The 111,425-nt window shown below is 63.8% G+C and carries 105 protein-coding genes, 1 pseudogene and 1 riboswitch (1 of these 107 running past the window's edge); of the genes and pseudogenes, 61 read left to right on the top strand and 45 right to left on the bottom strand.

Features of this window, described 5'->3' with window-relative positions; genetic code table 11:
* The 5 genes from AC1DUR_RS04845 to AC1DUR_RS04825 all read left to right on the top strand — a co-directional run.
* Positions 1-116 carry the 3' end of a YbaK/EbsC family protein gene (locus AC1DUR_RS04845; RefSeq protein WP_477720152.1) on the top strand. The gene continues 640 nt to the left of window position 1, outside the view, so the window shows 116 of its 756 coding nt (coding positions 641-756); its start codon lies beyond the left edge, outside the window; its stop codon occupies positions 114-116.
* A gap of 112 nt (positions 117-228) precedes the next feature.
* Positions 229-879 (top strand): 2-hydroxychromene-2-carboxylate isomerase, encoded by a 651-nt coding sequence (locus tag AC1DUR_RS04840; protein WP_477720151.1) that lies wholly within the window; start codon positions 229-231, stop codon positions 877-879.
* 182 nt (positions 880-1,061) lie between these two features.
* Positions 1,062-2,720 (top strand): MFS transporter, encoded by a 1,659-nt coding sequence (locus AC1DUR_RS04835; protein ID WP_477720150.1) that lies wholly within the window; start codon positions 1,062-1,064, stop codon positions 2,718-2,720.
* A gap of 114 nt (positions 2,721-2,834) precedes the next feature.
* The gene (locus tag AC1DUR_RS04830) at positions 2,835-2,996 is read left to right on the top strand and encodes a hypothetical protein (RefSeq protein ID WP_477720149.1); all 162 of its coding nucleotides are present in this window, start codon (positions 2,835-2,837) and stop codon (positions 2,994-2,996) included.
* 235 nt (positions 2,997-3,231) lie between these two features.
* Complete coding sequence (locus AC1DUR_RS04825; protein ID WP_477720148.1) at positions 3,232-3,711, top strand: hypothetical protein; 480 nt, start codon at positions 3,232-3,234, stop codon at positions 3,709-3,711.
* 134 nt (positions 3,712-3,845) lie between these two features.
* On the opposite strand, the gene AC1DUR_RS04820 is transcribed toward AC1DUR_RS04825, so the two are convergent.
* The gene (locus tag AC1DUR_RS04820; protein ID WP_477720147.1) at positions 3,846-4,958 is read right to left on the bottom strand and encodes an ABC transporter substrate-binding protein; all 1,113 of its coding nucleotides are present in this window, start codon (positions 4,956-4,958) and stop codon (positions 3,846-3,848) included.
* Between the two features lie 207 nt (positions 4,959-5,165).
* Here AC1DUR_RS04820 and AC1DUR_RS04815 point away from each other — a divergent pair, with 207 nt between their 5' ends.
* Positions 5,166-11,324: an excinuclease ABC subunit UvrA gene (locus AC1DUR_RS04815; protein WP_477721369.1), complete on the top strand. Its 6,159-nt coding sequence runs from the start codon at positions 5,166-5,168 to the stop codon at positions 11,322-11,324.
* Between the two features lie 325 nt (positions 11,325-11,649).
* The gene (locus tag AC1DUR_RS04810; RefSeq protein WP_477721368.1) at positions 11,650-12,627 is read left to right on the top strand and encodes a tripartite tricarboxylate transporter substrate binding protein; all 978 of its coding nucleotides are present in this window, start codon (positions 11,650-11,652) and stop codon (positions 12,625-12,627) included.
* 165 nt (positions 12,628-12,792) lie between these two features.
* Here AC1DUR_RS04810 and AC1DUR_RS04805 read toward each other — a convergent pair whose 3' ends face one another.
* Positions 12,793-13,356, bottom strand: a complete 564-nt coding sequence (locus AC1DUR_RS04805) for a TetR/AcrR family transcriptional regulator (protein ID WP_477721367.1) — start codon at positions 13,354-13,356, stop codon at positions 12,793-12,795.
* Between the two features lie 103 nt (positions 13,357-13,459).
* Here AC1DUR_RS04805 and AC1DUR_RS04800 point away from each other — a divergent pair, with 103 nt between their 5' ends.
* On the top strand, positions 13,460-14,704 hold the full coding sequence (locus AC1DUR_RS04800; protein WP_477721366.1) for an MFS transporter: 1,245 nt from the start codon (positions 13,460-13,462) through the stop codon (positions 14,702-14,704).
* Between the two features lie 67 nt (positions 14,705-14,771).
* Here the strand turns inward: AC1DUR_RS04800 and AC1DUR_RS04795 are convergent, their stop codons facing one another.
* Positions 14,772-15,587 carry an HAD-IIB family hydrolase gene (locus AC1DUR_RS04795; protein WP_477721365.1) on the bottom strand — a complete coding sequence of 272 codons (816 nt, stop codon included), beginning with the start codon at positions 15,585-15,587 and terminating at the stop codon, positions 14,772-14,774.
* 65 nt (positions 15,588-15,652) lie between these two features.
* Positions 15,653-15,725, top strand: a riboswitch (S-adenosyl-L-homocysteine riboswitch).
* Positions 15,726-15,828: 103 nt separating this feature from the next.
* Here AC1DUR_RS04795 and ahcY point away from each other — a divergent pair.
* The 14 genes from ahcY (at position 15,829) to AC1DUR_RS04725 (ending at position 29,451) form a co-directional block, all read left to right on the top strand.
* Complete coding sequence (gene ahcY / locus AC1DUR_RS04790) at positions 15,829-17,259, top strand: adenosylhomocysteinase (RefSeq protein WP_477720141.1); 1,431 nt, start codon at positions 15,829-15,831, stop codon at positions 17,257-17,259.
* 201 nt (positions 17,260-17,460) lie between these two features.
* A complete protein-coding gene (locus tag AC1DUR_RS04785) occupies positions 17,461-18,474 on the top strand; it encodes a TlyA family RNA methyltransferase (RefSeq protein WP_477721364.1) in 1,014 nt (337 codons plus the stop codon).
* Positions 18,475-18,483: 9 nt separating this feature from the next.
* A complete protein-coding gene (gene metF, locus AC1DUR_RS04780) occupies positions 18,484-19,317 on the top strand; it encodes a methylenetetrahydrofolate reductase [NAD(P)H] (RefSeq protein ID WP_477721363.1) in 834 nt (277 codons plus the stop codon).
* Between the two features lie 177 nt (positions 19,318-19,494).
* A complete protein-coding gene (locus AC1DUR_RS04775; RefSeq protein WP_477721362.1) occupies positions 19,495-20,106 on the top strand; it encodes a septal ring lytic transglycosylase RlpA family protein in 612 nt (203 codons plus the stop codon).
* Between the two features lie 61 nt (positions 20,107-20,167).
* Positions 20,168-20,893, top strand: a complete 726-nt coding sequence (locus tag AC1DUR_RS04770) for a TetR/AcrR family transcriptional regulator (protein ID WP_477720137.1) — start codon at positions 20,168-20,170, stop codon at positions 20,891-20,893.
* A gap of 86 nt (positions 20,894-20,979) precedes the next feature.
* Complete coding sequence (locus AC1DUR_RS04765; protein ID WP_477721361.1) at positions 20,980-22,305, top strand: alpha/beta fold hydrolase; 1,326 nt, start codon at positions 20,980-20,982, stop codon at positions 22,303-22,305.
* A 53-nt stretch (positions 22,306-22,358) separates the two neighbouring features.
* Positions 22,359-23,252 (top strand): VOC family protein, encoded by an 894-nt coding sequence (locus AC1DUR_RS04760; RefSeq protein ID WP_477721360.1) that lies wholly within the window; start codon positions 22,359-22,361, stop codon positions 23,250-23,252.
* Positions 23,253-23,318: 66 nt separating this feature from the next.
* Positions 23,319-24,989: an AMP-binding protein gene (locus AC1DUR_RS04755; RefSeq protein ID WP_477721359.1), complete on the top strand. Its 1,671-nt coding sequence runs from the start codon at positions 23,319-23,321 to the stop codon at positions 24,987-24,989.
* Positions 24,986-25,471 (top strand): acyl-CoA thioesterase, encoded by a 486-nt coding sequence (locus AC1DUR_RS04750; RefSeq protein WP_477720133.1) that lies wholly within the window; start codon positions 24,986-24,988, stop codon positions 25,469-25,471. The genes AC1DUR_RS04755 and AC1DUR_RS04750 overlap by 4 nt, the downstream gene beginning before the upstream one ends.
* Positions 25,468-26,592, top strand: a complete 1,125-nt coding sequence (locus AC1DUR_RS04745) for an FAD-dependent monooxygenase (protein WP_477720132.1) — start codon at positions 25,468-25,470, stop codon at positions 26,590-26,592. The genes AC1DUR_RS04750 and AC1DUR_RS04745 overlap by 4 nt, the downstream gene beginning before the upstream one ends.
* 68 nt (positions 26,593-26,660) lie before the next feature.
* On the top strand, positions 26,661-27,644 hold the full coding sequence (locus tag AC1DUR_RS04740; RefSeq protein WP_477720131.1) for a Bug family tripartite tricarboxylate transporter substrate binding protein: 984 nt from the start codon (positions 26,661-26,663) through the stop codon (positions 27,642-27,644).
* Positions 27,645-27,681: 37 nt separating this feature from the next.
* Entirely contained in the window at positions 27,682-28,071 is a 390-nt protein-coding gene (locus AC1DUR_RS04735) for a DoxX family protein (RefSeq protein WP_477720130.1), read from the top strand.
* A 215-nt stretch (positions 28,072-28,286) separates the two neighbouring features.
* A complete protein-coding gene (locus tag AC1DUR_RS04730; RefSeq protein WP_477720129.1) occupies positions 28,287-28,796 on the top strand; it encodes an SRPBCC family protein in 510 nt (169 codons plus the stop codon).
* 196 nt (positions 28,797-28,992) lie between these two features.
* Positions 28,993-29,451, top strand: a complete 459-nt coding sequence (locus AC1DUR_RS04725; RefSeq protein WP_477720128.1) for a BON domain-containing protein — start codon at positions 28,993-28,995, stop codon at positions 29,449-29,451.
* 115 nt (positions 29,452-29,566) lie between these two features.
* Here the strand turns inward: AC1DUR_RS04725 and AC1DUR_RS04720 are convergent, their stop codons facing one another.
* On the bottom strand, positions 29,567-30,046 hold the full coding sequence (locus AC1DUR_RS04720) for a hypothetical protein (RefSeq protein WP_477720127.1): 480 nt from the start codon (positions 30,044-30,046) through the stop codon (positions 29,567-29,569).
* Between the two features lie 227 nt (positions 30,047-30,273).
* Between AC1DUR_RS04720 and AC1DUR_RS04715 the strand changes: the two genes are divergently transcribed.
* From AC1DUR_RS04715 to AC1DUR_RS04700, 4 genes are read left to right on the top strand one after another with little or no spacing between them, the layout of a single operon-like run.
* The gene (locus tag AC1DUR_RS04715; RefSeq protein WP_477720126.1) at positions 30,274-30,927 is read left to right on the top strand and encodes a GbsR/MarR family transcriptional regulator; all 654 of its coding nucleotides are present in this window, start codon (positions 30,274-30,276) and stop codon (positions 30,925-30,927) included.
* A gap of 2 nt (positions 30,928-30,929) precedes the next feature.
* Positions 30,930-32,330, top strand: coding sequence for a cytochrome ubiquinol oxidase subunit I (locus AC1DUR_RS04710; RefSeq protein WP_477720125.1), 1,401 nt, complete (start codon positions 30,930-30,932; stop codon positions 32,328-32,330).
* Positions 32,323-33,354, top strand: coding sequence for a cytochrome d ubiquinol oxidase subunit II (locus AC1DUR_RS04705; RefSeq protein WP_477720124.1), 1,032 nt, complete (start codon positions 32,323-32,325; stop codon positions 33,352-33,354). Before AC1DUR_RS04710 ends, AC1DUR_RS04705 begins: the two co-directional genes overlap by 8 nt.
* An 18-nt stretch (positions 33,355-33,372) precedes the next feature.
* The gene (locus tag AC1DUR_RS04700; RefSeq protein WP_477720123.1) at positions 33,373-34,191 is read left to right on the top strand and encodes a class I SAM-dependent methyltransferase; all 819 of its coding nucleotides are present in this window, start codon (positions 33,373-33,375) and stop codon (positions 34,189-34,191) included.
* A gap of 43 nt (positions 34,192-34,234) precedes the next feature.
* On the opposite strand, the gene AC1DUR_RS04695 is transcribed toward AC1DUR_RS04700, so the two are convergent.
* A complete protein-coding gene (locus AC1DUR_RS04695; RefSeq protein ID WP_477720122.1) occupies positions 34,235-35,254 on the bottom strand; it encodes a 23S rRNA (adenine(2030)-N(6))-methyltransferase RlmJ in 1,020 nt (339 codons plus the stop codon).
* A gap of 238 nt (positions 35,255-35,492) precedes the next feature.
* Here AC1DUR_RS04695 and rplM point away from each other — a divergent pair, with 238 nt between their 5' ends.
* From rplM to erpA, 5 genes are all read left to right on the top strand, one after another.
* A complete protein-coding gene (gene rplM, locus AC1DUR_RS04690) occupies positions 35,493-35,921 on the top strand; it encodes a 50S ribosomal protein L13 (RefSeq protein ID WP_007867557.1) in 429 nt (142 codons plus the stop codon).
* Positions 35,922-35,931: 10 nt separating this feature from the next.
* On the top strand, positions 35,932-36,324 hold the full coding sequence (gene rpsI / locus AC1DUR_RS04685; protein ID WP_007867568.1) for a 30S ribosomal protein S9: 393 nt from the start codon (positions 35,932-35,934) through the stop codon (positions 36,322-36,324).
* Positions 36,325-36,560: 236 nt separating this feature from the next.
* Positions 36,561-37,268, top strand: coding sequence for a DUF6776 family protein (locus AC1DUR_RS04680; RefSeq protein ID WP_477720121.1), 708 nt, complete (start codon positions 36,561-36,563; stop codon positions 37,266-37,268).
* A gap of 56 nt (positions 37,269-37,324) precedes the next feature.
* Positions 37,325-37,753, top strand: coding sequence for a bactofilin family protein (locus AC1DUR_RS04675; protein ID WP_477720120.1), 429 nt, complete (start codon positions 37,325-37,327; stop codon positions 37,751-37,753).
* 111 nt (positions 37,754-37,864) lie between these two features.
* Entirely contained in the window at positions 37,865-38,230 is a 366-nt protein-coding gene (gene erpA, locus AC1DUR_RS04670) for an iron-sulfur cluster insertion protein ErpA (protein ID WP_068836098.1), read from the top strand.
* A 117-nt stretch (positions 38,231-38,347) separates the two neighbouring features.
* On the opposite strand, the gene AC1DUR_RS04665 is transcribed toward erpA, so the two are convergent.
* Both AC1DUR_RS04665 and AC1DUR_RS04660 read right to left on the bottom strand, forming a co-directional pair.
* The gene (locus AC1DUR_RS04665) at positions 38,348-39,484 is read right to left on the bottom strand and encodes an anhydro-N-acetylmuramic acid kinase (RefSeq protein WP_477720119.1); all 1,137 of its coding nucleotides are present in this window, start codon (positions 39,482-39,484) and stop codon (positions 38,348-38,350) included.
* A 512-nt stretch (positions 39,485-39,996) separates the two neighbouring features.
* Positions 39,997-41,376 carry a peptidoglycan DD-metalloendopeptidase family protein gene (locus AC1DUR_RS04660; protein ID WP_477721358.1) on the bottom strand — a complete coding sequence of 460 codons (1,380 nt, stop codon included), beginning with the start codon at positions 41,374-41,376 and terminating at the stop codon, positions 39,997-39,999.
* A gap of 223 nt (positions 41,377-41,599) precedes the next feature.
* Here AC1DUR_RS04660 and tyrS point away from each other — a divergent pair, with 223 nt between their 5' ends.
* The 3 genes from tyrS (at position 41,600) to vapC (ending at position 43,704) form a co-directional block, all read left to right on the top strand.
* Entirely contained in the window at positions 41,600-42,832 is a 1,233-nt protein-coding gene (gene tyrS / locus AC1DUR_RS04655; RefSeq protein WP_477720117.1) for a tyrosine--tRNA ligase, read from the top strand.
* A 78-nt stretch (positions 42,833-42,910) separates the two neighbouring features.
* Complete coding sequence (locus AC1DUR_RS04650; protein ID WP_477720116.1) at positions 42,911-43,282, top strand: type II toxin-antitoxin system VapB family antitoxin; 372 nt, start codon at positions 42,911-42,913, stop codon at positions 43,280-43,282.
* Entirely contained in the window at positions 43,282-43,704 is a 423-nt protein-coding gene (vapC, locus tag AC1DUR_RS04645) for a type II toxin-antitoxin system VapC family toxin (protein WP_477720115.1), read from the top strand. Before AC1DUR_RS04650 ends, vapC begins: the two co-directional genes overlap by 1 nt.
* Before the next feature lie 27 nt (positions 43,705-43,731).
* Here vapC and AC1DUR_RS04640 read toward each other — a convergent pair whose 3' ends face one another.
* The 4 genes from AC1DUR_RS04640 to AC1DUR_RS04625 form a co-directional block, all read right to left on the bottom strand.
* Complete coding sequence (locus AC1DUR_RS04640; RefSeq protein WP_477720114.1) at positions 43,732-44,448, bottom strand: ankyrin repeat domain-containing protein; 717 nt, start codon at positions 44,446-44,448, stop codon at positions 43,732-43,734.
* Positions 44,449-44,464: 16 nt separating this feature from the next.
* Entirely contained in the window at positions 44,465-44,956 is a 492-nt protein-coding gene (locus AC1DUR_RS04635; RefSeq protein ID WP_477720113.1) for a GlcG/HbpS family heme-binding protein, read from the bottom strand.
* A gap of 337 nt (positions 44,957-45,293) precedes the next feature.
* Positions 45,294-46,031, bottom strand: coding sequence for a response regulator transcription factor (locus AC1DUR_RS04630; RefSeq protein ID WP_477721357.1), 738 nt, complete (start codon positions 46,029-46,031; stop codon positions 45,294-45,296).
* Positions 46,028-47,488, bottom strand: coding sequence for a sensor histidine kinase (locus AC1DUR_RS04625; protein WP_477720111.1), 1,461 nt, complete (start codon positions 47,486-47,488; stop codon positions 46,028-46,030). Before AC1DUR_RS04625 ends, AC1DUR_RS04630 begins: the two co-directional genes overlap by 4 nt.
* Positions 47,489-47,543: 55 nt before the next feature.
* Here AC1DUR_RS04625 and AC1DUR_RS04620 point away from each other — a divergent pair, with 55 nt between their 5' ends.
* The 3 genes from AC1DUR_RS04620 (at position 47,544) to dtd (ending at position 49,831) form a co-directional block, all read left to right on the top strand.
* Positions 47,544-48,458 carry a cation diffusion facilitator family transporter gene (locus tag AC1DUR_RS04620; RefSeq protein ID WP_477720110.1) on the top strand — a complete coding sequence of 305 codons (915 nt, stop codon included), beginning with the start codon at positions 47,544-47,546 and terminating at the stop codon, positions 48,456-48,458.
* Between the two features lie 72 nt (positions 48,459-48,530).
* On the top strand, positions 48,531-49,298 hold the full coding sequence (locus AC1DUR_RS04615) for a substrate-binding domain-containing protein (RefSeq protein ID WP_477720109.1): 768 nt from the start codon (positions 48,531-48,533) through the stop codon (positions 49,296-49,298).
* A gap of 68 nt (positions 49,299-49,366) precedes the next feature.
* Entirely contained in the window at positions 49,367-49,831 is a 465-nt protein-coding gene (gene dtd, locus AC1DUR_RS04610) for a D-aminoacyl-tRNA deacylase (RefSeq protein ID WP_477721356.1), read from the top strand.
* A 136-nt stretch (positions 49,832-49,967) separates the two neighbouring features.
* Here dtd and ybeY read toward each other — a convergent pair whose 3' ends face one another.
* Positions 49,968-50,432, bottom strand: coding sequence for an rRNA maturation RNase YbeY (ybeY, locus tag AC1DUR_RS04605; RefSeq protein ID WP_477720107.1), 465 nt, complete (start codon positions 50,430-50,432; stop codon positions 49,968-49,970).
* On the bottom strand, positions 50,422-51,435 hold the full coding sequence (locus AC1DUR_RS04600; RefSeq protein WP_477721355.1) for a PhoH family protein: 1,014 nt from the start codon (positions 51,433-51,435) through the stop codon (positions 50,422-50,424). Before AC1DUR_RS04600 ends, ybeY begins: the two co-directional genes overlap by 11 nt.
* Before the next feature lie 84 nt (positions 51,436-51,519).
* Here AC1DUR_RS04600 and ruvA point away from each other — a divergent pair, with 84 nt between their 5' ends.
* Together ruvA and ruvB are read left to right on the top strand one after the other, a co-directional pair.
* Positions 51,520-52,092 (top strand): Holliday junction branch migration protein RuvA, encoded by a 573-nt coding sequence (gene ruvA / locus AC1DUR_RS04595; protein ID WP_011484977.1) that lies wholly within the window; start codon positions 51,520-51,522, stop codon positions 52,090-52,092.
* 127 nt (positions 52,093-52,219) lie between these two features.
* The gene (gene ruvB, locus AC1DUR_RS04590; RefSeq protein WP_477720105.1) at positions 52,220-53,284 is read left to right on the top strand and encodes a Holliday junction branch migration DNA helicase RuvB; all 1,065 of its coding nucleotides are present in this window, start codon (positions 52,220-52,222) and stop codon (positions 53,282-53,284) included.
* Positions 53,285-53,402: 118 nt separating this feature from the next.
* Here ruvB and AC1DUR_RS04585 read toward each other — a convergent pair whose 3' ends face one another.
* The 6 genes from AC1DUR_RS04585 to AC1DUR_RS04560 all read right to left on the bottom strand — a co-directional run bounded on the left by AC1DUR_RS04585 (position 53,403) and on the right by AC1DUR_RS04560 (position 58,412).
* Entirely contained in the window at positions 53,403-54,584 is a 1,182-nt protein-coding gene (locus tag AC1DUR_RS04585; RefSeq protein ID WP_477720104.1) for a DSD1 family PLP-dependent enzyme, read from the bottom strand.
* Between the two features lie 17 nt (positions 54,585-54,601).
* A complete protein-coding gene (locus tag AC1DUR_RS04580) occupies positions 54,602-55,285 on the bottom strand; it encodes a histidine phosphatase family protein (RefSeq protein WP_477720103.1) in 684 nt (227 codons plus the stop codon).
* 276 nt (positions 55,286-55,561) lie between these two features.
* On the bottom strand, positions 55,562-56,182 hold the full coding sequence (locus tag AC1DUR_RS04575) for a DUF4136 domain-containing protein (RefSeq protein WP_477721354.1): 621 nt from the start codon (positions 56,180-56,182) through the stop codon (positions 55,562-55,564).
* Between the two features lie 59 nt (positions 56,183-56,241).
* Entirely contained in the window at positions 56,242-57,192 is a 951-nt protein-coding gene (gene ttcA, locus AC1DUR_RS04570) for a tRNA 2-thiocytidine(32) synthetase TtcA (RefSeq protein ID WP_477720164.1), read from the bottom strand.
* A 20-nt stretch (positions 57,193-57,212) separates the two neighbouring features.
* Positions 57,213-57,584, bottom strand: coding sequence for a dihydroneopterin aldolase (locus AC1DUR_RS04565; protein ID WP_477720101.1), 372 nt, complete (start codon positions 57,582-57,584; stop codon positions 57,213-57,215).
* A gap of 60 nt (positions 57,585-57,644) precedes the next feature.
* Positions 57,645-58,412 carry an SDR family oxidoreductase gene (locus AC1DUR_RS04560; RefSeq protein ID WP_477720100.1) on the bottom strand — a complete coding sequence of 256 codons (768 nt, stop codon included), beginning with the start codon at positions 58,410-58,412 and terminating at the stop codon, positions 57,645-57,647.
* Positions 58,413-58,477: 65 nt separating this feature from the next.
* Here AC1DUR_RS04560 and AC1DUR_RS04555 point away from each other — a divergent pair, with 65 nt between their 5' ends.
* From AC1DUR_RS04555 to AC1DUR_RS04545, 3 genes are all read left to right on the top strand, one after another.
* A complete protein-coding gene (locus tag AC1DUR_RS04555) occupies positions 58,478-59,689 on the top strand; it encodes a class I SAM-dependent methyltransferase (RefSeq protein WP_477720099.1) in 1,212 nt (403 codons plus the stop codon).
* 227 nt (positions 59,690-59,916) lie between these two features.
* Complete coding sequence (locus AC1DUR_RS04550) at positions 59,917-60,111, top strand: DUF2905 domain-containing protein (RefSeq protein WP_011484968.1); 195 nt, start codon at positions 59,917-59,919, stop codon at positions 60,109-60,111.
* A 19-nt stretch (positions 60,112-60,130) separates the two neighbouring features.
* Positions 60,131-61,102 (top strand): ROK family protein, encoded by a 972-nt coding sequence (locus AC1DUR_RS04545; RefSeq protein WP_477721353.1) that lies wholly within the window; start codon positions 60,131-60,133, stop codon positions 61,100-61,102.
* A gap of 71 nt (positions 61,103-61,173) precedes the next feature.
* Here AC1DUR_RS04545 and AC1DUR_RS04540 read toward each other — a convergent pair whose 3' ends face one another.
* Positions 61,174-62,091 carry a LysR substrate-binding domain-containing protein gene (locus AC1DUR_RS04540; protein ID WP_477720097.1) on the bottom strand — a complete coding sequence of 306 codons (918 nt, stop codon included), beginning with the start codon at positions 62,089-62,091 and terminating at the stop codon, positions 61,174-61,176.
* 225 nt (positions 62,092-62,316) lie between these two features.
* Here AC1DUR_RS04540 and AC1DUR_RS04535 point away from each other — a divergent pair, with 225 nt between their 5' ends.
* On the top strand, positions 62,317-63,132 hold the full coding sequence (locus AC1DUR_RS04535) for a class II aldolase/adducin family protein (protein ID WP_477721352.1): 816 nt from the start codon (positions 62,317-62,319) through the stop codon (positions 63,130-63,132).
* A gap of 135 nt (positions 63,133-63,267) precedes the next feature.
* Here AC1DUR_RS04535 and AC1DUR_RS04530 read toward each other — a convergent pair whose 3' ends face one another.
* A complete protein-coding gene (locus AC1DUR_RS04530; protein ID WP_477721351.1) occupies positions 63,268-63,906 on the bottom strand; it encodes a cysteine hydrolase family protein in 639 nt (212 codons plus the stop codon).
* A gap of 109 nt (positions 63,907-64,015) precedes the next feature.
* On the opposite strand from AC1DUR_RS04530, the gene AC1DUR_RS04525 reads away from it, so the two are divergent.
* On the top strand, positions 64,016-65,062 hold the full coding sequence (locus AC1DUR_RS04525) for a GlxA family transcriptional regulator (RefSeq protein WP_477720094.1): 1,047 nt from the start codon (positions 64,016-64,018) through the stop codon (positions 65,060-65,062).
* Positions 65,063-65,151: 89 nt separating this feature from the next.
* On the opposite strand, the gene AC1DUR_RS04520 is transcribed toward AC1DUR_RS04525, so the two are convergent.
* The 6 genes from AC1DUR_RS04520 to AC1DUR_RS04495 form a co-directional block, all read right to left on the bottom strand.
* Positions 65,152-66,123, bottom strand: coding sequence for a branched-chain amino acid ABC transporter permease (locus AC1DUR_RS04520; protein WP_477720093.1), 972 nt, complete (start codon positions 66,121-66,123; stop codon positions 65,152-65,154).
* A 60-nt stretch (positions 66,124-66,183) separates the two neighbouring features.
* The gene (locus AC1DUR_RS04515) at positions 66,184-67,068 is read right to left on the bottom strand and encodes a branched-chain amino acid ABC transporter permease (protein ID WP_477720092.1); all 885 of its coding nucleotides are present in this window, start codon (positions 67,066-67,068) and stop codon (positions 66,184-66,186) included.
* Positions 67,069-67,148: 80 nt separating this feature from the next.
* Positions 67,149-68,342 carry an ABC transporter substrate-binding protein gene (locus AC1DUR_RS04510; RefSeq protein ID WP_477721350.1) on the bottom strand — a complete coding sequence of 398 codons (1,194 nt, stop codon included), beginning with the start codon at positions 68,340-68,342 and terminating at the stop codon, positions 67,149-67,151.
* 79 nt (positions 68,343-68,421) lie between these two features.
* The gene (locus tag AC1DUR_RS04505) at positions 68,422-69,126 is read right to left on the bottom strand and encodes an ABC transporter ATP-binding protein (protein ID WP_477721349.1); all 705 of its coding nucleotides are present in this window, start codon (positions 69,124-69,126) and stop codon (positions 68,422-68,424) included.
* Positions 69,126-69,932 carry an ABC transporter ATP-binding protein gene (locus AC1DUR_RS04500; protein ID WP_477720089.1) on the bottom strand — a complete coding sequence of 269 codons (807 nt, stop codon included), beginning with the start codon at positions 69,930-69,932 and terminating at the stop codon, positions 69,126-69,128. Before AC1DUR_RS04500 ends, AC1DUR_RS04505 begins: the two co-directional genes overlap by 1 nt.
* A 408-nt stretch (positions 69,933-70,340) precedes the next feature.
* Positions 70,341-72,722, bottom strand: a complete 2,382-nt coding sequence (locus AC1DUR_RS04495) for a DUF6600 domain-containing protein (protein WP_477721348.1) — start codon at positions 72,720-72,722, stop codon at positions 70,341-70,343.
* Between the two features lie 425 nt (positions 72,723-73,147).
* On the opposite strand from AC1DUR_RS04495, the gene AC1DUR_RS04490 reads away from it, so the two are divergent.
* Entirely contained in the window at positions 73,148-74,218 is a 1,071-nt protein-coding gene (locus tag AC1DUR_RS04490) for a DUF6352 family protein (protein WP_477720087.1), read from the top strand.
* A gap of 24 nt (positions 74,219-74,242) precedes the next feature.
* Here the strand turns inward: AC1DUR_RS04490 and AC1DUR_RS04485 are convergent, their stop codons facing one another.
* Entirely contained in the window at positions 74,243-74,554 is a 312-nt protein-coding gene (locus AC1DUR_RS04485; protein WP_477720086.1) for a cupin domain-containing protein, read from the bottom strand.
* A 211-nt stretch (positions 74,555-74,765) separates the two neighbouring features.
* Here AC1DUR_RS04485 and AC1DUR_RS04480 point away from each other — a divergent pair, with 211 nt between their 5' ends.
* From AC1DUR_RS04480 to AC1DUR_RS04455, 6 genes are all read left to right on the top strand, one after another.
* A complete protein-coding gene (locus AC1DUR_RS04480; protein WP_477721347.1) occupies positions 74,766-75,599 on the top strand; it encodes an aldo/keto reductase in 834 nt (277 codons plus the stop codon).
* A gap of 244 nt (positions 75,600-75,843) precedes the next feature.
* A complete protein-coding gene (locus tag AC1DUR_RS04475; protein ID WP_477720163.1) occupies positions 75,844-76,782 on the top strand; it encodes a Bug family tripartite tricarboxylate transporter substrate binding protein in 939 nt (312 codons plus the stop codon).
* A gap of 193 nt (positions 76,783-76,975) precedes the next feature.
* Positions 76,976-77,716 carry a GntR family transcriptional regulator gene (locus tag AC1DUR_RS04470; protein WP_477720084.1) on the top strand — a complete coding sequence of 247 codons (741 nt, stop codon included), beginning with the start codon at positions 76,976-76,978 and terminating at the stop codon, positions 77,714-77,716.
* Between the two features lie 47 nt (positions 77,717-77,763).
* Complete coding sequence (locus tag AC1DUR_RS04465; protein WP_477720083.1) at positions 77,764-78,783, top strand: tripartite tricarboxylate transporter substrate binding protein; 1,020 nt, start codon at positions 77,764-77,766, stop codon at positions 78,781-78,783.
* A 5-nt stretch (positions 78,784-78,788) separates the two neighbouring features.
* Positions 78,789-79,625 (top strand): amidohydrolase family protein, encoded by an 837-nt coding sequence (locus AC1DUR_RS04460; RefSeq protein WP_477720082.1) that lies wholly within the window; start codon positions 78,789-78,791, stop codon positions 79,623-79,625.
* Between the two features lie 74 nt (positions 79,626-79,699).
* On the top strand, positions 79,700-79,864 hold the full coding sequence (locus AC1DUR_RS04455) for a hypothetical protein (protein ID WP_477720081.1): 165 nt from the start codon (positions 79,700-79,702) through the stop codon (positions 79,862-79,864).
* 294 nt (positions 79,865-80,158) lie between these two features.
* Here the strand turns inward: AC1DUR_RS04455 and icmF are convergent, their stop codons facing one another.
* From icmF to AC1DUR_RS04430, 5 genes are all read right to left on the bottom strand, one after another.
* Positions 80,159-83,452 carry a fused isobutyryl-CoA mutase/GTPase IcmF gene (gene icmF / locus AC1DUR_RS04450; protein WP_477721346.1) on the bottom strand — a complete coding sequence of 1,098 codons (3,294 nt, stop codon included), beginning with the start codon at positions 83,450-83,452 and terminating at the stop codon, positions 80,159-80,161.
* Between the two features lie 202 nt (positions 83,453-83,654).
* The gene (locus tag AC1DUR_RS04445; protein WP_477720162.1) at positions 83,655-85,613 is read right to left on the bottom strand and encodes a TRAP transporter large permease; all 1,959 of its coding nucleotides are present in this window, start codon (positions 85,611-85,613) and stop codon (positions 83,655-83,657) included.
* 2 nt (positions 85,614-85,615) lie between these two features.
* Positions 85,616-86,242: a TRAP transporter small permease subunit gene (locus AC1DUR_RS04440; protein WP_477720161.1), complete on the bottom strand. Its 627-nt coding sequence runs from the start codon at positions 86,240-86,242 to the stop codon at positions 85,616-85,618.
* 76 nt (positions 86,243-86,318) lie between these two features.
* Positions 86,319-87,443 carry a TRAP transporter substrate-binding protein gene (locus AC1DUR_RS04435; RefSeq protein ID WP_477720079.1) on the bottom strand — a complete coding sequence of 375 codons (1,125 nt, stop codon included), beginning with the start codon at positions 87,441-87,443 and terminating at the stop codon, positions 86,319-86,321.
* A gap of 132 nt (positions 87,444-87,575) precedes the next feature.
* Positions 87,576-88,505 carry a PPK2 family polyphosphate kinase gene (locus AC1DUR_RS04430; RefSeq protein WP_477721345.1) on the bottom strand — a complete coding sequence of 310 codons (930 nt, stop codon included), beginning with the start codon at positions 88,503-88,505 and terminating at the stop codon, positions 87,576-87,578.
* Between the two features lie 214 nt (positions 88,506-88,719).
* On the opposite strand from AC1DUR_RS04430, the gene AC1DUR_RS04425 reads away from it, so the two are divergent.
* The gene (locus AC1DUR_RS04425; RefSeq protein ID WP_477720077.1) at positions 88,720-89,163 is read left to right on the top strand and encodes a rhodanese-like domain-containing protein; all 444 of its coding nucleotides are present in this window, start codon (positions 88,720-88,722) and stop codon (positions 89,161-89,163) included.
* A 268-nt stretch (positions 89,164-89,431) separates the two neighbouring features.
* Positions 89,432-90,685 (top strand): alpha-hydroxyketone-type quorum-sensing autoinducer synthase, encoded by a 1,254-nt coding sequence (cqsA, locus tag AC1DUR_RS04420; RefSeq protein WP_477721344.1) that lies wholly within the window; start codon positions 89,432-89,434, stop codon positions 90,683-90,685.
* Positions 90,686-90,844: 159 nt separating this feature from the next.
* Here cqsA and AC1DUR_RS04415 read toward each other — a convergent pair whose 3' ends face one another.
* Positions 90,845-91,831, bottom strand: a complete 987-nt coding sequence (locus tag AC1DUR_RS04415) for a response regulator (RefSeq protein WP_477721343.1) — start codon at positions 91,829-91,831, stop codon at positions 90,845-90,847.
* Between the two features lie 39 nt (positions 91,832-91,870).
* The gene (locus AC1DUR_RS04410) at positions 91,871-93,166 is read right to left on the bottom strand and encodes a sensor histidine kinase (RefSeq protein WP_477721342.1); all 1,296 of its coding nucleotides are present in this window, start codon (positions 93,164-93,166) and stop codon (positions 91,871-91,873) included.
* A gap of 90 nt (positions 93,167-93,256) precedes the next feature.
* On the opposite strand from AC1DUR_RS04410, the gene AC1DUR_RS04405 reads away from it, so the two are divergent.
* A complete protein-coding gene (locus AC1DUR_RS04405) occupies positions 93,257-93,925 on the top strand; it encodes a helix-turn-helix transcriptional regulator (protein ID WP_477720073.1) in 669 nt (222 codons plus the stop codon).
* A 93-nt stretch (positions 93,926-94,018) separates the two neighbouring features.
* Positions 94,019-94,786, top strand: coding sequence for a type III pantothenate kinase (locus AC1DUR_RS04400; protein WP_477720072.1), 768 nt, complete (start codon positions 94,019-94,021; stop codon positions 94,784-94,786).
* 140 nt (positions 94,787-94,926) lie between these two features.
* On the opposite strand, the gene AC1DUR_RS04395 is transcribed toward AC1DUR_RS04400, so the two are convergent.
* The gene (locus AC1DUR_RS04395; protein WP_477721341.1) at positions 94,927-96,567 is read right to left on the bottom strand and encodes a wax ester/triacylglycerol synthase family O-acyltransferase; all 1,641 of its coding nucleotides are present in this window, start codon (positions 96,565-96,567) and stop codon (positions 94,927-94,929) included.
* A gap of 213 nt (positions 96,568-96,780) precedes the next feature.
* On the opposite strand from AC1DUR_RS04395, the gene AC1DUR_RS04390 reads away from it, so the two are divergent.
* On the top strand, positions 96,781-97,035 hold the full coding sequence (locus AC1DUR_RS04390) for an acyl-CoA-binding protein (RefSeq protein WP_477720070.1): 255 nt from the start codon (positions 96,781-96,783) through the stop codon (positions 97,033-97,035).
* Between the two features lie 322 nt (positions 97,036-97,357).
* Here AC1DUR_RS04390 and AC1DUR_RS04385 read toward each other — a convergent pair whose 3' ends face one another.
* The 8 genes from AC1DUR_RS04385 to AC1DUR_RS04350 are packed head-to-tail and all read right to left on the bottom strand — an operon-like array spanning position 97,358 to position 105,583.
* Complete coding sequence (locus AC1DUR_RS04385) at positions 97,358-98,332, bottom strand: Bug family tripartite tricarboxylate transporter substrate binding protein (protein ID WP_477720069.1); 975 nt, start codon at positions 98,330-98,332, stop codon at positions 97,358-97,360.
* 33 nt (positions 98,333-98,365) lie between these two features.
* Positions 98,366-98,758: a VOC family protein gene (locus tag AC1DUR_RS04380; RefSeq protein ID WP_477720068.1), complete on the bottom strand. Its 393-nt coding sequence runs from the start codon at positions 98,756-98,758 to the stop codon at positions 98,366-98,368.
* Positions 98,755-99,705: a hydroxymethylglutaryl-CoA lyase gene (locus AC1DUR_RS04375; RefSeq protein WP_477720067.1), complete on the bottom strand. Its 951-nt coding sequence runs from the start codon at positions 99,703-99,705 to the stop codon at positions 98,755-98,757. The genes AC1DUR_RS04380 and AC1DUR_RS04375 overlap by 4 nt, the downstream gene beginning before the upstream one ends.
* A complete protein-coding gene (locus AC1DUR_RS04370; protein WP_477721340.1) occupies positions 99,702-100,937 on the bottom strand; it encodes a CaiB/BaiF CoA transferase family protein in 1,236 nt (411 codons plus the stop codon). The genes AC1DUR_RS04375 and AC1DUR_RS04370 overlap by 4 nt, the downstream gene beginning before the upstream one ends.
* Positions 100,938-100,974: 37 nt before the next feature.
* Positions 100,975-101,916, bottom strand: a complete 942-nt coding sequence (locus AC1DUR_RS04365; RefSeq protein ID WP_477721339.1) for a LysR family transcriptional regulator — start codon at positions 101,914-101,916, stop codon at positions 100,975-100,977.
* A 12-nt stretch (positions 101,917-101,928) separates the two neighbouring features.
* A complete protein-coding gene (locus AC1DUR_RS04360) occupies positions 101,929-102,333 on the bottom strand; it encodes a polyhydroxyalkanoic acid system family protein (protein WP_477721338.1) in 405 nt (134 codons plus the stop codon).
* Positions 102,334-102,359: 26 nt separating this feature from the next.
* A complete protein-coding gene (locus AC1DUR_RS04355; RefSeq protein WP_477721473.1) occupies positions 102,360-103,412 on the bottom strand; it encodes an aminopeptidase in 1,053 nt (350 codons plus the stop codon).
* Between the two features lie 53 nt (positions 103,413-103,465).
* A complete protein-coding gene (locus AC1DUR_RS04350; protein WP_477721337.1) occupies positions 103,466-105,583 on the bottom strand; it encodes a molybdopterin-containing oxidoreductase family protein in 2,118 nt (705 codons plus the stop codon).
* A 51-nt stretch (positions 105,584-105,634) separates the two neighbouring features.
* On the opposite strand from AC1DUR_RS04350, the gene AC1DUR_RS04345 reads away from it, so the two are divergent.
* The 5 genes from AC1DUR_RS04345 to AC1DUR_RS04325 all read left to right on the top strand — a co-directional run bounded on the left by AC1DUR_RS04345 (position 105,635) and on the right by AC1DUR_RS04325 (position 111,092).
* Positions 105,635-106,780, top strand: a complete 1,146-nt coding sequence (locus AC1DUR_RS04345) for an ABC transporter substrate-binding protein (protein WP_477721336.1) — start codon at positions 105,635-105,637, stop codon at positions 106,778-106,780.
* Positions 106,781-106,962: 182 nt separating this feature from the next.
* Positions 106,963-107,829 carry a decaprenyl-phosphate phosphoribosyltransferase gene (locus AC1DUR_RS04340; RefSeq protein WP_477721335.1) on the top strand — a complete coding sequence of 289 codons (867 nt, stop codon included), beginning with the start codon at positions 106,963-106,965 and terminating at the stop codon, positions 107,827-107,829.
* Positions 107,772-108,809, top strand: coding sequence for a lysylphosphatidylglycerol synthase transmembrane domain-containing protein (locus AC1DUR_RS04335; protein ID WP_477721334.1), 1,038 nt, complete (start codon positions 107,772-107,774; stop codon positions 108,807-108,809). The genes AC1DUR_RS04340 and AC1DUR_RS04335 overlap by 58 nt, the downstream gene beginning before the upstream one ends.
* 79 nt (positions 108,810-108,888) lie before the next feature.
* The gene (locus AC1DUR_RS04330; RefSeq protein WP_477721333.1) at positions 108,889-110,451 is read left to right on the top strand and encodes an ArnT family glycosyltransferase; all 1,563 of its coding nucleotides are present in this window, start codon (positions 108,889-108,891) and stop codon (positions 110,449-110,451) included.
* Complete coding sequence (locus tag AC1DUR_RS04325; protein WP_477721332.1) at positions 110,439-111,092, top strand: HAD family hydrolase; 654 nt, start codon at positions 110,439-110,441, stop codon at positions 111,090-111,092. Before AC1DUR_RS04330 ends, AC1DUR_RS04325 begins: the two co-directional genes overlap by 13 nt.
* A gap of 142 nt (positions 111,093-111,234) precedes the next feature.
* On the opposite strand, the pseudogene AC1DUR_RS04320 reads toward AC1DUR_RS04325, so the two are convergent.
* Positions 111,235-111,425 (bottom strand): annotated as a pseudogene (locus tag AC1DUR_RS04320) (IS481 family transposase); the annotation flags it as partial.

Below are 111,425 nucleotides of genomic sequence, written 5' to 3'. Positions count from 1 at the left end.
GCGAAGGCTGTTTTCGCACGCTCGGCGAGATTTCGGCCTGGGGCCGCTCCGGCCCCGAGGCCCAGCGCGCCCTCTGGCAGACCATAGGGCAGCGCATCACGGGGCTGCAGCGCTGAACGAAGAACGCTTGTCGCCGTCATTTCACCGCAGCAACCGAAGCGCAGCATTGCCCGGCGCAACGCAAACGCAAACGCAAACGCAAACGCAAGAGACACAAGAGGGACGACCATGAAGCACATCACGTTTTATCTGGACTTTCTCTCGCCCTATGCATACCTGGCGTTTGAACACCTGCCCGAAGCCTTGAAGGGCGTGAGCTACAGCGTCAGCTACACACCCGTGCTTTTTGCCGGCATGCTCAAGCAGCATGGCCAACTGGGCCCGGCGGAGATCGCCCCGAAGCGCGAGTGGACGTACCGGCATGTGCTGTGGATGGCCCACAACCGGGGCATTCCCATGCAGATGCCGGCCAACCATCCGTTCAACCCCTTGCCCCTGTTGCGGCTCGCCCTGGCCTGCGCGCCCGAAGCAGAGCCGGGCGCGCCCAATCGCTATGTGTGTGAAACCGTTTTTCGCCACATCTGGCGTGGTGGCGCTGACGCCGCTGATGCGCAGCGCCTTGCATCCCTCGTGCAGCAACTGGCCCCGCGGCGCGACATGCAGGGCGAAGAGGTCAAGGCGCAACTGAAAACCAATACCGACGACGCGATTGCGCAAGGCGTTTTCGGCGTGCCTGCTTTCAGGGTCGATGACAAACTGTTCTGGGGCCTGGACTCGCTGCCGATGCTGCGGGACTGCCTGCTGGATGAGCCGTGGTTTGCCGGGCCCGACTGGACCGCCGTCAGCCAGCTGCCTTCAGGGGTGACGCGCCGCCGCTAAGCGTTTTCCCTAGGGCTATTCGCATGCTGAAAATTCCTTCAAGGGTTTCCCCTTGACTTGTCAGCCCCGTATAAGTTTGGTGCAAGCTCCTGTTAGTTTCACGTCAGAGCTAGGTCAGGGACACCCAAAATAATGAGCACAGCTTCCACTTCGGAAGCACTACTATTTTGGAGACAACCATCATGTCAACAGCAGTCGACAACCGACCCATGACAGCTGAGCAGAAGAAAGTGATCTTCGCCTCATCGCTGGGCACCGTATTCGAGTGGTATGACTTTTACCTCTACGGTTCACTCGCAGCCATTATTGCCAAGCAGTTCTTCAGCGGACTGGACGCCGGTTCGGCGTTTATTTTCGCACTGCTGGCTTTTGCCGCCGGTTTCATCGTGCGTCCTTTCGGCGCGCTGGTGTTCGGACGCCTGGGTGACATGATTGGCCGCAAGTACACCTTCCTGATCACCATCGTGATCATGGGCTTGTCGACCTTCATCGTGGGCTTGCTGCCCAGCTATGCCTCCATCGGCGTTGCCGCTCCGGTGATCCTGATCGCACTGCGCATGTTGCAGGGCCTGGCACTCGGTGGCGAGTACGGTGGCGCAGCGGTGTATGTGGCCGAGCATGCGCCGGCACACAAGCGCGGTGCTTACACCTCGTGGATTCAGACCACGGCAACGCTGGGTCTCTTCCTGTCGCTGATGGTGATCCTGGGCACGCGCACCGCCATTGGCGAGGCTGCCTTTGCCGACTGGGGCTGGCGTGTTCCCTTCATCGTCTCGATCCTGTTGCTGGCCGTGTCTGTGTACATCCGCCTGTCCATGAACGAGTCGCCTGCTTTCCAGAAAATGAAGGCAGAGGGCAAGACCTCCAAGGCGCCGCTGTCCGAATCTTTCGGCCAGTGGAAAAACCTGAAGATCGTGATCCTGGCGCTGATCGGTCTGACCGCCGGCCAGGCTGTGGTGTGGTATTCCGGCCAGTTCTACGCGCTGTTCTTCCTGACCCAGGCGCTCAAGGTTGACGGTCCTACCGCCAACATTCTGGTGGCTTATTCGCTGATCCTGGGCACGCCATTTTTCGTCGTGTTCGGCGCCCTGTCCGACAAGATTGGCCGCAAGCCCATCATCATGGCAGGCTGCCTGCTCGCCGTGGTGACCTACTTCCCGGTGTTCGGTGCGCTGACGAAAGCCGCCAACCCCGACCTGGCTGCAGCGCAAGCCAAGAACAAGGTGGTGGTGACGGCTGATCCAAAAGAGTGCTCATTCCAGTTCAACCCGACCGGCACGGCCAAGTTCACCAGCTCCTGCGACATTGCCAAGCAGGTGCTGGCCGGTGCATCGGTGAGCTACGACAACGTTGAAGCGCCTGCAGGTACGGTGGCCACCATCAAGATTGGCGAGACCGCCATTTCCAGCTACGCCGCCAAGGGCCTGAGCGCTGACGATGCCAAGAAGAAGGATGCTGAATTCAAGAAGGCGGTTGCGGATGACCTGAAGGCTGCCGGCTACCCCAGCAAGGCAGACCCCGCCAAGGTGGACAAGGTCATGGTCACGGCCATCCTGTTCTATCTGGTGGTGCTGGTGACCATGGTGTACGGACCGATTGCCGCCATGCTGGTGGAGCTGTTCCCCACCCGTATTCGCTACACGTCCATGAGCCTGCCTTATCACATCGGCAATGGCTGGTTTGGCGGCTTGCTGCCGACCACCGCCTTCGCCATCGTGGCCCAGACCGGCAACATGTACAACGGCCTGTGGTACCCGATCATCATTGCCGGCGCTACCTTTGTGATTGGCACCCTGTTCATCAGGGAAACCAAGAACGTTGACATCTACGCCAACGACTGACCGGTCTCGAGGCAGCGCGAGGGCCCCTGGCCGCCCGTGCTGACCGAAACGATCCCTTGAAACTCAAGGGCCCTCGTCATCATCTGCCGAGGGCTTTTTTTTTGGAGAAAGAAGATGTGGAAAATTGTGGTCGGATTTATCGTGTTTGCATTGCTCGCCCTGTTCCTGCTGAACAAGGGCGGCGATATAGACATCAGTGGTGAAAAGCATGGCGCTGCGCCAGCTTTCGCGCCGGTCTTCATGGCGGCTGGCGAAGGCGCCCGGTTTGCCGCCTGAAGCCCGGTGCGCACTCGCGGGCAGGGTGCCAGGAGCGACGGGCATGTGGAGGGGCATGTGGAATATGGTTGGGATGCCTGCATGATGATTTGACCTGCTCATTTGAACTGCTCAATGGCCCGCAAATCGGTTAAATTCCACTCACGAATGGCGAAACAGCCAGGCACAACCAGCGCTTCCAGCAACCGGCACCGCGCGGTGTCGGGCAGGGAGCGCATCCAGTGGAGACAAGCTGATGATTTACACAAAGACCGAGTTGGGTCAGTCTGCCCTGCAGAACCGTTCGCTTACGCTCCTCCCCCGGCAGCGCTCGGCATTCATCATGTTCGATGGCAAGCGCAGTACCGAAGAGGTTCTCAAGGCAACGGCCGGTCTGGGTGTGACGCTCGAGGATGTCAATCAGCTGGTGGCACTGGGGCTGCTGGCGGCCACTGCGGCCGCACCGTCTGCCGTGGTGGAACCACAGGGCGCGGTGTCTCCCGCCGCCTCGCAAAATCCGGACGGAACACCGACGCAGAGCGCGCAGGAGCACTATTCAAGGGCCTATCCGGTGGCCACGCGGCTCACTGCAGGCCTGGGCTTGCGGGGCTTCCGGCTCAACCTGGCAGTAGAGGCTGCCGGCGACCTGGAGAAGCTGAAGGAACTGGCACCCAGGATCCAGGAAGCCGTGGGCGCCGAGAAATTCAGAGAGCTCGAGCGTGCCCTGTATGGCTGAGGCTGTGAGGGCGGGGTGCACGGCCGGCGTTGGCGCGTGATACGGCGCCGTCTCGGCCGCAAATAAAGAGAAAAAAAGAGAGAAAGAAAAGAGAAGAAAAAGAGAAGAAAAAGAGAAAGAGGGAGGTCTTCCCTTCAGCGCTTGAATTTCCCGTCGGTCCCGATGATGGACAGGTCGGCGAAATCAAGCCCGGTGTGGTCTTCCGTGCTGTAGTTCACTTCCAGCCCGCCAATGTCCAGTTTGCGAAGACCTTCCAGGGCCGCCTGGATTTTTTCGCGGGTGGGTTTGGCACCGGCCCGGCGCAGGCCTTCCACCAGCACCTTGGCCGCGGCAAAGCCCTCCAGCATGGCGGGCGTGACTTCGCTCTGCCCCTTGGCCTTGGCCATCTCCTGGGCTTCCCTGACCATGGGGTAGGCAATGGAGCGCTCGTAGGGAAAGACCTGCGTGACGATCACGCCCCGCGCGTTCTCGCCCAGGCTCTTCACAAAACCGCTGGAGGCATTGTTGGACAGCGTCACAATCTGTGCCGCAGAGCCCGCCGCGCGGAAGGCCTTGACGCCATCAACCACCGCCTGGCCGGAGGCCACCATCATGACGGCCTGCGCATTGGACTGAAAAACCTTGGGAGCAATCGGTGCGAAGTCGGGCTTGGCGCGGTTGAATTTTTCCAGCACGACGGGCTGCAGCTTGGCCGTCGTCAGGCCTTTTTGCGCGCCGGCCACGCCGTCGGCGCCGAAGCTGTCGTCCGCGTACACAATGCCGATCCGCGTGATGCCCATGGAATGCAGGTGGGTGATGGCCTTTTCAGCTTCGCGCTGGTAGGTGGCGCGCACATTGAAGACGTGCTTTTTGACGGGCTGGTGCAGCACCATGGCGCCGGTGGACGGGCCGATCAGCGGCACGCCATTTTTTTCAAGGATGGGAATGATGCCTTCCGTGTGGGGTGTACCGCGCGTCAGGAACATCGCCACCACGTTCTGCTCTTCAATCAGCTGGCGTGCATTCTCGGCCGCCAGCTTGGGGTCGAACTTGTCGTCGAGCGAGACCAGCTCAATCTTCTGGCCGTTGACGCCGCCCTTGGCGTTGATGGCGTCAATGTAAAGCTTGGCGCCTTCTGTGGTTTCCTTGACACCCGCGCCCACCGCGCCGGTAAATCCGGCGGTCTGTCCGATCAGGATTTGCGCCTGGCTGGCGTGGCTCAAGGCCATCAGCACAATGGCGCCGCACCACAAATTCAGTTTTTTCATGTTTTGCTCCTGGTGGCGTTCAGTTTACGCATCCCCGCTGAATAAGGAAGTGGGGAAATCACGAACAGGAACCACGAGCAGGAAATCATGGGCAGGCGCACCAGCGCGGCGAGGCCGAAGCGGGGCAGGCGTAATGCTTTAACCCTACGCGCCGCACCCGCGGAAGCTCTGTCTAGAATGTTTGACCTCTTCAGGAAAGACCCAGCAATGTCTCAGGGAACCATCCGCATTCGCGGCGCGCGCCAGCACAACCTCAAAAACCTCGATCTGGATATCCGTACCGGGGAGTTGACGGTGGTCACCGGCCCCAGCGGCTCGGGAAAGTCCTCGCTGGTGTTTGACACCCTGTTCGCCGAAGGCCAGCGCCGCTATGTCGAGACGTTCTCGGCCTACGCCCGGCAGTTTCTGGACCGCATGGACAAGCCCGCCGTCGACAAGGTGGAGGGCRTGCCGCCGGCCATTGCAATCGACCAGAGCAACCCGGTGCGCAGTTCACGCTCCACCGTGGGCACCATGACCGAGCTCAATGACCACCTTAAGCTGTTGTACGCCCGCTCCGCCCAATTGTTTGACAAACAGACGGCGCAGCTGGTGCGCCATGATTCGCCGGAATCGATTTACGCGGAGCTGATGGCGCGCACGGCAGTTCTGGAGCAAGCCCAACTTTCGGCAGCGCCACCCCAACGAGAATTAGCCTCTCTTCATGATGAAAGGGGCAGCGCTGCACCGGCGGTGCGCGAAGCGGCAAGCGTGGGGGTCCAATTCTCCGCAGGGCCGCCCCAAGGAGAATTAGCCCCTCTTCATGATGAAAGGGGCAGCGCAACGCCGGAGGCACGCGAAGCGACAAGCGTGGGGGTCCGTCTCGTGATGACCTTCCCGGTCGAATTGCCCGGCAACACCAGCGCGGAAGAGGTGACGCAATGGCTGTCCGCCAGCGGCTTCACGCGGGTGCATGCCGAGCGGCAGATCAGCACGCCGGCGGGCCCGCACAAGCTGCTCGACGTGGTGGCTGACCGTTTTCGCATCCAGACCACCGAAAAAGTCCGGGCGATTGAAGCCATCGAGATGGCGCTGAAGCGCGGCGGCGGCCGGCTCAATGTGTATGTGATGGGCTCGGGCCCCGCATCGTCCTCTTCCGCCACGCCCGAAGAGATGTGGCGCTTTTCCACGGGCCTGCACTGCCCCGACAGCGACACGCGCTACACCGACCCGACACCGTCGCTGTTTTCCTTCAATTCGGCCATGGGCGCCTGCGAGACCTGCCGCGGCTTTGGCCGGGTCATCGGCGTCGACTACGGGCTGGTGATACCCAACGACAAACTCACGCTGCGCGCCGGCGCCATCAAGGTCATGCAGACGCCGGCGTGGCAGGAAGCGCAGGACGATTTGATGCGCCACGCCGAAACGGCCGGCATTCCGCGTGACACGCCCTGGTACAAGCTCACACCCGAGCAACAGGCCTGGGTGATCAACGGCTCGCCGAGCTGGAACGGCAAATGGAACCAGCACTGGTTCGGCATCAAGCGTTTCTTTGCCTACCTGGAAAGCAAGGCCTACAAAATGCACATCCGTGTGCTGCTGTCCAAGTACCGCAGCTACACCCAGTGCGACACCTGCGGCGGCGCGCGCCTCAAGCTGGAATCCCTGCTCTGGCGGCTTGGCTCCAAAGAGGCTGCCGATGCGGTGCTGCCGCCTGGCCAGCGCTTCATGCCGGTGGGCGTGCAGTGGAGCCGCCAGCAGCTCGAAGCCTTGCCGGGCCTGTGCCTGCATGATTTGATGCGCCTGCCGATTGACAGGTTAAAAACCTTTTTTGAGGGCATCGGACTGACTCCCTCCCCTGCAGGGGAAGGCGCCGGGCACGGCGAAGCTCAAGCGCTCAAACTGCTGTTCGAGGAAATCCAGACCCGCGTGAAATACCTGTGCGATGTTGGCATTGGCTACCTCACGCTGGACCGGCAAAGCCGCACGCTGTCGGGTGGCGAGGTGCAGCGCATCAACCTCACCACCGCGCTGGGCACCTCGCTGGTCAACACGCTCTTTGTGCTCGATGAGCCGTCCATCGGCCTGCATCCGCGCGACATGAACCGCATCACCCAGGCCATGCACCGGCTGCGCGATGCCGGCAACACGCTGGTGGTGGTGGAGCATGATCCCGCCGTGATGCTGGCGGCCGACCGCATGATCGACATGGGACCCGGTCCGGGCGAGAAGGGCGGGCAGATCGTGTTTGACGGCACGCCGGAGGACCTCCGGCACGCGGACACGCTGACCGGCGCCTACCTGGGCTCGCGCAAGCGGGTGGGCCTGGGGCTCAAGCGCGCGGTGAGCGACAACACGCCGCGCCTTATCCTCGAAGGCGCCCGCGACCACAACCTGAAAAACCTGACGGTGGAGTTTCCGCTGCAGCGCCTGGTGTGCGTCACCGGTGTCAGCGGCTCCGGCAAGTCCACGCTGATGCAGGACATCCTCGCGCCCGCCTTGCTGCGCCAGTTCGGCAAGGCCACGGAAACACCGGGCCTGCATGACCGGCTCATGGGTGCCGACCACCTGACCGACGTGGTGTTTGTCGACCAGTCGCCCATCGGCAAGACGGCGCGCTCCAACCCCGCGAGCTATGTGGGCGCGTGGGATGCCGTGCGCGAACTGTTCGCCCAGTCGCCGCTGGCCAGGCAGCGCAGCTACACCGCCACCAAATTCAGCTTCAACAACGGCGACGGGCGCTGCCCGACCTGCGGCGGCTCGGGCTTCGAGCATGTGGAGATGCAGTTTTTAAGTGACGTGTACCTGCGCTGCCCCGACTGCGACGGCAAGCGCTACCGGCCGGAAATCCTGGAGGTGACGATTGAGCGCAAGGCCGTCGGCCACCTCAAGCCGGTGCTGATGAATGTGTCCGATGTACTGGAGCTGACGGTCAGCGAGGCCGTGCAGCTGTTCGCGCAGGACCGCGAAGTGCTGCGCGCGCTGCAGCCCATCGTGGATGTGGGCCTGGAGTACGTGAAGCTGGGCCAGCCCGTGCCCACGCTGTCGGGCGGCGAGGCGCAGCGCCTCAAGCTGGCCGGCTTTCTGGCCGAAGCCTCGAGGACGGCCAGCAAGAGCAGCGCGAGCAAGCAGGCGCTGGCGCTCAAGCACCCGGGCCGCGGCACGCTGTTTCTGTTTGACGAGCCGACCACCGGCCTGCACTTTGACGACATCGCCAAACTCATGCGTGCGCTGCGCAAGCTGATGGATGCGGGCCATTCGCTGATCGTCATTGAACACAACCTGGATGTGATCCGCTCGGCCGACTGGCTGATCGACCTTGGACCGGAGGGCGGCGAGGGCGGCGGCCTGCTGGTGGCCCAGGGTACGCCCGAAGAGGTGCGCCAGCACCCGACCTCGCATACCGCCAAGGCGCTGCGCGAGTACGAGCTGGCCATGGGCCAGGTGCATGGCGTGGAAGAGGCCCGGCCCAAGGCCTGGACCACGCGGCCGGCCTTCTCCAACCTGATCCAGATCGTCAACGCCAAGGAAAACAACCTCAAGAGCCTGTCGGTCGATATTCCGCGCGGCAAGTTCAATGTGGTCACCGGCGTGTCCGGCTCGGGCAAGTCCACGCTGGCCTTTGACATCCTGTTCAACGAAGGACAGCGGCGCTATCTCGAGTCGCTCAATGCCTATGCGCGCAGCATCGTGCAGCCGGCCGGGCGTCCTGAAGTCGATGCGGTGTACGGCATTCCGCCCACCGTGGCCATCGAGCAGCGCCTGTCGCGCGGCGGGCGCAAGTCCACCGTGGGCACCACCACCGAGGTCTGGCATTTCCTGCGCCTCTTGTATGTGAAGCTGGGGGTGCAGCACTGCACCAAGGACGGTGCGGCGGTGATGCCGCAGAGCCCGGAGAGCATCGCCGCCCAGCTGCTCAAGACCTACCGCGGCCAGCACATCGGCCTGCTGGCGCCGCTGGTGATCGCGCGCAAGGGCGTCTACACCGAGCTGGCCGACTGGGCCCGTCCGCGCGGCTATACGCATTTGCGCATCGACGGTGAGTTTTTGCCGACCACCGGCTTTCCGCGCATTGACCGCTTCAAGGAGCACACGGTCGAGCTGCCGGTGGCGGACATCCACGTCACGCCCGAGAACGAAGCCGCGCTGCGGGCCGCGCTGGCGACTGCGCTGGAGCATGGCAAGGGCGTGGTGCATGTGCTGGCTCCGCTGGACGGCCTGCGCGGCGCGATGATGGCGGGCGCCTCCACCAAGGGCCTGGGCCGGCTGGAGGCCTTCTCCACCAAGCGCGCCTGTCCGGTCTGCTCGACGTCTTACCCCGAACTCGATCCGCGCCTCTTCAGCTACAACAGCAAGCACGGCTGGTGCCCCGATTGCGTGGGGACGGGCGTCAAGCTCAGCAAGGAGCAGCGCAAGGTGTTTGACGACTCGGTGCGCGACGACGACAACAAAGGCCGCGAGCAGACTTTTGGCGAGCCGGAGGTGGACGACGTGGTCGATGCCGCTTGCCCCACCTGCGAAGGCACGCGCCTGAACAAACAGGCGCGCGCGGTGAAGTTTGCCGGTGTGGGCATTGCCGACATCGCCGGCCTGTCGGTGACGGATGTTCGCCGCTGGGTTGAAAAACTGGCGCTGGCAGGCCGCGAGGCCGGCATTGCCCGCGACCTGGTGCCCGAAATCAGGAGCCGGCTGGAGTTTCTCGAAGACGTGGGCCTGGGCTACCTCACGCTGGACCGCGGCGCGCCCACGTTGTCGGGTGGCGAAGCCCAGCGCATCCGGCTGGCGGCGCAGCTCGGGTCCAATCTGCAGGGCGTCTGCTACGTGCTCGACGAACCCACCATCGGCCTGCATCCGCGCGACAACCAGATTCTGCTGAGCGCGCTGGGCAAGCTCAGCGACCGCGGCAACACGCTGGTGGTGGTGGAGCACGACGAAGACACAATACGCCGCGCCGACAACATCATCGACATCGGCCCCGGCGCGGGCAAGCGCGGCGGCACGCTGGTCGCGCAGGGCACGGCGGCGCAGCTGTCGGCCGTGCCGGAGTCGCTGACCGGCCGCTACCTCGCACACCCGCTGATCCATCCGCTGCATGCGCGCCGCGAAACGGAGAAGCCCCTCACCCCAGCCCTCTCCCCAGAGGGGCGAGGGAGCGAAACGGGCTTACTCCCTCTCCCTCTGGGAGAGGGCGGGGGTGAGGGCTCCCCTGCCAAGCCCCTGAGCAAACAAAAGCAGGCCGCGCTGAAAGCCGCAGCGTTGAAAGCGGCCGCAGCCAGCGCCAGTGCGCTGCACAACGCCGCACCCGCCGCGGCCAGCAAATTTACCTCCTGGCTCACCGTGGTCAATGCCGACCTGCACAATCTCAAGAACGTGTCGGTCACCGTGCCGCTGTACCGGCTGGTGGCGGTCACCGGCGTCTCGGGCTCCGGCAAGTCCACGCTGGCGCGTGATGTGCTGCTGACCAACGTCCATGCGGGCGTGATGCTGCGCTCCACCAAGGCCGGGCGCGATGCCGACGACAAGGGCAAGACGCCTGACTGGGCGGGCTGCGAGCGCATTGAAGGCTATGCGGCGGTGGACCGCGTGCTCGAGGTCGACCAGACGCCGATTGGCAAGACGCCGCGCTCCTGCCCAGCCACCTACATCGGTTTCTGGGACACGGTTCGCAAGCTGTTTGCCGACACGCTGGAAGCGCGGGCGCGCGGCTACGGCGCCGGGCGCTTCAGCTTCAATACCGGCGAGGGGCGCTGCCCGACCTGCGAGGGCGCGGGCGTGCGCACCATCGGCATGAGCTTTCTGCCCGACGTGAAGGTGCTCTGCGAAACCTGCCACGGCGCGCGCTTCAACCCAGAAACGCAGGCTGTGACCTGGCGCGGCAAGAACATCGGTGACGTGCTCAAGATGGAAGTGGACGAGGCGGTGGACTTCTTCGCCTCCATGCCCAACATCAGCCACCCGCTGCAGCTGCTGAAAGACGTGGGCCTGGGCTACCTCACGCTGGGCCAGCCTTCGCCGACGCTGTCGGGCGGCGAAGCCCAGCGCATCAAGCTGGTGACGGAGTTGAGCAAAGTGCGCGACGACATCACGCGGCGCGGCCAGAAGGCGCCGCACACGCTTTACGTGCTGGACGAGCCCACGGTGGGCCTGCACATGGCCGACGTCGAAAAGCTGATCCACGTGCTGCATCGGCTGGTGAACGGCGGCCACAGCGTGGTGGTCATCGAGCACGACCTGGACGTGGTGGCCGAAGCCGACTGGGTGATTGACCTGGGTCCCGACGGCGGTGACGCGGGCGGGCAGGTCGTCGCATCGGCGCCGCCGGAAGCCGTCGTGAAGCTGGGCACGCACACCGGGAAAGCCTTGCAAAGTGTGTTGGAAAGGGGTTGAACACCCCCGTCCAGGCTCACTGCGTGTAGCCTGTTCCCCCCTCAAGGGGGCGGCGCCTGCGGTCTGGCTAAGCCAGTCCCGCGGCCCCTGCTGGTGGAAGGCGGACGTGCGATGTTGCGTGTATGATTGCTATTAAATTTGTAGCTGCTTACGCTCGTTGGCATTGGTGTGTAGCCCTGTTTGATGCCTGAAAAGTGCCTTTTTCAGGCGCTTTCGGGCCCTGCAACGCAGGTGACAGTCCTTCAGGTGTTGCCCTGATGCGCCGGGGGCCTGGCGCACGCATGATGGCGGCAGATAAACCATGCCATCACTTCGGGAGCCCCTTATGCAACGCCGCCAATTACTGCAAACCGCCGCCGCGCTGGCCACGCCCACCCTGGCCGCGCTGGGTGCTGCGCAGGCCCAGGTCTCCAGCTTTCCGGTCCGGCCCATCAAGCTGATCGTCGCCTTCCCGGCGGGCGGGCCGACCGACATCACCATGCGCTCGCTGGCCGACAATGCCTCGAAAATCCTCGGGCAGCCGGTGATCGTGGAAAACAAACCCGGCGCCGGCGGAACCCTGCCGGCCCAGCAGTTGCAAACCTCGGCGCCCGACGGCTACACGCTGGCGCAGATTCCGCTGGGCGTGTTCCGCCTCGGCTACACCACCAAGATCAACTGGGACCCGGTCAAGGACCTCAGCTACGTTATCAATGTGACCGGCTACGCCTTCGGCATCGTGGTGCCGGCAGACAGCCCCTTCAAGACCTGGGCAGACTTTGTCGCTTACGCCAAGGCCAACCCCGGCAAGCTGACCTACGGCTCCACCGGCACGCTGACCAGCCCGCACCTGACGACCGAGCTGATAGCGCAAAAGGCCGGCATCGAACTGCAGCACGTGCCCTACAAAGGCAGCGCCGACCTGATGCTGGCCCTGGTGAGTGGTCAATTGATGGCAGGTGCCGACAGCACCGGTTTTGCGCCGCAGGTCGAGGCCGGCAAGCTGCGCGTGCTCAACACCTGGGGAGAGAAGCGCCTCGACAAATTCCCCAATGCGCCCACGCTGAAGGAGCTGGGCTACGACATCGTGCAGAACTCGCCCTTCGGCATAGGCGCGCCCAAGGGCACGCCGCCCGAGGTGGTCAAGCGCCTGCACGACGCGTTCAAGAAGGCGATGGAGGAACCCAGCTACGTCGCCGCCCTGGGCCGCTACGACATGCTGCCCAACTACATGAGCTCGGCCGAATACACGAAGTTCGCGCAGGACACGGTCGGCCGGGAGAAGGTCTTGATCGACAAGCTCGGGTTGGCCAAGCCCAACTGAACTGGCGCACCTCCTATCGGGACTCACTGCGTGTCGTCCCTGGGACGGTGCCAGTGGCCCGGTCTGATCCAGTGGAGGCCGCGGAACCGGCTTTGCCGGGCCGCAAGCCTCGTCCCCTGCAAGGGGAAAAGAGGCTACACGAAGTGAGCCTCGATAGGGGTGTGTCTAATCCACAAGCGCAAACAGCTCGTCGGCCAGTTGGTCGGCCAACGCCGGCTCGACGCCGGAGCCAAAGATCAGCCGGTAAATGATGGGGGCCATCATGTGGTCCAGCACCTGCTGCACGCTGGGTGTGGCGTCGCCGCGCGCCTGGGCCCGGTTCACCAGCACGGTGGCTTCGGCGCGGCGGTTTTTCAGGCAGTTGGTCTCTTCCGATCCGGCCAGCGCGGCCGCCGCCTTCAGCATCGAGGTGTTGCCGGGCTTGTTGAGGTGGGTGATCAGCCCCCGGGCCCAGGCCGCGAGTTCGGCTTTCAGGTTGCCCGTCTCGGGCAGCGGGCGGTTCGGGTCCAGCCGCTCGGTCGCGGTTTCGCCCAGCAGGCCGTTCACGTCGCCCCAGCGCCTGTAAATGCTGGAGGCGCTGACGCCGGCGCGCTCGGCCACGGCCGGCACGGTGACCTTGTCGCGGCCTTCCTGGGCAATCAGTTCTTCCAGCGCCTTGCGCACCACGGACTGCACCTGCGCGCTGCGGCCGCCGGGGCGTTTGGTCTGGGGCGTCGTGGGGGTATTCATGCGGTGATTCTAGCTTAAAGCAACGATGTTTGCGTTAATTTTAAACTCGGCGTAGAATTCACAAACGCAAATAAATTTGCTTTAAGAAAGTTGAGCGTTTCCCATGACCGCACCCGCCGCCCCCTCTTTGCAACCCTCTTCATCCTCCGCCGCTCGCTGGCAACTGCCGCCGGCAGCCGCCTTCCCGCTGCTGGCGATCCTCCTGTTCGCGTTTTTTGTGGCGGGTAGCGCGCCGTCGCCGCTGTTTGTCGTGTTCCAGCAGCAGTGGGGCTTTTCGCCGGCGCTGCTGACGGTGGCGTTCGCGATTTATGCGATTGCGCTGCTGGCCTCGCTGCTGGTGGCCGGCTCGCTGTCCGACCACATCGGCCGGCGCCCCGTGGTGTTTGTCGCCCTGCTGCTGCAGGCCGGCGCGATGCTGACCTTTTTGCTGGCCGAGGGCATAGGCGGCATCATCGCGGCGCGCGTCGTCCAGGGCATTGCGACCGGCATGGTCAGCGGCGCACTGACGGCGGCGGTGGTGGAAGCGGCCCCGGCGTCGCAAAAACGGCTGGGCGCGATGATAGGCAGCGTCTCGCCGCTGGCGGGGCTGGCCGTGGGCGCCTTGCTGACAGGCATCGCCGTCAAGCTCGCGCTGCATCCGGTGCCGCTGGTGTTCGGCGTGCTGGCCGCCATCTGCGTGACGGGTGCGGTGGCCACGCTGTTCCTCCCTGAAAGCGTCACGCCGCGCCCCGGCGCGCTGGCCTCGCTGGTGCCGCGCATTTCGGTGCCGGTGCAGGCGCGTGCCGAGTTTGTGCGCGGGGTGCCGACCATGCTGGCGGTATGGTCGCTCGCGGGCCTGTACCTGTCGCTGGTGCCTTCGGTGCTGCAGCAAATCTTCGGCATCCACAACGGCATCGTCAACGGCTTGGCCATTGCCACATTCTTCGGCCTGGGCGCCGTTTCACCCACGCTGTTGAGGCGCCTGGCTCCCGCGCGCATGAGCGCCGTCGGTATGAGCTGGCTCGCCCTGGGCGCCGGCCTGGTGGCCGTGTCGCTGGCCGTCCATTCGGTGGGCCTGTTTTTTGCGGGAACGGCGCTGGCCGGTTTCGGCGGCGGCTCGGCTTTCTCCGCGCAGGTGCAGACGCTGGCGCCGCTGGCGCAGCCGCAGCAGCGGGCGGAGTTGTTTGCCGCGCTCTATGCCACCAGCTATCTCGCCTTCAGCGTGCCCGCCATGCTGGCCGGCCGGCTGATCGCGCCGCTGGGCCTGCCGGCCACGGTCGAGGGTTACGCCGCGCTGGTGTTGGCGGTGGCCGGCCTGGGCGCGTGGCTGCGCTGGGCGTCGCTGCGCCGCGCGGCCGCCCTCCGCTAATCCGGCAGGGGCCGCGGATCGGGCTTTGCCCGGCCGCAGGCGCCGTCCCCTGCAAGGGGAGGGGACGCTACACGAAGTGAGCGTCAGCAGGGGTGAGCAAAATCTTTACCACTTCGGCAAAGCCCGCGCCACGCTCGCCGCGCGTCACATAGCGCGGCAGGTGCGTCAACTGCGGCACAAAGCGCGCGATGTTGGCCACGCCCACGCTGTTGGCGAACGTCTTGAACATCAGCTGGTCGTTGGTCGAATCGCCCACATAGACCCATTGACCCATCTCGGCGTCCAGGTCGCGCTGCCAGAGTTCACGAACAATCCAGCGCGCGCCTTCAAGCTTGTTGTGGCCGCCATACCAGCCGTTGATGTGGATGCTGCTCACGGTGGCGTGCATGCCTTCGCTCTTCATCAGCGCCACGACGGTGGCGATCTGCGCGTCGCTGAGCTGCGTGAACTCGCTGTGGTCGATGGCGATGTCGGTTTCCCGGCCTGGCGAGTCGGTGGCGCGGTGGATGCCGGGCAGCTCCCGCTCAATGCGCGCCAGCACGGCCTGCATGCGGGTGAAGTTGGCTGCACGCGTGGCCGCATTCTGCTGGTAGATTTTTGAGAGCGGCCGCGGCGCGGCGCTTTGGGCATCCGGCAGCAGCGCCACTGCCCCGTTTTCCGCCACGATGGCATCGACCGGCCAGCTTGCCGCGAAAGGCTCGCTCCAGCCCACTGGCCGTCCGGTGATCGCCACCACCTTGAGCCCGGCGGCTTTCAATTGAGCCAAGCCCTCCAGCGCATCAAGGGTAATCGCCCCTTCGGTGGTCAGGGTGTCATCGATGTCGGTGAAAACGCCGGAGATCAGGCGGCGCTCGTCTGCGGGCCAGTTGTCGAGTTCTTGCATCGTGAAATTTTCGCATGCCGATTCCAGGCGCTGGTGCGGTGCGGCCGGCTTCGGTACAATGGCGGATTCCTGAGGAGCGTTGCAACCCACACCACGTGGACCAGGCTCAGGACTTCATTGCAACCACGCTCACCCGCAAGTGCTCTCTCAAGCCGGGTGAATGACTGAATTCCCCCACTGCTTCGAAAGCGCCTTGCCCGTGGCGATTTTGCCCAGTTGACGTTTGAATTTGGAGAACCGTATGAGCGCTGTCCTGAAACCTTCCACCGACTACACCATTGCCGATATCTCGCTTGCCGCCTGGGGCCGCAAGGAACTGAACATCGCGCAGACCGAAATGCCCGGCCTGATGGCCATCCGCGAAGAATTCGCCAAAGCCCAGCCTTTGAAGGGCGCGCGCATCACCGGTTCACTGCACATGACCATCCAGACCGGCGTGCTGATCGAAACGCTGCAGGCTCTGGGCGCCGAAGTGCGCTGGGCTTCGTGCAACATCTTCTCGACGCAAGACCACGCCGCCGCCGCGATTGCCGCCGCCGGCACGCCGGTGTTCGCCATCAAGGGCGAAACCCTGGCCGACTACTGGGACTACACCCACAAGATCTTCGAATTCAACGGCGCCAAGGGCACGCCTGAAGAAGGCCCGAACATGATCCTGGACGACGGCGGCGACGCCACGCTCCTGATGCACCTGGGCACCAAGGCCGAAAAAGACGCCAGCTTGATTTCCAAGCCTACGAGCGAAGAAGAAATCTGCCTGTTCAACTCGATCAAGGCCAAGCTCGCGCAAGACCCGACCTGGTACAGCCGCCGCCTGAAAAACATCATCGGCGTGACCGAAGAAACCACCACCGGCGTGCTGCGCCTCAATGAAATGTCTGCCAAGGGCACGCTGGCCCTGCGCGCCATCAATGTCAACGACTCGGTCACCAAGTCCAAGTTCGACAACCTCTACGGTTGCCGCGAGTCCTTGGTCGACGCCATCAAGCGCGCCACCGACGTGATGGTGGCCGGCAAGGTGGCTTGCGTGGCCGGTTACGGCGACGTGGGCAAGGGCTCGGCCCAGGCCCTGCGTGCCCTGAGCGCCCAGGTCTGGGTGACCGAGATCGATCCCATCAACGCCCTGCAGGCCGCGATGGAAGGCTACAAGGTCGTGACCATGGAATACGCCGCCGACAAGGCCGACATTTTTGTGTCGGCCACCGGCAACAAGAACGTCATCACCTACGACCACATGGCGAAGATGAAAGACCAGGCCATCGTCTGCAACATCGGCCACTTCGACAACGAAATCGACGTCGCCTCGCTGGAAAAATGCACCTGGGAAGAGATCAAGCCGCAAGTCGACCACGTGATCTTCCCCGACGGCAAGCGCATCATCCTGCTGGCCAAGGGCCGCCTGGTGAACCTGGGCTGCGGCACCGGCCACCCCAGCTTCGTGATGTCGTCCAGCTTCGCCAACCAAACCATTGCGCAGATCGAGCTGTTCACCAAGCAGGCCGACTACGAAGTGGGCAAGGTCTATGTGCTGCCCAAGCACCTCGATGAAAAAGTGGCGCGCCTGCACCTGAAGAAAGTCGGCGCGATGCTGACCGAGTTGAGCGACGAGCAGGCGGCTTACATCGGCGTGTCGAAGGCCGGCCCGTACAAGGCCAACACCTACCGTTATTAAGCGACAGCATTACTCCCTCTCCCCCTGGGAGAGGGCAGGGGTGAGGGCTGGCGGCGCCAGTCGTCAAGCGAGTCTTTTTAAGGCCGCCGGCCCTCACCCCAACCCTCTCCCAAAGGGAGAGGGGGCAAGACAGGGCCCTCTGGGCAAGACAAGGCCTCCGCCTGAATGTTTTCGGGCGTGGGGTTCACTCCATGGAGCTACATGCGCGCTGACTTATTTCTCGTCGAACACGGCTTTGCCACCACCCGCTCTCAGGCCCAGCGCCTGATTGCTTCGGGCGTGCAGTGGCGCGCAGAAGAAGACGGCGCGTGGAAAAAGGTTGCCAAAAACGGCGATGAAGTGCCGGACGGCGCCGAGCTGCAGGTGCTCGACAACACCGAGGCCAAATACATCTCGCGCGGCGGCCTGAAGCTTGAAGGGGCGCTGAAAAGCACCGGTGTTGATGTCGCCGGTCTGCGCTGCCTGGACATCGGCCAGTCGACCGGCGGCTTTACCGACTGCCTGCTGCAGCACGGTGCGGCGCAGGTGGTGGGCGTGGACGTGGGCCATGGCCAGCTGCACGCCAGCATGCGCGCTGACCCGCGGGTCGTCTGCATCGAAGGCGTCAATGCCCGCTCCATGACGGTGATGGACCTGATCGCTGGTCCTGCCCATGAAGCGGGGGCTGATGAGGGCGAATTTGATGATGATGATGATGATGATGATGAAGCCGGGCTGGAGGCGGAGACCCCCGTCGAGGCGGACTTTGACTTCCTGACGGGTGACTTGTCCTTCATTTCGCTCACGCTGGTGCTGCCCGCCGTGGTGCGCCTGCTCAAGCCCGGCGGCGATGTGCTGATGCTGGTCAAGCCGCAGTTTGAGTTGCAGCCCGGCCAGATTGGCAAGGGTGGCATTGTGCGCGAAGCGGCGCTGTTCGAGTTTGTGGAAAAGCGCCTGCGCGATGCTTGCGTTGCGCTGGGGCTGGACGTCAAGGCCTGGCTGGCATCGCCGATTGACGGCGGTGACGGCAACCGCGAGTTTTTCATCCATGCGGTCAAAGGCCACGACAACGCCGGCGAGAGCCAGCCGCTGCCCGCTGCCCCGCAACGCAAGGCGCCCAAGCGCCTTCCGCGCGCTGCCTCGCGCGAACCGCATGAAGACCCGGAAGCCGCCCATGCGGGCCAGCCGGGACCGGCGCGCGGCAAGCGGCGCGACAAGAAAACCGACAACGATTGAGATCTTGCGATGAACCTTCCCATCAGTTTTGAATTCTTTCCTCCCAAGACGCCTGAGGGCGCAGACAAGCTGCGCGTGACCCGCCAGGCCCTGTACGCGCACAAGCCGGAGTTCTGCTCCGTGACCTTTGGCGCCGGCGGCTCCACGCAAGACGGCACCTTTGGCACCGTCAAGGAAATCCTGGACGAAGGCGTGATCGCAGCCTGTCATTTCTCGTGCATTGGCGCGACCAAGGGCACGGTGCGCCAGCAACTGGCGACCCTGCGGGCCATGGGCGTGAAGCACCTGGTCGCCCTGCGCGGTGACATGCCCAGCGGCTACGGCATCGGCGGCGAGTTTCATTACGCCAGCGACCTGGTGACTTTCATCCGTGAAGAAACCGGAGACGCTTTTCACATTGAAGTGGCGGCTTACCCCGAGGTCCACCCGCAGGCCAAGTCGGCCGATGCCGACCTGCAGGCTTTTGGCACCAAAGTCAGGGCCGGCGCCAATTCGTCCATCACCCAGTACTTTTTCAACGCGGACGCCTACTTTCGGTTTGTGGACGATGTGCGCAAACTTGGCCTTGATGTGCCGGTGGTGCCCGGCATCATGCCCATCACCAGCTCCACGCAGCTCATGCGCTTTTCCGATGCCTGCGGCGCGGAAATCCCCCGCTGGATCCGCCTGCGGCTGCAGGGCTTCGGCGACGACACGGCGTCCATCAAGAGCTTTGGCCTCGACGTGGTCACCGAACTGTGCGACCAGCTCTGCACGGCTGGCGTGCCCGGCATTCATTTTTATACGATGAACCAGGCCGCTGCGACGACGGAGATCCTTCGGCGTTTGCAGTACAAGGCCTGATGGCTAGTGCAGTGTTGCATGCTTGATGGGACCAATAAAAGCGATGGATTTTGGGTCAGGGCAAGGCGCAAACCACAGCGATACCCGCAGGTATCGCGCGGATTTGTAACGCTGCCATGGCGCAAAAGACGCGGTTTTATGTTCCAGATAGCGTGCAACACTGCACTAGGTAAGCCTGTGCACCAGAGCGCTATCAGGGTCTGGATTGTTGCAAGCCTGCTGGCCGTGCTGGCGGGCTGTGCGACAGCCCCGCCGGCACAGCCGCCTGCGAGCGTTCCACCCGGCCCGGCCGCCAGGCCTGCCGTCACTGCTCCGACGGCACCGGCAGACCCGATGGGGGGGCCTGGGCCGGTCAACATGTCCGTGGCACCCGAGCCGGAGTTGCTGGGCGGCGAGGTGCCCCGCGAACTCGAGCGCGGCCAGGCATCGTGGTACGGGCCGCGCTTTCATGGCCGCCGCACGGCCAGCGGCGAACGCTACGACATGCATGCGCTGACGGCAGCCCACAAGACCTTGCCCTTCGGCACGCTGGTGCGTGTGCGCAGCCTGGTGACCGGGCGCGAGGTCGAGGTGCGCATCAACGACCGCGGCCCCTTCGGCGCGGGCCGGGTCATCGATGTGAGCCGCGCCGCGGCCGAGGCCCTGGGCATGATGGGGCTGGGCGTGAAAGACGTGCTGCTGCTGGTGCCGGAATCCACGCCGATGGCCGAGGCGCCAGTGCCACCGGTGGCCAAAAAGCGCCGCGCGCGCAAGATGCGCCAGGGCCGGTCAGCGGGCAACGCCCTGTAGCGGGGCTTTTGGGCTCCTGGCTGCCGCGTCCCGCAGCGCGCGAGTGCGCTACATTTTGAACATGACGAGCAAAGCAAAAGAAGCCAGACCCCGGCCCACGCGCAACGACGCGCAGCGCCAGTCCATCCTGGACGCGGCGTCCCTGCTGTTTATCGAAAAAGGTTTCGGCGGGACCAACATCAATGACATCGCGGACGCGGTCGGTGTCAGCCGAACGGCGCTTTATTACTACTTCCCCAGCAAGGAGTCGATGCTGGAAGCGCTGACCGAAGAAGTCACCGAAAAAGCCAGCCTGCTCGCCGCCAGTGTTTCGGAGCGCGATCTCCTGCCGCCGCGGGATGCGCTGCGGCAGCTGATCCTGCAGCATGCGGGCCTCATTCTTTCGCATCCGCTGCAGTTCCGGGTGGTGGAGCGCAGCGAGAGCAACCTGCCCGAGCCGCACCGGGCGGCGGCCGAGGCGGCCCGCCGCGCGGTGCTGGAGCACTTTGTGCGCGTGATCCAGCGCGGGATCGACGAAGGCCAGTTTCGCGACACCAACGCCCACATCGCCGCGTTTTCGATCATCGGCATGTGCAACTGGTGCGCCTGGTGGTTCGACGCCAAAGGCAATGTGCCGGCCAGCGGCGTGGCCGAGTCCATCGCCGACTTCAGCCTGCGTGCGCTGTTGCCCGACCACGCGCAACGCGCACGTGCAGGGTCGGTGGAAGAGGCGGTCAGCCAGATGCGCGATGCGCTGACCGCTTTCGACAACCACCTGAAAAAGAAGCCGTTCCGGCATTCGGGTTAACACTAACGTCAAATAATTGACACTACTGTCAAATATCCCTATCATTGGTTCAAATCAATGACGGGGGCCGCGCTGCGGCTTGACAGATGACAGCAACCGATCCAGGCAAAACCGCGAGCACCGCGAACACCGCGTCACTGCCCGCCTCACAGGCGACCGCGGGATTTCTGAATACCGACTGGAACCCGCGCGATGTGCCGCAAGGCACGCGCACGACCAATGTGGTGTTGCGCACCGCCGATGGCGCCGCCACCAGCGGCTCGCTGTACCAGCCCGCCACGCCGAGCGACACCGTCGTGTGCGTCATGCACCCGCGGGAATTCATGGCCTGCCATTACCTCATCCCGGACATCGTCGGGGCGGGTTACGCCGCCTGGTCGCAGGCGCCGCGCTCGGTCGGTAACGACCTGCGGCTTGAGCACGAATTTGCATTGCACGACGTGGCCACCGGCCTGGCCTATCTCCGGTCGCGCGGCTTCAGGCGCATCGTGCTGCTGGGCAATTCAGGCGGCGCCGGCCTGTATGCCTTCTATGCGCAGCAGGCCGCATTGCCGCGCGAGTCGCGCATTGCCAAAACCCCCGGCGGCAAGCCCACCCAGCTGGCAGAGCTCAACATGCCCGTGCCCGATGGCATGGTGTTCATCGGTCCGCACCCGGGGCAGGGCGCGCTGCTGATGAACTGCATCGACCCTTCGGTGGCCGACGAAAATGATGCGCTGTCGGTTGACGCCTCGCTCGACCCGCTCAACCCGGCGAACGGCTATGCCGGCCCGAAAGCCACGCGCTATGCACCGGAGTTTGTGGCGCGCTACCGGGCGGCCCAGCGTGAGCGTGTCGCCCGGCTGGACGCGACGGCCCGCGCACTGATCGAGCGACGCCTGGCGGCGCGCCGGCGCGTCAAGGCCGCGGTTGATAGCGCGGGTAAGGGCGCGGATAACGGCGCCAGCGCGGAAGACCGGCGGCTGGCAGGCCACACGCCCATCATCAACGTCTGGCGCACCGATGGCGATTTGCGCTGCCTTGATTTGTCGCTGGACCCGTCGGACCGCAAGTTTGGATCGTTGTGGGGCGCCGAGCCCTTTGCCTCCAACTATGGCGCGGTCGGCTTTGCGCGGCAGTGCACGCCGGAGAGCTGGCTTTCCACCTGGTCGGGTATCTCGTCCAACGCCACGCTGGCCAAGACCGCCGCGGCCATCACGCAGCCGGTGCTGGTGGTCGAGTACACCGGCGATCAGGCCTGCTTTCCGGGCGACGTACGGCAGATTTTCGAATCGCTCGCGAGCGCCGACAAGCGCCATCTGCGCGTGCGCGGCGACCACCACGGCCGTGCGCTGTCGCCCGGTGAAGAGCCCGGGCGGCTGGAGGCCGGCCGGCTGCTCGGCGCCTGGCTCCAGGAGCACTTCCCGCAGTGATGGCCCCGCGCCCTTTCGCACAACCTTTTCACCCTCATGACAGAAAGACCACCATGTCAGCCCGTGACCTGCTTCCCCAACCCGCATTGCGCGGCGTTGACCACACCGCCCGGCCCACCTGGAAGCTGCGCGAAACCATCGAGTTCTACCGCGACAAGCTGGGGCTGCCGCTGGTGCATGTCATCTCGGCCCGCGGCTGGGGCCCGGCCACGCACCCGGACTTTCTGCATTTTTTCTTCGACAGCGGCAACGGCAGCACGATTGCCTTCTTCTATTACCTGGGCTCCGACCTGCCGGCCGCGATGGAAGACCGGGCATCGAAGCCGCCGCTGCCCGACGACCACGTGTTCGACGCAACCCACACCGCATGGATCGTCGAGAGCGCCGAAGAACTCCAGGCCTGGAAGCAGCGCCTTGAATCGCAGGGGCTCAACGTCTCGGTGGAAACCGCCCATGAAGTCATCGAGTCCATCTATGTGCGCGATCCCAACGGCTACTTTGTCGAGTTCACGCGCAAGCTGCGCCCGCTGGACCGGCTCGATGCCGATGACGGTGCGCTGACTCTGCAGGCCGCGCTGGAGGCTGAAGATGCCGCCGTGCAGCGCGGCAGCCGTCTGGCCCGTATTGACGACATCTGGTCCGCCAAGGCCAGACTGCTGGATGAACGCGGCGGCGCTGGCGACCGCGCGGGCCCGGGTGTGGGTATTTACGTGCCCCGGCTGGCGGAGTTTTCGGCACTGGTCCAAGACGCCGCGGCGCGGCCCGAATGCCGCGTGACGGCGGCCGGCGACTACGACCTGATCGAGGCGGGCCAGCCGATGGAATTCCGCCGCAAGGCGCTGGGCCTCAAACCCGCCGTCTGGTATGGGCTTTTCACCGGCGGCGTTCGCGGGCACATTGAAGTGTTTGAGCGGGACCGTGTGGTTATTGCACCGGCCCGGCCCTGAGCACGCGCTGAAGCCCAAGAGACCCCAAGAAAACCGAAGCGAACGAAAGAGACCCCGGAGACAAGCATGCGAGACATTCAAAGCCCTATCGAGGGCGTGACCTACCCTTCCGACCAACGCGCCACTGCCTCGCTGGCGAATGGTTCCTGGGTGGCCTCCACCGTGGGCGACTGCCTGCGCGCCACGGCGGCGCGCTACCCCGACAGGCTGGCCTTTATCAGCGATGAGCGAAGCCTGACGTTTCGCGCGCTGGACGAAACAACGGATCGCCTGGCCGCAGCGCTGCAGGCCATGGGGCTGGCGACGGGCGACCGCGCCATCTTCCAGCTCGGCACGACGGTGGACACCGCCATCGTGCTGCTCGCCTGCTACAAGGCCGGCATTGTGCCGGTGTGCTCGCTGCCGCAGCACCGCGAGGTCGAAATCGGCCAGCTCGCCGCCCAGTCGGGCGCCCGCGGCTATTTTGTGCAGGCCGATTTCGGCAGTTTCGACCTGGTCGGTTTTGCCCGGACCATGGCGGCCCGACACCCGTCACTGGAACACCTTGTCGTGGTGCGCGGCACGGTGGCCGGCCTGCCCGGCATCGACGCATTGATCGCCGACATGCCCCTTGAGCAGGCGCGGCAGCAGTTGGGCAATATTGCGCTCGGCATGGAAGACGTGCTGAGCTTCCAGCTCTCCGGCGGTACCACCGGTGTGCCCAAAATCATTCCGCGCTTTCATGCCGAATACCTCGGGCATTCCGCCGCATGGATGCGGCGCTACCGCATCGACGCCGGCAGCCGCGTGATCTGGTCCTTGCCGTTGCTGCACAACGCCGGCCAGCTGTACACACTGATGCCTGCGGCCCTGATGGGTGTGACCGTGGTGCTGATGCCCAGGGTCGACATCGCCCGCATGCTGGCGCTGATTGAAGAACACCGCATTACGCATGCCCTGTCGATCGGCCCGATTGCGCCGCAGCTGCTGGCGTATACCGACATCGCCAGGCACGACCTGTCGTCGCTGCAGCTCTTTGCCACCATGAGCCGCTCCGACAACCTGGAAAAGCACATTGGCGTGCCTTGCTCCAACCTGTACGGCATCACCGAAGGGCTGCTGCTCGGTTCGCCCGCCGATGCGCCGGCCTTTGCGCGGCACCACACGCAGGGCACTTCGGGCTGCGCGCACGACGAGATCCGTCTGCTGGTGCCCGAAACCGAAGAACCGAGCCCACCCGGGGAGATGGGCGAGATGTGCTTTCGCGGCCCGTCCAGCCTGACCGGCTTCTTCGGCAATCCCGAGGCGAACGCCAAAGCCTTCACCTCCGACGGCTTCTACCGCACCGGCGACATGATGACCGCCTATGTGGTGGACGGCGTCACCTGCTATGCCTTTGAAGGCCGGCTGCGCGACAACGTCAACCGCGGCGGCGAAAAAATCGGCTGCGAAGAGGTCGAAGGCTTCGTCAGCCAGCACCCGGCCGTGGCCGACGCCAAGCTGGTTGCGATGCCCGACCCGTTCTACGGCGAGAAGGCCTGCGTCTTTATTGTTCCGCGCCCCGGCATGATTGCACCCGAGGTGAAGGCGCTCGGCGCCTTCCTCGTCGGCCTGGGCCTGGCCAAATACAAGTGCCCGGAACGAGTCGAGATCGTTGACAGCTACCCGTTGACGCGCGTGGGCAAGGTCGACAAGCCCGCATTGAAGCAGCGCATCGCCGACCAGCTGGCCGCCGAAGCGGCAGGGAGCCCGTCATGATCGCCACCGAGCAAGTGTTGAGCGAGCGGCCGCTGATGATTCGCCGCCGCGTCAAGTGGGGCGATTGCGACCCGGCGGGCGTGGTCTACACGCCGACGTTTTCCGAATACGTGATCTCGGCGGCCGAGCTTTTTTACGGCTCGCTGTTCGGCACCACGCCGCAGCGCGCCAAACACGAGCAGGGTTTTGGCACGCCCAGCCGCGCGCTGGCGTTTGATTTCCGGCGTTCACTGCGGCCCGACGACGAATTCGACATGACGGTCACCGTGGCTGGCATCCACAGCCGCACCTATGTGCTCGACGTGACCGGCCGCACGCTCGCAGGGGAGGTGATTTTTGTCGCCACGCTGACGCCGGTGTGCGTGGCGCGCGACGAGCGCCGTTCGATTGAGATCCCGCCGGCGTTCCGCGCCGCGCTGGAGCGCTACCAGGCGGCCTGCGCAACAGCGCCATCCACCATGCCAGAGAGGATCACACCATGAAGATCGCCGTCATCGGCGCCGGGCCGGCCGGGCTGTATTTCTCGCTGCTCGCCAAAAAGCACAACCCGGCGCATGAGATCAATGTGTATGAGCAAAACCCCGAAGGCGCCACCTACGGCTGGGGCGTGGTGTTTTCCGATGTGGGCCTGGCCTTCCTGAAGGAGGCTGACGCGGAATTTTTTGCCGAGTTCACGGCCCACCATGAAAAGTGCGACTACATGGAGGTGGTGCACCGCGGATGCCATGTGCAGATCCACGGCAACCACTTTTCGCGCACCGCCCGCATCGACATGCTGCAGACGCTGCAGCGGGCCTGCGAGCGCGTGGGTGTGCGCATTCACTACGGGCAGCGCATCGGCGACGTGAGCGCGCTGGCTTCGGAGGTGGATTTGCTGATTGCGGCTGACGGCGGCAACAGCGCCGTGCGCACCCAGTTTGCCGGGCACTTTCGGCCCAGCTTTGAAAAACGCCGCAACAAGTTTGCCTGGTACGGCACGCGCCAGCGCTTTCATCCGGTGTCGCTGATCTTCAAGGAAACCGTGCACGGCGTTTTCATTGCCCACAGTTACCAGTACAGCGCCGAGCTCAGCACCTTCCTCGTGGAGGTTGACCCCGACACCTGGAAGCGCGCCGGGCTGGACACGGCCGGCGAAGACGAGAGCCGCCGCTACTGCACGCAGGTGTTTGGCGCCGAGCTGGGCGCCAACGCGCTGCTGACCAACCGCTCGCTCTGGTTTGAAGCCAACATCGTTAAAAACGAGCAGTGGACGCATCGCAACATCGTGCTGCTGGGCGATGCCTTGCGCACGGTTCACTTCTCGCTCGGCTCCGGCACGCGCATGGCCATGCAGGACGCAATTGCGCTGCACAAGGGGCTGGTGGCGCATCCTGGTGACTTGCATGCTGCTTTTGCCGCGTTTGAGGCGACACGCCGCCCGGCCTCGTCGAGCTTTCAGAACGCCGCCGCCAAAAGCCTGGACTGGTATGAAAACGTGGCCGGCAAACTGCATCTGGACCCGGTCAGTTTTGCCTACGACTACATGCGGCGCACCGGCCAGGTGAGCCATGACGACCTGAAGCAGCGCGACCCGCACTTCACCGCGGCCTTTGAAGCCCTCTGAACTCATTTGAAGTTCATTTCCCCGCCACCCGATTACGCCCCCACCACAAGACCCACGGAGACAACACCATGAAATTTCTGCAGATCAAAACATTGACAGGCGCGGCCGCCGTGCTGCTGGCTTGCGCCTTGCTGCCCGCGGCGGCACAGACCTTTCCGGTCAAGCCGGTACGCGCCGTGCTGCCGTATTCGGCCGGCAGCGGCCCGGACTCGGTGATGCGCAGCGTCGGTGAAAAGCTCGCGCGCGACTGGGGCCAGCAGCTGGTGGTCGACAACAAGCCCGGCGCCAACGGCTGGCTGGCGATCGGCGAGACCAAGCGTGCGCAGCCGGACGGCTACACGCTGATGACCGTGGATTCCACGCACATGACGCTGCAGCCGCACCTCTACAAGCAGCTGCCGTTTGACCCGGCCAAGGATTTTGAACCGGTGGCGCCGCTGTACAAGACAAACTTCTTCATCGTCGTCGGCGCCAACGCCCCGTGGAAAAACGTGACGGAACTGATCGCCGCAGCGAAAGCCAAAGACGGGCACCTGACCTACGGAAGCTGGGGCATAGGCAGCGTGGCCCATGTCGGCACCGCCATGTTTGAGCATTCCACCGGCGCGAAGATGACGCACGTGCCCTTCAAGGAACTCCCCCAGCTTTACACCGCCGTGGCGACTGGCGAGGTGGACTGGGCCTTTGGTACCGCCGCGACCGTCGGCCCCCTGTACAAGGCCAGGAAGGTCAGGCTGCTGGCTTATGCGGGGCACAACCGCATGGCGGGTTATACCGATGTGCCGACGGTGGCTGAGTCCGGTGGCCCGGCCGGTTTCGAGCTGCCGACCTGGGTGGCGATGTATGCCCCGAAAGGAACGCCCAAGCCGGTGGTTGACCGGATCCAGTCCGGCGTGGCCAAGGCGCTGGCGGATGCCGACATCAAGGACAGGCTGGCGAATTTCGGTTTTGAACCCTGGATTGCCCCACCTTCGGACGTGACGAAGGCCGCTGAAGCCGACAAGCTCCGCTTCGCTGAAATCGTCAAGCGCGCCAGAATCTCTCTCGACTGAGCCGAGGCCAGGTCCTTCCTTTCATCCGGAGACAAAAATGACCCCCCAAAATCGCAACATCTTGTTTGCAGCGCGCGCATTGATGGCCCTCATCTTCCTGGTGGCCGGCATGAGAAAGCTGCTGGCCTGGGGCGCCACCGTGGGCTACTTCAACAAGCTCGGCATTCCGCTGCCCGAAATCGCGCTGGCATTGACGGTAGCGCTTGAGATCGGTGGCGGTATCGCGCTTGTGCTGGGTTGGCGGCTGCGGCTTGCAGCTGGTGTCATGGGCGCATTCACCCTGGCGTCGGCATTGATAGCGCACGCCTTTTGGGCCGCTGAACCGCCGCAGTTCAACGCGCAGCTTTTGAGCTTCCTCAAGAACACCGCGATGGCGGGCGGCTTTCTATTGCTGGCGTATGTTGCAGGAAATCAAAAAGAAGCCTGACTTGTGAAAGGTGTTCGGAGCTGGTTCGGGTTGATGCCTTGTGCGGTGGCTATCCCGGGCAGAAAATGCAAATTTTTATCGTTGGTTGTATTTCTGAGTGTCGAGAAAGCCGTGCCTGCTTCGTCGTACAGGTAGGCGGCCTGCAAGGGGCCTGCAAAAAAAGTATTGTCGGCCTGTTTGGCCGTGGTAAATGCCAACCAGCCCAGGAGAATCGCATGACCACCACTTCACACAGCACCGCCACAACTTCCGACCGCGAACTGGTACTGACCCGCCATATCGAGGCTCCGCGTGAAAAGCTCTTCAAGGCCTGGACCACGCCCGAACTCCTGACGCAATGGTTTGCGCCAAAACCCTGGAGCACGCCGCGCGCAGAGCTCGACGTGCGTCCCGGCGGCGCCAACCTGGTGGTCATGCGCGGCCCCGACGGCACGGACTTTCCCAATCGCGGCGTCTACCTTGAAGTGGTCCCCAACGAGCGGCTGGTTTTCACCGATGCCTACACCGAGGCCTGGACGCCGTCCGACAAGCCATTCATGACAGTAGTGCTGACCTTTGAAGAGGTGGCCGGTCTCAACGGTCCTGCCACCCGATACACCGCCCGGGTCATGCACTGGACCGTCGCCGACCGCGAGGCACACGAGAAAATGGGTTTTCACAAAGGCTGGGGCCAATGCACGGACCAGCTGGCTGAATTGGTCGGTGCGCCCAAGCCCACCGCCTGAGCGTTCCCGCGCCCGGGCACCGGCGTTCGTGCGGCTGCGACTGGCTCCTGCAGGATTTTGTCGCCGCCCGATTTCATCTGAAAATAACACGGGAGGCTGCGTCGCCGGCCCTGGGGAGATCAGGATGAGGCTGAAGTTAAGGCTGAAGTTAGGGCTGAGAGAATGGCTGGTCATGGGCGGGTTGGCATTATTTTTGATGCCTGCCGTCGCGCAAGACCGGCAAAACTACTTTGATGACCCTTTCCTGCGGGTGAGCTCCGCCATGGCGGCTTGCCCCGTGCCTGAAGGGCCGTCCTTCACGCAAGAGCAACTCCGCGCGGAGGCGCACGTGCGTGCCCAGCATGGCGGCAGCTGCTTTCGATCCGGGCGCTGCCGTTTGCCCAACTCCTATCTTTACGACAAGGAGATCATTCCAAGGGTGGCGGTCTATCTCCAGCAGGACGGCCGTTTTGGCGACACCAGTGTCTGGGTGCTGGGCGAACGGCGGCTGGTGACATTGATGGGGTGCGTGCAGTCACAAGAGCAGGCCCTGGCGATGGAGCGCGCCGTGATGCTGGTGGACGATGTCATGGGCGTGGTCAACCACTTGATGGTCGGCACCACCGGCACCCCGAAGTACGGAACGGCGCCGGCGGGTGCTGCTGCGGCCAACTAGCCCCTGTACAGGCAAAAAATGGCAGGCTGCTGACCCTTGCCGGGCTCAGGTGCATGGCCGGCGGTCCCGGTCGCCCGTTGAGGGGGCGTCCATATACGTGGTGTTAGGCGGGCGCTCATTGCAACGAATAGACCTCGAGGAGATACGGTTCGGCAATTAACAAGTACTTTTGGCACGGCGAAAATGTTGCGATGAACCAGTCGCCAGACAACGTTCTGAACTGAATGGACTCAGCCTTTTCGGGTGATTCGACAGTGATGTTCTGAAAATTGGAGCGCGAATCAAACTGATAAGACAGCTTGAAAGAACCTGATTCGAGAATTGGTTCTTTGTCCGAGACGCCAAAGTGCTCGGGGTGATTGCTCTCGAATTCATAGGGGTTGTCGCGAAGCGTCTCAACGGAAGGTGGGTCTCCGAGGGTGATACGGAAAACTTCGTCGTAATCGAAAACGAACATGACGCCGTCTTCGGGAGGCGTAAAGCCCCTGATGCGTTCAGAAATACGTGGGAGATTGAGCTTATACATGGGGGAAGCCCTTGTAATGGCACCACACAAAGTTAAGTCATTGTTTTCAAATGTGTTTTCTGCCTTCAAGGCCGATCCCCATCTAGATAAATTGACTGAGAAGCATCGGCAGATGCCCGAGTGTAGATGGGCATCAGCCCACGGCACATCCTCCATTTGGATGACAAATGACGCCAGCGCCGTAGCTGGCAAAGCCTTCGAAGAACAATAAATCGGGCCATAAAGACGCCCCAGAGCAGAAAAATCCCGGACTTACTATAATTTCAGTAATTCCTGAAAATTCAACAAGTCCGCGCATGAACCTTGCCCCCCTGACCCAGCGTTTTGTCCTGCATTTCGGTGAAATGGGCAGCCGCTGGGGCATCAACCGCACCGTGGGGCAGATATATGCGCTCCTTTATGTTTCACCACGAGCCCTGAATGCCGATGAAATTGGCGAGGCGCTGGCGTTTTCGCGCTCCAACGTGAGCATGGGGCTGAAGGAGCTGCAGTCGTGGAACCTGGTGCGGTTGCAGCACTTGCCCAACGACAGGCGCGAGTATTTCAGCGCGCCGGAAGACGTCTGGGCGATCTTCCGCACGCTGGCTGAAGAGCGGCGCAAGCGCGAGATTGACCCGACGCTGTCGATGCTGCGCGATGCGCTGATGGAGCAGCCGGCGAACCAGGACGACATCCATGCCCAGGCGCGCATGAAGCAGATGCACGACCTGATCGAGCTCATGACGGGCTGGCTGGCCGACGTGCAGAAGATGGATTCGGCCACGCTGATAAGCCTGATGAAGATGGGCGCCAAGGTGCAAAAGCTGCTGCAGGTGAAGGACAAGGTGGCCAGCACCGTCAAGGCCGGTTTGACAGGCCGTGCGGCATCAAGCACAGTGGCGGCGAAGTCTGACGGCCCGCCGGGCCCCGCGGTGCAGCCAGCCAACCTTGCCGATAAAAACAGGAGTTGACGATGGATGGACTTGACGCATTTCTTTTGGCCCGGATCCAGTTTGCGGCCAACATCACCTTCCACATCCTGTTCCCTACCATCAGCATTTCGCTGGGCTGGGTGTTGCTGTACTTCAAGCTGCGCTTCGTCAGGACGCAGGACCAGTACTGGATGGATGCCTACCAGTTCTGGGTGAAGATTTTTGCGCTGACGTTTGCGCTGGGCGTGGTGAGCGGCATCACCATGAGCTTCCAGTTCGGCACGAACTGGCCCGGCTACATGCAAAAGGTCGGCAACATCGCCGGGCCGCTGCTGGCCTATGAAGTGCTCACGGCTTTCTTCCTGGAGGCCACCATGCTGGGGGTGATGCTGTTTGCGCGTGAGCGCGTCAGCGAAACCATGCACACCATCGCCACGCTGCTGGTGGCCGGCGGCACCACGCTGTCGGCGTTCTGGATCCTGGCGCTCAACTCGTGGATGCAGACGCCGGCCGGTTTTGAAATGATCAACGGGCAGGCGCATGTGACAAGCTGGCTGCAGGTGATCTTCAACCCGTCTTTTCCGTACCGCCTCACGCACATGCTGCTGGCCTCCGGGCTCACCGTGTCGTTTCTGGTGGCGGGTATTTCTGCCTACCGCTGGCTGTGCAACGAGCGCGGCGCCGAGGTCATGGCCAGCCTGAAGACCGGCGTGTACCTCGCAGCCATCCTGATTCCGCTGCAGATTGTGGCGGGCGACTTCCACGGCCTGAACACGCTGGAACACCAGCCCGCCAAACTCGCCGCGATGGAAGGCATCTGGAAGACGGAGCGGGGCGTGGCCGCGGTGCTGTTTGCCCTGCCTGATGCCCAAGCCCGGGAAAACCGTTATGAAATTGCAATTCCCAAGCTGGCCTCGCTGTACCTGACCCACTCGCTGGACGGCGAAGTCAAGGGGCTCGACCAGTTCGAGGGCAAGCATCCGCCGGTGGCGCCGGTGTTCTGGGCGTTCCGCATCATGGTGTGTGTGGGCATGCTGATGCTGGCCGTGAGCTGGGCGACGGTCTACCAGCTTGCGCCGTGGAAGAAAGACCCGGCGCGCACCCTGACCCCCTGGCATGCACGGGTGCTGGTCGCCATGACCTTCGCCGGCTGGGTGGCGTTGGTGGCCGGCTGGTATGTCACCGAGATCGGCCGGCAGCCCTGGCTGGTCACGGGTGTGCTGACGGCGGCCGATGCCGCGTCCAAGGTGCCGGCGCCCCGGATCGCATTCACCCTGTCGCTTTACCTCGCGCTCTATGCCGCGCTGATCGCGGCCTATATCTCGGTGCTGTTTTACCTGGCGCGCCACAAGACCCACGCCGACCGACCGTCTGGCGCCGGCATGGAAGACACCCTCAATCCCGTGAGCTACCCGCAAAAAGAAGGAGCCGCAAATGCTTGATCTTGCCCCTGACCTGACGCAGGCCGCCGGCTGGATGCCGATTGTTTTTCTGGTGGTGATGGGCCTGGCCATGCTGGCCTATGTGGTCCTGGACGGCTACGACCTGGGCGTGGGCGTGCTGATGCACCGCGCCAGCGACGACGACAAGGACACCATGATCGCCAGCATCGGCCCCTTCTGGGATGCCAATGAAACCTGGCTGGTGCTGGGCGTGGGCATTTTGCTCACGGTGTTCCCGGTGGCGCACGGCGTGATTCTGGGCGCCCTGTATCTGCCGGTGGCGATGATGCTGATCGGCCTGACGCTGCGGGGCGTGGCCTTTGACTTTCGCGTGAAGGCGCACGCGTCCCACAAGCCGCTGTGGAACCGCATGTTTTATACCGGCTCGCTGCTGGCCAGCTGGTCGCAGGGCTACATGCTGGGCTCGCTGATCACCGGCTTTGCCGCCACCGGCTGGGCCATCGCCTTCAATGCGGTGATCGGACTGGCCCTTGTGGCAGCCTATTGCCTGCTGGGCGCGGGCTGGCTCATCATCAAGTCAGAGGGTGACCTGCAGCTGCAGGCGGTGCGCTGGGCGCGCCGCAGCCTGCTGTTCACCGTGGCCGGCATTGCCGCCATCTCGATTGCAACACCGCTGGTCAGCCCGAGCATTTTTGCCAAGTGGTTTTCCTTTCCGAACATCGTGCTGCTGTTGCCCATTCCTGCCGCAACCGCCGTGCTGTTTGGGGTGATTTTTCGCAGCCTGCAGCGGCTGCCGGTGCGGCTCGCCCAGCGCAACGAATACGGCGCCTGGGTGCCGTTTGGCGCGACGGTGGGTGTGTTTCTGCTGGCGTTTTACGGGCTGGCCTACAGCCTGTTTCCGTGGCTGGTGATTGACCAGCTGCATATCTGGCAGGCGGCTGCGGCGCCAGAGGCCATGGGCGTGATCCTGCTGGGCGCCGGCGTGGTGTTGCCGCTGATCATCGGCTACACGGTGTTTGCCTACCGTGTGTTCTGGGGCAAGAGCACCGCGCTGAAGTATTGAGCGCAGGAGGGAGCCGACATGGCTGAGAACGCGAAGGAAACATGGGGTGCCGGCAATGCCTATGAGCAATGGGTCGGACGCTGGAGCCGCCCGGTGGCGAGGGAGTTTCTCGGATGGCTGAATGTTGAACCCGGCCTGACGTGGGGCGACGTGGGCTGTGGGACGGGCGCTCTTTCGGAATGCATCCTCGAAGGTCATGACCCGGCCGCGGTCCTGGCCGTGGACCGCGCCGAGGGCTTTATTCGCGCCGCACGCGAGCGGGTCAAAGACCCGAGGGTGCAGTTTGACCTTGGCGATGCCCTGGCGCTCGCCTGGCCGGCCCAGTCGTGCGACGCCACTGTTTCGGGCCTCGTGCTGAACTTCGTGGCAGACCCCCAAGCCATGGCAGCCGAGATGGTGCGGGTGACGCGCCCTGGAGGCACGGTAGCTGCCTATGTCTGGGACTATCGCGGTGGCATGCAGATGATGCGGCACTTTTGGGATGTGGCGGTGCAGATCAATCCGCAGGACTCCGGCGTTGATCAGGGTCAGCGCTTTCCACTCTGCCAGCCTGAACCCCTGGAGATGCTGTTTCGCGAGGTCGGCCTGAATTCGGTATCAGTGCGCGCCATTGATGTCGCCACAGTTTTTCGGGACTTCGATGACTACTGGACCCCGTTTTTGGGGAAGCAGGGCGCAGCGCCCACCTACCTTGCAGGCCTGGACGCAGGCACCCGTGATCGCATACGCGACACATTAAAGGCGCGGCTTGTTGCGGCCGCCGATGGTTCAATCACTCTGACTGCGCGGGCTTGGGCCGTGAAGGGAACAGTTCCGCCCAACACGCTGTCGCAATAGTCGGCGCTGCGCTGCCTCTGCTCAATTGCGTATTGCGGTCAGCTCAGCCGCCGTGGTCCAGCGTGAAGCCGGCGTTGCGGTCCTGCCCGAGCAGCGCCACCATCTGGGGCAGGGCGGCTTGCAGTTCCGCCTTGAGCGTATGCGGCGGGTTGATCACAAACATGCCGCTGGCGGGCAAGCCCGGTCGTATGACTTCTCCCTCGGTACCGGTGGTTAATTTGCTCGATTTCACCGTCAACGTGGCGTTCAGCCAGCTTCGCCCGGCCTTGACTGCCAGCGTCTTGAGCTTTCGCGGCAAGTCGTGCGCTTCGGGGCGCGGGATGATGGGGTACCAGACCACATAGGTACCCGTGGCGAAGCGCTTGACCGCATCGGCCATGCAGGCGCTCACGCGCGCGTAATCGCTTTTCATCTCATAGCTGGGGTCGCACAGCACCATGGCGCGCCGGGCCGGCGGCGGCAAAAAGGTCTTCAGGGCTTCGAAACCGTCTTCGCGGGCCACGGCCACCTGGCGGCCGACGCCCAGCTGCTCGATGTTGCCTGCCAGCGACTTGTAATCGGTGGGATGCAGCTCAAACAGCTTGAGCTTGTCGCGCCCGCTCAGGAATTGCTGTTCGATAAACGGGGAGCCGGGGTAAATTTTCAGGTGGGCCGGATCGCCGGTCTGGGCAAACTGGGGATTCAGGCCGCGCAGCAGCTCCAGGTAGTCGTGCAGGGCGGGCGCCCAGGCGCCCGTGGCGGTGGTTTTGGCTGCAGCGGCGGGTTGCGGGTGTTCGGCCGACGGCTTGGCTGGTGCTGCTTTTTTTGTGGCTGGCGAGCCAGGTTGCGCTTTGGTGGAAGGCGGGTTTTCACCCGAAAGAAGCTTGAAAATGCCTTCCTGGGCCTCCCCGCTGGTCTCGGTGTAGTCGCCGTCGAGCCGGTACAGACCGGCGCCGGCATGGGTGTCAATCACGGTCAGCGCCGTGTCTTTCTGGGTCAAGTACTTCATCAACGCGATCAGCGTGGTGTGCTTGAGCACGTCGGCGTGGTTGCCTGCGTGAAAGGCGTGGCGATAGGAAAACATGGGTCTATCCTACCTTCTCGCGGGCCAAATGCGAGGGTGGATTGACGTAAGCCCTTGATTTTTCATATAATCCAAGGCTCTGCAGCGCACACGTGGTTCCGCGGCAGAGTTGCGTGATGCTTCATGGGAGGCCTGCCTCCTTCAGAATTTCGCGCAAATGACCACCTAAGAGGTTCTCATCAGAAGAACACCGACCGTGGAAAAGAACCCGCCAAACCAACTCGAAAAGAGAAAACTCATGAAAACGTTCAGCGCCAAACCCGCTGACGTGACGCACGAGTGGTTTGTGATTGACGCGACCGACAAGGTCCTCGGACGAGTAGCCAGCGAAGTTGCTCTCCGTTTGCGCGGCAAACACAAGGCCATTTATACGCCTCACGTCGATACCGGTGACTTCATCGTCATCATCAACGCAGCCCAGCTGCGCGTCACCGGCGCCAAGTCGACTGACAAGATTTACTATCGCCATTCCGGTTATCCAGGCGGCATCACTGCCACCAATTTCCGCGACATGCAAGCCAAGCACCCCGGCCGCGCTTTGGAAAAAGCCGTCAAGGGCATGCTGCCCAAGGGCCCGCTCGGCTACGCCATGATCAAGAAACTCAAGGTGTACGGTGGTGCAGAGCACCCGCATACCGCCCAACAGCCTAAAGTGCTGGACATCTAAGGAGCCATTGATGATTGGTGAATGGAACAATGGCACCGGCCGTCGCAAATCCAGCGTCGCCCGCGTGTTTATCAAAAAAGGCACCGGCAAGATCACGATCAATGACCGTGACATCCAGGTGTTCTTCGGTCGTGAAACCTCGATCATGATCTGCCGCCAGCCCCTGTTTCTGACGAACCACGTCGAGACGTTTGACATCATGGTCAACGTCCACGGCGGTGGTGAGTCCGGCCAGGCCGGCGCAGTCCGCCACGGCATTACCCGTGCGCTGATTGACTATGACGCAACACTCAAGCCGGCCCTGAGCCAGGCTGGGTTTGTCACGCGTGATGCACGTGAAGTCGAGCGTAAAAAGGTCGGTTTCCGTTCGGCTCGCCGCCGCAAGCAGTTCAGCAAGCGTTAATCCGCTTTCCCTGCCCGAAAAAAGCCGCCATGGTTCGCCTGGCGGCTTTTTTCATGGGCTTTTTCATGGGTCTTCTCATGGGTTTCCGGGGCTGTGGGGCCCCTTTGGCAAACCCCTTGCAACTCCTTGCAACCCTTTGATGCAATCCCTTACGTTGCCTTCCGCACAGAGGCCGGACCGGGCCCTGTCTGCGTGCACAATGCAGCCTCCCGAACCCAAAACGCTGGACCTGCCCTTTGAAATTCCGCCTGTTTCGCCGTCGCCTGACCATCAGTTCGCCGCGCATGGCCATCCGCAGCTCGCTTCCATGGCCCCTGCGCTGGATCGCCGGCGCCCTGATGCTGGGATTTTCCGCCGCCATCGCCTTGTGGGCCTTTGAGTTTGGCAAGAGTATTGCGGGGCTGGACACCAACGCCAAGCAGGAGCTGAGCCTGCTGCGGCAGGAAGTCGCCAGCCTGCGCTCGGACCGCGACAAGGCGCAGTCGGTTGCCAACACTTCCGGCAGCCTGTTGACGGCCGAGAAGGCGCTGCAGGAGAAAATGATGAGCCAGATCCGCCAGCTGGAATCGGACAACCGGGCGCTGCGCGATGACCTCGGGTTTTTCGAGAAGCTGTTGCCTTCGGGCGGCGCCGAAGTGGCCTCGCTGCGCAGCCTGCAGGCCGAGGTGTTGTCGGAGACCCAGCTCAAATGGCAGGTGCTGGTCATTCAGCCGATCAAGAATGCCCCGGTTTTCAATGGCAGGCTCGACCTGACAGTGAACGGCACACAGGCCGGAAAGCCCTGGGCCATGGCCTTGCCTGGTGGCCCGCAGGCTTTACAGTTCAAACAGTACCGCCGCGTGGAGGGCGTCCTCGACTTGCCCCCCCAGGCCGTGGTAAAAACAGTGACCGCCAAAGTGCTTGAAGGCACGACAGTCCGCTCGGTTCAGACCTTCAAGCTCTAACCTCCCGCTCTGTCCACACCCCGCCCACCATCCCGCCCCCGCCTCCAGGAAGCTATATGTTCGGTAAAAAGAAACAGCCCCCCATCAGAAGCCTGATTGCCCAGGGCAGCTGCATTGAAGGCAGCCTCAAGTTCACCGACGGCCTGCGGATCGATGGCGAAGTGATTGGCGACATTCGTGCCAATGAAGGCAGCCCCAGTATTCTGGTGATCAGCGAGTCGGCCGTGGTGACCGGGCTGGTCCAGGCCGACCACGTGATCATCAATGGCCGCGTGGTGGGGCCCGTTCATGCCTGCGAATTGCTGGAACTCCAGCCCAAGGCCAAAATTGAAGGAAGTGTGTCCTACAAGGCACTTGAAATGCACCAGGGCGCCGTCATTTTTGGACAATTGCGGCCCACAACGCTCCAGCAGCTGGAAGAAAAATCACCCTTGAAGCTGGCCGCCAGTAACTCCCCCTCAATCCCGGCGGTGAGCGCTAACTAATTGATGCCTGGGTGGTGCGCTGTCCCGAGGCTCCTGCTTAGACGTATGAGTCCTATGGTTGATCGATTTGCTGTACTATTTGTTTGTTGAGACCAGAATTACGGAGTTTCCATGAGCGCAGTTGCTGAAAATATCCAGACCGAGATGCCCGCCCCCTTTGTCTTTACCGACAGCGCGGCCGCCAAGGTCGCCGAGCTGATCGCCGAAGAGGGCAATCCAGACCTGAAATTGCGCGTATTTGTGCAGGGTGGGGGCTGTTCCGGTTTTCAGTACGGTTTCACCTTTGATGAGATCACCAACGAAGACGACACCACCATGACCAAAAATGGCGTGTCACTGCTGATCGACGCCATGAGCTACCAGTACCTGGTCGGCGCCGAAATCGACTACAAGGACGACCTTGAAGGCGCGCAGTTCGTGATCAAGAACCCGAACGCGACCAGCACCTGTGGTTGCGGTTCCAGTTTTTCCGCCTGAGCCGTCCGCTCTCCTCAAATATTGAGATTAAAAAAAGCCGCCTTCGGGCGGCTTTTTGCTTTTGTGCAATCTTCGGCGATGGCCTCGCCCTGACCCATTGCGTGTGCCGTGTGGAGTTCAGGCCGGGTAGACGGCGCCCAGCACCCGCGGGCCTGCGGCGCCTGTCGCGCTGGCGAGGTTGCCGGGCTGCCTTTCGACGGCCTGGCGGGCCAGCCAGGCAAAAGCGGCTGCCTCAACCTGCAGGGGCGGCAGGCCATGGGCCGCCGAGGAGCTCACGTTCAGGGACGGCAAGCCGGCCTGCAGGCGCTGCATGAGGTGACGGTTGAAAGCGCCGCCGCCGCACACAATCAGCTCCTTGCTGTCTTTTCCGTAGTGGGTCACACCGGCGATACAGGCGCTGGCAGTGAATTCGGTCAAGGTGTTCTGGATGTCTTCGGGGCGTTCTGCGGCGAATGGCCGCAGTTTTTCCGCCAGCCACGCCAGGCTGAAAAGGTCTCTGCCCGTGCTTTTGGGAGGAGCCTGCCCAAAATAGGGTTCGTCCAGCAGGCTGGCCAGCAGCCCGAAGAGCAGTTTGCCGCTGGCAGCCCAGGCGCCACCGTCGTCAAACGGCTGACCGGTGTGCTGCAGGCACCACGCATCGATCAGCGCATTGCCCGGCCCGCAGTCAAAGCCCAACACGGGCGCCTCGCAGTCGCGGGGCAGCACGCTGAGGTTGGAGATACCGCCGATGTTCAGCACGGTAACGGTGCTGTCCACCCTGCCAAAAATCCGCTGGTGAAAGGCGGGAACCAGCGGCGCTCCCTGGCCACCGGCGGCCACGTCGCGGCTGCGAAAGTCCGCCACCACGTCCAGCCCGGTGAGTTCGGCCAGCAGGGCCGGGTTGTTGAGCTGGAGCGTGTAGCCCGCCCCCTCGGCATCCAGCGACGTTCTCTGCGGCTGGTGCCTGACGGTCTGTCCATGCGCACCAATGGCGCCAATGTGCACGGGCGCGATGCCTTGTGCGCGAGCCTCGATCAACAGGGTCTTGACCACCCTGGCGTAGACCGCGGCCAGCTGGTTTGCCGCGAGCGCAGCACGGTGCAGTTCATTGTGGGTGGGCGTGTTCAGCGCCAGCAATTCCGCCCGGAAGCTGTCGGCAAAGGGCTCGGTGACCGCCGCCACGACGCGAGGTTTGTCGCCGGAGAAGTCCACCAGCACCCCGTCCGCGCCGTCGAGTGAGGTGCCCGACATCAGGCCAATGTAGTAATCCAGCATGCGGCTATTTTGCCGCAGGGAGTGGGCTGGGTAGCGATACTTGCAGGTCATTTGAGCCCCGGCCCCAAATTTTCGCAAACCGGCCCGAGAAAAATTAGCCACTTCGGGGATGGAGAGCTACACGAAGTGAGCAAGCGTGGGGGTCTTAGAAGTGGTAGCTTTCCAGCCCAGCAGGGGCCGCGGAACCGACTTAGCCGGGCCGCAGGCGCAGCGGCCCCCTCGGGGGGGCAGCGCAGTACACGCAGTGACAAGCGTGGGGCCCTAGTAGCCCAGAAGTGGTAGCCCTCCAGCCCAGCAGGGGCCGCGGAACCGGCTTAGCCGGGCCGCAGGCGCAGCGGCCTCCTCGGGGGGCAGCGCATTACACGCAGTGACAAGCGTGGGGCCCTAGTAGCCCAGAAGTGGTAGCCCTCCAGCCCAGCAGGGGCCGCGGAACCGGCTCAGCCGGGCCGCAGGCGCAGCGGCCCCCTCGGGGGGCAGCGCATTACACGCAGTGAAAAGCGTGGGGGCCCTATTTATTCCGCGCGAGTCTGCGAAATGGTGGCAGCAGCAAGAAGCTGGTTTCTGACGCCGTCTGCCAGCTGCCTGAACGCCGGCAGGGCCGCTGCGGAGACGGGAATGGTTTCGCTCTGCTTGGCAATCGTCATCGGGTCCTGCTGGGCGCCATTGACACGGAACTCGAAGTGCAGGTGCGGGCCGGTGGCCCAGCCGGTTGAGCCGACCAGGCCAATGGTCTGGCCCTGGCTGACGCTCTGGCCGCGCTGTACCGAGATCTTGCTCAGGTGCGCGTACACGGTTTCGTGGTTGTTGCGGTGCCGGATGAAAACCACGTTGCCGTAGCCGTTCTGTACGCCGGCAAACTCCACCACCCCGTCGCCCACGGTGCGTGCGGGCGTGCCCGTGGTGGCGGCAAAGTCGGTTCCCAGGTGCGCGCGCCATTTCTGCAGGATGGGGTGAAAGCGCATGGAAAAACCACTGCTGATGCGGGAAAATTCCACCGGGGAGCTCAGGTAGGCGCGGCGCAGGCTCTGGCCGTCCAGCGTGTAATAGCCGCCCTTGTTTGGTGCGCCCGCGGCATTTTGACCCGGGGGCTGGAACCACATGGCCTGGTAGGCCTTGCCGGCGTTGACAAACTCGGCCGATAGCACACGACCGGTGCGAAGCGCCTCGCCGTCGGCTTCCAGGGTTTCGTAGACCACGTTGAAGCGGTCGCCCTTGCGCAGCGCGCGGCGGAAATCGATGTCGCCCGAGAAAATCTCGGCCATCTGCACGGCCACGCCGTCGGGAATGTGGGCTTCGTCGGTGGCGGCAAACAGCGAGGTGTGGATGCTGCCGCTGGCCAGCCGTGCCGAGCTGGTGTAGGGCGCGGTTTCTATGCGGGAGCTGAAGCCGGTGGGGGTGCGTTCGATCACGATCCGCTTGAACATCGTCTCGTCGTCGGTGGGCCAGCGCATGCTGAGCTTCTGCAGTTGCTGGCTGTCGCTGGCTTCGGCCGTTACATTTTTGCCGGTGCGGCCTGCCAGGATCACCTGGGCGTTGGCGTCGCTGCGCAAAAAGGCTGCCGCGGCTGGGTCATTGATGCCCAGGCGCTTGAGCAGGGTGTCGGCGGTGTCGCTGCTGCGCGTGCCTTCGGTGCGAAAAAGGTTGAAGCGGAAGTCGCCTAGTGCGTCGGTCTGGGCTTGCGTAGGCAGGGGTTGCACCGCCTCCAGCACCTGGTAAACCGGCAAATCGGCGGCATCGGGTGCCAGTGGCGCTACACCGAACGCGGTCACCCCGGTGCCGAGCAGCAAGGCGGCAAGGCTGCCGGTGACTCGTTTGGGGTGGCGGCGAAGGCTGTTCGCGAGGGATGTCAGGATGTGGGAGGGGGCGGGCAGGCGCAAAACGAAAATTCCCAACTAAAGTGCACCCAAGGCGCCATAACCCGAGGTTGGTGCGCCTGACTGCGATATAAGGTGATCGGTGACTGGCCCGCACTGCTGATGTGAGGGTCCGGCGTCACCGGACTTAAAACGTTTCTGATCCTGATCAGCAAATTGCGGGCCAACTAAAATGGCGGCCTGATGCAGGAGAGCACGAATTATATCTGTCGGATAAAGCCCCCGCATGTGAAAACCCCTTATGAATCAAGAACTTGTTACAAATCTCCCCCTGTCTGACGGTGTCAGGACGGCGCTGGCCGTTTCCCTGCGCGGATGCGAAGAACTGATTCCACAGGACGAATGGGTCAAAAAACTGGTCCGCAGCGAGGCTACCGGCGTGCCGCTGCGCATCAAACTGGGGCTGGACCCGACCGCACCTGACATTCATGTCGGACATACGGTGGTTTTGAACAAAATGCGGCAGCTCCAGGATTTGGGCCACTCGGTGATTTTCCTGATTGGCGACTTCACCACCATGATTGGCGACCCCTCAGGCCGCAACAGCACCCGGCCGCCGCTGACCCGCGAGCAGATCGAGGTCAACGCCCAGACTTACTACCGGCAGGCCAGCCTGGTGCTGGACCCGGCCAGGACCGAAATTCGCTACAACAGCGAATGGAGCGACCCACTGGGTGCCCGCGGCATGATCCAGCTGGCCTCGCGCTACACCGTGGCCCGCATGATGGAGCGCAACGATTTCCACGACCGCTTCAAGGGCGGCCAGTCGATCAGCGTTCACGAGTTTTTATACCCGCTGATGCAGGGCTATGACTCGGTGGCGCTCAAGTCCGACCTGGAGCTCGGCGGCACCGACCAGAAGTTCAACCTGCTGATGGGCCGACACCTGCAGGTCGAGTATGGCCAGGAGCCCCAGTGCGTTCTGACCATGCCGCTGCTCGAGGGGCTCGATGGCATCGAGAAGATGTCCAAGAGCAAGAACAACTACATCGGTATTTCTGAAGATCCCAACACCATGTTTGCCAAGGTGTTGAGCATTTCGGATGTGCTGATGTGGCGCTGGTACACCCTGCTGTCGTTCAGGAGCGAAGCCGAAATTGCCGCGCTCAGGGCCGAGGTCGAAGCCGGCCGCAACCCCAAGGACGCCAAGGTGGCGCTGGCCAAGGAAATCACCGCCCGCTTCCACAACGCGGCGGCTGCCGATGCGGCCGAGCAGGACTTCATCAACCGCAGCAAGGGCGGCATCCCCGACGAGATCCCCGAGGTGTCGCTGTCAGGTGCGCCCCTGGGCATTGGCGCCCTGCTCAAGGCCGCCGGCCTGGCGCCTTCCGGCAGCGAGGCCAACCGCCTGATTGACGGCGGCGGCGTGCGTGTGGACTCCAGCGTGGTCAGTGACAAGGCCCTGAAGCTGGGCGCCGGCACCTATGTGCTGCAAGTGGGCAAGCGCAAATTTGCGCGGGTGACGCTGGCCTGAATAACCAGGGTATAGATTGCGATTGCGGGATTGCTGCGAAGGGGTATAAATTGTACAAAGACTGTACAATTTATACCCATGATCACCAACATCGACATTGATGAAGTCGTCGTGGCCGAGGCCATGCGCTTGTCCGGCGCGCGTACCAAGCGCGAGGTGGTTGACCGAGCCCTGCGCGAGATGGTGGCGCGGGCCCGTCGGCCCTCGATTCGTGAGTTGTTCGGCATCGGAGGGGTTGACCCCGACTACGATCCCAAGGCGCCTTGGGCACGAGGTCATGAAGTGGGGCAATTTCGGGTAGAGCAGCCCCGGGCGATCTACACTGCGGCCGCGGCGCCCTCGGAGGCCATCCAGGCCGCGGCGCAAGCGCCCCTGTCCGAACCTGTTGGAAGACCACTCAAAAAGTCCGTCAAGAAAACTGTCAGGCCAGCGGGGCAAAAGAAAGCCTGATGCTGCTGATCGATTCCTCCGTCTGGATCGACTGGTTGCGCGGTTCGGACACCGATGCGGTGCGTTTCGTGCAGGCCAGAGAGGGGCAGGAAGAACTGGCCTTGACCCAGATGATTTACCTCGAAGTGCTGCAGGGCGTCTCGTCAGAGCGGCAGTTTGCGGTCACGCAAAAGATATTGGGCGCTCAGACCATGTTGTTGCCGCTGGACGAGCTGGAAACTTTCGCGGCCGCCGCGCAGCTGTACCGGCAAGCCCGCCAGCAGGGTTTGACGATTCGCAAATCGACCGACTGTCTGATTGCCGCGATTGCGCTCGAACAGGGGGCCTTGCTGGTGCATAACGACCGTGATTTTTTGGCCCTGGCGCAGTCAACGCCGCACCTGCATGTATACCCGAACCGGCCTGTAGCGCCCGCGCAGTAAGCCTGCGCATTCCGGCCCGTCTCTCGACTACTTCGCGCCAGCCTTTTCCAGCATCTTCACCATCTCGCCGTAGTCGCGTGACCGGGCCAGCTGCAAGGGTGTGTTGCCCTGCCGGTCGGTCAGCTGCAGGTTGGCCCCGGCGTCTATCAAGGCCTTTAGCGTGGCCTGGTGGCGGGCGCCGCCATTGCCCAGCACGATGGATTCGATCACGGCCGTCCAGTGCAGGTTGTTCACATGGTCCAGCGGCGCGCCGGCGGCAATCAGCTGCCGGACCACCCCGTCATGCCCCAGATGGGCGGCGGCGATCAGTGCGGTGCCGTCATAACGGCTGGTCACCTGCTTCGCGCTGGCGCCCAGGGCCAGCAGCACGCGCAGCGTTTCCTCGTCATCGGCGACCGAGGCAATCGTCACGCCATCGTAGACGTCGTGGTCCAGCAGGTTAATGTGGGCGCCTGCCTTGACGAGCGCGCGAATCGCGCCCTGCTGCCTCGCAAAGGTGGCGACGTGCAGCGGTGTGCGGCCATTGCCATCCCGGGCATCGAGATCGGCTTTGGCCGAGGCAAGCTTGTCAATGCGGGCCACATCGCCCTGGTGGGCGGCGGCGTGCAGGCCCCTGTAGTGCGCGACTTCGGTGGCGCTCGGGGCCACCTGAGCCGCCGCAGGCGCGCTCGCCAGGGCGCCGAGCCCGCAGGCAGCGGCCAGCGCCAGGGCGTTCAGGAGCAGTCCGGCAGGGCGTCGGTTCATGCTGGCGCTCCGGTGCTTATTTCAGCAGGTCCTTGACCTTGTCCAGCGCGGCCACGGCGCACTGTTCGTCGAGGTTGCCGGCGGGCGCACCACCGATGCCGACGGCGCCTATGACTTCATTGCCGACCTTGACCGGCACGCCGCCGCCCAGCATCAGGAAGCCGGGGATGTCACCGAGATTGGCCGCGCCGGGGTTCTTTTGCGAAACCTCCATCATGGCCTGGGTGTTGTTTTTGGCCGAGGCCGAGGTGAACGCCTTTTGCAGGCTGGCGCCCAGCGTGTGCGGGCCGGCATTGTCGGCACGCTGGACGGCGCGCACGGTGCCCGCGCGATCCACCACCGTGGCGGCAACCGCGTAACCGTTGGCAGCGCAGGCGGCCACGCTGGCGGCGGCAATCTGGTTGGCCAGCTCTAGGGACATGTTTTTTTCGGTCCGTACGGCCTGGGCGCTGGCCGCGGTGGCTGCGAGGGACAGGGCCAGAGCGGAAGCTTTGATGATGTTGCGCATGGTGTTCTCCGGAAAGTAGTTGTTGGAAACGGTTCAAAAACCGTTCAAGGCGGTTCGATCAACCGTGGGAGAACTTTAAGAAATGGCCGCTGTTTTGCCCATTCGTAGGGTTACGCGCGGGACTCCGTAGAAATACTGGCCCCCACGGTCGTTCGCTTCGCGTAACTCCCTGCCCCCGGAGGGGGCCGCTGCGCCTGCGGTCTGGCAAAGCCAGTCCCGCGGCCCCTGCTGGTATGGAAACGGCACCATGGTCGCTCACTTCGTTTGCTCCCTGCCTCTTCGGGGGCCGCCCCGCCTGCTGCTCGGCAAAGCCCGGTTCCGTGGCCAGAGCTTGGCTTCAGTCAGGCTGGTGCTTGTCCGCCTCATCCACCAATGCGGCGTACTGGCGGATCAGCTGGGCCAGCGACTCGGCCTCGAGCTTGGCAAACAGGTTGGCGCGGTGGGTTTCCACGGTGCGCGGCGACACATCCAGCGCCCGGCCGATTTCCTTGTTGGTCAGGCCGGCGACGATCAGGCCTAGCACCTCGCGTTCGCGCTCCGATAACTGCGCAAAGCGTTCCTGCGCCTGCCGGTCGGTCTGGCGCCGCTCACGCGACTTCACATGCTGGCGTACCGCGTTTTGCAGCGCTTCCAGCAGTTGCTCGTCATTGACCGGTTTTTCCAGGAATTCAGCCGCGCCGGACTTGAAGGCGCGGCGGCACATGTCCACCGTGCCGTGCCCGGTCAGCATGATCACTGGTTGGTCCACGCCCTGTGCCATGAGCGTGTCCAGCACGGCCAGGCCGCTGATGCCGGGCATGCGCACGTCGAGCACGATGGCGCCAATGCCCTGGCGGTCAAAGCCGCTGATGAAGGCCTGCGGGTCGCTCCAGCTTTGCACCCGCAGGCCGACCGTGCTGATCAGCAGCGCGAGGCTGCTGCGTACCGCCTCGTCGTCATCGATCAGGTGAATCAGGGGCGACAGCAGGGCCCCCACCGTTTTCCCGTCGTGCGGTCCGTTGCTTCTTTCCCTTTCCCGGGGAAGGGCCGGCTTCCCGCCGGGCGGCGTTCCGGGAGGGGCTGAACGTTCTTTCATGGTGTGACCGCCAGGGGCAAAGACAGACTGAACACGGCCCCGCGCGGTGCGTTGTGCGCCGCCGCCAGGCTGCCGCCCATGCTGGTAGCCAGCGTTTCGCACAGGCTCAGCCCCAGCCCGAGGCCGGTGTCGCGTGTGGTGAAGAAGGGCTCGAAAATGCGCGGCAGCACGTCGCCTGCCATTCCCGGTCCGCAGTCGGTGATGGTCACCACCCCTTGCCTGTCGGCCGAGCGCAGCGTCACATTGAGCTGGCGTTCACCGGCAGGCACCTGCTCCAGCGCCTGCAGGGCATTCATCAGCAGGTTGTGGATGATCTGTTCCAGCGCCACCGGCTCGGCCAGTACCGTGACGGGGGCGGACGGCATCTCCAGTTGTGGCGTCACCTCGCGGCGCTTGAATTCGGGCTCCAGCAGGTACAGCGCATTGCGCACCGCGCCCTGCAGCACCACCCGCTGCGCCGGCGCAGCCAGACCGGGGCGTTCTACCGCGCGCCGCAGCCGGCCCACCACGTCCGCCGCACGGCGGGCCTGCTCCACGGCCTGGGCCATGGCGGCGCGGGCGCTGTCCAGCTCGGGCGGGTTGTCGTTGAGCAGCCGGCCGGCGGCCTGGGTGTTGGCGAGCAGGGCGGTCAGCGGCTGGTTCAGCTCGTGGGCCATGCCGGCTGCGAGTTCTCCCAGCGTGTTCAGCCGCCCCACCTGGCCCAGCCGCAGCAGCTCCTCGGCGCGCCGGCGTGCGGTTCGCTGGCGCAGCAGGGCAAGCCAGGCCACCAGCACGGCGGCCACCAGCAGGGCCCAGGCCAGCATCCAGCCCCACGGCAGCTCGCCCCAGCCGACCTGGCGCAGGGCCACCACATCAAATGGCTGGCTCTCGGCGGCCAGGTGTTTGTGAAATTCAAAGCGCCAGCCGCCCGCCTGGTCATGGCCCGGCTGCAGCACAAAAATCTGCCCCTGATGCTCCAGCGTGACGCGCACCGGGCTGGTGTCGGGAGCCATGGGCCATTCGCTCCAGGGCACCACGGCACGCAAGTCCAGTTGCAATGCGTAGCTTGTGGGCTCGGCCGCCAGCACCAGCTGGTAGCGGCCGCGGGCAAGGTCCGCCTCCGCCAGCACCGGCCTGCGCAGGGCCCGCGACAGGGTCGCCGCATTGCGCAGGCGTTCATCCGGCCAGATGGCCTCGCGGTCCTGACGATGCACGCCGATGATCTGCGGGTAGACCGAAGGCAGGCGCTGCTCGGGCCGGGATGCGTCGGCCGCGGGCTGCAGCAGCGCCAGCGTGGCCATGACGGCGTCGTGCTGCACCACGCGCTGGCTCAGCAGGCGGTGCGCGATGCGTGCGTCGGTTTCAAAGTTGTCGCGCAGCTGGGCCAGCTCCAGGCGCGCCAGCGCCACGCAGCCCAGCGCCGTGATGGCGCACCAGAGCAGGGCCCAGACCAGCCAACGTTGTCGCACTTGGAGCATCGCCGCATTCTTGCATAGCTTGTTGGCGGGGTCCGGCATCGTTGACAATGAACGCATGAGCCGACTGGACCTGAAATTTCTGACGCCGCAACGCCTGCTCAGGGCCTCCGTGGCGGTGGCGGCGATCACCATCGTGCTGAAAACCGGCGCCTGGTACATCACCGACTCGGTGGGCCTGCTGTCGGATGCGCTGGAATCCTTTGTCAATCTGGCCAGTGCCCTGTTTGGCCTGGCCATGGTCACCATCGCGCAGCGGCCGGCCGACGAGGACCATCCCTACGGCCACCACAAGGCCGAATATTTCTCGTCCGGCTTTGAAGGCGCGCTGATCATTGGCGCTGCCGTGGCCATCATCTGGGCTGCGGGGCACCGCATTTTTGACCCGCAGCCCCTGCAGCAGCTCGGCTGGGGCCTGGCGCTGTCGGTTGTCAGCTCCGGCCTCAACGGCCTGCTGGCATGGGTGATGTTTCGCTCGGCCCGGGCCCATCGCTCAATAGCCCTGGAAGCCGATGCCCGGCACCTGGTGACGGATGTCTGGACCTCCGTCGGCGTCGTGGTTGGTATCGGCGCCGTGCTGGTCACCGGCTGGCTGTGGCTCGATGCGGTGGTGGCCTTCGGCGTGGCCCTGAACATTCTGTGGGAAGGCGCCCGGCTGATGTGGCGTTCGTCCCAGGGGTTGATGGATGAGGCGGTCGAACCCGAGGTGCTGGCCGACATCCACAAGACACTGGAAGAGTTCAAGCACCACACCATCCGCTTTGACCACCTGACTACGCGCCGCTCCGGCCAGCGCCGTTTTGTGGACCTGCACATGCACATGCCGGCCAGCTGGTCGCTGGGCCGCGCGGCCGCCGTGCGCACCAGCGTCGAGCAGGCGCTGATGAGCGCCGTGCCCGGGCTGCGCGCGACCATCCAGCTGCTGCCCAGCGACGTGGAAGCTCACTTTGATGACGAGGTTGATCTCATCTGATCGGTCTTGTGCAGATAAACTTCGGCCCATGCTGCGCTGGGCGCCTGCAGTCCCTTCCTTTCAGGAGCTCCCATGAACCGTGTCCGTGCCGTATTGACAACCCTGGCCTTCACCCTGTTCGCGGTGGCTGGCCTTGCGGGCACCGCTGGTGCCGCGGAGATTGCCGTGCTCAGCGCCGGAGCCATCGAGCCCGGCCTCAAGGCGGCCGCGGCGGCCTTCCAGAAGCAGACGGGCCATGTGGCGCGCATCACGTTCAATACCGCGCCCGAGTTGCGCAAGCGCATGGATGGCAACCCGGCCTTTGATGTGGTGATTGCACCACCGGCTGTGATCGGCGAGTTTGCCGCTGCCAGCAAGCTGGCGGAAACGCGTGCCAATGTCGGCCGGGTGGGCATGGGCGTGGCGGTGCGTGACGGGGCGCCGCTGCCGGACATTGCAAATGCCGATGCGCTCAGGCGTTCCGTGCTCGAGGCCGACTCGCTGGTCTTCAACCGCGCGTCCACCGGCCTTTACCTGGAAGGCCTGCTCAAGAAGATGGACGTTTACACGCAGGTGGAGGGCAAGACCACCCGTTACACCGACGGTGCAGCCGTCATGGAACATGTCATCAAGGGCAAGGGCCGCGAGGTTGGTTTTGGCGCGATGACTGAAATCCTGCTGTACCAGGACAAGGGCCTGCGCTTCGTCGGCCCGGTGCCGGCCGAGGGGCAGAACTACACCTCCTACACCGCCGCGCCGCTGGTTTCCGGCCAACAGCAGGAACTGGCGCAGCAGTTCGTCACTTTTCTGTCGGGGCCGGTGGGCAAGCCGCTGTTTGTGGCTGCAGGCGTGACCGATTGATGCCAATGCGCCCTGATGCATTCGACATGAAGGCCATGGCATGAAGGCCATGGCATGAAGGTTATTGCGTGAAGGCCGTGTTGCAGCGCGTGGCCGAGGCCCGCGTCGTGATTGCCGGCGACACCGTGGGCCGGATCGGCCAGGGGCTTCTGGTGCTGGTGTGTGCCGAACGTGGGGATGCCGAGCCGCAGGCCGACAAACTGCTCGCCAAAATCCTGAAGCTGCGGATTTTTTCAGACGAGGCCGGCAAGATGAACCGCAGCGTGCAGGACGTGAACGGACAGGGAAGTTCTGGAGGCCTGCTCATCGTGAGCCAGTTCACGCTGGCTGCCGATGTGTCGGCGGGCAACCGGCCCGGCTTCACCGGCGCCGCCGCCCCCGAGGAGGGTCGCCGGCTTTACGATTATTTTGTGGCGCAGGCGAGGGCGGCGCATCCTGACGTGCAAACCGGGCAGTTTGCCGCTGACATGCAGGTGCACCTGGTCAATGACGGGCCGGTGACCATTCCCTTGCAGATCGATCCGGCAGCCTGATTCCATTTCCAGATCAAACGTGCACTTTGTCGGCCCGCCTTGCCGTGCTATAGCACTGTCTGCGGCGAGCCTTCGCGTTCACGCTTGATTTAGAAACGGAATGAGCCTCGACCGGCTCAAGGGCCCACTCGCCACGTCAATAAGGATTGGCAAACCCCAGCGCGGCCAGCAGCAGGATCTCCAGTGTTTCCATTTCCAGTGCGTCGCGCTCGTTGGTCTCGTGGTCATAGCCTTGCGCATGCAACGTCGCGTGGACCAGCAGGTGGGCGTAGTGCGCCTCTAGCGTTTTGCCCTGTTCGCGGGCTTCCTGCTCCACCACCGGAGCACAGAGCACCAGGTCGGCGGTCACCACGGGTTCCCGGGTGTAGTCAAAGGTCAGCACGTTGGTGGCGTAGTCCTTGCGCCGGTAGTCGCGGTTGAGCGACTGGCCCTCTTCGGCATCGACGATGCGCACCGTGATCTCGGCATCGGTTTTCAGCGCATGGCTGATCCAGCGCTGCACCTGGCGGCGCGGCAGGGCGGCGCGGTGGCGGGCGATGCCGGGAAACTGGCCGAACTGCAGGGAAAGGTCGAGCTGCCTGAGCGGAAAATCAGGAGCCATTGCGGCTCCTCGCCCTGGAGGGGCGGGTGATGGGTGCTATTGAGTCAATGGCATCCACCGAGGCCACGGTGGGGCTGCCCTGTTTGTCGTAGGCGTCCACAATGCGCGCCACCAGCGGATGCCGCACCACGTCGGCGCTGGTCAGGCGCGTGATCGCAATCCCCTTGACACGCCGCAGCACGCGTTCGGCGTCGATCAGCCCGCTGAGCTGCGTGCGCGGCAAATCGACCTGGCTGACATCGCCGGTCACCACGGCCTTGGCGCCAAAGCCGATGCGGGTCAGAAACATCTTCATCTGCTCGGGCGTGGTGTTCTGCGCCTCGTCCAGGATCACAAAGGCGTGGTTCAGCGTGCGGCCGCGCATGAAAGCCAGCGGGGCAATTTCGATCTGCTGGCGTTCAAAGGCTTTTTGCACGCGTTCAAAGCCCATCAGTTCATACAGCGCGTCATAGAGCGGGCGCAGGTAGGGGTCGACCTTCTGGCTCAGGTCGCCCGGCAAAAAGCCCAGGCGCTCGCCCGCCTCCACGGCCGGGCGCGTCAGCACGATGCGCTGCACGGTGCTGCGCTCCAGTGCATCGACCGCGCAGGCGACCGCCAGGTAGGTCTTGCCGGTGCCGGCCGGGCCAATGCCAAAGGTGATGTCGTGGGTGGCAATGTTCTCGAGGTATTGGCCCTGGTTGGTGGTGCGGGCGCGCAGGTCGGCACGCCGCGTCGACAGCGCCATGGCGCCGTCGGGCGCCGCGCTCATCGGGGTGTCGCTGGCCAGCATGAGCTGCACGGTTTCCTCGGCGATGGGCCGCTGGGCCATCTCGTACAGCGCCTGCAGCACCTCGAGCGCCTGCTGGGCCCTGACCTTGGCGCCGTCGATCTTGAACTGCTCAAAGCGGTGCGCAATCGTCACCTGCAGCGCGGCTTCGATGGTGCGGATATGGGAGTCCATGGGCCCGCACAGATGCCCCATGCGGGTGTTGTTGGGCGGCGTGAAGGTGTAGCGAAGGATCAAGGCGCGGCTTTTTCTGAAAGGGGTGGGTTCTCGCGAGATTGTCCCCCCAAATTTCCGCGCCTGCCTGACTGATAAGATTTGGCCATGATCGGAAGAATCTCAGGCCAGCTGGCCGAAAAAAATCCACCGGAAGTCCTGGTGGACTGCAACGGCGTCGGCTATGAGGTACTGGTGCCTATGAGCACTTTCTACAACCTGCCGGGGCTGGGTGAAAAAGTCAGCCTGCTGACCCATTTTGTGGTGCGCGAGGACGCGCAAATCCTCTACGGTTTTGGCAGCGCCACCGAGCGCGCCGCGTTTCGCCAGCTCATCAAGATTTCGGGCGTCGGCCCGCGCACCGCGCTCAGCGTGCTCAGCGGCATGAGCGTCGAGGAGCTCGCCCAGGCCGTGACCCACCAGGAGGCCGGCCGCATCATCAAGGTGCCCGGCATCGGCAAGAAAACCGCCGAACGGCTGCTGCTTGAACTCAAGGGCAAGCTGGGCGCCGACATCGGCGTGCAGGTCAGTGTCAGCAGCGACAGCCAGTCCGACATCCTGCAGGCGCTGGTGGCGCTGGGCTACAGTGACCGTGACGCCGCGCTCGCGCTCAAGGCCCTGCCCAAGGATATCGGCGTCAGCGATGGCATCAAGCTGGCGTTGAAGGCGCTGGCGAAATGAAAATGAGCGACCGTGGGGGCTCTCTTCTACCCAAGCAGGGGCCGCGGAACCGGCTTTGCCGGGCCGCAGGCGCAGCGGTCCCCTCGGGGGGCAGCGCAGTACACGCAGTGACAAGCGTGGGGGCCTTATGACCATTCAGACCGACGACTTTTCCGCAGCCGACCTGCCGCCCGCCAAACGCGTGATGTCGGCCGCGCCCGCTTCGCCCCATGAGGAAGCGATCGAGCGCGCGCTGCGGCCCAAGCTGTTTGACGAGTACGTCGGCCAGGCCAAGGTGCGCGAACAACTCGAGATTTTCATTGGCGCGGCCAAGAAACGCAGCGAGGCGCTGGACCATGTGCTGCTGTTCGGCCCGCCGGGCCTGGGCAAGACCACGCTGTCCCACATCATTGCGCATGAGCTGGGCGTCAATCTGCGCCAGACCTCGGGCCCGGTGCTCGAAAAACCCAAGGACCTGGCGGCGCTGCTGACCAACCTGGAAAAGAACGACGTTCTCTTCATCGACGAAATTCATCGCCTGAGCCCGGTGGTCGAGGAAATCCTCTACCCGGCGCTGGAGGACTACCAGATTGACATCATGATCGGTGAAGGTCCGGCGGCGCGCAGCATCAAGCTCGATCTGCAGCCCTTCACGCTGGTGGGCGCCACCACGCGCGCCGGCATGCTGACCAATCCGTTGCGCGACCGTTTTGGCATCGTCGCGCGGCTGGAGTTTTATACCCCCGAAGAGCTGGCGCGCATTGTCAAGCGCAGCGCCAAGTTGCTCAATGCCCCCCTGGACGAGGAGGGCGGTTTTGAGATTGCACGCCGCTCACGTGGCACGCCGCGCATTGCCAACCGCCTGCTGCGCCGCGTGCGCGACTATGCTGACGTCAAGGGCACGGGCCAGATCACGCTGGACATTGCCAACAAGGCCCTGGCTATGCTCGATGTGGACCCGCAGGGTTTTGATGTGATGGACCGCAAGCTGCTCGAAGCCGTGATCCACCGCTTTGACGGTGGCCCGGTGGGGCTGGACAATATTGCCGCCAGCATTGGCGAAGAGCGCGATACGATTGAAGATGTGATCGAGCCCTACCTGATTCAGCAGGGCTACCTGCAGCGCACGCCGCGCGGCCGCATTGCCACGCTGGCCGCCTACCGCCACCTCGGCGTGGCGCCCCCGGTGAGCGGCAACGACATGTTTACCTGACGGCGCTGCACGGGCGGCTGGCGCGCGTTTCGGCGCGCGGGTTCCCGTTCGCTGATGGCCTGTAGCGGTTTGTTGCGGGCTGCAAATCCCGCTGCATCAAGCGCGGGACGGTCAGGTATCAGGTCAGCGCGCCCCGCGCATCCACCCGGAATATGCGCTGCACAATGCCCCGGCGCAGGCCACCGCCCACCGCAATCATCACATCGTGCAGGTTGACGGTCGGGTCGCAGTGGCCGGGAATCAGCCACAGGATGTGGCCCAGCCCCGGCAGGCGCGAGCCGCCCGCGGCGGGCCGCAAGATGCCATGCTCATCACCGCCGTTGAAATATTCCAGCGCATCCTCGCCATCCAGGGTATGCACCAGCGGCAGGCCGGAATCGATGGCGTGACTCTTGTGGCCGGCGTCGCACACGGCATGGCCGCTGCGGGTGCTGATGACCTGGGTCTTGACAAACAGGGCGTGCTCGAACTGCGGCTGCGCCGGGTCGCGCTCGTTTTTCGCATAGTCGACATCCATGAACAGGAAGGAGCTCGCCTGCAATTCGCCATAAACGCCGCTGGCTGCCTCCAGCACAAAGCTGCCGGTGCCGCCGCCGGTGACCAAGCCGACGGCGATGCCCTGGGCTTCGATCAGTTCGCGCGTGCGCTGCACGGCGGCTGCGGCTTGGGCAATCGCGTCGCGCCGCTCCTGCGCGCTGCGAATATGCTGGGCCTTGCCATGGTAGGCCTGCAGGCCGGCAAAGCGCAGGGCCGGGTGTTTGCGGATCTCCAGCGCCAGCGTCACCGCGGCGGCTCCGGGCTCCACACCACAGCGGCCCTGGCCGACGTCGATTTCGACGAACACGTCAATGATGGTGCTCACGCCGCTGCCGGCCCTGGTCTCGTTCATGGCCTGCGCCAGCCGGTTCACGCCCTGGGTGCTGTCCACCGCAATGGCCAGCTTGCCGCCATGCGGCGCGACCTTCTGCGTCAGTGCCGCCACCCGCGCCAGCTTGGCAGGCGCAATGACTTCGTTGCTGATGTAGACGTCGTACACCCCGCCGGCCACCATGGCCTCGGCCTCGGCGGTCTTCTGCACACATACGCCCACCGCGCCGGCCTTGATCTGCAGTTTGGCGAGCGCCGCGCTCTTGTGCATCTTGGCATGGGGGCGCCAGCGGATGCTGTGCTTTCTCGCAAATTCGGCCATGCGGCCCAGGTTGCGCTTCATCGCATCCAGGTCAATGACGAGGGCGGGTGTATCAACCTCGGTGACGGGCTTGCCTATCAGGTCGGACAAACGGGAAGACGATGTGCTCATGGTGTGCGGGGATTCACTCATTGGGTGTTGGCGGCGCCGGGAGCGGGGGCGGCGTCGTCGGTAAATCGGTTGTCATGGGATGCGTCACCGTTCAGGTGCCGGGTATCGGCCCAGCCCACCAGCGTGAAGCCCTCGGGCGTCCAGAGCAGGCGGTTGATGGCGGTGTTGTCCAGCGCCCAGGTGCGGGGGGCCTGGATGTCCTGCCGGGTGGCTGCGCGGTAGAGGATGTCCATCACGCCGCCGTGACCGACCAGCGCGATCAGCTCGCCCGGGTGTTCCGCGGCGAGCCGCTCTGCGGTGCCCACCACGCGGCGGCGCAAGTCCAGCAGCGATTCGCCGCCAGGCGGGGCGAATTCAGGGTCTCGTTTGCGCCAGCGCAGGGACTGCTCGGGCAGCAGCACCTCGATTTCGGCAAAGGTTTTGCCCTCGAACTCGCCAAAGCAGCGTTCGCGCAGCCCGCGCTCCCTGATCACCTCCACACCCACGGCATGCCCCAGGTAGCCGGCGGTTTCCCGGGCCCGGCTGAGGTCGCTGGCATAGATCGCGGTGATCGGTTCGTCCACCAGCGCCTGGGCCATTCGCCTGGCCTGGCCGTGCCCGGTGTCATTGAGCGGAATGTCAAGGTGGCCCTGAATGCGCGCGTCCACATTCCAGGTGGTTTCACCATGGCGAATGGCAATGATGCGGGTAGCTTCAGTCATTAAGCGGGATTCCTTGGTGGGTGCCCTGCGAGAGGCGACAGAGGCGAAGCGTCCCGCAAGCGTGGCGGCTCTCCAGCCCAGCAGGGGCCGCGGGGCTGGCTTTGCCAGACCGCAGGCGCAGCKGCCCCYTCGGGGGGCAGCGCAGTACACGCAGTGACAAGCGTGGGGGCTCTTCATTCCAGCAGGGGCCGCGGGACTGGCTTTGCCAGACCGCAGGCGCAGCGGCCCCYTCGGGGGGCAGCGYAGTACACGCAGTGACAAGCGTGGGGGCCATTTTTATCGGGGGATTTCAATATTGATGCGGCGTCTGCCCGGCGCCGGTTCGGGAAAGCCGCGCAGTGCGGCGTCCAGCATGGCGGGCAGTACGCTGAGGGAGTCACTCCAGACGCCATCGTGCAGTGCCCGGGTTTCAAAGACCGCCTGCTGGGTCGTCAGGTCGCGCATCAACACGACCAGTTCGCGCTTGAAATAAGGGGGCTCCGGAAAACGCATCGGAAATGACAGGCCCACCGATGCGCCACGGTTGCCGCCAGCCATAAAGACCCCCGGGGTCGCAAAGCCGAAACCGTCATAACCCACACCGTCATACAGCCCGCGGTCCACGACCTGGGTGTTGAGCACCACCTGCACGCTGTAGCGCGCCGCAGCCGGGTTCAGTTCCATGCCCACCCGGGACAGGGCCGTGCGCGCCATCGCCTCAACATGGTCCTGCTGCGCCCCGACGGCCTGCTGCGAGGGCAGGCGTTCAAACCGGTACGCGGTGCCGGGACGGGGTGGCGCGGCGTTCCATTTTGAAAAAGCCGTGACGTCGCTATCGACCAGGCGCGTGGTCGAGCAGCCCACCGTGAGGAGGGCGAGAAATGCTACTGAAATGATAGCTAAAAATACTCGTCTCATAGTCTTATAAGGACATCAAGTGATCAGGTGCAAACGGATTGTGCTGAAGACTTTCATGCCTACAGCGACGTGACGTCGATCACGGACAGGCCGGGGCGCAGGGGCTCGCTGAATTCTTCGGCATCAAAAGCCTTGTCCCCCTCGGCATCGGCAACACCGGTGGTACGGATGTTTTTGAAGTCATGGCGCTTGCTGTCCATCAGGTGGGAGGGCACGATGTTCTGCAACGCGGAAAACATGTTCTCCAGCCGCCCCGGGTGCTTTTTCTCCCACTCGCGCAGCATGTTGCCGACCTGCTTGCGCTGCAGGTTTTCCTGGCTGCCGCACAGCGTGCAGGGAATGATGGGGAAGTCACGCACCTGGGCCCAGCGCGTCAGGTCTTTTTCAGGCACATAGGCCATGGGCCGGATCACAATGTTCTTGCCGTCATCGCTGACCAGCTTGGGCGGCATGCCCTTGAGCTTGGCTGCAAAAAACATGTTCAGGAAAAAAGTCTGCAGCATGTCGTCGCGGTGATGGCCCAGCGCGATCTTGGTCGCGCCGAGTTCGCCCGCCACACGGTACAAAATGCCCCGCCGCAGGCGTGAGCACAGCGAGCACAGTGTTTTGCCTTCCGGAATCACGCGCTTGACGATGCTGTAGGTATCCTGGTTTTCAATGTGAAACGGCACACCGAGCTTGCCCAGATAGTCAGGCAGTACATGCTCGGGAAAACCGGGCTGCTTCTGGTCCAGGTTGACGGCGATCAGCTCGAACCTGATGGGCGCGCGTTTTTGCAGTTTCAGCAGGATATCGAGCATGGCGTAGCTGTCCTTGCCGCCGGAGACGCACACCATGACCTTGTCGCCCTCTTCAATCATGTTGAAGTCGACAATTGCGCGGCCGACTTCGCGGCACAGGCGCTTTTCAAGCTTGTGGTCCTCGCGCTCGATTTTCATGCTGTTCTGCACGCGCGCGGAACTCTCTTCGCGCTCGTGCCGTTCAACAGCCTCGTCCCACACGGCGTTCATGTCGTTGGCTCCCATGTCGTTCACCACTGTCCCGTCTCGATGCGAATCGCCACTTCGCAGTCGTCAAAAATTTCAAGTTTGGCAATCTTCACCCGCACCCCCAGCACGCCGGGCAGCAGCATCAGCCGGTGCGCCAGCTTGCCGATCAGGCTTTCCAGCAGGTTCACATGCTCGGCCGTGCACTCGTTGATGATGATCTGGCGCACCTTGCGGTAGTCCAGCACATGCATGATGTCGTCGTCGCTGGGCAGCAGCGGCTGCGTGCCCAGGCTCAGTTCGGCATCAACCTGGATCGGTTGCGGTGCGGTTTTTTCGTGATCCAGAATGCCCAGGTTGGCGTCAAAACGCAAACCGGTGAGCGTCAGGATCTGGGTGCCTAGGGTGTTGTACATGGGGGGGGCAGTCTGAGTGATTGGGGCCGGGGTGTGCAGGCGGTTTTGCAGCGTTTGCGTTCACATCAACGAGAAATCGCGCTCGAATTTCATCAGGTGCTGGCCGCCGTCCACCAGCAGGGTGGTGCCTGTCATGGAACTGTTTTCCAGCGCGAACTTCACCGCGGCGGCCACGTCGGCCGGCGTGGAGGAGCGGCCCAGCGGCGCGAGCTTGTGCCGCGCCTCGAATTGCTCGTCGCTCAGCAGGTGGCTGGTCAGGGTGAGGCCGGGCGCCACACCGACCACGCGCACCTGTGGCGCCAGGGCCAGCGCCAGCATGGTGCCGGCCGCTTCCAGCGCTGCCTTGGACAGGGTGTAGCTGAAGAAATCGGGGTTCTGGTTCCACAGCTTCTGGTCCAGCAGGTTGACGACGGCGCCAGTGGCGTTGCGGGCACTCACATGCGCGTGCAGCGCCTGGGCCAGCAGGATGGCCGCGCCGGTATTGCTGTGCAGGTGCTTGTCCAGGGCGGCAAAGCCAAAGCTGGCGGCGCTGTCCTGCTCAAAGGTCGAGGCGTTGTTGACCACCGCGTCAACGCGGCCGAAATGCGCGGCAACGTGGGGCAGCAGGGCGCGAACGCCGGCTTCCTGCTCCAGGTCACACTGAAAAGCGGCGGCAGCCCCCGACAAACGGGTGCAATCAGCGACCGTTTTCAGGGCATCTTCTTCAGAGCCGCGGTAATGCACCGCCACCTGCCAGCCGCCGGCCGCCAGCGCCAGCGCGATCTCGCGGCCCAGCCGCTTGGCGGCGCCGGTCACGAGAACAACGGGGAGGGAGGGGGTTGCGGTCATCAGGCTGGAGGTTGGGTTTTTGGGGTAGGGGCTGCTGCGGGGCCAGGGCGGTATCGCCGACAATCATGGGCGTGACAAACAACAGCCACCCCCCCATTTTAACGACCGGGCTGCAGGCCCACATTGCCAAGGCTATTGGCGATGCTGGCGGCTGGATCGGCTTCGACCAGTTCATGGCGCTGGCGCTCTACACACCTGGCCTAGGCTACTACGCCAATGATTCCCGCAAATTCGGCCTGATGCCCGGCGGCACCAGCGGCGGTGGCAGCGATTTTGTGACGGCGCCCGAGCTCACGCCGCGTTTTGGCCAGGCGTTGGCGCGCCAGCTGGCGCAGGCCCTGCAGGCCACCGGCACCTCGGAAATCTGGGAGTTCGGCGCGGGCTCCGGCGCTCTGGCGCAGCAGCTTCTGGACGCGCTGGGGCCGCTGGTGGAGCGCTACACCATCGTGGACCTGTCCGGCAGCCTGCAGGCGCGCCAGCGTGAACGGCTGGCGGCGCACGGCAGCAAGGTGCAGTGGGCGACCGAGCTGCCGCCGCAGATGCGCGGCGTGGTGGTGGGCAATGAGGTGCTGGATGCCATGCCGGTGAAGCTGCTGTCACGGCTGAACGCCGCCTGGCATGAGCGCGGCGTGGTCATGGCCCCCACGCTTGTCGCTTCGCGTACTTCGCTGCCCCCCGAAGGGGGCCGTGTTTCCCTAGGGGCGGCCCGTCGGGAAACGCACGAAGAACGCTTCACCTGGGCCGACCAGCGCACTGAGTTGCGGCCACCGCTGGAAGTGGCCGGCAGCCATGATTACCTCACCGAAATTCACCCGCAGGCCGAAGGTTTTATCCGCACGCTGGCCGACCGGCTGGAAGCGGGCGCGGTGTTCCTGCTGGACTATGGCTTTCCCGAGCATGAGTATTACCATCCGCAGCGCAGCATGGGCACCGTGATGTGCCATCGCGGCCACCTGGCGGACACCGATGCGCTGCTGGATGTGGGCAGCAAGGACATCACCGCCCATGTCAACTTCACCGGCATCGCACTGGCCGGGCAGGACGCCGGCCTGCAGGTGCTGGGCTACACCAGCCAGGGCCGTTTCCTGCTCAACTGCGGGCTGCTGGAGGGCATGGAAGGCGGCGTTGACAGTACCAACCTCGCCGAGCGCGCCATGGTGCAGAAGCTGATTGCCGAGCACGAGATGGGCGAGCTGTTCAAGGTCATCGCATTCTCAAAAGGTGCGCCGTGGGAACCCATGGGTTTTTCCGCTGGTGACCGTACGCATACCCTATAGCCCGTCCCGGGGGGCTGCCGGTGGTTACAGGGCTTGTTACAGGGCTTTTGCCGCTCCCTCCCCTTCCGGGGGAGGGTTGGGGTGGGGGCCAGCGACGACCAGATAAGCACGGTGGCTCGACGCCCACGTCGTGAGCCCCCATCCCGGCCTTCCCCCAGCGGGGGAAGGAGATGGTCGTCACTGCACGCGGTGTGCTCACTGAACCGTATTACCCCTAAACTAGCAACATGATCCGCTGGTTCATCGTCATCTTTCTTGCACTGGTTTTCATCAGCTGGTTCAGCCCGCTGCTGCAAAAACTGGGCTTTGGCAAGCTGCCCGGCGACCTGCGCTTTCGCCTGTTTGGGCGGGAATGGTTTATCCCGCTGACCACCACGATCCTGCTGAGCTTTGTCGCCAGCCTGATTGCCCAGTTGATCTGAGGAATGTGAGAGGCCTGCCATGAAAGCCTGCGTGGATCTGGGAGGCACCAAGGTAGCGATCAGCCTGACGGCCGGTTTGACCGAACCCCACGCGGTGCCGCAGCCCTCGTCGCTGTCGGCCCGCCGCTCCGAGCCCACCGCCAAGACCGGCACGCCGGACGCCGTCGCACGGCAGATCCTGCGGATGCTGGGCGAGGCCTGCGCGGAAGCCGGCATCGGCGAGCGTGACATCACGGATGTGGGCGTGTCGTCCTGCGGCCCGTTTGTGATGAAGGCGGGCATGATTGAGCTCGCGGCACCCAACATCTGCGGCGGCCTGGCGGGGCCGGCGCGCGGCCTGCCCAACGACTGGAGCAGTGCCTTGCTGGAGGCGCCGTTGCGCGAGAAGTTTCGCGGCACCTCCACCACGCTGCGCATTGAAAACGATGGCATAGGCGCGCTGGAAGCCGAGCGCCGCTGGGGTGCGCTGCAAGGCATGGGCAACTGCGCCTATGTCACCTGGAGCACCGGCATTGGCTGCGGCCTGTGTGTCGACGGCCGCGTCCTGCGCGGCAAGCACGGCAATGCCGGCCATGCCGGGCACATGTTTGTCAGCGACAACGACGATGCGCTGTGCGGCTGCGGCAACATCGGCGATCTCGAAGGACTGGTGGCCGGCAATGCCATCGCCAGGCGTTTCTCCTCGGGAGGCGCCGCGGATGCGGCCAGCATTTTGGCCAAGGCGCGCTCGGGTGACGCTGCCGCCGTTGCGATGGTGGATGAGTTGTGCCGGGTCATGGGACGTGCGCTGTACAACCTCATCATCACGCTGGACCTGGAGCGCATCAGCTTGGGCGGCAGCGTGTTCTGGCATCACCGCGACTACCTGCTGCCGCGCCTGCAGGCGCAGATTGCCGGCAAACTGCCGGCACTGACCAGCGGATGCACGCTGGTGCCTGCCGGCCTGGGTGAGCGGGTCGGCGATTTCGGGGCTCTGGCGCTGGTCAGTTAGCCCACCGCACTCCATCGGGGCCGGCTTGACGGCCTTGGGGCTCGACTCAAAATCACCCCAGGTATCCGCCTTCAAGGAATGGGCGCGTTGCCCCGGCCCATATCGACGCCTGCCGCCTTGAAAAGCCATTCACGGAAAAGCCTGACCTTTTCCATGTGCTGCTCATTCACCCGGCAGGACACAAAGTGGGTTTCTTCCGCAATGGGACAAAAAATGTCCCTTCCCAGTTCGACCAGTTCGCCGCGGGAGATTTCGCGCTCGGCAAGACGGACGCTTTCCAGGGCGACGCCCATGGCGTCGACGGCGGCCGAAATGGAGAGCGCGGCGCGGTCGAACGACGGCCGGGGCCGCGCAGGCAGCGTGAGCCCGTTGCGCGCAAACCAGCCAGGCCAGGTGATGGCGCTGAGCTGGGAGTCGATCAGGACCAGGTCACCGATTTGCTGGCTGATGGGACGCGTGCCATCCACCAGTTGCGGTGCACACAGGGGAACGATGCGCTCGCGCCCCAGGGCGATGGAGAGCACGCCCGCCCGTTCCTGCACACGCCCGTAGGCAATCGCGACGTCGATTTCCCGCATGCGGGTGAGGTCGACAGGTTCTGCGCCCGAGGTCAGCCGGATGGTGATGTCGGCATGGGCCTGCATGAATTCGGGCAGGCGGGGCCCCAGCCATTTGGCGGCAAAGCTGGGTGCGCAATGCAGCGCCAGCACCTGCGCGCGCGGTGCCAGCGCCACCTCGTCGCAGGCCGCCTCGATGACATCAAACACCCGCGAAAGACTGTCAAGCAGCCGCCGCCCCTCCGGCACCAGTTCGACGCGACGGTTGCGCCGGATGAAAAGGGGTCGGCCGAAATAGTCCTCCAGTTCTCGCACCTGGTGGCTGATCGCCGACTGGGTCAGGTGCAATTCACGCGCGGCAAGCGTAAAGCTTTCCAGCCTGGCCGCAGCCTCAAACGCCCGCAGCAGGACGAAATTCGGGGCGCGCCTCATACTGCTCCTTGATTCATGAATGAAGTTCATCTTTTCATGAACACCTATCGTTTGTCAATGTCTGAAAAGAGCGCGAACATGGCTTCACCAGAAAGACGGGTGCGCGGTATGCAGCGGAGTCCTCATGGCCTTGGTTCGATGTGAAACCGCAAGACGCCTTCCCATGAGATTGATACAGAGACCAAAGACCTTAAGACCCAAACCCGAACCCAAAAGGAGCAAGAAATGTCTGCAGTGCTTGAAGCGCGCATTTCCATCTACCAACCGGAGCAGGCTGGCCTGATTTATCCGTCAACCCCCCGGTTTTCAAATGCCGCCGAGGAGCGCCAGCACCTGAAAGAGCGGCTTGTCGCCGCGTGCCGTGCGTTTGCCTTGCAGGGTTTCGATTACGGTTTTGCCGGGCACCTGACCGTACGTGATCCGGAGAACCCCGGCTTGTACTGGACCAATCCCATGGCCGTGCATTTTTCCCAGGTCAAGGTGTCCAATCTGATTTTGGCCGATCACAGTGGCAAGGTCGTAGAGGGCCGCCACGCGATCAATCGCGCCGGCTTTGTCCTGCATTCAGCCGTGCATGAGGCGCATCCGGATATCGTCGCGATGTGCCACGCGCACACCGTCTACGGAACCGCTTTTGCCTCACTGGGCAAAAAGCTGGAGCCGATCAGCCAGGATGCGGCAGCCTTCTTCGAAGATCATGTGGTCATTGGTGATGAGGCGGGCCAGGTTGCCGTGGAAGTCAAGGCAGGGCACAAGGTGGCCCAGGCCTTCACGGGTGTCAAGGCGGCCATCCACCAGAACCACGGGCTGCTCACGGCCAGCCGCCACAGCATCGAGGCGGCCGCCTTCTGGTTCATCGCGCTGGAGCGCTGCTGCAAGCAACAACTGATGATCGACGCTGCCGGCATTGCCCCGCGCCTGGTGACGCCTGAGCGCGCCCGCTACAGCCGTGAACATGTGGGCAGCGAATACATCGGCTGGCTGCATTTCCAGCCGATCTGGGATCACCTGGTCAAAACCCAGCCGGACATGTTTGACTGATGACCGGTTGAATCCGGGCCAAAGGCAAAAGCGTGAAGGTGCGCCTGCTGGAAGACCCAGGCATGCCGGTGCCCAGTTAAGCATGATTGAAGGCTGCGGTTTTAAAAAAATACCGGTCGTCCGGTATGCCGGAAACTACCTCCTCGCGATGGCCGCCTGATTCGACACCAGAATATTGCTTTTCTTTAGCGCCTGGCCGGCTTGCACGGCGACGGCCCAGTCATCGGTAGAGCCGACAGCGGCAAAGCGCGTGTGAAACACCACGCTGAAGATACGGTGGATTTCTTCCGCGCTGGCCAGGCCGGCTTCGTTGGCATAAGGGATGGAGCCGCTCGCGTCGTGTAAAAACTCCACGTGCAGGCCCCGGTGCGTGGCCTCGAAAATCGTGGACGCGTCGCAGTTGTGCGTCATGTAGCCGACCACCGTGAGGGTATCGATGCTGTTTTTCTCCAGCCAGCCGTCAAAGTCGGTGCCGGTATAGACGTTGGGCCAGGCTTTCTCGATGAAGTGGTCGCGCGGGCGGCTCGCAACGGTTTCATGCAACGCCCACTGGGCCGAACCTTTGGCAAACAGCGGCGCGGTGGCGGACTCGCTGTGTTGCACCACCACGACAGGGATACCTGCCGCACGGGCCGCATCCATCGCGCGACCAATATTGGGCAGCGTCTGCTCCACCGGCGGGTATTCAATCAGCAGGCCGCCGGTGAAATACTCCATCTGGACATCGATGACGACAAGGGCGCGGCGTGGAGATTTTGCATCAGTGCTGGACATGGTGTGTTTTCCTTCAAAAGTTGAAACAGGTGGTTGATGGAGGTGATTGTTGGGCTGGCGGTGTTTTGGTGAAAGTGGCCCAAATGTCAATAGTCGATAGAATCGGGCCATGTCATCCAAAGCGCCCAAAAAGACATTCGGCAAAGCCCCGGGCAAGGCCAGAGCCGGCAGCGCGGCCAGCCCGGCAGTCGGCTCCGTAGTCGGGATCCGCACTGTTGCGGTGGTTGCCTTTGACGGCATCAGTCCCTTTCACCTGTCCGTGCCGTGCATGGTGTTCGGCAACGATTTTTCGGGTACCGACCTGCCGCGGTTCAAGCTGCTGGTGTGCGCCGACAAGCCGGGCATGCTGCAAACCACAGCCGGCTTCACCATTGCCGTACAACACGGCCTGGGCGTGCTGGCCAAAGCCGATACCGTGGTGGTGCCGTCATGGCGCGACCCCATGGAGCGCCCGCCCGAGGCTTTGCTAAGGGCCCTGCAGGCGGCGCACCGGCGCGGCGCGCGCGTCGTCGGCTTATGCCTGGGTGCTTTTGTCCTGGCCGAGGCCGGCCTGCTGGACGGCCGGCCCGCCGCCACGCACTGGGCCCTGGCGTCCGCTTTCGCCGAGCGTTACCCGCAGGTGCAGCTCCAGCCGGATGTGCTGTATGTGGACGACGGCGACGTGCTCACGTCTGCGGGCACCGCAGCCGCCATTGACTGCTGCCTGCATCTGCTGCGCCGCGAGCACGGTGCGGAGGTGGCCAATCGCGTGGCGCGCCGCATGGTGGTGGCGCCGCAGCGGCAGGGCGGGCAGGCCCAGTACGTCGAGCGGCCCGTGCCTGCCACCAGCACCGGCCACCGGCTTTCAGTCATTCTGGCCTGGGTGCAGGAAAACCTGAACCAGCCGCACAGCCTCGATGCGCTGGCCGATCGGGCCTTCATGAGCCGGCGCACCTTCACGCGGCATTTCCGGCAGATCACCGGCACCACGGTGGGCCGGTGGCTCACCGGCCAGCGGCTGGCGCTGGCGCAGCGGCAACTGGAGGCCACCGACCGCTCGATGGACCAGATTGCCATCGATGCCGGCTTTGGCTCCGTGGTGTCCCTACGGCAGCACTTCGCGACGACGCTGGGCACCTCGCCCTCCACCTACCGGCGTGAGTTTCGGGGCAGGTAGCGGTTCTTTTGGGAAATGGCTGTGGACCTGCCGGCTATAAAAACAGTAGCAATTGCAGCTTGTGCCGCAGAAGGCACTTGCTCGCCGGTTCAGGCCGGCGGCGGGGCGGCCTCGGCTGAGGCCTGACGGCGGCGATCGCGGAAGGCCTGCAGCTCACCCACCACGCCCTTGCGGAAGGCCAGCACGCAGAGCACGAAGATCACGCCAATGATGACCGTGACCCAGGAGCCGACCTTGTCGGCCAGCAGGTTTTGCAGCGAGATCACGATGCCCGCGCCAAAGACGGGGCCAAAGAAGGTGCCCACGCCACCCAGCAGGGTCATCAGGATCACCTCGCCGGAAGTGGACCAATGTACATCCGACAAGGTGGCAAAACCCATGACCAGGGTCTTGAGCGAGCCCGCCAGCCCGGCCAGCGCGGCCGACAGCACAAAGGCCAGCAGCTTGTAGCGGTCAACCTGGTAGCCCAGAGAGATGGCGCGCGCTTCGTTCTCGCGGATCATCTTGAGCACCTGGCCAAACGGCGAGTGCACGATGCGCGAGATCCCCAAAAAGCACAGCACGAAGACCGCGACCACAAAGTAGTACATGGTGGTGTCGGATTCGAGCGAGAGCAGGCCCAGCAGGCGGCCGCGCGGCACGCCCTGCAAGCCGTCTTCGCCGCCGGTAAACGGTGCTTGCAGGCAGACAAAAAACACCATCTGCGCAATCGCCAGCGTGATCATGGCGAAGTAAATGCCCTGGCGCCGGATGGCGACCGCGCCGACGACCAGGCCAATCAGCCCGGCGGCCACGGTGCCGGCAAGAATGCCCAGTTCAGGCGTCCAGCTTTGCGACTTAATGAACCAGCCGGTGACATAGGCGGCCGAGCCAAAAAATGCGGCGTGTCCGAAGGACAACAAGCCGGTAAAGCCCAGCAGCAGGTTAAAGGCGCAGGCAAACAGGGCAAAGCACAGCAGCTTCATGACAAACACCGGGTACAAGCCGATGGCGGGTGCCAGCAGCGCCAGCGCCAGCAATGCCAGGTAGGTGATACGGGTGAATTTTGCGGCTTGAGTCATGAGAGGCTTGGTCACAGGGACAGTCACAGAAGCATTGGCAGAGGCGGTTGGGGTCATGGCTCAGGTTTCCTTGCCAAACAGGCCCGCCGGCCTGACCATCAGCACGATGACCATGACGATAAACACCACGATGTTGGACGCTTCGGGGTAAAACACCCGGGTCATGCCTTCGATCAGGCCCAGGCCCAGGCCGGTAATGACGGAGCCCAGGATGGAGCCCATGCCTCCGATCACCACCACGGCAAACACCACGATGATGAGGTTCGAACCCATCAGCGGGTTAACCTGGATGATGGGGGCGGCCAGCACGCCGGCCAGCGCCGCCAGCGCCGCGCCGGCGCCGTAGGTCAGCATGACCATCATCGGCACATTGATGCCGAAAGCCTGCACCAGCGCGGCGTTCTCAGTGCCGGCGCGCAGGTAGGCACCCAGCCGTGTTTTCTCGATGATGAACCAGGTGCCCAGGCAAACCACCAGTGACACCAGCACCACCCACGCCCGGTAATTCGGCAGCACCATGAATCCGAGATTGGTGGCGCCGGACAGCAGTTCCGGTACGTTGTAATTCTGTCCCGACACGCCATACAGCTCGCGGAAAATGCCTTCCGCGATCAGTGCCAGGCCAAAGGTCAGCAGCAGCCCGTAGAGCGGGTCGAGCTTGTACAGGTGCTTGAGAAAGAGGCGCTCAATCACCACGCCGAGCGCGCCCACGATGAGCGGCGCCAGTACCAGCGCATACCAGTAATTGATGCCGAGTTTGTCGAGCATGATCCAGGCCGCAAAGGCGCCCAGCATGTAGAGCGCCCCGTGGGCGAAGTTCACAATGCCCAGCAGGCCAAAGATAACGGCCAACCCGAGGCTGAGCAGGGCGTAAAACGCGCCATTGACCAGGCCCAGCAGCAGCTGGCCCAGGAACGCTTGATGGGGAATACCGAAAATTTCCATGGAGACCCGTCAGTTCACGCCTTGAGAATACAGAAAACAGAAAAGCGGCCGATCGCATGCGCGACCGGCCAGTAGTCAGCTTACTTTTTGACCAGCGCGCATTTGGATTCGGCCACCGTGGTGAAGGCCTGTTCGCCCGGCACCTTCGCGATGGTTTTGTAATAGTCCCAGGGTGTCGTGGAATCCTTGGCCGACTTGACCTCGAACAGGTACATGTCGTGAATCATCCGGCCGTCGGCGCGGATCTGGCCCTTGCTGTAGAAGTCATCAAACTTCATGCTTTTCAGCGCGCCCATCACCTTGTCGGAGTCGGTGGTGCCGGCGGTTTGCACGGCCTTGAGGTAGTTGGCGGCGGCCGAGTAATCGGCTGCCTGCAGGCTGGATGGCATGCGCTTGTACTTGTCAAAGAAGCGCTTGGCAAACTTGCGCGAGGCGTCGTCCTGGTTCCAGTACCAGCTGTCGGCCAGCTGCAGGCCTTCGGTGTTGGCCAGGCCCAGGCTGTGCACGTCGTTGATGAATACCAGCAGGCCGGCGACCTTCATGGATTTGGTGATGCCGAACTCCTTGGCTGCCTTCATCGCATTAGTGAAGTCGCCCCCCGCATTGGCCAGGCCCAGGATCTGTGCCTTGGACGTTTGCGCCTGCAGCAGGAAAGAGGAGAAATCGGATGCGTTGAGCGGATGGCGCACCGTGCCGGCCACCGTGCCGCCGTTGGCCTTGACGACAGTCGCCGCGTCGCCTTCGAGCGAGTGGCCGAACGCGTAGTCAGCGGTCAGGAAGAACCAGTTCTTGGCGCCAGCCTTGACCAGCGCCGAGCCGGCCACCTTGGCCAGGGACACCGTGTCGTAGGCATAGTGCACGGTGTATGGTGAGCAGTCTTCATTGGTCAGGCGGGCGGAGCCGGCCCCGATCACGATGAAAGGGCGCTTCTTTTCAGTGGCCACCTTGGACATGGCGAGCGCCGTGCCGGAGTTGGTGCCCCCCATCAGCATCGACAGGCCGTCCTTGTCTATCCATTCACGCGCTTTGGAGCTGGCCACGTCAGCCTTGTTCTGGTGGTCGGCCGTCAGCACTTCAATCGGACGGCCCAGCACCTTGCCGCCGAAGTCCTGTGCCGCCCACTTGACCATTTCACCGCCGGCCGGGCCGTCAATGTCCGCATAGAGGCTGGACATGTCGGTGATGAAGCCGATTTTTACCGGTCCCGTGTTTTGCGCGGAAGCGGCGGCGCCCAGGCCGATGGCCATGGCGGCAATGAGAGTCTTGAGTTTCATGAAAGTCTCCTTCTTGAGGTGGTGAGATTGGAACCGGGCAAGTAAAAAACGGATCAAGCGGAATCTGGCAGCGAGCCGCCTACACCCCCAAATACTCCTGCAGCATGCCCATGTTTTGCGACAACTCGGCCTGGGCAAACTGCTTGACGATACGGCCATGCTCCATGACGTAGAAACGGTCAGCCAGTGGCGCGGCAAAGCGGAAGTTCTGCTCGACCAGCACGATGGTGTAGCCCTTGGCTTTGAGCGTCAGGATCATCTCGGCGAGCTTTTGCACGATGACGGGTGCCAGGCCTTCGGAGATTTCATCGAGCAGCAACAGCCGCGCGCCGGTGCGCAAAATGCGGGCGACGGCCAGCATTTGCTGCTCGCCGCCCGACAGGCGTGTGCCAGGGCTGCCGGCACGTTCCTTCAGATTGGGAAACATGGCATAGATGTCGGCAACGCTCATGCCACCGGGCGCAATATTGGGCGGCAGCATCAGGTTTTCTTCGGCCGACAGGCTGGCGAAAATACCGCGCTCTTCAGGGCAGTAGCCAATGCCCAGCCGGGCCACCTTGTGGGGCGCCAGCTTGATCGCCTCTTCGCCGTTGATCCTGATCGAGCCCTTGCGGGCGCCGGTCATGCCGACAATGGCCCGCATCGTGGTGGTGCGGCCGGCACCATTGCGGCCCAGAAGCGTCACCACCTCGCCTTCATTCACGGTCAGGTTCACGCCATGCAGGATGTGCGACTCGCCGTACCAGGCGTGCAGGTCTTCTATGCGCAGGAGTTCTTTGCTCATCAATGCGCTCCCTGCAATTCGGTGTTCGCTGTTCCCATATAGGCCTCGATCACCAGCGGGTTGGCCGAAACCTCGGCGTAGGGGCCGTCGGCAATGATGGCGCCGCGCTGCAGCACCGTGATGCGGTCGGCAATCGACGACACCACATTCATGTTGTGCTCGACCATCAAAATGGTGCGGCCGGCGGAAACCTTTTTGATCAGCTGCGTGACGCGGTCCACGTCTTCATGGCCCATGCCCTGGGTAGGCTCGTCCAGCAGCATCAGCTCGGGTTCGAGCGCCAGGGTGGTGGCCAGTTCCAGCGCACGCTTGCGGCCGTAGGGCAGGTTCACGGTCAGCTCATCGGCAAAACCGCCCAGATCGACTTCGGCCAGCAACTCACGGGCACGCTCGTGCAGGTGGAACAGGGTGCTCTCGGCTTTCCAGAAATGAAACGAGGTGCCGAGGTTGCGCTGCAGCGCTGCGCGCACGTTTTCCAGCACCGTCATGTGGGGAAACACGGCCGAAATCTGGAAGGAACGCACAATGCCGCGCCGCGCAGTTTGCGCCGGCTGCTCGTGCGTGATGTCGGTGCCGTTGTAGGTGATGGTGCCCGAGGTGGGGTGCAGGAATTTGGTGAGCAGGTTGAAAAAGGTGGTCTTGCCGGCGCCGTTGGGTCCGATCAGCGCGTGAATATGCCCGCGCTGGACTTTGAGGTCCACCTGGTTGACGGCAACGAATCCCTTGAATTCCTTGGTCAACCCTCGCGTTTCAAGAATGAACTCCACTGACAAATTGCTCTCCGGCAGATGATGGGGTGAACTCATGGAGTCGGTGTGGCCGACCAGGTGGGCACAAACCGTGGTCCGATGAAAGACAGTTGGTCATACTAGCTATCCGGTTCCGGTGGCGATACCGGGTAAGACCCTTAGGTAGTTTTGCGTGATGGGCAACCCGAGTTTCGCTGCCGGCGAAGGCGAGTGAATCTGTCCGGAGAGACGGTGCGTCACGCAAATTTCTCCAGTGACCCGCCGGCCGTCCAGAGCCAGACGCCTTCACCTGCCATCACCTGCCGGGGCTGGCCGCTTTCAGATCCAGACGCGGGCAAAGGTGTCATGGGCGGCATCGTGCTCAAAACCTTGAACCGGAAGCGGCCCGGGTCCGGTGGGCAGGACCGCTTGATGCTGTTAACGCTGGTTCAATCCAGGGCCGTGACGAATCATGAAGCAGAAGGGTTACTGTTCCCGGAACCGGCCGGGCAAGCCCTCCGGCCGGGGGCCGGGTGCGTTGGCCGCGTCCGCCTCACGCGCCTGTTTCCGTTGCTGGGCCTTGCGCTGTTCCTGCTGCTGCTGTTGCTGTTGCTGCAGTTCGTGGGCCTGGCGTTGCTGCGCCTGCGCCTGTGCTTGCGCTGCTTGTGCTGCTTGTGCCCGCTCGCGCAGGGCGCGTTGCCCCTGCAACTCTTCGTTTTGCCGGCGCTGCTGGTCCTGCTGGCGGATCAGCTCCCGTTGTTGCCGCTCCTGCTCGCGCTGGAGTTGCTGTTGTGCCCGCTGCGCCTGTTCGACGGCGCTGCGTTCTGCTGCTGCGGCCCGTTCACGCTGGGCGCGTTGAATCAGCGATTCTTCGTTTTGCCGGCGCTGCGCCTCCTGTTGCTGCGCCGCTTCGTGCTGCTTGCGCTCCTGCTCACGTTGCAGTTGCTGCTGCTCGCGCTGGAGTTGCTGTTGTGCCCGCTGCGCCTGTTCGACGGCGCCGCGTTCCGCTGCTGCGGCCCGTTCACGCTGGGCGCGCTGAATCAGCGACTCTTCGTTTTGCCGGCGCTGCGCCTCCTGTTGCTGCGCCGCTTCGCGCTGCTGGCGTTCCTGCTCACGTTGCAGTTGTTGTTGCTGCTGCTCGCGCCGCGCGCGTTGCTCCGTGTCGATGGCATTACGTTCTGCCGCGGTCCGTGCGTCCGGGCTGGCAGCGGGCATGCCGCCCTGCTGCCGTTCCCGCTGGGCGCGCTGAATCAGTGACTCTTCGCCCGGCCGGCGCTGCGCATCCTGTGGTCGTGTGGCTTCTCGCTGCTGGCGCTCCTGCTCACGTTGCAGTTGTTGCTGCTCGCGCCGGGCGCGTTGTTCCGTGTCGGCGGCACTGCGGTCCTGCAAGGCGGGGGGGATGATCTGCCCCGGTCGTGCTGGCGGCTGCGCGCCGATCAACCCCTGGGTTGCCGGTGCGGCCGGCAAGGCAGGCTGTGCCCTGCCGTCACGGCGCTCCTCGCGGCGTTCGTCCCGACCGCGTACCACGGGCTGCGTGACCACCGGCGCGGGCGGCAGCGCAGCCGCTGCGGCAAGCCGGGGCCGCTGCACGTCGGGGCGCTGGGGTATTGCGCTGCGGTCGACCACCACCGGCGCCCGGTTCAGCTCGGCCAGGTTCAGCGCAAGGTTGCCGCGCACGGGCCGGCCGCGGGAAAAGTCATCCGCGCTCACCACCGTGACGGCCGCAGGTTGGCGCTGATAGCGGTAGACGTTGGTCACGTTGACCGTGGTGTTGACCACGATGTTCTGGTTCACCTGCGTCACGTAGCGCGGGCTCACCCGGTAAATCGGCCGGAAGGCCTCGCCCGGGGCCAGCGGAAACCAGCCCAGAGCGGGCCGCGGCGCGCCGCCCGAACCGATCGAGATGCTCCAGTTCACACCGCCGCTGCTGCCGCCCACAAAGACGACCAGTGCGGGTGCGTACACCGGTCGCGCTGTCAGCCGGCCCGGCACCCAGGCCCAGCGCTGACCGATCAGCGCCCAGCGGCCATAGTGACACGGTGCAAATCCCCAGGGGGCGTCGTCAATCCAGGTCCAGCCCCAGGGCGCTATCCAGCTCCAGTAGCCCATGCGGTACGGCGCCCAGTGCACCGGCACGGCGCGGGGCAGCCAGACAGCACCGTAGGTCGGGTCCTGGCTCCAGTCGCCATACAGGTCGAGCTGCTGGTAGCCGGTGACTTCGCGGGGCACATAGCGCGCCGATACCGACTGGTCCTCAAGCCGGTCACGTTCCAGAGCCCAGAGGTCAAAGCTGTCGAGCACGGTGGAGCCCGGCGCCCCGGGCGTCAGCTGCGTGCCGGTGAAGCTGGCCTGCTGCTGGCTGGCCAGCGTGACAGGCAGGCCGCTGTCGCCGTAGACGGTGCCGCCGCCGGACTGCACCACCACGCGTGTGGTGTCGGTGGCCAGGTTGGCGTCCAGCCGGTAGTCGCCCGGCTGCGAAATCACGAATGCCAGATTGGGTGTGTTGATCTCCAGGCGCTGGCCCTCAAACAGGGTGCGCACGCGCAGCCGCAGGGTGCCTTGGGCCAGGCGTAACTGGACCACGTCGTCGTCCAGCACCAGGAAGTCCAGGCTGGTCTGCTCGCTCATGCGTACGGCCGTCGAACCGATATGCAGTTCGGCGCGCGCACGCGAGCCCGTCCACAAGCGGTCACCACGGGTCAGGGGGCGGTTCAGCATGGCGGGCGTCCAGGCGCTGGCGTCCTGGGAAGCGGCGATGTCGGCCGGCGAAAAACTCACGGCCCCCTCCATCAGGTTGAGCCGGGCCACGCGGCCGGGGGGGTCGATGTATGAGCCGGGCGCCTGCGCCCAGGCTGTGGCCTGCAGCACGGCCAGCAGTCCCGCGGCAACAAGCGCCGGAAAGCTCCGGCAAGCGCGCGAAAACTGGAAACAAAAGCCGGATAAAAAAGCCGGTAGTCGTAGTGTCGGTTGCGGTAATGGTGTCACGTTGCACACTCTCTTCCTGTCGATATGGCCCCTATGGGGAAACCCGGCCGTGACATGCGATACCCGGTACTGCCGCTCAAGGGGCCTGGATAGTCCTGAATGCACGACCCTCACCCTCATAACGCGCCAGATATAAGTTCGACAGCTAAGGGCCGGTAAAGATTGCACCATTTATGTGCCGCCCTGAAACAGGATGTAATACTGCCGACAAAAGAGCGGGAGTGGGGAGTGGGGAGTGGGGAGTAGGGAGTAGGGAGTGGGGCGACCACACCCACTCGGTATGCCACTCGGTATGAGACGATTGCGTGATGCAGAATTTCTGGCCCTCCAGCGGCTTTGACCACCTCCAGCGCAACGAACGTGGCTGGCTCCAGCCCACGGACGATTACCTGCGGCTTTTTCTGGCCCGGCCCGAACTGGCGCCCGTGCCCGAGTCGTGCCAGGCTGAACTGGCGCTGCACGCCGCACTGGTGGAAGCACCGGGACAGCCCGTGACGCCTGCGGCACTGCAGGCCCTGCAGGACGCCGATGCCCGCGAAAGCTATGGGCTGTTTCTGCGCTTTCGCGACGGCTTGCTGGCTGCCGGCACGCTGGAGGCCTACTACCTGAGCCTGTTTCCCCGCGACGGCACGGGCCAGATCAACATACCGCCGCTTTTCATCGACTTGCTGACCCAGGCCATCACGCGCAACCTCCTTGACGACGCCACCGATGCCTACGAAGTGCGCGCCGGCGAGATGCTGTTTCGCAGCCAGCGCATCAGCACGGAGGGCGGGCAGGTGCTGAGCGGCGACCGTGAAACGCTGGACATGCTCAACGAGACGGGCGGCCTCGGCGATATCGGGCGCTTTCTCGCGGAAGCGAAGGCGCCGCTACGCGATGTCGAGGTGCGCGTGCTCAGTGATGACAATGCGCCCGACTATTGGCAGCAGGGGGATCGCTACGCTTATCTGCTCGACCTGACCCACGAAGTCAGCAACGACCTGAGCCACGGCCTGGTACTGACGATGACCCGGGCCCGCTCGGGCCTGAAGGCGCTGGCGAGCGTGCTGCAAAAATGGGTGCGGCATTTTCTGGGGGTAGACGTCACCATCACACCCGTGCAAAAGGTGGACGACGAAGCCTGGCGCTGGCATGTGGGGCTGGATGCGGAGGCGACGGCCTTGCTCAACGACCTGTATGAAGGCCGGGACGTGGCCCCCGACCGCCTGCAGCGCCTGGTGAGCCTGTTCCGGCTGGAGTTCGCGGACCCGCGCGAGATGCGCGCCGATGTGGCGGGCAAGCCGGTTTACCTGGGGCTCATGATGAGCGCCGATGGCGTGCTCAGGTTGAAGCCGCAGAACCTGTTGGTGAACCTCCCGCTGCCCGCGGCTTCGTGAGCACAAAGCGCCTCTGCCTCTGCCTCAGTCGCTGTTCTCAACTTCCACCACCAGAACCCGGGCGGCACCTACAGGCGCCGCCACATGCGCAGTGCCCGCGCTGGCGAAGAAAATGTCACCGGTCTCCAGCATGACCGAGCACTGGCCGCCGATATCGCGGTAACGCATTTCGACCCGGCCATCCAGCACGGCGAAGACCTCTTCGCCTTCGTTGACGTGCCACTTGTAGGGCTGGTCGGTCCAGTGCAGCCGGGTGGTGATGCCGTTCATGTTGGCGATCGTCATGGCGCCCCAGGCGCGGTCTGCAGTGAAATCCTTGCTGCGGATGATCTTCATATTCGTGTGTCTCCATCGTTATCGTGATGATTGCGGCGGGTTGCGGGTTATGCATTGAAAGCCCTCGCAATACTAGGGCGGGGCGCGGATGAAGCCATGATTTCTTCGGGCTCTATTGATTCCATGAACGCATTAATCAATGCGGCGTGTGCAGGCTGGGTCTTTCGCGTCCGGAGCCAGTAAGGCGCAATGCGGCGCTACCATGGCTGCCATGAAAAGCGTATTACTGCCTTGTGGCGAAGCCGTGCCGGCACTGGGAATGGGCACGTGGTGCATGGGTGAGGCGCCGGCGCAGCGGGTCGATGAACTGGCCACCCTCAGGCTGGGCCTGGACCTGGGCTGCACGCTGGTGGACACCGCGGAAATGTATGGCGAGGGCAGCGCCGAGGAACTGGTCGGCGAAGCACTGCAAGGGCGGCGTGATGAGGCCTTCATCGTGACCAAGGTGTATCCGCACAATGCCTCTCGGGAGGGTGCGGTGGCCGCCTGCGAGCGCAGCCTGCGCCGGCTGCGCACCGACCGCATTGACCTTTACCTGCTGCATTGGCGTGGCTCCGTGCCTTTGGCGGAAACCCTGCAGGCCTTCATGGCGCTGCAAAAGGCCGGCAAGATCCGGCACTACGGCGTCAGCAATCTCGACATGGCCGACATGAAGGCGTTGTGGTTGCTGCCGGGCGGGCCGGGCGTGCAGACCAACCAGCTGCTTTACAACCTCACACGCCGCGGCATTGAGTGGGACCTGCTGCCCTGGCTGCGCGAACGCAAGGTTCCCGTCATGGCGTATTCGCCCATGGAGCAGTCGCGCCTGTTGCACCATGCCGGGCTCGCTCGTTTTGCCCGGCGCCATCAGATGCAGCCCGGTCAGGCCGCGCTGGCGTGGCTGCTGGCCCAGGACGGCGTCATGGCCATCCCCAAGACAGGCCATGCGGAGCGGCTGCGGGAGAATATTGCGGCTGCCGACATCGAACTCGGCGGTGAGCAGCTCGCCGAACTGGATGCGATCTTCCGGCCGCCGGCAGGCCCTGCGCCGCTGGAGATGATCTGACGCGGAACGCAGGCAGACTTCCTCCTGGCCTTGCCCCCATCGCCGGACGAGAGGCTGGTCCCCGCGGATCACAGCCCATGGGCGGTCAGCACAGACTGGCCGGCGAATAAAATTGCAGGCTCAACCGACATCAGGCGCCAGACGTCAGGTATTACGCATTGGGCCAACGCGCTGCTTGCATGCGCGTTCCGCGCCCACAGACCCCCAAGGAGATCCCACCGTGCTTCGCAAGTTTTTTTCTTTCATGGCCCTCGTGCTGGCGCTGTGCGCCGCGCAAGCCCAGCCCTATCCCGCCAAACCCGTGCGCCTGATCGTGCCTTTCCCGCCTGGCGGTGGCACCGACATCCTGTCGCGCCTGGTGGCCAACAAGCTGACCGAAGCGAGCAAATGGACGGTGGTTCCGGACAACCGCGCCGGTGCTGGCGGCACCATTGGCATCGCCGAAGCCGTGCGCGCCGCGCCCACTGGCTATGACATGGTGATGGGGCAAAAAGACAATATGGTGGTGGCGCCCTGGCTCTACAAAAACCTCAGCTACGACCCGACCAAAGACCTGGTGGCGGTGGCGCATGTGGCCTACACGCCGGTGGTGATCGTCACCAGCACCGCGTCGCGCTTCAAGTCGCTGGCAGAGGTGGTGACTGCTGCGCGGGCCGCGCCGGACTCGATCACCTATGGCTCGCCGGGCAACGGCACGACGATTCATCTGGCCGGTGAGATCTTCAAGAATGCCGCCCACATCAACATCCGGCATGTGCCTTACAAGGGCTCCAACCCCGCCTTGATGGATGTGCTCGCCGGCAACGTGGACCTGATGGTGTCTTCGCTGCCTTCGGCGATGGCTCAAATCAAGTCGGGCAAGCTGCGCCCGCTGGCCGTCACGTCGGCCCGCCGCAGCACCTCGCTGCCCGAGGTGCCGACGGTGGCTGAACTGGGCTACAAGGACTTTGACGTCAGCACCTGGTATGGGCTGTTCATGCCGGCTGGCACGCCCAAGGAGATCGTGGCCACGGTCAATGCCGAGGTCAACAAGCTGCTGGCTACGCCTGACATGAAGGCGGCCATCCATGCGCAGGGCGCCGAAGTGCAGAACATGACGCCAGAGCAATTCTCCACCCTGCTGAAGGCCGACTACCAGAAGTGGAAAAGCATCGTGCAGGCGTCCGGCGCCACCATCGAATAAGCAGCGCAAGGCGCAATGCCTTGTGCGCAGGCGGCGCGCCGTGCGCCCGTCCTTGCCCTTTTGTTCTTTACCCTTCCTGCAGGCGGCCCAGGCCCGCCTGCAGAGCCCGACAAATCCCTCGATAGGTGGAAACCCTGACGGCGCTCTTGTTGTCCTGTGACATGATCTAGTCATCTATAGGACTAGATCAATCATGGCGATTCCTTCCCTGACCGTGGTGCCCACCGAACCGGGCCAAAGCCGTTATGCGGCGCTGGCCGCTGCCATGCGTGCGCGGGTGGTGGCGGGCGAATGGCCACCGGGCAGCGCCTTGCCGGCCGAGCAGACCCTCGCCGCCGAACACGGCGTGGCGCTGGGCACCTTGCGCCGTGCCCTGGAGTTGATGGCCGACCAGGGCCTGATTGAGCGCATTCACGGGCGCGGCACCTTCGTGCGGTCAGGCCTGACGGGCGCCACCATGATGCGGTTTTTCCGCTTTGGCGAGGGGACGGGCGAGGTGCCCGCCTCACACATCGTGTCGCGCCAGACGCTGGTCGCACCTGCCGAGGTGGCGCGCCGCCTGGGGTTGGCACGCGGTGACACCGCCTTGCGCCTGCTGCGGGTTCGTTCTTTCGCGGGCCAGCCCGGCGTCTATGAAGAAATCTGGCTGCCACTGGCACTCTTTGCCGAGCTGGCCGATGGCGACACCGGCGCCTGGGGCGATTTGCTCTACCCCCTGTTTGCCGAGCGTTGCGGTGTCCATGTGCACCGCGCGGTGGATGAAATTGCCTTTGGTGCCCTCACGGCGGCGCAGGGCCGGCACCTTGCATTGCCTGCGGGCCACCCGTGCGCGCTGGTCACCCGCAATGCGTATGACCTCGCGGGTCATTGTGTCGAAGTGCGCTTCACGCGGGGCGACGCCCATGCCTTTCACTACACCATCGCGATCACCTGAACCAATGTCCCCTTTGATCATTTCCAGAAACATCGAAAGACCCCACCATGAAGCCGATTCGAGCCCTTGAATCCACCCACTCAGGCCACTTTTCCCGCCGGCAGGTTTTGCAGGCTACGGCGGCGACAGTTGCCGCGCCCTGGACGCTGGCGCGAGCCGCCGGCCAGATTGCGGGCGGCAAAACCATCACGCTGGTGGTGTCCTATGCGGCAGGCGGCGGTGCCGACTTGATGGCGCGCCTGATTGCCCCGAAACTGGCTGAAGCCCTGGGGCAGACTGTGGTGGTCGACAACAAGCCCGGCGCCAGCGGCCAGATTGCGGCGGGACAGGTGGCGCGGGCCATGCCTGACGGTACCCAGTTGCTGTTGGATGCCTCGTCTTTTGCGGTGAATCCGGCGCTCTTTCCCAAACTGCCCTATGACTCGGACAAGGCCTTCACGCCGCTGGCGGTGTTGGCACTGTTTCCCAATGTGCTGGTGTGCACGCCCGGTTTTGAAGCCAAAAACGTGAAGGACCTGATCCGGATGGCCAAGGCCAAACCGGGGCATATTTCGTACGCGTCATCGGGCAATGGGTCGGCCCAGCATTTGGCGGGGGCCCTGTTTGAAGACCGTGCCGGTGTCAGCCTGGTTCATGTGCCCTACCGTGGCGGCGGACCCGCCATGAACGATGTCATGGCAGGCCAGGTACCGCTGTTTTTTGCCAATGTAGCGTCTTCGCTGGGGCAGATTCAGTCGGGCCGCCTGCGTCCGCTGGCGGTGACGAGCCGCCGCCGCACGCGCGCCTTGCCCGACATTCCGACCATGGAAGAGGCCGGTGTGCCCGCATATGAGGTGCTGGAATGGAACCCGGTATTGGCACCCGCCGGAATGGACCTCAACGTCAAAACCACTCTGGTGGCTGCCTTGCGCAAAGCGATGGCAGACCCTGAGGTGCTGGGCCGCATCCGTGCCTTGAGCGGCGAGGTATTTCCTGACGGTCCGGAGGGTTTGGTGCCCGCTTTTCTCAAGGCACAGCAGGCACAGTGGGGGCGGGTGGTGCGCGACCGCAAAATCACGGTAGGTTGACATCAATGCCCGGTGATGTTGTAGACGTGCTTGCAGCGGGCTGGGATAGCCATGTCCATGTGTTTGACGGTGACGCCAGCGTGGCGCCTGGCCACTACAAGCCGGTGCACCGGCCGCTGGCCGACATTGAGGCGCTGGCACAGGGTCATGGCGTTGGCCATCTGGTGCTGGTACAGCCCAGTGTTTATGGCACCGACAACACGGTGCTGCTGAATGCCCTGCGTGCCGGCAAGGGGCGGCATCGCGGTGTCGTGGTGCTGGCGCCATCGGCTGACGATGCGGCGCTTGAAGCCATGCATGCGCTGGGTGTTCGGGGCGTGCGCTTTAACCTGGTCTCTCCGGTGGGAGACAGCCTGAATGGGCTGAACGGCCAGGCCACGTCGAACAGCTTTCAGGCGTTGGCCCCCCGCTTGCATGCACTCGGCTGGCACGTGCAGTGGTACGCCCGCCCGGAGGATTTGTCCGCCATCGCGGCCCTGCATGCCACCAGCCCGGTGCCCGCCGTGCTTGATCACCTGGCGGGCCTGCATGCGGGCCTGCCCTCAGGCCATGCGGCCTGGCAGTCGTTGGCGCAACTGGCGGAGCTGGGCGCCTGGGTCAAGCTGTCGGGCTGGTACCGCCTGCATGCCGCACCGCCTTATGAGGCACTGGATGATTCGATCCGGAAAGTGGCGCAGCTGTTTGAAGGGCGCATGGTCTGGGGCTCGGACTGGCCGCACACGGCTTTCGCACCGGATGCCATGCCGGCTTACGCGAGTATGTGGGAGCCCGTGGCGCGTGCCCTGTCTGCGGCGCAAAAAAGCCATGCATGGGACCGGGCGCCCTCGATGCTGTATGCCTGAGCGGCTCCTGGCGCGGCAACGGGCGTGGAGTGGCTTAAAATCACAGGTTAAGCCATTTTTAACCGGAGTCTTCCATGCCTAAAAAAATCAGAGTCGAAGCCGACATCTGCGCCCCCAAGCCAATCCCTCCCAAGGGCTACACCATCACCTCTGGCCGCGGCCAGAAGATCAGCCTGGAGCGCGGCACATCCACCCGCAGCAAGAAGAACCCCGGCAAGCGCCCGAAAAAGGGCGGCTAAGCCCTGCCGTTTTCCCCGAGGTCTGGTTAACAGGCTAGCAGCCGGTGCTTCTGCCCAGTGCAGGAGCCCGGCTTTATTTTTTGGGGTGCAGCTGAAGTGTGTGTTTGGCCGTGGCAGCACAGCTGACCGATTCCGTTTTGGCGGCTACCCAGAAGGCATCCATCGGCTCCAGCGAGTGGCGTACGCTGGCTGGGACTTCTCTTGAGGGTGGAGGGGGTGTGTTTGTCTGCCAAATGTTGCCTCACAGACCAACTATTCGTCCGAACGAAAAAGCTTTTTGGAGCCTGCACCCGTTCACATATTCCGCCGGTACTGCCCACCCACCTCAAACAGCGCATTGGTGATCTGCCCCAGCGAGCAGACGCGCACGGCCTCCATCAGCACTTCGAACACGTTACGGTTTTCAATCACCGCTTTCTGCAGGCGCTTGAGCATGGCGGGTGATTCGCTGGCGTGGCGCTGCTGGAACTCTTCCAGCCGTTTGAGCTGGCTCTGTTTTTCCTCGTCGGTCGAGCGCGCCAGTTCCAGCTTGTCCTGCACGGCGTCGCCATGCGGGTTGCGGAAGGTGTTGACGCCGATGATGGGCAGCTCGCCGGTGTGCTTGAGCATCTCGTAGTGCATGGACTCGTCCTGGATGCGGCCGCGCTGGTAGCCGGTTTCCATGGCGCCCAGCACGCCGCCGCGCTCGGCGATGCGCTCGAATTCCAGCAGCACGGCCTCTTCCAGCAGTTCAGTGAGCTCTTCGATGATGAACGCGCCCTGTGAGGGGTTTTCGTTTTTCGCCAGGCCCCATTCGCGGTTGATGATGAGCTGGATGGCCATGGCGCGGCGCACCGACTCTTCGGTCGGCGTGGTGATGGCCTCGTCGAAGGCGTTGGTGTGCAGGCTGTTGCAATTGTCGTAAATCGCGATCAGTGCCTGCAGCGTGGTGCGGATGTCGTTGAACTGGATTTCCTGCGCATGCAGGCTGCGGCCCGAGGTCTGGATGTGGTATTTGAGCTTCTGGCTGCGCTCGTTGGCGCCGTACCGTTCCTTCATCGCCACGGCCCAGATGCGGCGCGCCACGCGGCCCATCACGGTGTACTCCGGGTCCATGCCGTTGCTGAAGAAAAAGCTCAGGTTGGGCGCGAAGTCGTCGATGTGCATGCCGCGCGCCAGGTAGGCTTCGACAAAGGTGAATCCGTTGGACAGCGTGAAGGCCAGCTGCGAAATCGGGTTGGCGCCGGCTTCGGCGATGTGGTAGCCGCTGATGGAGACGCTGTAGAAGTTGCGCACGTTGTGGTGCACGAAGTACTGCGCAATGTCGCCCATCACCTTCAGGCTGAACTCGGTCGAGAAGATGCAGGTGTTCTGGCCCTGGTCTTCCTTCAGGATGTCGGCCTGCACGGTGCCGCGCACATTGGCCAGCACCCATTCGCGAATCTTGGCCGCTTCGGTGTCGGTGGGCTCGCGGCCGTTGTCGGCCTTGAATTTCTCCAGGTTCTGGTCGATGGCGGTGTTCATGAACATCGCCAGGATGGTCGGCGCCGGGCCGTTGATGGTCATGCTCACGGAGGTGCTGGGGCTGCACAGGTCGAAGCCGCCGTAGAGCACCTTCATGTCGTCCAGCGTGGCAATGCTGACGCCGCTGTTGCCGACCTTGCCGTAGATGTCGGGGCGCACGGCGGGGTCGTTGCCGTACAGCGTGACCGAGTCAAAGGCGGTGGACAGGCGCTTGGCGGCCATGCCTTCGCTCAGCAGCTTGAAGCGTGTGTTCGTGCGGAAAGGGTCACCTTCGCCGGCAAACATGCGGGTCGGGTCCTCGCCCTCGCGCTTGAAGGCGAAGGTGCCGGCGGTGTAGGGATAGCTGCCGGGCACGTTGTCGAGCATCAGCCACTGCAGCGTCTCGCCGTGGTCTTCGTACTTGGGCAGGCAGACCTTGCGGATGGGGGTGCCCGAGAGCGATTTGGTGGTGAGCGCGGTGCGGATTTCCTTGTCGCGGATCTTCACCACGTATTCATCGCCGGCATAGGCTTTTTGCATGTCGGGCCATTGGCCGAGCAGGTGGCGGGCGTCGGCGTCCATGCTTGCCTTGCGCTGGCCTGCCAGGTCGAGCGCGGCCTCTGCGGCAGGCGCCCGCTCGGGTTTGTCGAGCTTGAGCATGGTGGCGGCGGCCTGCAGCTGCTGGACTTCGCGCGCCAGCCTGGCCTGCTCGCGCGCCCGTTTCTTGTAGCCGCGCACCGTGTCGCTGATTTCGGCCAGGTAGCGCGTACGGGCGGCGGGCACCACCGGCGTCTGGTTGGTGCTGTGGCGAACCTCCACCACCGGCAGGCCGCCCGGCTCGAGCGCAAGGCCCAGCGCGGCCAGCCGCGGCTTGAGCGCCTGGTACAGCGCGGTGACGCCGTCATCGTTGAAGCGTGCGGCCATGGTGCCAAAGACCGGCATCTGGTCGGCTGGCGTGGTCCAGGCTTCCTTGTTGCGCTGCACCTGCTTGGATACATCGCGCAGGGCATCGAGCGAGCCCTTGCGGTCGAACTTGTTGATGGCCACAAACTCGGAAAAGTCCAGCATGTCGATTTTCTCGAGCTGGCTGGCAGCGCCGAACTCGGGCGTCATCACGTACATGGGCACATCGACATGCGGCACGATGGCAGCGTCGCCCTGGCCAATGCCGGACGTTTCGACGACGATCAGGTCAAAGCCGGCGGCCTTGCAGGCGGCAATCACGTCTGGCAGGGCGGCAGAGATTTCACTGCCGAATTCGCGGGTGGCCAGCGACCGCATGAAGACGCGCGGTCCCTGGCTCCAGGGGTTGATGGCATTCATGCGGATGCGGTCGCCCAGCAGGGCACCGCCGCTCTTGCGGCGCGACGGGTCAATGCTGATGACGGCCACGCGCAGCTGGTCGTTCTGGTCCAGCCGCAAACGGCGAATCAACTCGTCGGTCAGGGATGACTTGCCCGCGCCGCCGGTGCCGGTGATGCCCAGTACCGGTATCTTTTTGGTAGCAGCTTGGGCTCGCAGGGCCTCAACCAGGGCCGGGTCGGCCTTGTCGTTTTCCAGCGCCGTGATGAGCTGCGCCAGCGCCCGCCAGTTCATCTCGCCATGGCCTTCTATGACATGGATGTCCTTGGGGGCAAGGCCGGTCAGGTCCTTGTCGCAGCGCATCACCATCTCGCCAATCATCCCTGCCAGCCCCATTTTCTGGCCATCCTCGGGGCTGTAGATGCGCGCCACGCCATAGGCATGCAGCTCGCGGATTTCGGGCGGAACGATCACGCCGCCGCCGCCGCCAAAGACCTGGATGTGCTGTCCGCCGCGGCTTCTCAGCAAATCGACCATGTACTTGAAATACTCCACATGCCCGCCCTGGTAGGAGCTGATGGCAATACCCTGTACGTCCTCCTGCAGGGCGGCCGTCACCACTTCGTCCACGCTGCGGTTGTGGCCGAGGTGAATGACCTCGGCGCCCATGCCTTGCAGGATGCGCCGCATGATGTTGATGGCAGCATCGTGACCGTCAAACAGCGACGCTGCCGTGACAAAACGCACCTTGTGCGTGGGGCGGTAACTGGCCAGTGCCTTGTATTCTGCGGACAGATCGGTCATGAGTTGTCTCCGGGGTTGGCGCATATCAGGCGCCGGTGATCTTGATTGAGCGTGATTGACGTTTACGTAAACGTCAATCTTACCGTTTCGCGGGATGCCGTCAAGTTTCGCCTTCACGGTGTACCCTGGACACGGGCCATGAAGAAGAAAAAAAGGGCGCTTGCGCGCCCTTGATTCCCGAACGGCCACTGTGGCCGGGTGCTTATCCACCATAAAGGTATTTCGGCAGCCAGAGTGTCAGCCCCGGCCAGATGTACATGAACACCATGCACAGGATCACGATGAGCATGTAAGGCATCATGCCCGCGAATATCTGGTTGATCGTCACATGCGAAGGTGACACCCCTTTCAGATAGAAGGCCGACATGGCCACCGGTGGCGACAGGAAGGCCGCCTGCAGGTTGACGAACACCAGTACACCCCACAGCATCGGGTCGATCTGGAAGTGTTGCAGGAGCGGCAGGAAGATCGGCACAAAAATGACGATGATCTCGGTCCACTCCAGCGGCCAGCCCAGCACGAAGATGATGGCTTGCGACAGCAGCAGGAACTGCATTGGCGACAGGTCCATGGACAGCACCCATGTCTCGACCAGGCGTTGGCCGCCCAGAATCGCAAACACGGCCGAGAACAACGCCGAGCCGACAAACAGCCAGCACACCATGGAGGTGGTCTTGGCGGTCAGGAACACCGCTTCCTTGATCTTCTGGAAAGTCAGCGACTTGGCCTGCCAGGCCATCAGGAAGGCGCCAGCCGCCCCCACCGCCGCCGATTCGGTGGCAGTGGTGATGCCGAACAGGATCACCCCCAGCACCACAAAGGTCAGAATTCCCAGCGGTGCGACCGAATGGATCAGCATGGAGACAATCTCATACTGCTCGGCGTCGAACTGCCAGTAGTAGTAGCCCAGCAATGCCAGCGTGATGACGCAGGTAATCAGGAAGCCGTAGTAAAACTCCTGGGGCACCGGCTCGGTTTTAGGTGCGTTGGTCGCTTCCCCGCTGCCCATGTCCTGCAGGGGTTCATCCTTTTCGACCTTGGCGTCGCGCGGCGCGGAGCCGGGCGGCTCCGCCACGTCGCCAGAGTCAGGAGGTGCCTGCAGGGCACCTTCAGCCGGCGGCTCCTGCACGGCTCCCGTATCCGCCGGTGGCTCCTGCAGACCCCCGGTTGCCTCAGGCACTTTGGGTACTTGTACTTCGGTGCCTGCGACCTTGGCCTTCTGCGCCAGCTGCACAGCCGCGACGGGCGCCGGCTCGTCGCCCTGTTGCGAGTAGATGGTCACATACCACCAGACCGAGCCCAAGGTGACTACAGCCAGAATGACCGGCCCCAAAGCGCGCATCAGGGCGGCCAGCAAGCGCCACCAGTTCAGGTTCACGCCCTCGACGCCTTTGCGTAAAGCCTTGGCGGGCGAGAGCACCGCCGCCAGCAGCGCGGGCAGCATGAAGCGCGAATAGCTGGACGAGATATGCGCGACCCAGGGCGAGATCGGGGCCTTCATCTGCTCCGGCGGCAGCTTGGGCGCAATTCTTGGGTTGATCATGCACCAGCCGATCACATAGATCAGGTACAGAAAGGCCAGAAAAAAGCCTGGAAACATGGCGGCTGCATACAGCTTGACGACCGACTGACCCGCCACGGCCGCATAGACGATGATCATCACCGAAGGCGGGATCAAAATACCCAGCGTGCCCCCGGCGGTGATCACACCCGCGGCCAGCCGCGTGTCATAGCCTGCGTTGAGCATGGGGCGCATGGCGATCACCCCCATCAACACCACCACGGCGCCGACCAGGCCGCTGGCGATACCCCAGAAGGTGCAGATCACCAGCGTGGTCACGGCCAGCGAACCGGGCAGCTTGCGAAACGCGAGTTGAACGCTGTGAAACATTTTGTCCACCAGCGCGCCACGTTCCATGACGTAGCCCATCAGCACGAACAGCGGAATCGACAGTAAAACGTCGTTGTTCATGGCGCCGAAGGCGCGCTGAACCATCAGGTCGAAAATCTTGTTGTCCAGCCAGGGCGTGGCCGGGTCGTAAAAGGCAACGAAGCCAAACATCATGCCCAGGCCCATGAGCGTGAACGCGGTGGGAAAACCCATCATGATCACGACCACGATCAGGCACAGCATGGTTAAACCGAGTGCGGCGTGGCTCATCATCAACCCTTCATTCCTTTGGATTTCTCGATGGCCAGCCGCTTGGCTTCCTCATCGACGTACTCGCTGCTCGCCAGCTGCTGCGCCACCACATCAGACTCCTGGGCATCCTGGAGTCGGGGCGTCCACTCGCCGGTTTTCAGGCAGACCAGGCAGCGGATGATTTCGGAGATACCCTGCATCAGCACCAGGGCGCCCGCCAGGGGAATCATGAATTTGAAGGGGTAAATCGGCAGGGGGTCTGCGTTGAAGGTTTGTTCGTGGATGGCCAGTGAATCCTGAAAGTAGGTCCAGCCGGACCAGGTCAGGGCGGCAATGCCGGGCAGGAAGAACAACACATAAAGTGCCAGATCGATACTGGCCTGGGTACGCGGCTTGAAGCTTCCGTAGAGGAAGTCGCCGCGCACATGGCCGTCCTGGGCTAGGGTGTAGGCGCCGCCCATCATGAACAGGGTGCCGTAAAGCATGTTGCTGGCGTCGAAGACCCAGGCGGTTGGCGCATTGAGCGCATAGCGTTTGAAGACTTCAGTGACCACCAGCAGCATCAGCACCACGATGAGCCAGGCAAAAGCCTTGCCCACCCAGGTGCTGATCTCGTCAGCCGTATGTAGAAGTGTTTGGACTTTCATCATTTTCTTTTTAAAAAAACAAACCAGCCACCCGGCATCCCAGTGTGGCTGGCATGGTCAGATGACCGGCGTGCTGTCAGGCCTTTTTGGCACCTTTGGCGAAAAAGTGGTTGTAAGCCATCTTGAAATCAACCATATAGTCGTTCTGCCACTGGCAGGCACGCTCGGCATAGGCGCGCTGCGACTCAATCACCTTCTTGAACAACGCGTTCTCGCCGCTCTTCTTCTCAACGATCTTGTCCCACGAAGCCAATTGGGCTTTGAGGATGGAGTCGGGCGTCTTGTAGAACTTGATGCCCTGCTTCTTGAGCTCAATATAGTCCTTGGAGTTGCGCTCGATTGCCTTCCAGCTCATGTCCGCGCTGGCGGCCTGCACCGCATAGTCAATGATGGACTTCAGATCTTGCGGCAGCGCGTTGTACTTGCCCTTGTTGAAGAGAATCTCGAACTGCTCGCCGCTCTGGTGAAAGCTTTGCAGCATGCAGTTCTTCACCACATCGGGGAAGCCCAGGAGGCGATCGGAGGTGGCGTTGTTGAACTCGGCGCCATCGATCAGGCCGCGATCCAGCGCCGGCACGATCTCGCTACCGGGCAACGGGTTAACGGCTGCGCCCATGTCGGTGTACATGTCAACCGCCAGGCCTACGGTACGGAACTTGACGCCCTTCATCTGCGAGACGTTGGAGACCGGCTTCTTGAACCAGCCGAAGGGTTGGGTGGGCATGGGGCCGTACAGGTAGGACACCACGTCCATGTTGAGCGACTTGTAGATTTCCTCCAGCAAGGCCTTGCCGCCGCCATAGTTGTGCCAGGCCAGGACCATGTTGGGGTCCATGCCGAAGGCCGGACCGGAGCCCCACAGCGCCAGGGCCGTGTTCTTGCCGTAGTGGTAAGCCACCACGCCGTGACCGCCGTCCAGCGTGCCCTTGTTGACGGCTTCCAGCAGCTGGAATGCAGGCACTACCGCACCGGAGGGGAGCACCTCGATCTTGAGTTTGCCGCTGGCCATGTCGTTGACTTTTTTCGCAAAGTCGTTGGCGAACTCATGAAAGATATCCTTCGCTGGCCAGGTGCTCTGGAAACGCAGCGTGGTGGTGGTTTGCGCGGTCGCCAGCATGGGGGCGGACATGGCACCAGCGCCGGCGGCCATTGCCGCGCCCTTGAGCAGGCTGCGGCGGCGAGGGGTTTTGGGATCGGTCATCGACGTGTCTCCTGTTGTAAAAACATTACCTACCTAAGCATCATTTGCCATTGATTGGCTGCGGGGAAGAGGGTTTTTACCGACAGTAAGCCCGTTGATTGCCTCTGATTAGGTTCAAAGTGCTTTCCGCTCTTACGGAGGGGTCGTCAGCTTTTTGTCAACCTTCAGATTTTTGAGCCCCGGAACGGGTGGCGGGAAGCGCAGGTTCAACTGCTGAAGGCTGTTGCGCACCAGTGTGGCGATCATGAGGTTGCGATGGGTTTTGGAGTCAGCCGGCACCACCGTCCACGGCGCCCACGGCGTGCTGGTGGCGTTCAACAGGTCCTGGTAGGCGCGCTGGTAAAGCTTCCACTGCTTGCGTACCTGCAAATCATCCATGCTGAACTTCCAGTGCTTGGTGGGGTCGTCAATGCGCTCCTGCAGCCGCTGGCCCTGTTCCTCAAAGCTGATGTGCAGCATGAATTTCAGGATCACCGTACCGGTTTCGCTGAGCATGCGTTCAAAGTCGTTGATGTGCTGATAGCGTTGCAATGTCTGCGCCGGCGTGATCCAGCGATTGACGGCCGGCACCAGCACGTCTTCGTAGTGGCTGCGGTTGAACAGCATCATCTCGCCGGCGCCCGGTGCCCTCTGGTGAATGCGCCACAGGTAGTCGTGCGCGCGCTCGTCTTCGGTGGGGGCTTTCCAGGAGGTCGTGTGCACGCCCAGGGGGCTGATGCGCCCGAACACGCCACGCAGCGTACCGTCCTTGCCGGAGGTATCGGTGCCCTGCAGGACCACCAGCAGCTTGTAGCGTTTGTCTGCATAGAACAGGTTCTGCAGTTCGTCGAGCTCCAGGGCCAGGGCTTCGACCGCTGCCTTGTCGCGCTGTTTGTCCCCGCTGGAAAAAGGCTGGGCCGACGGGTCGAAGTCGGCCATGCCACTACCCCTGGCTCTCCTGGCTGGCTTGGCCTTCTTGCCATCCGCTGTCGCGCCTGCCACGGGCGACTGCCATTGGGCCATGATTTGAGCCAGGGACTTGGGTGTCACGCGGGAGTTGGCACGGGGGTGGGTCGGGGGCATCATGGTCTCCGGTGGTAGCGGTGGTCGTTTGGCGTGAACCTGATTCTGCATCGTGTCCGGCGTTCATGCCGCATCCGCCGGTGCATTTCACCCCGTCACCTATGCGGTTGGCGCGGGGAGAATAAACTTGATTTGAATCCTCGCCCAGCCTGGCATCCTGCCTGGGCGGGCCGTGCAGAATAGATCAATAGACATAAAACACAGGAGTTCCGCCATGAATACCGTTGCCGCATCGAATGCTTCCACGTCACCTCAGGTCCGGCCCGCGTCGGGCTATGCCGGCGATATTCCGGTGCAGCTTGCCTATCAATGGATGCAGTCGGGCGAAGCGGTCCTGGTGGATGTGCGCACCGACGCCGAGCGCGAATGGGTGGGCTACGTGCCGGGCGCCATTGCCCTGGCCTGGAAACAGTGGCCCGGCATGGCCATGAATCCCCACTTCGACGAAGGTCTGAAAAGCGCGGTGTCGGCCGGCAAGAAAGCCGTGCTGCTGTGCCGCAGCGGCGTGCGTTCCATCGCTGCCGCGAAACGGGCGACCGAGTTGGGCATAGAGGCCTACAACATCCTGGAAGGCTTTGAGGGTGATGCCGATGAACAGGCGCAGCGCGGTCGAAAGGGCGGTTGGCGATTTCGGGGTTTGCCCTGGCGGCAAAACTGAGCGGGCATGCCGGGCGCGTTGCGAAGAATGTGAAAGAGCGTGAAGGAGTGCGCAAAAGGGCCTGGAAAGCGTGGCGCAAGCACAACTTTTTGTGACACAAATTGCAGGAGTGAGGGGCCTGGTCTCTGTCCGACTGTAGGTCGATAGTTAACAAAAAGCCAACTGAACGGCCAGTCTGGGGCCGTACCCTGTCAGTTCTGACAGGGGAGGGGACGTATCCATTTGTGATAGCGCTTTCAATGGGGTTTCTTTACCAAGGAGCGACCCCATGCAAGTTCTTGAACGCAAGCCAGACCTTTCCCCCAAGATCTATCGTGAACCACCGCTGCTGCCGGGCCTGCGCGAGCGTCTGGACAAGCAGTTCATGCCGCACTGGAACACGCAGTGGGGCGGCAAGTGCATTCTGCACGGACGCAACCCGGGACCCGACTCCATTCGGCTCGATGGCAACGATTACCTCAACATCTCCGGGCACCCCGAGATCGTCAGCGCGCAGATTGCCACTTTGCGCCGCGACAACGACAGCGTGATCCAGTCGGGCGCCTTCCTGCTCGATGCGCATCCTTCCCGCCGGCTGGAGGCCTCCATGGCCGCGTGGATTGGCAAGGAGGATGGCTTCATCTGCCAGTCCGGCTATGCCGCGAACGTCGGTTTGCTGCAGGCCATCGCCGACGAGAAGACGCCGGTTTATCTTGACACCCTGGCCCATACCTCGCTGTGGGAGGGCGTGCGTGCCGCGCGTGCGCCGGCCCATCCGTTTCGTCACAACGACCCGGCCCACCTCTCGCGCATGATTGCCCGCAACGGGCCTGGCGTGGTGGTGGTGGATTCGGTGTACAGCACCACAGGCGCCCTGTGCCCGCTGGTGGAAATGGTGGAAGTGGCAGAGGAGCATGGCTGCACCATCCTCGTTGACGAGTCGCATTCGCTGGGCACCCACGGCCCGCAGGGGGCCGGCCTGTGCGCCGAACTCGGGCTGGTGGACCGCGTGCATTTCATCACCGCCAGCCTGGCCAAGGCCTTTGCGGGGCGGGCCGGCTTTTTCACGGTGCCGGCGGAGTTGCGCTACTACGTGCTGCACCACAGCTATCCGAATATCTTCAGCTCTTGCCTGCTGCCCCATGAAATCGCCGGACTGGCGGCCACGCTGGATGTCATTCGCGCCAGTGACGAGGCGCGCGAGCGCTTGCACATCAACACGCAGCGCCTGCGTGCCAGCTTGTCGGACATGGGCTACCCGATTCACCAAGGCAGCCAGCAGATCATTTCGCTGGAGGCCGGGACCGAGCCGGACACCATGGTGCTGCGCGACCGGCTCGAGGAGCGCCAGCTGTTCGGTGCCATCTTCTGTGCGCCGGCCACCAGCCGCAACCGCGCCATGGTCAGGCTGACGCTCAATGCCGGCCTGACAAGCTCGGAGCTGGACCGGATCGAGACGGTTGCGCGGGAAGTGGCGCCGCTCGTCAAACCCTGGGACTGGCCGATTGCGCGGCGTGCGCGCGCCGGCCAGGCTGAAATCTAGTACGCCGACCCAGAAATATCGAAACATGAAAGCGCGCCTTCGAACCCATGCCGTCGTTGCAAATCCTCGCCATGGCTACGGCTATGTCTGCGGTTTGCGCCTTGGCCTGGGTCCGAATCCATCGCTTTCATTGTGTTCCGATACCTCTGTGTCAAAGTACTAGTCCAGCAGTTTTCTCTCGCCCCGGGTCGCTATGAAGCGCTCATGGCTGTTCATGAACCCCGGGCTGAGGGCGTCGTCGACCGAAAAAAGAGCGGCGTACAGCAGGGGCGGCTCGGAAGCGATGGCAAATGCCTGGCGGGGCTGGGGTGGCTGGCTGGCGCCCAGCGCCAGTTGCAACTCGAGGTCGATGAGTTTTTTTCCGGTCCGGATGTCCTGGACCGTCGGCGCGTCCCAGCCCTGGGATTCAGCCATTTCCGCGAGTTCCGGCAGGTTTTCGGCCGGCTCCAGCTGCAGCCAGCTCACACGGCCTTTGGCGTCCAGCGCGAGCACGCCAAAAGGCGCGCCGATCACGACGTGTTCCACCCAGCCTTGCCTGAGCACCAGGCTTTCCAGCTCCTGGGCGATGGACGGGGTGCACAGCAGCGCGTGTTGCTCACGCGTCAGGGTGGCGCGCCAGGTCTGCTGGTGCCGTGGATCGGGAAGGCGGCGCAGGCCCTGGATGGCGTCGGTCAGGCGCAGGCGGATGCCGGGGGCCTGTTTGGGGATGAACTGCTCGATCAGCCCGCGATTGAATGCCGATACGGCCAGTTGCTCATCCGCCCGGCCGGTGAGCAGCACGCGTGCGCCCGACCAGCCGTTCAGCTCGCTCAAAACGCGCAGTCCACTCATGGCCGGCATGGAATAGTCCACCACGCATACCCGTGTGAAGGCAAAGCGTGCCGTGCCGTCCTCACGCCAGTACTGCAGGATTTGTGGAAGCAGTGCGGCGCCCTCGCGCCAGCGGTTGATGATTTCCTGCTGGCGCCATGCGTCCGCTTCCCACAGGGGGGGCTCCTGCATCAGCGTGTCGATGCAGCCCACCGGCCGCAGGAACAGCTGCACGTGCCAGTCAGGGGGCATGACCTCCGCCAGCATTTCGAGGTAGTCCGGATCATCATCCAGAAAGACAACGCCGCCCGGGCGGCGATAGAGTGAAAAGGTCATGGTTGTCGGGTTTCTTGGGTTGTCAAATTCAGCCCTGTGCTAGCTGCTTGCCAGGGGCAACTCAATGGTAAAGATCGCGCCGACGGCAAACTCTGATTTCACGTGAATCTTGCCGCCTGCACTTTGCACCACCTGTTGGCAAAAAGCCAGCCCAAGGCCATGGCCGGTGCCGCGGTTGCTGGAGAAAAAAGGTTTGAATATCTTGGCCTGCAAGGCGGAGTCGATCCCCATGCCATCATCGGCAACCACGATGCGGCCGCGGTTGCGCGCCACGCCGACCTCGATGCGCAGCGCGCCTGGGGGGTATTTCGAGTCGGCCGCCATCAGGGAGTGCAGCGCATTCTTGATCATGTTGTCAAGCACCTGGGAAAACTGCGTGAAGGAAGCGCGGAACTCGAAGTCGGTGCGGATGAGTACCTGCACGCATTCCCGCTGGCGCGTGGACTGGTAGGGGTAGTTGCTGGTGACCTCGTTGACCAGTTTGCTGGCCAGAATGCGCTGTTCGTAGCGCGGCAGCTGCAGCAATTTGGCATTGGCAATCTGGGTGTCGATCTGGTGGTTCATGTGACGCACCAGGCCGTGCAGGCGCACCGCCAGCTTTTCGAATTGCTGTGCCCTCGGGTGATCCGGCTGGCGCTCAATTTCCAGCTGGATCGCGTCCCCGATCAGCGCTGCCGTTGAAAGCGGCGTGCGCAGCTCATGCGCCATGATGCCGATGGTCGTCAGTGTGTGGGCCAGGTGCTCACGCCGCAGGTTGGCCGACGACAGCCCGAGCAGCATGGCGCAGCCCCAGCTGAAGGCGATCACCACGGCGTCGACGGCGCCGAGGTTGGCGAGGCCAGCAAGGGGAGCGCCCAGGTGGGGCAGCCAGCTGAGCAGGCCCCAGGCCACCAGCGCGCCGGTCACGGTCCCCACGGTGGCGATGCGCCAGTCGGTCAGGTGGTAATAAATCAGGATCATCGCGCACATGCTCGACAGCCAGACCATGCCGCCGGCATTGTTGAGGTACATCCAGCTGAAGAAGAAGGGAAGTTCAATCCAGGTGATCACCGGAACGATCACGCGCGTGACCGGACTGGAAAGATCGCTGATCACCGGCGGAAGCATCAGGACCCCGCCCAGCGCGCTCATCACGCCGCGCAGCCAGGCGTTTTCGTAAGGCTGAATCAACCAGCTGGACCAGATCCAGCCAAACAGCGGATTGCCGAGCAGCAGCGACAGGCCGAGCAGGCGCAGCCGCCACGGCGATGGGTGCAGAATCGGCTCCAGGGGCGAGGGTACCCCGTGCGCAATAAGATGCCGGGAAAGCCATGGTGGGACACGAGATTTTCTCAAGTGCAGAAGATCTCCGGCGAAACTTGTGAGCTGACCAGGAATGCGTTTGGCATTTGCCTGTATTGTCCCTGTTTTGTTTTAGGCAAGCGAATGCAACTACCTGCTAACTTTGACAGTGTCAACCTGGACGGCGTGATCAGCGACTGGCTGTGTGCCCTGCGCGAGTTTTCGGTGGAGGCCCTGATGGTGCTGGGTCCGGATCCCTTTGGCGGCCAGGAGGATAGGCTGGTGCTGGCTTTGCATCCGCCGCGCCTGCTGGATGCGGCCGAGGCGCTGGCGGAGAGCCGGGACTTCGGTGCGCCCTGGCGGGACTCCGATGCCCCGCTCGTGGCCTGGCAGGATATTTCAAGGTCCGCCTTCGAAAACCTGGGCCGCTGGCGCAGGCTCTGGCTGGGCCATGGCTACCAGAGCGTCGTGCGCATCGCGTTTCCGCTGACCGTGGGGCGCGCGTTCGAATGCTATCTTTTCAGCCCGCGCCAGTGGCATGACCGCAGCGAAGCCGCGTTGCTTGCCTGGTCGGCACTCAATATCTGGCCTTTGCTCAAGCGCGTGCTGGCCGAGGCGCGCAGTCCCCTGAGTCCGCGCGAGCTGGAATGCCTGAGTCTGGCCTTTCAGGGCAGGACGGCGCGCGAAAGCGGCGACATCCTCGTTTGCAGCGAACGCACCGTGAACTTTCACCTCTCCAATGCGATGGCCAAGCTCAAGGTCGACAACAAGCTGGCGGCCATTCAGCGCGCCTGCTGGTTTGGCCTGATTTGAGGTCGCATCCCGGCAAGATGCCTGGAGCCTACTGGTAAACCCTTTGACCTACAGTCGGCCGGGGTGCGGCAAATCTGTTCATAATCCAGCCAAATGACCTTTCTTGCGCTTGACGTGGGCAACACCCGCCTGAAATGGGCCCAGTACGAGGCCCCTGCCGTCGGCGCCAGACTGCTGGCGCACGGGGCGGTGTTTCTGGAAAACATCGACAGGCTCGCCGAGGAGGAATGGAGCGAGATGCCCCCGCCGACGCGGATTCTCGGCTGCATTGTGGCCGGCGACGCGATCAAGCGCCGCGTGACCGAGCAGATGGAACTGTGGGATGTGGCGCCGCGCTGGGTGGTGTCGAGCCCGCAGGAGGCGGGCCTGATCAACGGCTACGAGCATCCGGCGCGGCTGGGCGCTGACCGCTGGGTGGCCATGATCGGTGCGCACCATCGTTTGCTGGCACGCGGCGTCAGCAAGCCCTGCATCGTGGTCATGGTCGGCACGGCCGTGACGGTCGAAGCCATAGACGCCTCCGGCAAATTTCTCGGCGGCATCATCCTGCCCGGCCACGGCATCATGCTGCGGGCGCTCGAGTCCGGTACAGCCGGCCTGCATGTGCCGACCGGCGAAGTTCGTGACTTTCCCACCAACACCAGTGACGCGCTGACCAGCGGCGGAACCTTTGCGATCGCCGGCGCCGTGCAGCGCATGGTGGAAAACATCACGCGCCATTGCGGCGAGCCACCCGAGTGCATCATGACCGGCGGCGCAGGCTGGAAGATGGCGCCCAGCATGTCCGTCAAGTACGAACTCGTGGACAGCCTGATTTTTGATGGCTTGCTGGAAATCGCCTCGCGCCGCTTCGCCCCCTGATTCCGTTCCCAATTCCACGCGATATGTCGTTGCGGCCCCTTGCCGTGCTAAAGCACTGTCTGCGGGGCCGCGTCTAATCTCGCGCGGAATTGGAAACGGAATGAGCGGCCTGCGCAGCTGCCGTTACAAGTCAAAATCCGTCACTCGCCCCAGGGCAGCATCAGCGTCACGATGGACAGCTTGGCAAACTCCGGCACAAACTCGTCAATGATGCGCTGCGGCTCGGGGCACAGCAGGCTGTCGGTGATCACGCCAAACTGCACACCGCCGCCGTAGCTGAGGATGGACACCCCCAGCCCCACGTCGCCCGACTGCGGCACCCAGAACATGCTTTGCTCCAGCGTGGCGCCGCAGAACTTGAGCTTTTCGCGCGGCCCCGGCACGTTGGTCATCACGGCCGTCGTTTTTTTGGAAAACAGGTTGAGCATCATGTCCTGCGCGGGCTTGATCAGCAGGCCCGCCACGGCCAGCAGGCTGAAGGCCAGCAGCGGCTGGTAGCTGCCCTTCAGCGCTGCCATGCGGCGGCGCACTTCGTACACGCGCTCGACCGGGTTGTCCATGCCGATGGGGAGCACCAGCGGTACCAGGCCAAAGCGGTTGCCAAGCTTGTGGGCCTGCTCCATGGGGCGCAGGTTCACTGGCACCATGGCGCGGATTTCCTGGCCCGCCACATCGTCGCCGCAGGACTTGAGGTATTCACCAAGCGCACCCGCCACGCAGCTGAGCAGCACATCGTTGATGGAGCAGTTGAGCGCCTTGCCGACGGCCTTGACCTCGTCCAGCGGGATCGGCTGGCACCAGGCCACCTTCTTGGCGCCGCCGGGCTTGCCCTTGAGGCGGGTTTTGGCGTCGTCCGGCATCAGGGCCAGCGCGGCCGAGTCCGAGATCAGCTGGAGCAGCACCCTGGCCATGTCGAGCGAGCCGCTCATGCCTTTTTCCAGACCCTGCGCCATGCCCTTTTTCGGATCGCCCAGCAGGCCCAGCGAGCGGGCCGCCCCTTCACCGACGGCGCCCAGCGCCTTGACGGTGATGTCGGTGAAGGGCTTGAGCAGGGTGTCGGTGATCCAGTCTTCCGCGCTGCCGGTGCCGGCCGCCTTCTGGCGGCGCTCGGGCGGCGGTGCGCCGCCATCGACCATCGACATGGTCACCGAGATCAGCGCAATGCCGTCGGCAATGCAGTGGTGTATGCGCACGATCATGGCGCTGCCCTTCACGCCATCCGCACCCAGGTAGTCCTCGATCAGATGGATCTGCCAGAGCGGGCGCTTGCGGTCCAGCGGCTGCGTCGCGAGCTCGGCCACGCGGTCCTGCAGCGCTTCCTGCTGGTGGCCCTGCGCGGTGCTGGCGGATGGCGGCAGCTTTTCCAGCACCACATGCCTGGCGAGGTCAAAGTTCCGGTCGTTCACCCAGGTGGCGCCCGCCGCATCCTCGACCACGCGTTGCCGGAAGCGGTCGTACTTGAGCAGGCTGCCCTCAATGCGCTCGCACACCGCGGCGTATTTGACGCCCGGCGCCAGCTGCCACACGCCGACAATCATCATGAGGTTGGCGGCGCTGTCCATGCGCAGCCAGGCGGTGTCGATCTTGCTCATGCGTTCACCCGACAAACCCAGCGTGCCGGAGACGGCCCGTCTGATATTGGTCTGAAGGTTTTTCTGAACGCTTCCAGCGCCTCCCTGAGCGCTTCCCTGAACGTCTTCCCGGGCACTGTCCTGAACCCTTGCTGCCACTTTCTGGGCGGCTTTCCTGCCAGTAGCCTGGGCGGTAACTCGTGTGACCATGTACTTTTCCAAAATGAATAAATCGGGCGAGCTTGCCAAATTTCCGCCGGGCCGTCACAAGAAAAATCAGCCTCCCTCGGAGGGCAGCGCATGACACGCGGTGAAAAGCGTGGAGGCAAGCCTCTATTTTGCGGGCAAGCGTGTGGCTAAGATACCGGGCAGTTACCCCAAGCACCATCTTTGGTGCCCCACTTCTAAAAACGGAGCACGCTTATGTCAGACCTGAAAGCCGCCTTTGAGAAGGCCATGGCCGATTCGAAAAACCTCAGCGAGCGTCCCGACAACGCCACGCTGCTGAAAATCTACGCCCTCTACAAGCAGGGCAGCGCGGGCGACAACACCGAGAAGAAGCCGGGCTTCGGCGACATGGTGGCCCGGGCCAAGTGGGACGCCTGGAACAGCCTCAAGGGAGCCTCGCAGGACGACGCGATGCAGCAGTACATCGACCTGATTGCCGAGCTGAGCTAAGCCCAATACGGTTCAGTGAGAACGCCGCGTGCAGTGCCGATCATCTCCTTCCCCCGCTGGGGGAAGGCCGGGATGGGGGCTCACGGCGTGGGCGTCGGACCACTGTGCTTGGCTGGTCGCCGCTGGCCCCCACCCCAGCCCTCCCCCGGAAGGGGAGGGAGTTTTACGGGTCCTTATGCCTCGAGAGCTACACGCAGTGAGCGAGCGTGGGGGTTCTTCATCCCAGCAGGGGCCGCGGGACTGGCTTTGCCAGACCGCAGGCGCAGCGGCCCCCTCGGGGGGCAGCGCAGTACACGCAGTGACAAGCGTGGGGGCTATATTTCTAGTCAGCCTTGATATTGGCCACTTTGACGATGCGTCCCCACATCTTGCGTTCGTTGCTACCCAGCGCATCCAGTTCCGCGCCATTCATGGCGATCGCCTTTGCGCCCTGTTCCTCGGCGCGTTTCCTGAAGTTGTCCGATTCGACCACCTGCCGGACGGCCAGGGAGAGGCGATTCTGCAGGTCCGCAGACAGACCCGTCGGGCCGTAGACTGCAAACCAGGAAGACGCCACCAGCGGCACTCCCATCTCGGTCGCGGTTTGCACATTGGGCAGTGCGGCCAGTCGCGTGCGACCGGTCACCATCAGCGCTTTCAGCTTGCCGGCACGGATGTGTGGCAGCAGTGGCGGCGGCGTGGTGATGGTGCAGTCCACCGTACCGGCCAGCAGGTCGTTCAGTGCCGGGCCCGTGCCGCGGTAAGGGATGTGCACCATGAAGGTTTTGGTCAGGTCCTTCAGCAGCTCGGTCGTGACATGCTGCAGTGATCCGTTGCCGCTGGACGCGTAGTTGACCTTGCCGGGATTGGCTTTGACGTAGTTGAGAAAATCCGCGAAGCTGTCGGCCGGGAAATTAGCGCGTACCACCATCAGTTGCGGCGCGTCGATCAGATGGCCCAGCGGCTTGAGGTTGGTGGCCGGGTCAAAGCCGGCCACCGGCTGGATCAGCGGTGTGATGCACTGGTAACCTGAATACTGCACCAGCAGGCTGGTACCGTCGGCCGGTCCGCGCGCGACGGTCTGGCCGGCAATGTTGCCGTTGCCGCCGCCCCGGTTGTCCACGACGACCGAGGTCTGCAAAATCCGCCCCAGCGGTTCGGCCAGCATGCGCGCCGCGATGTCCGTGGTGCCGCCGGCCGCCGCGGGAACGATCAGGGTGACCGGCTTGCCTGCGAGCTGCGCGCGCACCGGGTTCAGCCATGAGGCAGCGGCCAGGCCGGCAACGGTTACAAGGGTTCTGCGGGAAATGAAAGTCATTTTTTGTCTCCTGGAATGGTGATGGATGCCGGTTCAGGCCAATTCTGAAATCTCGATCAAGTTGAGGTCGGGGTCGCGTACATAGACCGAGCGGATTTTTTGCGTGGCGCCGGTGCGTAAAACAGGCCCTTCGACGATCGGCCAGCGTTCGCGCTCCAGCCGCTCCATCACCTGCTGCAGGGGCACGCTGGCGATGAAACACAAGTCCAGTGCGCCCGGCACCGGCAGATGCGCCTTGGGCTCGAACTCGGCGCCCTTGACATGCAGATTGATTTTCTGGTTGCCGAACTTGAAGGCCTTGCGCTCCACCGGCGGCGTGCCACCGACAAAGCTTTCCAGCGTCATGCCGAGCACCCGGGTATAAAAATCGACGCAGGCGGTTTCGTTGGACGTGGTCAGTACCAGATGGTCCAGATGGTTAATCACGCGAACTGCTCCCGCAGGGCCGCCACAAATTCCGGCGCCGGATGCAGGTCCTCAATGCGCCCCGCCTTGGCCACCTGGCCCGGCACCTCGTGGCCGACGATGTGCGGCATCTGCCGCGCCACTTCGAGCAGCCTAGGCAAATCGATGCCGGTGTCGTAGCCCATGGCGGCCAGCATGTGGATGGCATCTTCGCTGCTGATGTTGCCGCTGGCGCCGGGCGCGTAGGGGCAGCCGCCCAGGCCGCCGAGTGAGCCGTCAAAGCGCGTGATGCCGCCTTGCACGGCGGCCAGCACATTGGCCAGGCCCATGCCGCGCGTGTTGTGAAAGTGCAGCGTCAGTTGCAATTGCTCAAAGCGCTGCTGCAGCGCCTCCACCATGCGGCTGACCTGGGCCGGATGTGCCATGCCGGTGGTGTCGCAGATCGTGACGCCTCTGACCCGGTCCTCGCCCAGGTCGGCAAAGCGGTTGACCCAAGCCAGTACGCTTTCCTGCGGCACCTCGCCTTCCATCGGGCAGCCAAAGCAGCAGGACAGCGAGACGTTGATGGGGGTGCGGCCATCAACATGCGCAATCACGTCCGACAGCGCCGCAAAACTGCGCGCCATCGGCATGCGCAGGTTGGCCAGGTTGTGCGTCTCGGAGGTGGACATGACAAGGTTGAGCTCATCGGCCCGTGACTCCAGCGCGCGCTCGGCCCCACGCAGGTTGGGCACGAGCACCGTGTACTCGACACCGGGCACACGGCGTATGCGGCCCATCACCTCTTCGGCATCGCGCAGCATCGGGATCGCCTTGGGCGAGGTGAAGGAGGTCGCTTCGATCTTGGCGTAGCCGCATTCGCTCAGGGCATCAATCAGCGCCACCTTGGTGTCTGTGGGGATGAAGGTGGGCTCGATCTGAAAGCCGTCGCGCGTCGCCACCTCGTTGAAGTAGATCCGTGTTGTCATGATTGGGCTCCTGTAGCAGTGCACGAAACGATGCCTTTGTCCTTGAGGCCCTGGATCTGCGCGGGCGTGAGGCCGAGTTCGTGCAGCACGGCGTCGGTGTCCTGGCCCAGCACGGGGGCGTTGCGCCGGTGGCCACCGGGTGTGAGCGAGAGCTTGGGCGTGATGCCGGGCACGGTTAGCGTGCTGCCGTCGTCCATCTGCACGCTGTCCAGCATGCCGCGTGCCTGGTAGTGCGGGTCGGCGGCGATGTCGGCCACCGTGTAGATGCGGCCTGCCGGCACCGAGGCCTTGTCGAGCGCCGCCAGCGCCTCATCCACGGTGCCCTGCGCCGCCCACTGGCCGATCGCTTCGTCGATTTCGGCGACGCGCGCCACCCGGCCGGCGTTGTCTGCCAGCGCCGGGTCGGCGGCCAGGTCGCCACGGCCAATTACGGCCATCAGCCGCTTGAAAATGCTGTCGCCATTGCCCGCAATCAGGGCATAACCGTCGTCCTTGCAGCGGTAGGCATTGCTCGGTGCAATGCCGGGCAGGGCGCTGCCGGCCGGGCCGCGCACCGCGCCAAAGGCGCTGTATTCGGGCAGCAGGCTTTCCATGCAGTTGAAGACCGCTTCATACAGCGCCACGTCAATCACCTGGCCGACGCCGTGGGCGGTGCGATGGTGCAGCGCCAGCAGGATGCCGATCACGCCATGCAGTGCGGCCAGCGTGTCGCCAATGCTCACGCCGACGCGCACCGGCACGCGACCGGGTTCGGCCGTCAGGTGGCGCAGGCCGCTCATCGCTTCGGCCACCACGCCAAAGCCGGGGCGGTCGCGGTAGGGGCCGGTCTGGCCGTAGCCGCTGATGCGCAGCATGATCAGGCGCGGGTTCAGTTTGAGCAGTTCGTCGGGCCCCAGGCCCCAGCCTTCCATGGCGCCGGGCCGGAAGTTCTCGATCAGCACGTCGGCGTCCACGCTAAGTTTGCGCACGATGTCCTGGGCTTGCGGGTCTTTCAGGTCGAGCGCCAGCGAGCGCTTGTTGCGCGACTGCACCTGCCACCAGACCGAGGTGCCGTCCTTGAGCAGGCGCCACTTGCGCAGCGGGTCGCCCGCGCCGGGCGGTTCGATCTTGACGACGTCGGCGCCAAAGTCGGCCAGCGTTTTGGCGGCAAACGGCCCGGCGATCAGTTGCCCGAGTTCAAGAACCTTGAGGCCGGCCAGCGGGCCGGGATTGGCAGATGAGGTGGTGTCCATGGCTGCATAGTGTGCGGTTGCCACCCCCTCGCGTCCATTACTGTTTGTGGCGCGCGGCCTTCGCATTTTGCGAAGGCTGGATCAGAAAGTTCACCAGCGACGCAATGGATGCATCGCTGTCGTTGCCACTGGTGGCGACCAGCAGGCGGCGCTGCGCCCAGCTGTCTGCCAGCGGCCGCCAGCTGAGTTTCATGGCCTTGACGATAGGCAGGCTGGCCCCTTTGGGCAATATCGCAATGCCCAGGCCCGAAGCCACCATGTGGCACACGGCGTCAAAGCTGCGCACCTGCATGCGCAGCTTGAGCGGCCGGTTGGCCGCCAGGGCCGCCTGCTGCTGCTTTTGCAGCATGGCGGCACCGGCAGTCAGGCTGATCCATTCCTCGTCCAGCGTGTCGGCAAAGGCGATTGGCGCCTTGGTGCCCGCCAGAGGGTGCTTGCCGGGCAGTACCAGCACCAGCTCGTCCTTGCGGAAAAGATGGGTGTCCAGCCCCGCCGTGTCCGGCCCTTCGACAAACACCGCCACATCGGCACGGCCCTCGCGCAGGGTGGACACCACCGCCTCTGACACCTGCTCTTCCAGGTCGACATGCACCTGCGGGTGCAGCTCGCCGTAGCGGGCCAGCAGCGGCGGCAGGAACTGGCTGATGGCGGCGCTGCTGGCGCACAGGCGGATGTGGCGCGCAATGCCGCGCCGCAGGTCGGTCAACTCGGCGCCGAGCTGCTCCATGGTCTGCAGCAGCGTCAGGCCGTGCTTGACGAAGACGCGGCCGGCCGCGGTGGGCAGCAGGCCGCGCGCGTGGCGCTCGAACAGGGGGTCGCCCAGCGCATCTTCGAGTTCGCGGATGCGCCGGCTCGCGGCGGCCAGCGCAAGGTGCGAATCGCGTGCCGCCGCGGTCAGGCTGCCGCTCTGGGCGCAGGCGACAGCCAGGCGGATGGACACCAGGTCAAACCTGGCCAGGTTGTAGGTGGCGGTGGCCACGTTGCTGCCGGCTCAGGCTTTCCTGGCCGGGGGTTTCGGCGGGGAAGCTTTTTTTGTCGCGGGCTTTTTGGCGGCGGTCTGGTGGGCGTCGGCTTGGGGATCGGTGTTTTTGCGTGCTGCGGGTGCGTTTTCCGCGATCAGCACATCGAGGTTTCTGACGATTTCGCTCTCGATCTTGTCCTTGAAGGCGCCGAGAAAAAAACCGAGCCTGGCCTGCAGCTCGAAGCTGTCCGGGGTGACGGTGAGGGTGCCCGAGACGCCCGAGCGCTTGAAGCTCACTTCATCGGTGGTGTCGCCTTCTTCATAGACGCATTCCATGTCGAACTCTTCTTCGACCTGCTCGGCCCATTGAAAGGCCATCTTGCGCGCCTGCGCCAGGCCCAAGCCGTGCTGGCGATGGATGTGAATCTCTGCCATGGGCGTCTCCTTGCTTGCTTGTTGGTTTATTTATCGGTGTTATGGGTTTCAAGGGCCTGGCGCCGCGCTTCTTTGGGCAGGCTGGCCAGTCGCTTCACCGCATCATAAAACCGCTGCCAGTCGCCGCCTTCGCGCTTGAACAGTGCCTCAAAGCCGGGCACCAGTTCATCGTAGGCGGCCTGCGCGCCAAACGCGGCGTTGTTGGCCTGGGCGACCCAGGGGTCATAGCCGGCGAAGCCACCCCAGCTTATTTTGAGTTGCTCATACTGCTGTTTGAAATCTGAAATGGCTATGCTTTTCATGGCAACTTGCGCGGCTCTGGCGGGCGCTGGCGCCCAATTCAAATCATAAATTGCATCCAGCCTGTGCCGCGTGGCCCGCACCAGCGTCTGGAATTGCTGGCGCCGGCTGTCAAAGGCCGCGTACTCGGCCCGGGCCGCCGGGCTGGCCTGGGTGGCGAGCCAGCGCTGGCCGCCCAGCCGTTCCACCGCCGTCGCAAATGATTCGTTGAACATGGTGTCATCCTGGGCGTAGACCACCTGGTGCGCCAGCTCATGAATGATCAGCCGGGCCAGCTCGCCTTCGGGGTAGGCGATGAAGGTGTTGAGCAGCGGATCACCGCCGGCCCAGTTCAGCCAGCCCAGGGTGGAGTAGGCCGGCACGCCGAAGACGCCGGCCTCCAGCCCCGCGGTTTGCAGCCGCGCCGCTTCGGCGCGCGCCTCGGCTTCGGAAAAATAACCGCGGTAGCCCACGCAGCCCGCCACCGGAAAGCACCAGGTCTTGAGTGTGAGCGACAACTCGGGGGCCGCCACCACGTTCCACACCACGGCCCGGCGCTGCAGGTCGGCGTAGCGGCGGTAGCTGGCGTTGTCGGGCAGCTGCAGCTCGCTCGCGGCAAAGCTGCGGATGCGCTGGCTCAGGGCCAGCCGGTTCTTGAGCTGCTCAGGGGTTTGCGTATCGTCCAGCCAGTCGCTGACCGGGCGTGCCGCGTTCATCATCTGCAGGTGGCCGCTGACCGACTGCCAGTAGTAGCCGATACCGGTGCAGCCCGACAAGCCCAGGGCGGCGATGGCTGCCATGGCGGTGGCCCGGATGGCGGGCCAGGTGAGGGCCGCTTGGGCCTCCCGGGTTTTCACACCACAGGCTCCCCGGGCCGGCCGGCCTGAACCTCAACCAGGCAGTCGTAAAACACCGGCCCACGGCCCAGGTCGGTCAGGTGCTGGCTGGTGAGCTGGTTGACGTTGGTGCCATCGAGCCCCAGCTTGCGCCACCAGATGCCCAGGCCGTTGACCACGCCGGGGCGGGCGCGCGCCGAGACTTCTGCCTTGACGCGGTATTTCCCGCGTGCATTGAACACCGTGACGACAGCGCCGCTGCTGATACCGCGCGCTGCCGCGTCGTCGGCATGCATCTCCAGCACCGGCTCGCCCTCGATGTCGCGCAGGCTTTTGACGTTGACAAAGCTGGAGTTGAGAAAGTTGCGCGCGGGCGGCGAGATCATGGCCAGAGGGTACTGGCTGGATGAACCTGGTATTTCGTAGTTGGGCACATGGTCGGGCAAGCCGTCCAGGCCAAGCGCGGCCAGCCGCTCGCTGAAAAACTCGCAGCGGCCCGAGGGCGTGGGGAAGTTGCCCGCGGCGAACGGTGCATCGGGCAAATTCAGCGTGACAAAGCCCTTGTCCAGCAGTTGCCCGAAGTCGATCCTGTCGCCATAGACGGTACGGCACAAGGTCTCGTCGTCCTCGGAAAAGCAGGGCTCGGTAAAGCCCATGTGGGCCGCCAGCTCGCGAAAGATCTGGGTATTGGGCCTGGCCAGGCCGAGCGGCGCGATGGCAGGGCGGTTGAGCAGCGCGTCGGTGTGGCCGTAGGCGCTGTGCACATCCCAGTGCTCCAGCTGGGTGGTGGCGGGGAGCAGGTAGTCGGCGTAGTCGGCGGTGTCGGTCTTGAAATGCTCCAGCACCACGGTGAACAGGTCTTCACGCGCAAAGCCTTGCACCACCTTGCCCGATTCGGGCGCCACCGCCACCGGGTTGCTGTTGTAGACGATCAGCGCTTCGATTTTGGGGCCGAACTGCGGCGAGGCTTCGGCCAGCAGCGCATTGCCAATCGTGCTCATGTTGATGGTTCGCGGCTGCCGCCCCTGCAGAAGATCGGGCCGCTGCAACGCGGCCTTGTCCACCGGAAACTGCCCTGAACTGCTCAGCAGCACGCCGCCGGCGCGGTGCCGCCAGGCGCCTATCAGCGCCGGCAGGCAGGCCACCGCGCGGGCCGCATTGCCGCCGCCGCGCACGCGCTGCATGCCGTAGTTCAGGCGAATCGCAGCGGGCTGCCGGTTCACAAAACACCGGCCATAGTCGCGGGCCAAGGCCCTGATCTGCTCAACCGGCACGCGGCACACCTCGGCGGCGCGTTCAGGGGGCCATTGCAGGGCACGTTCCTTCAGCGCCTGCCAGCCCAGCGTGTGGCGGGCAATATAGTCGTGGTCCAGCCAGTCGTGGGTGATGAGCTCGTGCATCAGCGCCAGCGCCAGCGCCGCGTCGGTGCCGGGCAGCAGCGCGATGTGTTCGTGGCATTTCTCGGCGGTTTCGCTTTTGCGCGGGTCTATACAGACCAGTTTGGCGCCATCGCGTTTGGCCTGCTGCGCATAGCGCCAGAAATGCAGGTTGCTGCCAATCGAATTGCTGCCCCAGATGATGATGAGCTTGGACTCGGCAAAAAACTCCACCCGCATGCCAACCTTGCCGCCCAGGGTTTGCGTGAAGCCTTCGCCGCCCGCCGTCGCACAAATCGTGCGGTCCAGAAACGACGCGCCGAGACGGTTGAAGAAGCGCGCCGCCATGCTTTCGCCTTGTATCTGGCCCATGGTGCCCGCGTAGCTGTAAGGCACGATGGCCTCGGGGTTGCGCGCGGCGATGGCCTTCAGGCGCCCGGCAATGTCGGTGAGTGCAGCATCCCAGCTCACCGGCTCGAATTGGCCCGAGCCCTTGGGCCCCACACGCTTTTGCGGCTGCAGCAGGCGCTCGGGGTGGTAGGTGCGCTCGGTGTAGCGCGACACCTTGTTGCACAGCACGCCGCCGGTTTGCGGGTGCTCGGGGTTGCCGTGCACCTTGACGGCCACGCCGTTTTCCACGGTCGTCAGCAGCGAGCAGGTGTCGGGGCAGTCGTGCGGGCAGGCGCCGCGCACCTGGACGGTCTGACTGTCAGCCTTCACGAAACTAACGCTAGGGGAGATGCTGATGGTATTGCGCATGGTGTAACTCTATATTGACAGCCATATCGGCAATCAGGAAAAGGGTAATTCATGTCTGTGATCAAAAACGGCGGGCAAGTGCTGAAAGCCCTGGCTCGGGTGTCCATGGTAACGGCCTTGCTGGCTGCCATGGCCGCCATGGCAACTGGGGCCAACGCGCAGGATGGCTTGAGCAAAACCACTGTCACGCTGGGGCAGTCGGTGGCCATGACCGGTCCGGCCGCCGTGCTGGCACTGCCGTTTGCGCAGGGTGCCAGGCTTTATTTTGAACGGGTCAATGCGGCGGGCGGCATCCATGGCCGCAAGATCGAGCTGATTACCGCGGACGACGCCGGCAACCCCGAAACGACCCTGGCCAATACCAAAAAGCTGCTGGACCAGCGGGTTTTTTCGTTGTTTGGCTATTACGGCTCACCCCAGGTCACCGCCGTCAATCCCCTGCTCAAGGACAGCGACTTGTTGCTGTTTGGCCCCATGGCCGGGGCCGACGAGTTGCGCGGTTCGCTCTATCCCAATGTGTATTCGGTGCGACCCGGCTACTCGGAAGAGGCGCTCGTGATCACGCGCCATGCGGAAACCCTGGGGATGCGCAAGCTGGCCATATTGCATGCCAAGGATCCCGAATCGCTGGCGGCGCTGGACTCTGCCGAGCGCACCATGACCGGTTTGGGCGCCAACCTGTTGCTCAAGGCCCCCCTGGAGGGCGCCGACAAAGTGCTGGCGGTCAAAGCGGAGTCCGTGCTTTTGATCAGTGCCCCCAAAGGCGCAGCCATCGCCATCCGCGACTTGCGCAGCAAGGGCTACAAAGGGCCTATTTACGGGTTTTCCAATACCGGGGAAAGCCTGCTGGCCGATCAGCTGGGGGCAGCGGGCTCGGGCGTGGTGGTGGTACGGGTGACGCCCAAGTCAGACAATGCCAAAAGCAGCCTGGTGCGTGAGCTGCAGGCCGAGGCGGCCGCGGCCAAGCTGGGCAAGTCCAATGTCTACATGCTCGAAGGCTATATCGCTGCCTGGGCCTACACCGAAGCCCTGCGCAAGGCCGGCAAGGAGCCCACCCGCGTCAAGCTGCGCAAGGCGCTGGACACCATGCAGGAGATGGACCTGGGCGGCTTCCGGATCCATTTCGACGGCGACCGTGTGGGCTCCAGGTTGGTGGAACTGAGCCTGATTGATTCGCAGGGCCGCGTGCGGGAGTGAGTCTGCGCGAAAGCGTTGTCGGGCTGGGGCCTGCTCACATTAAAACGGGCGTGCAAAGGAGGGTGATGCTGAAACTCTGGCCTGGTTTTCAGCCTATCCGGAGAAATTGAGAGCCGGCCCGCTCAGGCTCTCAGTTATGCTTGAACGTCGTCCCCAGACCGGAGGCTTTGCCTCCCCTATTGATGTTTGCTCTCCCCTCATCCCTGCTTGCGCTGCTCAGGCTCATCCGGCCGCACCAGTGGCTTAAAAACGGTTTTGTCTTTGCCGGCCTGGTGTTCAGCCAGGCCTGGCAGGACGGCCCCCTCGTCGGGCGCGTCCTGTATGCCTTTGCCGCGTTTTGCTGCGTCTCCAGCATGGTCTACATCGTCAACGACTGGCATGACCGCGCCAGCGATGCCCTGCATCCTGTAAAAAACCGCCGTCCCCTGGCGAGCGGCGCCGTCCCCGTGCCCGTGGCGCTGGTGCTGGCGGGCCTGCTGCTGGCCAGCGGGCTGCTGCTGGCCGCCGGCAACCGCACCCTGCTTGCGCTGCTCGCGGCCTATGTGGTGTTCAACCTGGCCTATTCCTGGCGGCTCAAGCAGGTGCCGGTGGTCGATGTGTCCATCATTGCATCGGGTTTCATGCTCAGGCTGCTGGCGGGTACGGTGGCGGTCGGGGTTCCGCCTTCGCGCTGGTTGCTGCTGACCGGTATTTTTGTCGCGCTTTTCCTGGGCTTTTGCAAGCGCAAGGCCGAAACCTTTCATGAGGAAGCCAGCCAGCGCGCCGTGCTGGCGCATTACCCGTCGGCCCTGCTCGATACCTTCATGGCCGTGACCATGACGGCCACACTGACCAACTACAGCTTGTTTGCCACCAGCCCCGAGGCCCAGCTGCAGCATGGCGAGCGCCTGCTCTACACCGTGCCCGTCGTTATTTTTGGCATGCTGCGCTATACCTATCAAGTGCACCGTGGCCGTGGCGAAGACGTCGCGCGCGACCTGCTGAGCGACCCGTGGATTCTGGCGGCCGGCGTGTTGTGGATGGCCATCTTTCTGGGCCACCGGCTGTGACGCCCGAGGACGCACCGCTGGCGGCGCGCCCTTCGCCCACCGGCAAGGCAGACGAAGGGCCGGTTCACCTGCCGGTCAAACAGCTGCTGCTGGTGCTGGGTGTGGTGGCCACCGCCTACGCGGCCGCCCTGCTGGTGTGGGGCGACAGCCCGCGGGCCTCGCTGGCGCGCCTGGGGTCCTGGACCGGCGTGCAGGCCATCGCCTTGTGCCTGCTCAATTACCTGCTGCGCGGCATGCGCTGGCGCCTGTGGATGGCGCACTACGGGCGCCAATTTGGCTGGGCGAAGGGCCTGCGCCTGTACCTGGCGGGCTATGCCTTCACGCCTACCCCCGGCAATATCGGGGAGGCGGTGCGCGGCCTGATGCTGGCGCGCCAGCCCCTGGGCGCCGGGCAAAGCCTGGCGATTTTCGGTGCCGAGCGGCTGGCCGATCTGCTGTGCCTGCTGCTGCTGTGCCTGCCCGCCGCGTGGTGGGTGCTGACGCATGGCGCAGTGCGGGCGGCGCCCCTGTTTCTTGCCGGCCTGGTGGCAGTCGCTTTATTCATAGTCGCGATCCTGCTGGGCCTGGTGCTCAGGTACCGCGCCACGCTGCGCCACCGTTTTGCGTGGCTGAAAGAGGCCTGGCATTGCCTGGCGGTGCGTCCGCTGACCTGGTTTGTGCTGACCCTGACCGCCTGGGCCGCGCAGGGAATGGCGGTCTGGCTGATCGCCCGTGACCTGGACATTCACCTGCCGCTGCTGACCGCGACGGGCTTTTACGCGCTGGCCATGGTGGCCGGTGCGCTGTCTGCCTTGCCCGCCGGCCTGGGCGGCACCGAAGCCGTGCTGACCGGCCTGCTGGTGGCACAGGGCGCGACCCCCGGCGAAGCCCTGACCATCACTGTGCTGACCCGCCTGCTCACCCTGTGGCTGGCGGTGGCCATCGGCGTGGTGGCCTTGCTTTATAGTGCGGCCATTCGCAAGGAAATCAGCTTCCGGTAAAACCTGCCGACGGCCCCAGCTTGCACCCATCGCGCCCACAGCGCCCCTTACGTCCTTTGCTCCCTTGCGTCAACCTTCCATGCCCCAGAATCACAGCTCCGCCCCCCTGGCAGCCACGCTGCGCACCACTTCATTGAGCCAATGGCTGCTGGGCGTGGGGCTGGCGTCGCTGCTGCTCAGGCTCTGGATTTCCGCGACATTCCCGATCAGCGGTGACGAGGCTTTCTTCTACTGGTGGGGCGTCTACCCCAACTGGGGCTACTCGGACCATCCGCCCATGGTGGGCTGGCTGATTGCGCTGATGCGCGCCACGTTCGGCGACAGTATCTGGTCGATTCGCCTGCCGGTGGTCCTGCTGCCGCTGGGCGTGGGCGCTGCGCTCTGGTGGGGGCTCAAGCCCGTCGACCGGGGGCGCGCGGCCTGGGCCGTGCTGCTGTTCTGGCTGGCGCCGCTGAACTGGCTCAACACCCTGATCACCACCGACACGCCGCTGATTTTCTGGTCGGCGCTGTCGGTGGCCGCCTTGCTGCGCGCCGAACGCCGCGAGCAGCTTGACCGGGCGGCCTACGGGCTGTATGCGCTGTCGGGCCTGTTTCTGGGCTGCGCGTTTTTGTCGAAGTATTTCTCGGTGGTGCTGGGCCTGACCTACCTCGTGTACTTTGCGCGCTACCGTCGCCAGCGGCTCGCGGGCTTTGCCCTGCTGGTGGTCTGCGCGCTGCCCGGGCCGGCCATCAACATCGCCTGGAACATGTCGCACGGCTGGCCGAACATCATGTTCAACGTGTACAACCGCAACGAAGAGGCCTCGTTCGAGTGGCGCAAGCCCCTGCTCTATGTCGTCATGATGGCCTACCTGATCACGCCGGTGGCGGTGTGGCTGGCCTTCAAATACCGCAAGATGCTGGCGGCTACTGCAGCGTCGACGTCGGCCCAGCGCCTGCTGGCCTGCCTGGTGGTGGTGCCCCTGCTGTTTTTTGCGCTGCTGTCAGCCAAAAAGGTGATCGGCCTGCACTGGGTGCTGTCGTTCTACCCCTTCGGCTTTGCGTTTCTGGCGTTTGCCTTGCCGGCCGACAAACTCAAGACCTGCGCCAAGGGTCTCGCCGTGTTTGCGGGCCTGCATGTGCTGGTGGTGGCTGGCCTCTACCTGACCACGCTGGACACCTGGCGCAGCACCAAGCTTTATCCGCAAATCATCCGCAGCTATAAAACCGCCGAGATCCTGCGGCAAGTCAGCAGCCCGGGCGTGGTGCTGATGGGCGATGCGTTCACGCCGGCCTCGATTTACGGCTTTGAGCGCCGGCAGTACATGCCGGTGTTTGGTGTCGGGAAGTTCCATTCCCGGCAGGACGATCAGCTGGTTGATTTTTCGCTCTACCAGGGCAAAACCATACGCGTCATCACGTTCGGCAGCCCCAGGCTGGAGGAATTCCAGCCTTATTTTGAAGCGGTGCGTGTGCTCAGCTTCACCCAGAATGGTGCGCCGTTTTATGCGGTGGAGGGCACCGGGTTCAACTACCAGGCCTACCGCGAAGGCGTGCTGGGCACGATTTTCAAGCGCTACTACAACATACCCTCGGCATTGCCGATGACGGGGTGCCCGTTTTGCGAACGCTATTGCGGGCAGGTGCGATGTCCGAGGTAGCCGGCCCCGTTGTCGCCGCGTTTGACTTCGACGGCACGCTGACCCGGCGCGACACCCTGCTGCCGTTTCTCGCCCGTGGCCTGGGTTGGCCCGGGTTTTTACGGGCCCTGCTGCTGAGTGGGCCGTGGATGGCCGGTTATGCGCTGAAGCTGGTACGCAATGACGTGGCCAAGGCGCGCCTGCTCAAAATGGCGCTGGCCGGGCGCAGCAGTGTCGAGGTGGCGCACTGGGCGGCTGACTGGGCCGGGCGTGACTTGCCGCGCCAGCTGCAGGACTGGGCCATGGCGCGGCTGGCGCAGCACCGGCAGGCCGGGCACTGCTGCGTGATCGTCAGTGCGTCGCCCGATATTTACCTGCAGCACGCGGCCCGGCAACTGGGTTTTGACGCGCTGATCTGTACCGGCCTGGAGGTGGTGGATGGCCGCCTGACCGGACGCATGAGCACCGCCAATTGCCACGGCGAGGAAAAGGTGCGCCGGCTCAAGGCGTGGCTGCCGGAACGCTTTGGCGCGGACGCCGCCAGCCAGGTCACGCTCTATGCCTACGGCGATACGGCGGGGGACAAGCCCATGTTGCGTCTGGCCCGGCATGCGTGGTATCGGGGGGAGCCATGGAGTGATGTGCCGTCGCGGGGTGAATGAGCTTTCCCGTTCTTAGGGTTCAGGCATCGTTTGCTATTGAGTTGATAGGGGTAGCCCGGCGGCTACTCACTTTTCTTTTGCTTCGCTGTATGGACCGGACACATGGTGGACAGGTGTGCGGAGACATGGTTGACGGTTTGAATTAATCCACAACCGGCTGTCGCAAGTCAATTTCCAGGCAGTGGTGGTGTGCGAAATAGACATCGAACACGCCGTCCTCCCCCTCCCGCACACGCACTGCGACGGCCTGCCTGTGCAACGCACTGGACAGCTTGTAGGTATTGCCGCGAAACCTCAACTCCCCGAACCAGCCCACCTGTCTGACCTGGTCGT

Source organism: Polaromonas sp. P4_F4, assembly GCF_056401355.1.
The sequence above is the reverse complement of the archived record's forward strand: the minus strand, read 5'-3'. Positions and strand labels throughout refer to the sequence as shown.

What these genes read in the sequence shown, in the direction of transcription:
- AC1DUR_RS04755 (WP_477721359.1), top strand. Translation starts at nt 23,319, where the DNA reads ATGCGAGACATTCAAAGCCCTATCGAGGGCGTGACCTACCCTTCCGAC.
- AC1DUR_RS04480 (WP_477721347.1), top strand. Translation starts at nt 74,766, where the DNA reads ATGAAAAGCGTATTACTGCCTTGTGGCGAAGCCGTGCCGGCACTGGGA.
- AC1DUR_RS04710 (WP_477720125.1), top strand. Translation starts at nt 30,930, where the DNA reads ATGGATGGACTTGACGCATTTCTTTTGGCCCGGATCCAGTTTGCGGCC.
- AC1DUR_RS04705 (WP_477720124.1), top strand. Translation starts at nt 32,323, where the DNA reads ATGCTTGATCTTGCCCCTGACCTGACGCAGGCCGCCGGCTGGATGCCG.
- AC1DUR_RS04490 (WP_477720087.1), top strand. Translation starts at nt 73,148, where the DNA reads ATGCAGAATTTCTGGCCCTCCAGCGGCTTTGACCACCTCCAGCGCAAC.
- AC1DUR_RS04435 (WP_477720079.1), bottom strand. Translation starts at nt 87,443, where the DNA reads ATGACCGATCCCAAAACCCCTCGCCGCCGCAGCCTGCTCAAGGGCGCG.
- AC1DUR_RS04415 (WP_477721343.1), bottom strand. Translation starts at nt 91,831, where the DNA reads ATGACCTTTTCACTCTATCGCCGCCCGGGCGGCGTTGTCTTTCTGGAT.
- AC1DUR_RS04455 (WP_477720081.1), top strand. Translation starts at nt 79,700, where the DNA reads ATGCCTAAAAAAATCAGAGTCGAAGCCGACATCTGCGCCCCCAAGCCA.
- AC1DUR_RS04535 (WP_477721352.1), top strand. Translation starts at nt 62,317, where the DNA reads ATGTCTGCAGTGCTTGAAGCGCGCATTTCCATCTACCAACCGGAGCAG.
- AC1DUR_RS04650 (WP_477720116.1), top strand. Translation starts at nt 42,911, where the DNA reads ATGATCACCAACATCGACATTGATGAAGTCGTCGTGGCCGAGGCCATG.
- AC1DUR_RS04530 (WP_477721351.1), bottom strand. Translation starts at nt 63,906, where the DNA reads ATGTCCAGCACTGATGCAAAATCTCCACGCCGCGCCCTTGTCGTCATC.
- AC1DUR_RS04405 (WP_477720073.1), top strand. Translation starts at nt 93,257, where the DNA reads ATGCAACTACCTGCTAACTTTGACAGTGTCAACCTGGACGGCGTGATC.
- AC1DUR_RS04825 (WP_477720148.1), top strand. Translation starts at nt 3,232, where the DNA reads ATGATTTACACAAAGACCGAGTTGGGTCAGTCTGCCCTGCAGAACCGT.
- AC1DUR_RS04665 (WP_477720119.1), bottom strand. Translation starts at nt 39,484, where the DNA reads ATGCTGGATTACTACATTGGCCTGATGTCGGGCACCTCACTCGACGGC.
- rpsI (WP_007867568.1), top strand. Translation starts at nt 35,932, where the DNA reads ATGATTGGTGAATGGAACAATGGCACCGGCCGTCGCAAATCCAGCGTC.
- AC1DUR_RS04445 (WP_477720162.1), bottom strand. Translation starts at nt 85,613, where the DNA reads ATGAGCCACGCCGCACTCGGTTTAACCATGCTGTGCCTGATCGTGGTC.
- AC1DUR_RS04515 (WP_477720092.1), bottom strand. Translation starts at nt 67,068, where the DNA reads ATGGAAATTTTCGGTATTCCCCATCAAGCGTTCCTGGGCCAGCTGCTG.
- AC1DUR_RS04540 (WP_477720097.1), bottom strand. Translation starts at nt 62,091, where the DNA reads ATGAGGCGCGCCCCGAATTTCGTCCTGCTGCGGGCGTTTGAGGCTGCG.
- ybeY (WP_477720107.1), bottom strand. Translation starts at nt 50,432, where the DNA reads ATGGCTCCTGATTTTCCGCTCAGGCAGCTCGACCTTTCCCTGCAGTTC.
- AC1DUR_RS04635 (WP_477720113.1), bottom strand. Translation starts at nt 44,956, where the DNA reads ATGCGCAACATCATCAAAGCTTCCGCTCTGGCCCTGTCCCTCGCAGCC.
- AC1DUR_RS04340 (WP_477721335.1), top strand. Translation starts at nt 106,963, where the DNA reads ATGTTTGCTCTCCCCTCATCCCTGCTTGCGCTGCTCAGGCTCATCCGG.
- AC1DUR_RS04520 (WP_477720093.1), bottom strand. Translation starts at nt 66,123, where the DNA reads ATGACTCAAGCCGCAAAATTCACCCGTATCACCTACCTGGCATTGCTG.
- AC1DUR_RS04830 (WP_477720149.1), top strand. Translation starts at nt 2,835, where the DNA reads ATGTGGAAAATTGTGGTCGGATTTATCGTGTTTGCATTGCTCGCCCTG.
- metF (WP_477721363.1), top strand. Translation starts at nt 18,484, where the DNA reads ATGAACCTTCCCATCAGTTTTGAATTCTTTCCTCCCAAGACGCCTGAG.
- AC1DUR_RS04485 (WP_477720086.1), bottom strand. Translation starts at nt 74,554, where the DNA reads ATGAAGATCATCCGCAGCAAGGATTTCACTGCAGACCGCGCCTGGGGC.
- AC1DUR_RS04840 (WP_477720151.1), top strand. Translation starts at nt 229, where the DNA reads ATGAAGCACATCACGTTTTATCTGGACTTTCTCTCGCCCTATGCATAC.
- rplM (WP_007867557.1), top strand. Translation starts at nt 35,493, where the DNA reads ATGAAAACGTTCAGCGCCAAACCCGCTGACGTGACGCACGAGTGGTTT.
- AC1DUR_RS04385 (WP_477720069.1), bottom strand. Translation starts at nt 98,332, where the DNA reads ATGACTTTCATTTCCCGCAGAACCCTTGTAACCGTTGCCGGCCTGGCC.
- AC1DUR_RS04505 (WP_477721349.1), bottom strand. Translation starts at nt 69,126, where the DNA reads ATGAGCAAAGAACTCCTGCGCATAGAAGACCTGCACGCCTGGTACGGC.
- AC1DUR_RS04575 (WP_477721354.1), bottom strand. Translation starts at nt 56,182, where the DNA reads ATGAGACGAGTATTTTTAGCTATCATTTCAGTAGCATTTCTCGCCCTC.
- AC1DUR_RS04330 (WP_477721333.1), top strand. Translation starts at nt 108,889, where the DNA reads ATGCCCCAGAATCACAGCTCCGCCCCCCTGGCAGCCACGCTGCGCACC.
- AC1DUR_RS04805 (WP_477721367.1), bottom strand. Translation starts at nt 13,356, where the DNA reads ATGAATACCCCCACGACGCCCCAGACCAAACGCCCCGGCGGCCGCAGC.
- ruvA (WP_011484977.1), top strand. Translation starts at nt 51,520, where the DNA reads ATGATCGGAAGAATCTCAGGCCAGCTGGCCGAAAAAAATCCACCGGAA.
- ahcY (WP_477720141.1), top strand. Translation starts at nt 15,829, where the DNA reads ATGAGCGCTGTCCTGAAACCTTCCACCGACTACACCATTGCCGATATC.
- ruvB (WP_477720105.1), top strand. Translation starts at nt 52,220, where the DNA reads ATGACCATTCAGACCGACGACTTTTCCGCAGCCGACCTGCCGCCCGCC.
- AC1DUR_RS04615 (WP_477720109.1), top strand. Translation starts at nt 48,531, where the DNA reads ATGAACCGTGTCCGTGCCGTATTGACAACCCTGGCCTTCACCCTGTTC.
- icmF (WP_477721346.1), bottom strand. Translation starts at nt 83,452, where the DNA reads ATGACCGATCTGTCCGCAGAATACAAGGCACTGGCCAGTTACCGCCCC.
- AC1DUR_RS04620 (WP_477720110.1), top strand. Translation starts at nt 47,544, where the DNA reads ATGAGCCGACTGGACCTGAAATTTCTGACGCCGCAACGCCTGCTCAGG.
- AC1DUR_RS04510 (WP_477721350.1), bottom strand. Translation starts at nt 68,342, where the DNA reads ATGAAACTCAAGACTCTCATTGCCGCCATGGCCATCGGCCTGGGCGCC.
- AC1DUR_RS04725 (WP_477720128.1), top strand. Translation starts at nt 28,993, where the DNA reads ATGCCTGCCGTCGCGCAAGACCGGCAAAACTACTTTGATGACCCTTTC.
- cqsA (WP_477721344.1), top strand. Translation starts at nt 89,432, where the DNA reads ATGCAAGTTCTTGAACGCAAGCCAGACCTTTCCCCCAAGATCTATCGT.
- AC1DUR_RS04700 (WP_477720123.1), top strand. Translation starts at nt 33,373, where the DNA reads ATGGCTGAGAACGCGAAGGAAACATGGGGTGCCGGCAATGCCTATGAG.
- AC1DUR_RS04475 (WP_477720163.1), top strand. Translation starts at nt 75,844, where the DNA reads ATGGCCCTCGTGCTGGCGCTGTGCGCCGCGCAAGCCCAGCCCTATCCC.
- AC1DUR_RS04430 (WP_477721345.1), bottom strand. Translation starts at nt 88,505, where the DNA reads ATGCCCCCGACCCACCCCCGTGCCAACTCCCGCGTGACACCCAAGTCC.
- AC1DUR_RS04810 (WP_477721368.1), top strand. Translation starts at nt 11,650, where the DNA reads ATGCAACGCCGCCAATTACTGCAAACCGCCGCCGCGCTGGCCACGCCC.
- AC1DUR_RS04715 (WP_477720126.1), top strand. Translation starts at nt 30,274, where the DNA reads ATGAACCTTGCCCCCCTGACCCAGCGTTTTGTCCTGCATTTCGGTGAA.
- AC1DUR_RS04560 (WP_477720100.1), bottom strand. Translation starts at nt 58,412, where the DNA reads ATGACCGCAACCCCCTCCCTCCCCGTTGTTCTCGTGACCGGCGCCGCC.
- AC1DUR_RS04555 (WP_477720099.1), top strand. Translation starts at nt 58,478, where the DNA reads ATGGGCGTGACAAACAACAGCCACCCCCCCATTTTAACGACCGGGCTG.
- AC1DUR_RS04355 (WP_477721473.1), bottom strand. Translation starts at nt 103,412, where the DNA reads ATGGCAGCCATCGCCGCCCTGGGCTTGTCGGGCTGCACCGGTATCGGC.
- AC1DUR_RS04795 (WP_477721365.1), bottom strand. Translation starts at nt 15,587, where the DNA reads ATGCAAGAACTCGACAACTGGCCCGCAGACGAGCGCCGCCTGATCTCC.
- AC1DUR_RS04565 (WP_477720101.1), bottom strand. Translation starts at nt 57,584, where the DNA reads ATGTACAACACCCTAGGCACCCAGATCCTGACGCTCACCGGTTTGCGT.
- AC1DUR_RS04370 (WP_477721340.1), bottom strand. Translation starts at nt 100,937, where the DNA reads ATGGACACCACCTCATCTGCCAATCCCGGCCCGCTGGCCGGCCTCAAG.
- erpA (WP_068836098.1), top strand. Translation starts at nt 37,865, where the DNA reads ATGAGCGCAGTTGCTGAAAATATCCAGACCGAGATGCCCGCCCCCTTT.
- AC1DUR_RS04675 (WP_477720120.1), top strand. Translation starts at nt 37,325, where the DNA reads ATGTTCGGTAAAAAGAAACAGCCCCCCATCAGAAGCCTGATTGCCCAG.
- AC1DUR_RS04765 (WP_477721361.1), top strand. Translation starts at nt 20,980, where the DNA reads ATGACAGCAACCGATCCAGGCAAAACCGCGAGCACCGCGAACACCGCG.
- AC1DUR_RS04695 (WP_477720122.1), bottom strand. Translation starts at nt 35,254, where the DNA reads ATGTTTTCCTATCGCCACGCCTTTCACGCAGGCAACCACGCCGACGTG.
- AC1DUR_RS04750 (WP_477720133.1), top strand. Translation starts at nt 24,986, where the DNA reads ATGATCGCCACCGAGCAAGTGTTGAGCGAGCGGCCGCTGATGATTCGC.
- AC1DUR_RS04360 (WP_477721338.1), bottom strand. Translation starts at nt 102,333, where the DNA reads ATGGCAGAGATTCACATCCATCGCCAGCACGGCTTGGGCCTGGCGCAG.
- AC1DUR_RS04625 (WP_477720111.1), bottom strand. Translation starts at nt 47,488, where the DNA reads ATGCTCCAAGTGCGACAACGTTGGCTGGTCTGGGCCCTGCTCTGGTGC.
- AC1DUR_RS04425 (WP_477720077.1), top strand. Translation starts at nt 88,720, where the DNA reads ATGAATACCGTTGCCGCATCGAATGCTTCCACGTCACCTCAGGTCCGG.
- AC1DUR_RS04375 (WP_477720067.1), bottom strand. Translation starts at nt 99,705, where the DNA reads ATGACAACACGGATCTACTTCAACGAGGTGGCGACGCGCGACGGCTTT.
- AC1DUR_RS04500 (WP_477720089.1), bottom strand. Translation starts at nt 69,932, where the DNA reads ATGAGTTCACCCCATCATCTGCCGGAGAGCAATTTGTCAGTGGAGTTC.
- AC1DUR_RS04735 (WP_477720130.1), top strand. Translation starts at nt 27,682, where the DNA reads ATGACCCCCCAAAATCGCAACATCTTGTTTGCAGCGCGCGCATTGATG.
- AC1DUR_RS04465 (WP_477720083.1), top strand. Translation starts at nt 77,764, where the DNA reads ATGAAGCCGATTCGAGCCCTTGAATCCACCCACTCAGGCCACTTTTCC.
- tyrS (WP_477720117.1), top strand. Translation starts at nt 41,600, where the DNA reads ATGAATCAAGAACTTGTTACAAATCTCCCCCTGTCTGACGGTGTCAGG.
- AC1DUR_RS04785 (WP_477721364.1), top strand. Translation starts at nt 17,461, where the DNA reads ATGCGCGCTGACTTATTTCTCGTCGAACACGGCTTTGCCACCACCCGC.
- AC1DUR_RS04820 (WP_477720147.1), bottom strand. Translation starts at nt 4,958, where the DNA reads ATGAAAAAACTGAATTTGTGGTGCGGCGCCATTGTGCTGATGGCCTTG.
- AC1DUR_RS04760 (WP_477721360.1), top strand. Translation starts at nt 22,359, where the DNA reads ATGTCAGCCCGTGACCTGCTTCCCCAACCCGCATTGCGCGGCGTTGAC.
- AC1DUR_RS04580 (WP_477720103.1), bottom strand. Translation starts at nt 55,285, where the DNA reads ATGACTGAAGCTACCCGCATCATTGCCATTCGCCATGGTGAAACCACC.
- AC1DUR_RS04800 (WP_477721366.1), top strand. Translation starts at nt 13,460, where the DNA reads ATGACCGCACCCGCCGCCCCCTCTTTGCAACCCTCTTCATCCTCCGCC.
- AC1DUR_RS04630 (WP_477721357.1), bottom strand. Translation starts at nt 46,031, where the DNA reads ATGAAAGAACGTTCAGCCCCTCCCGGAACGCCGCCCGGCGGGAAGCCG.
- AC1DUR_RS04350 (WP_477721337.1), bottom strand. Translation starts at nt 105,583, where the DNA reads ATGCGCAATACCATCAGCATCTCCCCTAGCGTTAGTTTCGTGAAGGCT.
- AC1DUR_RS04745 (WP_477720132.1), top strand. Translation starts at nt 25,468, where the DNA reads ATGAAGATCGCCGTCATCGGCGCCGGGCCGGCCGGGCTGTATTTCTCG.
- AC1DUR_RS04440 (WP_477720161.1), bottom strand. Translation starts at nt 86,242, where the DNA reads ATGAAAGTCCAAACACTTCTACATACGGCTGACGAGATCAGCACCTGG.
- AC1DUR_RS04400 (WP_477720072.1), top strand. Translation starts at nt 94,019, where the DNA reads ATGACCTTTCTTGCGCTTGACGTGGGCAACACCCGCCTGAAATGGGCC.
- AC1DUR_RS04740 (WP_477720131.1), top strand. Translation starts at nt 26,661, where the DNA reads ATGAAATTTCTGCAGATCAAAACATTGACAGGCGCGGCCGCCGTGCTG.
- ttcA (WP_477720164.1), bottom strand. Translation starts at nt 57,192, where the DNA reads ATGAACGCCGTGTGGGACGAGGCTGTTGAACGGCACGAGCGCGAAGAG.
- AC1DUR_RS04770 (WP_477720137.1), top strand. Translation starts at nt 20,168, where the DNA reads ATGACGAGCAAAGCAAAAGAAGCCAGACCCCGGCCCACGCGCAACGAC.
- AC1DUR_RS04460 (WP_477720082.1), top strand. Translation starts at nt 78,789, where the DNA reads ATGCCCGGTGATGTTGTAGACGTGCTTGCAGCGGGCTGGGATAGCCAT.
- AC1DUR_RS04525 (WP_477720094.1), top strand. Translation starts at nt 64,016, where the DNA reads ATGTCATCCAAAGCGCCCAAAAAGACATTCGGCAAAGCCCCGGGCAAG.
- AC1DUR_RS04585 (WP_477720104.1), bottom strand. Translation starts at nt 54,584, where the DNA reads ATGAGCACATCGTCTTCCCGTTTGTCCGACCTGATAGGCAAGCCCGTC.
- AC1DUR_RS04395 (WP_477721341.1), bottom strand. Translation starts at nt 96,567, where the DNA reads ATGGTCACACGAGTTACCGCCCAGGCTACTGGCAGGAAAGCCGCCCAG.
- AC1DUR_RS04730 (WP_477720129.1), top strand. Translation starts at nt 28,287, where the DNA reads ATGACCACCACTTCACACAGCACCGCCACAACTTCCGACCGCGAACTG.
- AC1DUR_RS04345 (WP_477721336.1), top strand. Translation starts at nt 105,635, where the DNA reads ATGTCTGTGATCAAAAACGGCGGGCAAGTGCTGAAAGCCCTGGCTCGG.
- AC1DUR_RS04550 (WP_011484968.1), top strand. Translation starts at nt 59,917, where the DNA reads ATGATCCGCTGGTTCATCGTCATCTTTCTTGCACTGGTTTTCATCAGC.
- vapC (WP_477720115.1), top strand. Translation starts at nt 43,282, where the DNA reads ATGCTGCTGATCGATTCCTCCGTCTGGATCGACTGGTTGCGCGGTTCG.
- AC1DUR_RS04640 (WP_477720114.1), bottom strand. Translation starts at nt 44,448, where the DNA reads ATGAACCGACGCCCTGCCGGACTGCTCCTGAACGCCCTGGCGCTGGCC.
- AC1DUR_RS04325 (WP_477721332.1), top strand. Translation starts at nt 110,439, where the DNA reads ATGTCCGAGGTAGCCGGCCCCGTTGTCGCCGCGTTTGACTTCGACGGC.
- AC1DUR_RS04835 (WP_477720150.1), top strand. Translation starts at nt 1,062, where the DNA reads ATGTCAACAGCAGTCGACAACCGACCCATGACAGCTGAGCAGAAGAAA.
- AC1DUR_RS04545 (WP_477721353.1), top strand. Translation starts at nt 60,131, where the DNA reads ATGAAAGCCTGCGTGGATCTGGGAGGCACCAAGGTAGCGATCAGCCTG.
- AC1DUR_RS04470 (WP_477720084.1), top strand. Translation starts at nt 76,976, where the DNA reads ATGGCGATTCCTTCCCTGACCGTGGTGCCCACCGAACCGGGCCAAAGC.
- AC1DUR_RS04390 (WP_477720070.1), top strand. Translation starts at nt 96,781, where the DNA reads ATGTCAGACCTGAAAGCCGCCTTTGAGAAGGCCATGGCCGATTCGAAA.